The organism is Clostridium sp. MCC353 (assembly GCF_018785315.1).
Taxonomy (GTDB): domain Bacteria; phylum Bacillota; class Clostridia; order Lachnospirales; family Lachnospiraceae; genus CHH4-2.
The window spans coordinates 6,423-121,387 of record NZ_WQPN01000178.1 but is presented as its reverse complement, the minus strand read 5'-3'; the positions used below and the strand labels follow the sequence as shown (position 1 = coordinate 121,387).

The window sequence follows — 114,965 nt, the reverse complement described above, 5'->3', positions numbered from 1 at the left end:
GGATACAAGCGCAAAAGAGGCGACCAAAAATAAATCGCCCCGCCTTTAAAAATGTCCTTGACAAGGGGTACAGTTCAAACAGACCGGGCGGCGCGGAATCCAGCGGTGATGAAAACCGGCTTCCAACCGTAAGTGAAACTAAGACCACAGGGGTGGAAAAAGACGGTCCGATGCCCATTCACGGTGAACTCTTTATGGACTTCACCGTTCAGGGGCATCTCAGAAACCGATTTGGATTTCAGTTTCTGCCCGTCTTTTTCCACCCCTGCGGCCTAAGTTTCACTAACGATTTCCAGACGGCTTTCATCACCGCTGGATTCCGCGCCGCCCGCTCTGTTCCGGTCCCCCTGTCCACCAGCCGCCGCCTCTCCCCGCTTTCCCGCTGGTTTTCTCAGGTTTAATAAATTATATATAATTTTTCGCTAGGATAGTAGCGGCTGGGAGGAAATATTTTACACAAAATTTTGTTTGTACTTCAGGAAAACCAGTTCCCTACTCAGAACTTTGGAAATCTTCTCCCCACAACCAGCCAATACACAGCCGGGAAGGAAGGGGGCGCCGGGCGGGAGACGGAACAGGGATCGGGGATCGTATGGAACCCCTTAGAAATACTTGGACCCCAGGGGCGGAAAGAGGCAGGTACAAACTGACAACCGAATCAGTTTGTAAGGCGTCCCCTGAGCAGTAAAGTCATGAGGAGTTTACTGCGAATGGGCGCCGGCCTGCCTCTTTCCGCCCCTGGGGTCCTAGTATTTCTTAGGGGCGAATCCCGAATTCCCGATCCCTGTTCCGTCTCCCGCCCGGCGGCCCCTTCCTTCCCGGCGTTACTTACTCGCTTAAAAAGAATTTATCCTTCCTTTCTCTTAAAAAGCGGATAATTCCTCACCAAATTCATAAAATCCACCTCCGCCTCACTGAACGCCAGCGTTTTGCTGTGGATCATCGCATTGATCCGCTCCAGCCGCGGAGTTATGGAATAGTAGCAGATTTCCAGGCCTAAGGTGGTGTCCGCGCAGGAGGATGGGATGAAGGCCACGCCTAAGTTGTGGGAAACCATGTTCCTTACCGTGTTCATATTGCTGATTTCACATATGATGCTGGGCGTAAAATTGCAGGCAGCCAGGTTCCGGTCGATCATTCCGCGGAAACTGGAGGTCTGTTTGGTTAATATAAAGTTTTCTTTTTCAAACTGACGGACCAGGTCGATCAGGTCCATGTGCCCGATTCCCTCCGGTTTGGGGTGTGTTTCAAAATAGGCATTCTGTTGGGAAATGGCGAAATACAGTTCTTCATACCTGAGAATCTCACCATATCCCTGGAGCGCATCGATGGAATCAGTGGTTATGATGGCGATATCGATCTCCCCGTCCGTGACCAGCTTTTTGAGAAGCCGGTGGTTTTCTTCAAATATCTCGATTGTGATCTCAGGATGTTTTTCCCGGAACTGTGTTGTGAGAGTTGTCATCAAGGTATTGCCCCAAATGGAGTTGATCCCCACTTTTATATGGGTGGGGCTGGAAAGTCCGGCAATATCCCGGATCAGGTTATTTTTCAGAGAGATGACCTTCTGGGCGCACTCAAGGTAAAGCTGTCCCGCCGGGGTCAGGGTCATATTGCCCTTTTGGCGGTAAAACAAAGGGGTTCCCATCTCTTCCTCCAGTCTCGATAAATACTGGCTTAGGGAGGACTGGGATACAAAAAGCTGCTCTGCCGCTTTATTCATATTCCGCTGTTTGGCGATCTCTATAAAATAGGTAAGTTGTTTTGTATTCATTGTATTTATCCTTTTAATAAGTTTTTTAAAGATTGGTACATAAGAAAAAGTGATCAAAACATCAATTTTAAATATTTGTGTAAAAGATATACGAGCCCTATAATGGGTATAAGATATTTGTGCAAAACGACACAAAGATGTTAAGGAGGAGTGGATAGCAGTTATAAAAATCTATAATAATATGCGGATTACATACCATTATTTATTCTGATTATTATAGCAGAAATCAAAAGCATTGAGAAGTATTGTTAAGCAAGAAAGAAAAAATGCAGTAACAGTTCAGATAGGTCTGAACTGTTACAAAATGCAGACAGAAGAGAGGAGAAACGTTTATGGGGTCTTATATAGCGAAGCGGACAGGACAGATGATTTTAATCATTTTCCTGATATCCATTTTTATCTTTATGCTGGTTTCCCTGATTCCCGGCGATCCGGTGTACGCCATGCTGGGAGAAGAGGTGTCACCGGAGGAATACCAGAGAGTGTATCTGGAACTGGGGCTGGATAAACCGATTATCGTCAGGTATTTCAGCTGGCTGTTCAATGCCCTTCAGGGAAACCTGGGCATGTCCACACAGTTCCATAAAAATACCGCCGAAGTGCTGGCAGAACGGATTCCGATCACATTGTTTTTATCGTTTGCCGCATTTTTAATCAGCATCCCGCTGGGTGTATTTTTCGGAGTTGTGAGTGCGGTAAAAAGAGGAAAAACAGCGGATATGGTAGTTACCCTTCTGGCCAACATCACCGCATGCCTTCCTCAGTTCTGGATCGGCCTTTTAGTGATGTTTGTATTTTCCATGAAACTGGGCTGGCTTCCCTCTTATGGTTTTACATGGCCCTGGGATGATTTTGCCACCAGCATGAAACAGCTTGTGATGCCGCTGTTCTGTCTGGCCCTTGGCGGAATTGCCACGGTAACAAGGCAGACCCGTTCCAGTATGCTGGAAGTAATCCGTCAGGACTATGTGAGGACGGCCCGTTCCAAAGGTTTGACAGAGAAAAAGGTCATTTTCATCCATGCGCTGAAAAATGGTCTGATACCCGTTATTACCATCCTGGGAATGAGGCTGGGAGCCATGCTTGGCGGTTCCATGTTCGTGGAATCCGTATTCTCGATTCCGGGAATGGGATCTCTGTTTGTTAAGGCCATCACCTCCCGTGACATTCCGGTAGTACAGGCCTGTGTACTGGTAACAGCGCTGGTTGCATGTACGGTCAATCTGATCACCGATATCCTTTATGCAGTGGTTGACCCGCGGATCCGTTTGGAATAAGCGGCAGAGCAGAATAGGAGGAAGATGATGAAGAATATAAAACTCAAGAAATTTTTTGGAGCCATGTTCTCCAGAAAGATAGTTGTTTTTGCATTTGTGGTGGTGGTGCTGTTTATCTTTACCGCGGTATTCGCCCCTCTCATTACACCTTATGACCCCAATTACGCGGACTTTGCGGCTTATCTTGCGAAACCGTCGGGGGCTCACTGGCTGGGAACCGATTCTTACGGCCGTGATGTTCTGAGCCGGATTATATTCGGCGCAAGGGTCAGCCTGATTATCGGTGTGCTGGCGGTGGTGATCGCCTGCGCCATCGGAACATTTTTAGGCATGGTGGCCGGTTATTTCGGAGGAATCGTGGATGACGTGATCAACCGTATGACAGAAGCGATCCGGGCCATTCCTCAGGTTGTGCTGGCAATGGCGCTGACGGCGGTGTTCGGCAGCGGAATCCGCAACCTGGCAATTATCCTCGGAATCTCATCCATGGCCGGTTATGTGCGTATGATGAGAGGACAGGTAATGTCCATCAAACAGTCGGATTACATTATGGCTGGAAAACTTCAGGGAAACAGCAACTTTCAGCTGATGTTCAAACACATCCTGCCCAACAGCATTTCCCCGATCATCGTTATGATGACCCAGCAGGTGGGCACAACCATCCTTTCGGAGGCAGGTTTAAGCTTCCTGGGGCTTGGAATCAGCGCGCCGACAGCTTCCTGGGGAAGCATGGTGAGCGAGGGACGTTTGTTCCTGCTCCAGAGCCCGGCATTTGCGCTGGCGCCTGGAATCTGTGTGGCGATACTGGTTATCTGTCTGAACATGCTGGGAGACGGAGTGCGTGACGCTTTGGATCCAAGGCTCAGAGGCGAGATCTAAAAGGAGGAAGAGGGAATGACGAAACATTTGCTGGAATTAAAAGGAATCCGCACCAGCTTCCGTACAGACGGGAAACAGGTTCAGGCAGTGGACGGGGTGTCCATGTATCTGAATCCCGGAGAGATCATCGGAATCGTTGGGGAATCGGGCAGCGGCAAGTCGGTGACAATGATGAGCATGCTTCAGCTTATCAGCCCGCCGGGCAAGGTCAACGGCGGAGAAGTTTACATAGACGGAAGCGACAAAAATATGCTGGACTATGACGCCCAGAGTGAAGAAATGCGCCATATGAGAGGCGGGAAGGTCAGCATGATCTTCCAGGAGCCCATGACATCGCTGAATCCGGTGCTGACCATCGGATACCAGATTCAGGAAAACATCATGCTTCATTTGAAATTGAACAAGGAAGAGGCAAAAGCCAGAACCATAGAGATGCTGAAAATGGTAAATATCCCGGATGCGGAACAGCGGTTCCACTATTATCCGCAGCAGTTTTCCGGCGGTATGAGGCAGAGGATCATGATCGCCATGGCCATGTCTTCACAGCCCCAGGTTCTGGTGGCGGATGAGGCCACAACCGCCCTGGATGTAACCACCCAGGCCCAGTTATTGGAAATGATCCGCGATATCGCGAAAAAGACCAATACAGCCGTAGTGATCGTTACCCATAACCTGGGAATTGTAGCAAGGTTTGCGGAACGGATTTACGTTATGTATTCCGGCAGCGTGGTGGAGACCACCGCGGCAGGAGAATTGTTTGCGAAGCCGGAACATCCATATACAAGGGCGCTGTTAAGAGCGATTCCACGGCTGGACGATCCCAAGGACCGTATCCTGATCCCCATTGACGGACTTCCGCCAAACCCGGCTTCCCGGCCTGAGTACTGTCCTTTCTATGACAGATGTGAATACCGGGCAGACCGCTGTAAAGAGAGTAAAAAACCGGAACTGGCTGAGATTTCCCCGGGACATTTCTGCGCCTGCCTGCTGACGGAAGAAGAAAAAGTTCAGAAAGCAGAGGAAATTGCGAAGAAAGAGATTAAAAAGGCGCCGAAATCCGTGATCCAGCCCGTCAACTGTCTGGAAGTGAAGAATGTAAGGAAGTATTTCCCGGTTTACAAAGGGCTGATGAGGAAAAAGGTGGGCGAAGTCAAAGCCATCGAAGAGATCACCTTCCACGCCAGAAAAGGGGAGACCCTGGGAATCGTAGGCGAGAGCGGATGCGGCAAAACAACCCTGGCCCGCTGTATCATGAGGGTTTACCAGCCGGAGGAAGGGGAAATCCTGTTTAACGGCACGGATATCGCCAACTTTACGGATAAGCAGATGGCTCCATACCGTTCCAAGATCGCTATGATCTTCCAGGATCCATTTTCTTCCCTGGACCCGAGGCAGACGGCAGAGGCCATTGTAGGGGAATCTCTGAAGCTTCATAAACTGGTTAAGAGCAAAGAAGAGTATGACCAGCGTGTGGACGAACTGTTCCGAATTGTAGGCCTGGACCCGGAATTAAAAGGGCGTGTACCCCATGAGTTCTCCGGCGGCCAGAGACAGAGGATCGGAATTGCCCGGGCTTTGTCTTCCAACCCGGATATGATTATCTGTGACGAGCCCATATCCGCCCTGGATGTGTCAATCCAGGCGCAGATCATCAACCTGCTGGAGGAACTGCAGGCGAAATTGGGCCTGACTTATCTGTTCATCGCCCATGACCTTGCGGTGGTAAAACACATCAGCGACCGGATTCTGGTTATGTATCTGGGACGGGTTGTGGAGATTGCGGAGTGTGAGGAATTGTATGAAAATACCCTTCACCCATATACAAAGGCCCTGTTATCCGCTGTGCCGGTAGCCGATCCGGCGGTGGAGGCTGTCAGAGAACGGGTTGAAATCCGCGGCGAGGTGCCAAGCCTTACCAAACGTCCGTCCGGATGTCCGTTCCACGACAGATGCGACCGGGCGACAGAACGCTGCAAGCAGGAAGTTCCTAAGCTGATGGATGCGGGAAATGGGCATCAGGTGGCATGTTTCTTATATGAAAAATAGAGATAATAATGAACTTATAACGGCAGAAGCTGTTATAAAAATATAAGGAGGTTTACTATGAAAAAAACAAAGAAAGCATTAGCGTTATTGATGGCAGCGGCTATGGCAGTTACCGGGCTGGCAGGATGTTCAAAATCTGAACCGGCGTCTTCAGCAGGAACGCCTGCGGCAACTACGGCAGCAGCAGGCGGGACAACGGCAGCAGGGGAGACATCAGCGGCAGGAGGCGAATCCTCAGCCGCCCAGGCAGCGCCGGAAGCTGCCGGAAAACAGGCCGGCGGCAGCATTAAGATTTCTACGCCTCAGCCCCTGACCACATTCTTCATGCCTCAGTCTTCTTCCACCGGCGACCGTTTTACAGCGGCCCCTGTTCTGGAATCCCTGGGACGTGTGGATAAAGACGGTAATTATTACCCATGGCTGGCGGAAGAATTCGTGACTGATCCGGATGCGCTTACCTTTACAATCAAACTTCGTGACGGCGTGAAATTCCACGATGGTTCCGTATGTGACGCGGAAGCGGTTGCGTGGAACATCCAGCAGTATATCGACAATGGGAAAGCCAGTGAGATCGGAAGCCCCGAAAAAGTGGAAGTGGTGGACAATCTTACAGTTAAGATCCAGTATAAAGAATGGGCCAATAACTGGGATAATGTAATCAGCGACATTTTCATCTGCTCCAAAGAGGCTTATGATAAAAATGGAGAAGAGTGGTGCAAGATCAACTGCGTGGGTACAGGTCCTTTCGAATTCGTGTCCTATGTAGCCGATAACTCAGTAAAATACAAAAAGAATGAGAATTACCGTATTGAAGGACAGCCTTATGTAGATGAGCTAGAAATCGACATCATCACAGACCTTAATACACGTGTATCTTCTCTTATGAACAAAGAAGTAGACGTTGCCATGAAGTTTGAGAACAGCGAAATCATCAATACCATCAAAATGGCAGGATTTGAAAGCATCGGCCAGAGAAATGCCAACGTAGCGGATATTAAGCACATCATCTGGAACAGCAAGAGCGACAAACATCCTATGGGAGACTTAAAAGTCCGTCAGGCAATTATGCACTGTATTGACTGGGACAACGTGGCTCTCACATTATCAGGCGGTTTAGGCGAGGCAACCCCTCTGTTCTGTACCAAAGATTCCTGGGCTTACAGTCCGGATGCCGAATTCTATGAATTCAATGTGGAATTAGGAAAACAGATGCTGGCAGAAGCCGGATATCCTGATGGATTCAGCACCAAAATCTATACAAACTCACAGAATACCGATACGGCAACCGCATTCCAGGCATGTTTAAAATTACTCAATATCGATGCGGCAGTGGAAACTCTGGACAGCTCCGCCCTGGCAGCTATGCAGAAAGAAGATGACATCGACGGATTTATCGCAAACCGTGGAGCCAGCAAAATGGATTTCACCAACAACTATATCCGTCTGTATTCCTCAGAAGGTATTAAGAACCATGGAATCATGCTCCGCCCTGCAGAATTTGAAGAACCGTTATTCGCGGCAAGAGCGGCAAAGACCATTGAAGAGAAGAAAGAAAATCTGCAGAAAGCATCAAAAGCCCTGGTTCAGGATTATGTAATGATCACCCCAATGAGCGTTGTATATTATCAGACATTTGCACAGCCAAATGTGAAAGATATCGGTATTTACAGTGTGAACCTGGAGCAGTGGACACCGGAAGCAATGTATATTGCAGAATAAAAAACAATAAGATTGGAGAACAGGAACATGTTAGGAACTAAAATTCGTGTACAGCATAAGGTTATATCAGACTATACGGATGAACAGCTTTTATTTTTAACACAAATGGGCGTGAAATATGTCTACGTTATGTTTAAAGATGAGCATACGGACTATGATTCAGTGATGCGTTTTATGGAAAGGCTTGATAAATTCGGCCTGGTGGCAACCGATGCGGGAAATACTGCCATTTATAAAAATGCGGCCATGCATCTGGCTCTTCCTGGGCGGGATGAAGCGATTCAGCGCTATAATGACTTTAACAGGGTTCTTGGAAAAGCGGGCATCCGTATCGTCTATATGACATGGGAACCAAACCAGGTGCTTACCACGCGTTTTGGCGTAGGGGAACATACAAGAGGCGCAATCGGCAGAATTGTGGACATCAAAGAGCTGGAAACACATCCATACAGCCATGGAAGACTGTTTACAAAGGAAGAGATGTGGGATAATTTCAAATATTTCTTAGACCGTGTTCTGCCGGTCTGCGAAGAAGCCAATGTAAAGATTGCCCTTCATCCTAACGATCCTCCAGTGGCCTGCCTGAAGGGAATCAGCAACCTGATCACTTCGGCGGAAGATTATAAACATGCCTTCGAACTGGCAGGAAACAGCCCTTATCTGGGCATGAAAATGTGTATCGGATGCTGGCTGGAAGGCGGAGATGCATTTGGAAATGTTCTGGAAGACATTAAGTATTTTGTGGAACAGAAGAAAGTCCTGATCGTGCATTTCCGCAATGTCAGCGGTACTGTGCCATATTTTGAGGAGACGCTGTTAGAAGACGGCTATATGGATATGTACAAGGTGATGAAACAGTTTGTTTCCTGCGATTATGACGGAATGATGCATGTGGACCATGTTCCGATTTATGCTCAGTCCTGCGGCGGGGAAGATTCTTCTGTGGCCTACAGCCTGGGTTATATGAAAGCATTGCTGAACTGTGCAATTGCAGAAGTTAATAAATAAAAGGTATAAAAAGAGGGCGCCGCTCAATCATCAGATCAGATGATTGGGCGGCGCCCTTTTTACGGCATTGATTCCGCCGTTTCGTTACCTATCGTCTTCCAAATTGTCTGCCCAATTACTGGTTTTTCTTTTTGCTTTCCGCAAACTCTTCCTTAACTTTATCCATAAGTCCATCCGTCATGATCAGATCATAAGCCGCTCCGGCAATCGCCTTAGCGCCATGGATCACGCAGTTATGAGCCGCTTCCGTCTTGCCTGCGTCCACATATTCCTGGGAGTGAGAAGGCGTTCCTTCCGGCACAAAGGCCACGCGGATACAGGAACCCGGGATTTCGTACATGACATTGCCGAAGTCTGTGGAGCCTGTTTTTTCCCTTGGAGGCGCTAATTGGACAGCGCCAGCCAGCTTCGCGTTCTCCATCAGCAGGTCATTTAAGAGAAGTACCGGAATCTTGTTGAAGAACGTGGTGCCTTTTACCATCTCGTATTCAACTCCGCCGATCAGAGCCGCCCCTTTGATAATATCCTGGAAACGGACTGTCACTTCCTCTAATGTTTTTTTGGAAAATGAACGGATTGAGAAATCGCCCACCGCCTTTACCGGAACCACATTGGCAGGCCCCGGAAGTTCGCCTATGGTGTAATGCATTCTCACATCATCGGGCACATGTTCCCTCAAAAACTCCACTCCCTGAAATGCGATCAAAAGCGCATCCAGGGCGCTTCTCCCTTTTTCAGGAGCTAAAGCCGCATGGGCTCTCTTGCCTGTAAATGTAACTGTGAAGCTGTTTTGAGCCAGGCATTTGATATCAGTGCATGTGTTAGGAGCGCCATGCATCATAAACGCCACGTCCAGTTCTCTAAAACAGCCGTTTTCTATCATGGCGCATTTGGAACCGAAAGTTTCTTCCGCAGGCGTGCCGTAAACGATCAGTTGGAACGGCCGCTCCGTTTCCATGTTTTTTAACGCAATGGCGGCGCCCAGACAGGAAGGCCCCTGCATATGATGGCCGCAGCCATGGCCTAAACCTTTCAGCCCGTCATACTCGCAGAGGATGCCGATCACCGGTCCGCCCTCTCCGTGGCTGTAAGAGGCGCGGAAGGCTGTTTTAAATCCGCCAACTCCCATTTCAACAGAAAAGCCCTGTTCTTTCAGATAATCGGTCAGAAGACCGGCGGCCATCACTTCTTCGCCGTCGTATTCCGGATTGTCGAAAATGGTATCCGACATGGAAATCAACCGCTCTTTCTGAACATCAACCGCATTAAATAATTGTTCTTTCACTAATTTCTCTCCCTTCAGACTTTACATTTACATTGGGCCGAATTTCATCGCCTGGGCTATCATCAGAAGTACGGCTCCGATTGCCAGCCAGATTAAGAACATCTTCCACATGAATTTCATCCAGCGGTCATATGGAATATTAGACGCGCTGATAATGCCCATAAGAGCTGTGGAAGTAGGAAGAATGTAGTTACAGAAACCGTCGCCAAAGTTGAACGCCAGGATAGCGGTCTGACGGGTCATGCCGATTAAGTCCGCCAAAGGCGTCATGATGGGCATAACAGCGGCCGCCTGTCCGGAACCTGAGGTCAGGAACACATTGATAATCGTGTTGGCAATCAGCATGGCCGGAGCCTGAAGCACGGCCGGAACCACATTTAATCCGCTTGCAAGAGCGTGCACAACCGTATCGATGATCTTACCGTCTGTCATGATTCCGCTGATGGCCTGTGCAAGACCGATGATGATTGCCGCGGAAAGCATCTTTTTACATCCTTCCAAGAAGTATTTGGAGATAGTATTGGGGTCAAATCCTGCAATCGCGCCAACCACAATGGCCATTCCGATAAAGATAGCCGCTGTTTCCGGCATATCCCAGCCTTTATTCACGCTGCCGTATACAATCGCTACCAGGGATGCGATTAAGGTCAGGATGATGAGGATCTTTCTGAGATCAATGGTTCCAAATGAATCCAGGTCCCCGCCTGTATTCAGCTCATTCTCCTTGTCCAGGTCATACATAGGGCTGACGGTTGGATCTTTCTTAACCTTTAAAGCATATTTAATCAGATAAATATTCGTTATTATGTAGTAAACAGCAAAGCAGACCGCCCGGTAGCCGATGCCGGAATACAGCGGAAGTTCTGCGATCTTCTGTGCAACAACTGTGGTGCTGGGGTTTAATGTACCGGTTGAGAAACCGATTGCCCCGCCGAGCAGAATGATGGCCGCGCCGGTGATGGAATCCAGCCCCATGGCCAGAGACATCATGACCATAACCGGTGCAAAAGCGATGAAAATATTAACGCCCTGTGTAGTACAAACAAGGCCGAAAATCAATGTGAGAATCGGGATAAATACATAAAGATTGTTTGAGAATTTCTTTGCCGCCTTGGCGATAACTGCCTGCAGTGCGCCTGATTCAGTCAGCATATGGAACGCGCCGCCTGAGAACAGGATCACCAGCAGCAAATCCACTCTCTTGATAAATGCTTTGACGATATAAAGAGGAATCAGAAAAATATTAACCGCGCTTCTGGGTAAATAATTAAATTGTGTTGGGTCAATGACTTTGATCCCCTGGGCATTTTCCACGCGCACGTACTCGCCCGCAGGAATAATCCATGTCATTAATACCGCAGCAACAATGATCGAGAATACGATGACAAAGCTGTGCGGCATTTTAAATCCTTTTTTCTTTGGTTTCATAGAACACCCTCCTAAAATAGTTTGATGTTCTAAGTATACATAAGAATTAATTCCAGCACCATTAGATAAATTTTAATGTTTGATTAGGTTTTCTTTATACAATTTATGCATATTTAATAATCACACCTGCAGTATTCCTTCAGGAGCTCAACCAAACGCTCTGCATAGGGCTGAAATACGAATCCCTTTTTGTATGCTATTACCAACCTGGAACAGTAGGGCTCTTTTCCGATCAGATAATAATTGATATGTTCAAACCGGTCCATGTTGCCGATATAACCAAGGCGGTTAAAACCCACCCCAAGGCCTTTTTCCACCATTGACATCACCGTTTCAAAATTGCTGATCTCTATGATGCGTCCCGGCTTGATCTGAACCTGTTCCATCAGCCGTTCCGCCGTTGTCCTCAGACTCTGCCCCTTTTGGGGAAGGATAAATGTCTCCCTGTCCAGACAGGCCACATCCAGGTGCTTATAACGGCTGCCCGGCATCTCAAATGCATATTGGTTCGCGCTGTGTCCGGCAGGAAGGGCAACCAGCACCTGCTCTTTTCCAATCTCAATATAATCGGATCCCGGCAGCTCGTCCTTATAAATGCAGACCATCAGATCAACCTGATTGTCCATATACATCTTAATCAGTTCGGAGTGGGTGCCTTCCCGGAATGTGAGTTCAATGTCCGGATATTCCTTTATAAACTGCTGCAGAATAAAGGGGGCTGTAGTGATCGCCCTGCGCATCTGGATTCCCACCCGGATATGTCCGTCCATCTTTCCCGACGCCATTTCTACCAGCTCGTCAAATTCTGCTTTCATCTCAAGCATCTTTTCCGCCCGCTTTACATACTCTTCACCGATGGGGGTGAGTATAAAACATTTGCCGGTCCGCTCAAACAGTTTCATCCCCAGATATTTTTCCAAATTGCTGATATACACGCTGAGAGCGGGCTGGGAAATATAAAGTTCCTCTGAAGCTTTTGAAATCGTCTGACACCGCGCTAATGTGCAGACGTATAACTGTTCTTTTAAATTCATGGAGATACCTCCTTTTGGTTATTTTACCACAAATGAAGGAAGAAGGGTTACGAATATGAAAGGCATTTATAATTTTACTATTGAATTTTTCATTTACAGTGCTATAATCTAACTATGGAAGTATAGCTCAGCTGGGATGAGCGTTCGCCTCACACGCGAGAGGTCATGGGTTCGAGCCCCATTACTTCCATTTTTTACTGCCCAAATTCAAAAGCAGCAGAAATAAGCAAAATGTCCTTTTGCGCTTTACGTTTTATTATAGTGTATTTGGGAACTGATTTGAATTAAAACTACAAACATTTGATTGTTTGTGCAAAAATGATCCCCGCCCGGAAAGGCGGGGCCTATGAAAATAGATATGATAGATTTAAAGCATCAGATTGTACTTATTGAGCATCTCTTTCCGGTAATCCGCATCCGCTGTCAGGCGTTCCAACGGATTTTCGATACCATCCGCCATCATTTTGGCGATCAGCGTGAGCATAATATTTGCGCCTTCTTCTAATATCTCCTTACGGCGTTCTTCCATCTCATCTTCCATATATTCCGCCAGGGTCATATACTTCACCTCCAAATTCCGGTCTGCCTTTAACCGGCTGATTTTATCATGGATTCTTGTGACGGTTTCATCCTTGATGTCATTGACATAAGTATCAGTGGTTTCTTCTATATAATGAAGAAAATGGATCAGCTCCTGGGGAACACCGGCCGGGTCTTTTCCTTTGGTATTAAGGAAAATCTTCCAAGTCTCATCGCCAAGCGCCTCCCCGGTTTCTACGCATCGGTTTTCAAATGTATACCGGTATTTTCCGGCAGAAAAAGGATCAAATGTGCAGATGAAAATCACATAACACGGTTTTAAATCCGAAAAATCCTCTCCCGGCTTTAATGAAACGATGTCCATCTCCGCCTGATGATAGCGGCTGCGCTTTGCCAAGTTTCCCCTGTTTTGATTCTGCATCTCTATATTATAGGATACTTCCGCCTCATCTAAGGCATATACGTCCATCCGTATGCATCTGAAATCCGAGCTGAACAGCATTGTCCTCTCTGTCTTTACAACGACCTCTGAAATTGCCGTCCCGAGAATTAACTCTAAAATCATACGGCAGATTTCCGGATCCTCTAAAGCGGTTGCAAAGAGAAAGGAATTATTTAAATCCAACTCCTGAAATGTCTTTTTTTGAGCCATAACTCCTCCTGGTTTCTGTATGGCGCTCAAGACATTCTGCTTATAGTTAAATTATACGTTTTGATAGGGGGATTTGCAATATTTTAAATTAAAAATATCGTATTTTTATGATAAAAGTGGAAACACCGGATGGTGATATGCCTGTATTGAAACATTTACAGAGCTATTCTGAAAAAACAGGAGGAAAAGATTGTGCAAGAATTAAATAAAAAAGCTTCCGAAAACATCGGAAACTTCATAAGTTCTATAAAATAAAGAAGAGCGCGAGACGGGACTCGAACCCGCGACCCCGACCTTGGCAAGGTCGTACTCCACCAACTGAGCCACTCGCGCATAAGCAAAATATAATATAGCACAGATTCAAAAATCTGTCAAGCGGGTGATGGGAATCGAACCCACGTATCTAGCTTGGAAGGCTAGTGTTCTACCATTGAACTACACCCGCGAGGAACTCTTAAAGTATTCAATGCACTCCAAAGAGTACAATGCCTTGGACCGGAATCGAACCAGTGACACGAGGATTTTCAGTCCTCTGCTCTACCAACTGAGCTACCAAGGCATAACCACCGCGACTTGCGACATCGATAATTTTACTTTATAATGCTGGCTTTGTCAAGATCAAATTTAATATTTTTTAGAAAAAATGTGGCTGTTCACAGTCCCTCATTGGAAAATCCGGCAGGCCGGAGGGACTGGGAACAATAACGAAAGACTGCGATAGTTTAGAGATCCCACGTTTTAACCGAAAAAGCAGGCCAGGAAGCATTGGAGAAAAATTCTATGTAGTCTCATGTGAAATACTGTCACATCTTGTCTTTATTTGCTATAATGTTCCATATGAATTGAATGATTGTATAAAACAATCATCTCCAGAAAGGATATATAACTATGTATTGCTCAAATTGTGGAAAAGAATTACCGGATGGCACCAGATTTTGCCGTTATTGCGGATTTCAGCAGGAGGATGTTCCGGCTTCACCGCCTCCGGGCCCCCAGCCTGCCGCCCCGCCCGAACCGCCCAAACCGCCTAAAAAAACTTTGAAAATAGTTTTGCTCACAACTACATTTTTTCTCGTAATCGCCGCCGCGGTCATTTTGACCCCATTTCTTATGCAGAAAGTCAGCCAAAAACGCTATGAAATGAAGATGGCTGCCGGGCAGCGCTATCTGGATGAGATGGATTATGAACAGGCTGTTATCGCTTATAAGGCCGCTATTAAAATCGATCCCAGGAATCTGGACGCGTACATAGAACTTTCCGATGTCTATCTGGCTCAGGACGATCCGGAAGCTGCAGCCGATATATTGGAACGTGCAGTGGACATTGTCACTTCAGGCTATGAAAACCAGGAAGATATCACAGGCGACAGCCGGGCTGTTTTGACGAAACTGGCGGATATCCGCACAGAAGAAAATGACTTTTCCCGGGCCCGTGATATTTACGAAATCGGGAAAAAATATCTTCCGAAACACGATTGGGATTCTGAAGAAGAGCACCTGACGGAAAGTGAACGGGAACTCTATCAGAATTATATTGTAAATACCCTGGTTCCGGCTTATGGCTTGGCAAAACTGGATGAGAGCATTTACAATTCCTATGTGTGGCAGGATAATTTCTGGGATCCGGCTCCATTTACAGGACTTGTCAGCGTTGTAATCAATGATCTGGATGGGGATTCCTCTCTCGATATGGCTGCTGTTGTCAGCCGGGCTGATGAACAGACGGGCGGAGACGGCAGTTATACTTACAGCAATAAGTCATTTGACCTGTACCTGTATCAATTGGAAAATGGAGCAGTTGCAGAAAAGCACAGCGTAAAAGATGCAGGCGTTCTGGAGGACCAGTGCTTCGGTTTTATCACTGCGGCCAACTATGAGAGCGGTTCGAAACCCTATCTGTGCATCAGAACCAGCGCCGGAACCTATATGGAATATTCCTATGACGAGATCCGCATTTATCAGGTTGTGGACAGCCAATTCCAGCTTCAGACCGGATTCCGATACGTTTTCAGCGAAAGTGAAAGCCTGACTGAACTGAAAAATTCCGGAGAACCGGTGAATCTCCGCTATATTACCCATTGGGGCACTGTAGATGAAGATGGCCGTGATGTGGGTACGGATACAGGCAATTCCGGCGAATACGATTCCATGACAGAAGCTATGGATTATGTAGAACAGACTTTGCATAAATATGATGCATCTAAATACTGGGATCTTTACAGCGATACGGTGATAGATACCCTGAAAAATGAAGGTTCACTGGCAGGGGCCTATACGGTCAGAGACGTCATGAATAACTCCGACACCAATTATATTGTAAGAGTTTACGACAACAGCGAACTTCGCGCAGTAGTTGAAAAAGGCCGGGTGGATCTTCTGAAATCCATTTCAGCAAAGCCCGCACTCATCAATGAAAAGAAAATAACAAATGTCCTTAAAAACAGCGCCGGCATTGAAATCTGCAATATTGACCTCTCCTATCCGGAAGTCATGCCGGTTAAAGGTTTGGAGGGAATCGATAAGATTAATACATATTTCAGATCGATGAACCAGGAACTTCACGACAGCATGGTTGAAACTGTTAGACAAGACAGTGATGAATACGCTATCCCTTACCCATACGAGCAGTTGGGCACCTATTCCATCGGCCTGAATACGGGAAAAGTGCTGGGAATCATTGTTAACAGCTATGATTATTATGGAGGCGCCCACGGATATGATGCGCTCACATATTACAATTTTGATATGTACTCGGGCTTAATGCTGACCCTTTCCGACATTTCCACCGATCCGGTTCAGTTCCAGTCATTTTTGAAGCAGGAAATCCTCAATCAGATATGGGCAAACAATGATACCGAAGGAATGTTCCCGGAATACCGGACCACGCTTCAGAACTATGATCTGAATACAAACTGGCTTTTGGACGAAACTGGCTTCACATTTGTATTCAATGCTTATGAACTGGGCAGCTATGCTGCGGGGCGGTTTACCTATACAGTTCCTTATGAAAGCTGTGGGGCTTACCTGAATGGGTATGGGAAGGCTGTTGTAAAATAGGGATTTGATTATCAGGGGTTACGCAGAAAAGCGGGGAGGGAGGAAGGCCGGGGCGCGGACGCGGGGAAACAAGCGATACAGGGATCTGATTCCAACCGTTAAGTGGAACTAAGGCTTTCAGCAGAAAAGAAGGCGGTCCGATGCCCATTCACGGTAAACTCCTGATGACTTTACCGTTCAGGGGCATCTCAGACACTGATTCGGAATTCAGTGTCTGCCCGCCTTCTTTTCTGCTGAAAACCTAAGTTCCACTAAACGGTTTCCACAGGATCCCTGTATCGCTTGTTTCCCCGCGCCCGCGCCCCGGCCTTCCTCCCTCCCCGCTTTTCTGCTGGTTTTCTCTGGAGCTGGGGATTTAAAAACTATTTTAAAATTGTATATTTATTTTAACTAAAACGTTAAGGGGTTTTTGAAAATGTTTTAAAAAGGTTGTCAAATAATTTCTGGGATGTTGTTTTAAAGCTGTTTTTAATTGGTGGTGTTGATTCCCAGCTTATTAGACGGATATGATATTTTTTTAAGGCTTCATCTGCTTTTATTCCTCCGTGACGGATTTCTCCATTCTCATGTTGATACGTATAATACACTTCTGAGAAATCTTGAGGGGGATGGGCGCGCCGGCCTAGTTCATCATCCATATAATAATGGCCGTTTCCGCCATAGAAATAGAATTTCAATATTTTATGGCCGGCATCATCTGTAATCTCTTCATTTTTTAAGTCTAATAATGGTATCTGTTCAACTTCTGTTATATGTCCGGTTTCTTCTGTGGTGTCTGAAGATTCGATTTCACTTTTAAGGTATGTGATCCATTTGCGGGACTGACCTGCTTCTGTTCGTTCGTAATATCCGTCAAACTTACATACCGCCGTATCTTCGATGGTTTTCACTTCGCCATTTAGTTCATATGTCAGAGTAAATGGAAATTCCCCATAGCAGATGGTTGGTTTTGGCGGGGTTGGCATGAGCGTAAGGCCCAGCCAGAGGCAAAGCCAGGGATATATAAAGATATAGAAAAAGACCGAAGCAGCAGCCATAAGCGCGATTCCAAAAACAATTAGAATTTTTTTGGGTTTAGTCATGTCTGACCTCCTGTTTCTATCCTGAAAGCCTTAGTTCCACTTAATGGCCGGAATCAGGTTACTGCCGCTGTTGGTCCGCCTCTTCCGCTGTGATGCAGGTTCCTCCGCCCCGGGGTCTCTTTCTTACAGGCGTTATCCCCGCTAATTACTTAAATAAAGATTTTCATAATTTATTTTACCGAAAACCGGTATCCAAGTCCGCGGACAGTTACGATATAGGCTGGTTTAGCAGGATTGTCTTCGATTTTATTCCGTATGCGGTTTACATAAACCATAATTGTGTTGTCGTCCACCGCAATGGTATCGCCCCATACGTGTTCATAGATGGCTTCTTTGGTAAATATCTGGTTTGGGTTCTGGAGAAACAGAAGGAGCAGGCTGCTTTCCTTTGAAGAAAGTACCAGTTCTTCGCCATTTTTATAGAAGCGCATGGTTGTGGTGTCGTAGGTAAATGGGCCGCAGGTCACGGTGTTCATCATCTGGCCTTTATCCCGCCTGATTAGGGCCTTTACCTTAGCCCCTACGATCAGAGGGCGGAAAGGCTTGGTGATGTAGTCGTCGGCGCCCAGAGAAAGACCGTATAAGGCGTCATAGTCCTCGTCCCGTCCGCTGATTATGATGACAGGGGTCTGAATGCCCTGTTTGCGGATGAGCTTGATCACCTCGAAACCTTCCATATCACCCAGCATAATGTCCATCAGTATCACATCATAGGTATTCTTTTTCAGCAGTTCCAGTGCCTCCTGCCCGCTGGACGCGCTGGCTGTTTCCAAATCATTGCTTTTCATCACCTTTTCCAAAAGGGTTCTGATCGCCGAATCATCATCTACAATTAAAACTTTATCCGCCATATTATAATATCCCTTGCATTATATGAATTTCGTTTCTACAATAGTAATTACATTATAATAGTTACCGGTAGACAAGTCAAATAAATGGACGGCCGGTTCCGGCGGAAAACAGGGAAATCGAAAAACGAGGCGGGTGAGGGATGAAATCAGATCAGAATAAAAGTATACTGAATAAAGAAATACAGAATAAAGAAACACAGAATATAGAAACACAGAATAAAGATATACGCAGCAAAGCGATACAGAATAAAGCGACACAGAAAACAGCCCGGAATGAACCAAACTGGACTTCTGAAAAAAATAATAAAATAAAAAGAAAAGCAACGTTCCTGGCAAAGAAAAAGGCGATCTGGGTTCTGGCTTTATTTTTGGTTCTGTTCAATGCCGGATTAGCGGCCATTGGGATCAGCATTTGGAATGATTATAAAATGACGGTAATCAGCCAGCAGAAAAACCAGATGCTTCTGACCGCGGAATCCGTGGCCAAGACCATGGAAATTTCCCTGGAGAGAAATGCCGCTGATTTAAAGCAGCTCTGCATGGTGGCGGAAGAGACGTCCAAACATCCGGATATGAAGGGATTTAAGGATCAGATTTTCCAGAGATATATCGATGAACAGGAAAATTTCGTAACGGGCATCATTATCAGCAGAAAGGGAGAAATCACCAGGAACACTCTGGGGATCGAAATCGAGAAGAAATACGCCATTACGGATATGGGAAATGGAATCCAGATGACCCAGTGCAGGGCTGACGACGGGAAAATCTATTTTCTGCTGGGAAAAGAGCTGGAATCCGGCGAGAGGATCAGCCAGGTGATCGATGCGGACAGGTATTTTAATACATTGATTTCCGATATTAAGATCGGAACCAACGGCTATATCATGGTTAAAAATTCAGCGGGAATCATATTGATGCATCCGGTGCCGGAACAGAGAGGGATCGATGCGGTGGGGGACAGGAAGGAGATGTACAATCTCCAGGATTTGAAGAGCCTGGAACACATGCTTCAGAACCAGTATCAGGGAAAGAGCGGGGTTTCCGAGTACATTTCTTATTGGTGGGCTGACAGCAGTCTGCCGAGAGTGAAGAAGATTTCCGCCTATACGCCGGCGAAAATCGGAAGTGATTTTCTGATTATCAGCGCGGTTATGGATTATAATGACATTTATATCCCTATTGCCAACGGGTATATCAGGATTATCGGCCTGCTTCTGGTGATGTTTCTGGCCATTATGGGGGCGGCCGGGTATTTTGTCAGGCTGTTGTTCCAGAGGCAGAAGGATTCAGAAGAGATCGCATACCTGAAGGAACTGAACGGTATTTTGGAACAGACCCAGAGGAGCGAAGAGATAATCGCCCACCAGCAGCGGCTTCAGATCATGGGAACCATGACGGGAGGAATCGCCCATGAATTCAATAATCTTCTTACCCCTATTATGGGATATGCGGATTTGATGCTGGCTGAAATGCCGGAGGACTCCGAGTATTTTGAGGATGTGGCGGAAATTTATGACGCGGCGGTGAAGGCCAAAGAGATCATCCGCCAAATCTCTTCCCTGAGCAGAAAAAATATGGAAACCGCATATAAAGCTATTTCTGTTAAACAGATGATGAAGCGGGCCCTCAAAATGGTTCACTCCGTATGCCCGTCCAATGTGCGGCTGTCAGACGAGACGGACTTTGATTCAGAATGGATTTTAGGCAATGAAACCCAGTTAAACCAGGTGGTGTTAAATATCTGCGTAAATGCCATTCACGCCATCGGTCATGAAGAAGGCCGGATCACAGTGACCGGGAAAATGGTGGAAAGGGCTGAGCTGGCGGATCTGCCTCTGGGCAGCAAAGTCTCCGATATGTGGAAATATTTTGTCAGAATTGATTTTGAGGATACGGGCTGCGGCATGAATCAGGATGTGCTGGAACAGATTTTCGACCCATTTTTTACCACTAAGAAAAATGGAAAGGGCACCGGGTTAGGGCTGGCTCTGGTGGAGCAGATCATCCATTCCCACAAAGGCTATATTTATGCGGAAAGTGAACTGGGGAAGGGGAGCATTTTCCATATCTTCCTTCCGGTCAATGACAATGCGCTGAATGAGACTGAGCAGGATATCCCGGCAGCCCAGAGCCGGAAAAAGATACTGATCGTGGATGATAACGCGAAAGTGCTGAAACTGCTGGAAAAGAATTTTAAAAAGATTAATCTGTCCATGACAGGCGCGGTGAACAGCCGGGAGGCACTGGAGGCGCTGGAAAAAGGGCATTACGACGTGATGGTTATCGATGATTTTCTGGCCGACACCAGCGCCATCGACTTCTGCATGTCCATCCGCATGAAATATCCCTATATCATAAAGCTGGTTATGACCGATAAAATCAGAAAAGAGATCCTGGAGGCCAGGCAAAAAGGAATTATTGAGGGTTATGTGGAAAAACCGGTGTCTGTTGCTTCTATATTAGAGATGCTGAGAACCCTTAATGTATTTTAAGATGAACCTTAATAAATATTAAGATGACCCAAGGGCTGGTTTAAGATTCCCCTGTTATACTTCAATCAAGAAAATAACAAAGGGGAGAGAACAAGAAATGAATGAAACAATGCTTGCGCTTTTAGGGTTTGCAACAATTATTATGATCATCATTTTGTTACTCAAAAATGTCACCGTACCGTCATTGGCATTTATCGGCGTAACGACTGTTACGGGAATTGTGCTGGTTTTAACCGGAACATACAGTATAAAAGAAGTGGGGGACTTCATTGCGTCAGGAGTTAAGGGCGTGCATTCGACTGCATCGCTGTTTATCTTCTCCGTACTGTTCTTCGGCATTATGACCGATGTGGGAATGTTTGACAGAATCATCAATGCGCTGATGAAGCGGGTTGGGAGCAATGTAATTGGAGTTGCGGTCATGACATGCTTAATCGCCATGATTGGACACTTGGACGGCGGCGGAGCTTCCACCTTCCTGATCACAATCCCGGCAATGCTTCCTATTTACAAGAAGTTAAAGATGAAACCTACTACCCTGATGATGATCTGCGTTACAGCCATGGGCGTTATGAACCTGCTTCCATGGGGCGGACCTACCATGAGAACCGCATCCGTTCTGGGCATTGAAGCTAATGCGCTTTGGGTATCTTTGATCCCAATGCAGATTATGGGAATCGTAATTTCTTTTGCAACCGCAGTTTTCTGGGGCATCGCGGAGAAAAAAGCCGGAGCTGGTTTAAACAGCACCCGAGTGGTTGATTATGGCGAAGGCGACGAAGAGAGCCTCAGCGAAGCGCAGAAGAACGAACTGGCAAGACCGAAATTGTTCGCATTCAACGTTATTTTGACATTAGCAATTGTTGTTACATTGATCTTTGTTCCAATGCCTGCGTATTACATTTTCATGATCGGCTGCGTGCTGGCATTACTGATCAATTATCCTGGTTCCAAAATGCAGAAAAAGATTATCAACGCACATGCGGCTCCGGCCCTTATGATGGCGTCCACAATCCTTGCTGCCGGCGTATTCCTGGGTATCCTGGAAGACAGCGGAATTATGGATCAGATGGCAATTGTGCTGGCTTCATTTATTCCTCATTCACTGGGAAGATTCCTGCCAATTATCATCGGCGTGCTTTCCGTACCATGCGCTTTGATCTTCAACACGGATTCTTACTTCTACGGCCTTCTGCCGATCCTGATTGAAGTAGGCAGCCAGTTTGGCGTTGACCCGCTTCAGACAGGTATTGCAATGGTAGTATGTAAAAACTTCGCAACCTTCATCAGCCCGGTTGTACCGGCAACGTTCCTGGGCGTGGGCCTTGCGGGAGTTGAGATTAAGGATCATATTAAGAACTGCTTCTTCTGGATTTGGGGCGTCAGCATTATCTGTTTAATCTTTGGAATTATGGTTGGAATTATTAATATTTAACATCAAATAGGACTGACATCAAGTAGGACTGACATCAAGTGGTTTTAACATTAAGGGTGAAGGCATTTCTGAAAATGCCTTCACCCTTAATGTTAAAACCACTTGATGTTAAAACCGCTTGATGTAAAATCCCCTACGATATTAATCCCTGCGCCTCCCATGTTCAACCCCTATTTTATTTTTTCAGCAGCCGCCACATCGTAGTCCTGCTGATCCCCAGCCGCTTGGCCGCCGCGCTCTGGTTTCCGCCCATTTCTCTCAGAACCATTTGAATCACATCCTGGTTGATCTCGTCCAATGTCTTTTCTATATCAATTCTGCTGTTGAACGGCAGCAGCCCGTCCGTTCCGGAAAATGTCCGTTCTCTGTCTAAAACTTCCTCCACATCAGATGTCTGGATATAAGGTTTGACGGTAATCATAGCCAGTTCCCTCAACACGCGCTTAAACTGGGAATAGTTGGAGGGCCAGCTGTAAGCTTTCAAAAGTTCCAGCGCCCCGTCTTCCAGGCCGATTACCTGTTTGCCCATCTCCATATTCAAGGCGCCCAGATAGAGGCTTATCATGTCCGGCAGGTCGGACAGCCGTTTGCGGAGGGGCAGAAGGGCGAGGCTTAAACAGGACAAGGCTTTGATGTATTCCATGGCCTGAACCGGCATCGAATCGTCCGGTCGGCAGACGCAGGTGAGGAACAGGCGGTTCCTTTTACACAGGTTAGTGTCTTTTACTGCGTTTAAAAGCTGCTTTTGGCGCGCTTCGGATAAAATCCCGATATTTTTTAAAACGATGGTATTATTGCTGTCAGTAAATGGCGAATTGTGATGATTCATTAAAAACTCCCAGCTTTTATCATCACAGGAAGAAAAATCAACGGTTATAACCGGGTTGTTTTTAAGCGGGCTTTGATAGTATAATTCGCGGATCACCTGGTCTTTTCCAGTGCCCTCTTCCCCGAGGATTAAAACGGGCTGGCTGCTTTGGCTCATCTGCTGGATCCTCAGTTTCAATTCATCCCCGATTCCGGTGATGCCGTAAAAACTGCCCAGAAGTTTCTCCTCTTCCTCCCGTTTGTCCGAAATTGAGATTCCCCGTCTCCCTGAAAGCGGCGGAACAACGCTTTCCCGGATATAAAAAACGATATATTTGTTGGGGGCGACATGGAGCGTCTGATTAATGATGGCATAGGAAGAACTGTTTAACGTCCGTATGACTTTTCTGCCCTCCATGGATTTGGCGGCGGGCAGTTCTTTTTTTAACAAATGGAACAGCTTTTCACTGTCCTCCGTGTTCAGGCCGCTTTTTTCAAAAGTAGAAAAATGCAGCCTTCCATTTTCATCAAAAACTGCGGTTATGGTGTCGGAACCCTGAATGACTGCGTTGAGAAAGCCGTTCTGTTCCCTCATGTCCGCATAACTGCGGCTCAGCTTTACGGCCATGTCGAAAGCAGTTTGAATGCTTTCCGCTCCGGATGTGATCAAAATGGCATTGAGCCCCAGCTTCTTTGCGGTTGTGTTGGTGATCATGTCGCAGACCACCATCCGGCATCCCTTTTTCTTCAGGGACTTTAAGACGGCCTGTACATCGTCTCCGCTGTGCAGGGTGATGATATCCATATCGTATTGCAGCAGGTCGCACAGAAGACGGGCGCTGTCGGTGATGGCGGAAAATCCTACAACCGCATACCGGTCCGAATAATTTTCCGCTAATTTCATAGCCCTCAATATATCATAAACAGAGAGGGAAATCTCAATCACCGGTATGGAAGTGGCTTTCCCGATCATTTCCGCTGTCCCTCCTCTGGAAATGATCACATCGTAATTGCTGTTAAAGTTCTGCCTTGCAATTTCAACCCCTTTGTTCAAATCTCCTGTATACACATCCAGTTCCAGATCCTCACGCTCCGCCGCCAGTTTCTGCATGGCAGTTTTCATGCCCTCGTAGGGGGCAATTCCCAACACCCTAATACTTCTGCTATTCATAAATGATCCCCTTTTTATCAGTTGACATGTTGCATTATGAAACTATTTTACTATATCTGTGACAAAAAATAAAGAGATAAATAAAATATGTTGCAAAATAAAACAAATATGCCCTTCCAATCTGTTGAGGGAACCCAGGTTATCTAGTAAAATAATGCCATACAAGGGGGGATGTGAAAAATAATCCGGATAGCTCATTTTTTACATCCAAATTTGTGACGGAGCCACAAATTTGAATCGCAGCCGGGAATCTGAAATTCTCAGCGCGTGCCTGCCCAGCGCAGTGGATGCGCCAAAAATGCTCCGGCATGGAGGATTAACATGGTAAGATTGTTGATTATAGCAGATGATTTTACCGGCGCTCTGGATACCGGGGTGAAGTTTGCAGAAGAAGGGGCTGTCACCAAAGTTGTGGCAGGGACCGGATGGGACTTCAGCCATATGGGAGATGAAGCGCCGGAGGTGCTGGTTGTAAATGCGGAAACCAGGCACCTGACCGCCGGGGAGGCATATCAGGTTGTCTACCGGATAATAAAAAAAGCAAAAGATGCAGGTGTGGAATGTATTTTTAAAAAGACGGATTCCGGTCTGCGGGGGAATATAGGAAGCGAATTAGCGGCAGCTTTGGAGGCGTCGGGAGAACCGGTTCTGCATTTCATACCCGCATTCCCAAAGATGAAAAGGATCACCAAAGACGGAATCCATTATATAGACGGAGTTCCGGTACATAAAAGCGTTTTTGGAAAAGATCCGTTTGAACCTGTGATTAATTCAGATGTGGCGGAGATAATTGGAGAGCAAAGCGACGTTCCTGTGATTCGGGCCGATGCGTATCACATTCCGCAGTCCGCAGAAGCCCCTTCCGTCATATTGTACGACGTGGAAAGGGAAGAGGAACTGGTGATGATAGGAAAGAATCTGGCAGAGCAGAACCGGCTTCGTGTCTTCGCCGGCTGTGCCGGGCTGGCCGCCGTACTTCCTTCCATTTTAAATATGAGAGGGAAAGAATCCCCAGCGCCCCGTCTGAGTGAAAATATTCTGATAATATGCGGAAGTATCAACCCGGTAACGAAGAAACAACTGGATTACGCGCAAAGCCGTGGATTTTCCAGAATACGGATGACACCGGAGCAAAAACTGAAAGAGGGTTATTTAAAATCGCCAGAAGGCGAAGCCGCTATTCAAAGCTGGATCAGGAAATTAAGAGATACCGGACGGTGCATCATCGATACCAACGATCCCAATGAGGACGGTGAAACCGTAAAATACGCGGAGACGGAAAATATGGGAACAGAGGTGATGAGAGAAAAAATTGCCTGGAATCTGGGATATGTATTAAAACGGTTTATGGAATGTGGAGCGGAGTGCACGACAATGGTAACCGGAGGCGATACCCTGATGGGCTTTATGAAGCAGATCCGCGTAGATGAGATCACGCCCATCTGTGAAATGGCTCCCGGAATTGTCCTCTCTTCCTACAAAAAGGGTGGCGGTTCCTACAAAATCATCACGAAATCCGGGGGATTTGGCGGTGAAACCCTGTTGACCGATTTAGCGGAACAGATTGTCCGTAAAAGATAAAAGGAGGATATTATGCTGGCTGACTATAATTTAAAGATGCCCGGCGCCGTTTACAGCGGCGAACATGCCCTGGAGCAGATGACAAAGATACTGAAGGGAAAAGTCAAACGGGCCGCTGTCTTCACAGATCCCGGAATAAAAAAAGCGGGACTTTTGGATCTGCCCCTTTCCTGTATCGCCGAAGCAGGAACGGAGCCTGTCATTATCGACCGGATACCGGCTGAACCTTCCTGCGAACAGGTGCAGGAGGCGGTTAATGAATTTTGGGCATCGGGAGCGGATTTTATCATCGCCGTCGGCGGCGGAAGCGTGATGGACACGGCGAAGCTGGCTTCTGTGCTGGATCAATCGCCTGATGGGGTGAGAAAACTTCTGGATAACCCGGTGGGAGCCCGGAAAATAGTGAAGACCATGATGATCCCCACAACTGCCGGAACCGGTTCAGAGGCCACGCCCAACAGCATTGCAGCCGTGCCGGAAAAGGAATTAAAAGTTGGAATTGTAAATGAAGAAATGATCGCGGACTATGTAATATTGGACGCCCGTATGGTTAAAAGCCTGCCCAGAAAACTGGCGGCTGCCACCGGAGTGGACGCCCTGGCCCATGCCATAGAGTGCTTCACATCAAATAAAGCCAATCCATTCAGTGATTTATTCGCATTGGAAGCGCTGGAACTGATTTTTAACAATATTGAAGCCGCCTGTGATGATCCGGAAAATGACAAGGCTAAAAATGCCATGCAGACTGCCGCATTTTACGCAGGCGCAGCCATCACCGCATCCGGAACCACTGCGGTACACGCCCTGTCTTATCCGTTAGGCGGAAAGTACCACATTCCACACGGAGTATCCAACGCCATGCTGTTAACTCCTGTTATGAAATTCAATGAACCGGCATGCAGGAACCGGCTGGCCCGCGCGTTTGACCGCATAGCGGCATCGGGCCGGGCAGAGAGCGGTTTGAAGACGGAGGAAGAAAAGTCGGCCTGGATCATCAGCCGCCTGGAACACATTGTAAAGCACCTGGATATACCGGTCAGCCTCAAAGAGTACGGAGTGGGAAAAGAGGATTTGGAAGACCTTGTGGCTTCCGGCATGGAAGTAAAACGGCTGCTTAACAACAATATGAGAGAAGTGAAACCAGAAGATGCGAGAGCATTATATCTGCAGATTTTAGAATAGAGGGGGAAATAAATATGACAGAGATTAAAGGAATCATACCACCGATCCTGACACCCATGAATGAGGATGAAAGCATTAACATAGAAGAACTCAAAAACCAGGTTAACCGGCAGATCGAAGCCGGCGTCCACGGATTATTTCCATTTGGAACCAATGGAGAGGGTTATATTCTGGATGCGGAAGAAAAAGAGCTGGTTTTAAAAACCGTTGTGGAAGAAACAGATGGAAGGGTGCCGGTATATGCTGGAACCGGCTGCATCAGCACCAAAGAAACCATCCGCCAGTCGTTGATGGCAAAGAGCGTGGGCGCTGATATCCTGTCCGTCATCACACCGTCATTTGCGGCGGCTTCACAGGAAGAATTATATGTGCATTATAAAACCGTAGCCGAAGCCGTGGACCTGCCCATCGTGCTCTATAACATTCCGGCCAGAACAGGCAATAAACTGGCTCCTGAAACCGTGGCAAGACTTAGTAAAATCCCCAATATCGTCGGAGTGAAGGACAGCAGCGGGGACTTTGACAACATGCTGAAATATTTGGAACTGACAAAAGGAGAAGATTTCATCGTATTATCCGGCAACGATTCCCTGATCCTGCCCTGTCTCAAATCCGGCGGCGTGGGAGGAATTGCGGGATGCGCCAATGTCTATCCTAAGGTCATGGTTTCCATCTATGAAAAATATATGGCAGGAGACTTGGAAGGAGCCGAAAAAGTCCAGGAGAGCATTGCCTCCTTCCGTGCCTGTTTCAAATACGGCAATCCCAATACCATTGTTAAGACGGCAGTAAGCATGCTGGGATATCCGGTTGGAAAATGCCGCGCGCCATTTAACCAGGTGCCGGAAGAGGGAATAGAAGCGCTGAAGCGGGTTTTGGAAGAAAACAAGGAAAAGGGAATGTGCTGATCCTAAGCTAAATGAACATAGAAGGAGCGGTATGAGAATGGAGGTACATATGGACAACAGACCGGTTATCGGGATAACAATGGGAGATCCGGCAGGTATCGGCCCAGAAATTACGGTAAAGGCCCTGGCGGACCCTAAGATATATGAGACATGCAGGCCGGTAGTGATCGGTGATGCGTCAGTAATGGAACAGGCAGCAGCCATAGTCCGAAAAGAAGGGATAACAATCCACCCGGTTCAGGAATTGTCAGAAGCGGTTTATGAATATGGGATTATTGATGTATATGATAAAAAACTTACAGATTTAAAGGGACTGAAACTGGGTGAGGTATCGGCTGTGGCAGGCGAATCCGCGTTCCAGTACGTAAAAGAAGTGATCCGCCTGGCGATGGAAGGCAAAGTGGACGCCACCGTAACCAACGCTCTGAACAAAGAAGCCATAAATCTGGCAGGCCACAACTATTCCGGCCACACGGAAATCTATGCGGATTTTACTGGAACCAAGAAATACACCATGATGCTGGCTCATGAAAATATTCGGGTGGTACACGTTTCCACCCACGTTTCCCTGAGAGAGGCCTGCGACCGGGTGAAAAAAGACCGGGTGCTGGAAGTGATCAGGATTGCAGACCAGGCAGTAAAAGAGCTGGGAATTGAAAATCCTAAAATCGGAGTTTCCGGCTTAAATCCCCACAGCGGGGAAAATGGACTGTTCGGCAGAGAAGAGATTGAGGAAATCATTCCCGCCATAGAAGCGGCAAAGGAAGAAGGAATCTGCGCCGAAGGCCCGGTTCCTCCGGATACTATATTTTCCAAAGCCAGAGGCGGCTGGTATGATATCGTGGTGGCCATGTACCACGACCAGGGCCACATCCCCCTTAAACTGGTGGGATTCGTCTATGACCGGGAAAAAGGTAAATGGGAGGCGGTGGCAGGCGTAAACATCACCCTGGGACTTCCCATCATACGAACTTCCGTGGATCACGGAACCGCATTCGACCAGGCAGGGAAGGGAACTGCTAACGAACTCAGCCTGGTAAATGCAATTGATTACGCGGTGAAGCTTTCAGCGTCTAAGAAAGCAGAAGGGAGGCAGTTATGAAATTCGTGATGACCCAGGCCGTTTGTCCCGAAGGCATGGAACTTCTGAAAGACAAAGCCGAAATCTATGTGGCTGACAACCAAGACCCTAATAATTACCTGGACGAGATGCGGGACGCGGACGCCCTGATTGTCAGAATCGCCAAATGTGACGGAAACGCCATCCAAAATTCACCAAACTTAAAGGTGATCGGCCGCACAGGAGTAGGTTATGACAGCGTGGACGTTAAGACTGCAACGGAGCTGGGCATACCGGTTGTGATCACTCCGGGAGCCAATAACCATTCCGTGGCGGAACATGCTGTAGGCATGATGTTCGCAATCGCGAAAAATTTTGTGGAAGGCCAGCTTGAGACGGCGAAAGGAAATTTCAGCCAGGTCAGAGGAAATAAAAAGGCATTTGAACTTTTGGGAAAGAAAGCCGGATTCATCGGCCTTGGCGCTATCGGCCAGGACGCGGAAAAACTCTGCCGGGCCATCGGCATGAAAACCGCCGGCTATGATCCGTTCCTGACAAAAGAGCAGATTGAAGGAATGGGATGCGAGTATTTTTCCAATTATATGGATCTTCTGAGAAACTGCGATGTGGTATCCGTCCATGTCCCGCTGACAGAAGAAACGAGAGGGATGATCGGGGAAGAACAGCTTAGAATCATGAAGAAAACGGCGATTCTGATTAACTGCGCCCGGGGAGGCATCGTGGATGAATTGGCACTGGCGGACGCTCTGAACCAAGGCATTATAGCCGGGGCGGGGGTGGATGTATTCGAAGAAGAACCGCCCAGTCCGGAAAATCCGCTGTTAACCGCGAAAAACATCCTCTACAGCCCTCACAGCGCCGCCCAGACCAGAGAAGCGGTGATCAATATGGCTAAGATGTGTGTGGAAGGATGCATGGCCGTGTGCCGGGGGGAACGGTGGCCTTATGTAGCGGATAAGACTGTATATGAACATGAGAAGTGGAGAAACAAGTAAAGATAAAATATAAAAAATTGGGGGAATTTACATGATGAAAAAAATGATCAGCATTTTATTGGCAGGAGTTATGGCAGTTGGATTAACAGCGTGTTCAAGCGGAGGGAAAGCCGATTCCGGCACGGCGGCTAAGGGGACAGAGACGAAAACAGAAGCTGCGGCCAAAGGAGAAGCGGCCGCTCAGACAGAGGGTAAATCCGAAGTCAGCTGGCCCGGCAAACAAGTTACGTTATATGTGCCTGCAGCAGCCGGCGGCGGAACTGATATTTTCGCCAGAATTGTTGCAACGTATCTACAGGAAAAAATAGGCGCTACGGTAACCGTGGTCAATCAGGATGCGGGAAGCGGCATGGTAGCTTATGAATCGGTCAGAAAAGCGGAACCGGACGGAAATACGCTTTTGTTCTGGCACACCGGTTTTTATGTGAATTATTATTCGGGGACTTATGATTATAATCCAAATACGGATTTCACTCCGATAGAGATGTTCCAGAGTGGGAATGGCCAGGTTTATGTGGTGAATGGAAAATCCGAGTGGAATGATCTCAATGATTTGGTAGAAGCAGCAAAAGCCAATCCGGGACAGATCACATATGGATGCCAGACCGGCGGTTCCGCCCAGTTGGTAGCCGAAATTTTGATGAAAGCCACGGATACAGAACTCAGATTAGTGGATGCAGCTTCCCAGACCGATAAAATAACCGGGGTTATGGGAGGAAATATTGACCTTTCCGCAATTACGGCGGCATCCGCAAGACAGTATGTAGATAATGGTGATTTGAAGGTGCTTGGTATTGTGGACGCCATACCGGATCCATTGTTTCCGGAGACAAAAACCGGGGTTGAACAGGGCTATGAGAACTTATACTGGACACAAAATCTGTGTATTTACGGACCGGCAGGCATGGATGAAACTGTAGCAAAAGCCATCAACGAAGCAGTTCAGGGATTATCCGAAGATCCTAAGGCAAAAGAGCAGATGGAATCCGCCAACCTTGTGATGACACCATTAAACTATGAAGATTCAATGGCTCAGTTTAAAGATTATGATGAGCTGGTTAAAAATGCATCTGAAGGAGTGGACTGGGGAAAATAGACGGAGGTATTTATGAAGAAAAAAGACAGGCTTGTTGGCTGTATCGTAGTTATACTGGGAATTATAATCAGCTTGGCGGCTCTTCAAATTCCGGATAAGAGCAGCGCTACAGATCCGGGATCCAGACTGTTTCCATTGATTGGGAGTTTTGGAATGATTATTTTTGGAACAGGCATATTCCTGACAGCTAAGGATAAAGAAGATTTTAAACCTGCTGTTAAAAAAGGAGGCTGGGCCCGTCTGGCTAAAATTGTGATTGTTTTTATTCTTTACACCATTGCGCTGAAGCTGATCGGTTTCCTGATATCAACGCCATTTATGATGTATGCGCTGGTAGCATTGTTTTCCTATGAAAAGAAGATTCCTATATGGAAAAATGCATTGTTTTCCATTGCTGTGTCAGGCGTGATCTGGTTTGTATTCGTAAAACTGCTTACGGTCATGCTGCCCACGGGAACATTGTTATAGCAGATCAATGAATTAGAATGCCGCCAGAGCGGCGGCATGGAGGATTAAAATGAATATTGCTGTTACTGTTTTACAAAATCTGTTCAGTCCTGTCTGCCTGATTTTCATGTTTTTGGGAAGTTTAATGGGAATTATTTTTGGGGCGCTGCCTGGGCTCAGCGGGACAATTGGCGTTACGCTTCTCCTTCCGATGACATTCGGCATGTCACCGGAACTGGGGATTGCTTTATTAATCAGTATTTGGATCGGCGGAGTATCAGGCGGATTCATATCAGCCACTCTTCTCGGTATACCTGGTACATCTTCCTGTATCGCAACCTGTTTTGATGCATATCCGCTCAGCAAAAAAGGGCAGACGACAAAGGCGCTGGCGGTGGGAATTACCGCCTCCTTTATCGGCACATTTTTCAGTTGTATTATCGCCATGTTTTTAAGTCCGGTGATATCGAAAATAGCGGTAAAACTGGGGCCTTGGGAGTATTTTTCCCTTTGTTTGTGCGCTATTGTACTGGTAGTGTCCCTGGCAAAGGATAATATCTGGAAAGGTATGGCTGCTGCATCCATCGGTTTTGTGCTTCAATGTGTCGGTGCGGCGCCGATTGATGCGGTTGAGCGGTTTACGTTCGGTGATTATAATCTGTATGGAGGCTTTGACAGCTCCGCAGTTATGCTGGGGGCGTTTGCAGTTTTTCTGGTTGTAAGCAATTATGTCAATAGGGATAACGACTATGTATTAGAAGAAAAAGGGTGTATTAAAGGATTTGGCCTTACCTTAAAAGAATTTAAGGATAACATTGTGAATATGATCCGGTCATTTGCCATCGGTTTGTGGATTGGTTTTCTTCCCGGAATGGGCGCGGGTTTGTCAAACCTGGTAGCATACGGACAGGCAAAGGCTTCGTCAAAGCATCCGGAAGAGTTTGGAAAAGGGACGATAGAAGGGGTATTTGCCACTGAAACCTCTAATAATGCATCCGTAGGCGGCGCGATGATCCCTATGGCGTCCTTAGGCATTCCCGGAGATGCGACCACTGCAGTTTTGCTGGGAGGCCTGACAATTCATGGGCTGGAGCCGGGGCCCCTTTTGTTCCAGAATAAACCGGTATTTGTATATGTCATGTTTGGGGCGGCTATTCTGGCGGCAGTTATGGTATTGGTGATGCAGTTATTTGGAATGAGGCTTTTCCCGAAAATTTTGAAGATTCCATATCACTATTTATACTCGGTTGTACTGGCACTCTGTTTTGTAGGGGCTTTTTCCAGCACCAATACGATTTTTAATGTGGGTATTATGCTTTTCTTTGGTGCGGTTGCATTTTTAATGTCAATAGCCGGGCTTCCCAGCACGCCGTTTATTCTGGCTTTTATCCTGGGCGGAATGATCGAAAAGAATCTGAGAAGGGGATTCAGCTACAGTACAAAGGGGTTCATAACGTTTCTTACCCGTCCTGTTTCGCTTCTGTTTCTGATAATTGCTGTTCTCAGCCTGGTGATACCAGTTATCAAGGATTTGAAGAAAATGAAGGTGCAGAAGGAGGAGTAAATGGGAGCGTTATTAAGCGTAAATATGGCTGATATCTGTGAACGGCCGTGGGAGTATGCCGTAGAGCCTTTCCATATCGCCGGAGGGCTGTATTATGTTGGAAATTCCTGGGTATCGGTTTATCTGATAGACACCGGGGATGGTTTGATACTGATCGATACGGCGATGCCTCAAACCGCATATCTGATATTGGAAGGAATTCGTAAGCTGGGTTTTGATCCCAAAGAAATTAAAATGATTTTGTTGTCCCATGCCCATTATGACCACTGCGGCAGCGCAAAAATGCTGGCGGAATATACCGGTGCTAAAATTTATATGGGAAAAGAAGACCTGTTTTTTCTGACCGAAAGGCCGGAATTGGTGCACGCTGTCCAAAACTGGTTTGTGCCTTTCAAGGTGGATGAATGTTATGAAGAAGGGAAAGCAATTGAACTTGGTTCGGTGAAAATAGAAGCCAAACACTGCCCCGGGCACACGCCGGGGACATACTCCTTCTTTTTTGACATACAGGAGGACGGAAAAACCTACCGGTGCGGCATGCATGGAGGGATCGGGGTAAATACCCTGGTAGATGCATATTTTGAGGAAACCGGCCTTCCGGTTAAGCTGAGAGATGATTTCGAGGAAAATTTATTCAGAATGAGAAGAGAGCGCGTGGATATTCCGTTGGGATCCCATACCAACCACTGTGATATGCTGGGCAAGGCAGCCCGTATAGGGATGGGAACTAATCCTTTTATCGAGCCGGAAGGGTTTGGGAATTTGATAGATGCCAGATATGAAGATTTTCTTCATTACTGCCGCCGGGAGAGAAAAACAAGTTAAATTTATTTATCTGTGTTACATGAAAGTATAAAAAAGGAAATTCAACGGAAAATAATACCGTCGGATTTCCTTTTTCCATCCCGGATTGTATTTTTACCCGCTGCTTTGTTATAATTTTAACGCGAAAATAATAGACAAAAAAACCAGAATTGTACACCTTTCCTAAAAGAATATGGAAATTATCATGAATAATGGACAAATTGAAAAACATTGGTTATAATAAGACGTATATGCGCGGAAGTATAGAAAGAGGAGGAGTTTTGATGTATAAAAAGAGTGTGTTCCGAAGCCTGGCTATGGTAACCCAGTTGGGGCTGAGCGTGCTCACTCCTATCTTTTTGTGTACTTTGGCGGGTTACTATATTGATTCCTGGTTTGGCATTAAGTCCATGGTATTTTGGATTATTATTGGAGCCATGGCAGGCGGCAGATGCGCTTATGTGCTTGCGGTCAAAACTTTAGAGGCGGAGAAGCGGGATGACGAAAGGGAACGTCAGAACCGGCCTCAGAGAGAAGACCGGGTGCAGGTGAGTAAACCAAAGCAGCCAAGCCGTGTCAGAAGGGGAACACAGGTGACGGAAAAGACAGACAGGGAGGAAGAGGATGAGCAGGGAAACTAAGAATCTGATCCTGGAGATGTCGGTTGGAATTGTGATATTTGAGGTGGTACTGGGAATTGGAGCGGCAGTGATTGGTTCCGGATTGGGCGCACCGTTATCCACGGTGATTCTGGGGCTGTTCTGCGGCTTGATTGCTGATATCGCCATGCTGATTCACATGGCCGTCATCACAGAGCGTGTTCTGGATACGGGAGACGAGAGTTATGCCAACAAGACTACGGTTGTGCACTCCATGCTGAGAAAGCTGGTAATCGTAGTTCTGGTTATTGTGCTTTGGCGGGTCCCCCAGGTCAATATAGTGGCATTCATCATCGGGGCTTTGGGCCTCAAAGCTGGAGCCTATCTTCAGCCGTTCATTCATAAAGCCTTTAATAAGCGTTGAGGGCACAATTAAAAGAAAGGAGGACGGTGTATGGGAATGATGATCTCCAATGAAGCAGATTTCATGATTCATGGAGTAGTCCAGTATGAATTGTTTGGACAGGAATTATGGCTGTCTACGACAACTGTAGGGTTGACAATAATTACGATCACATTGTTGGTATTTGCATTAATTGCAAAACGGACGATGAAAAATGCTGCCGACGTTCCGGGTGTGTTTCAGAATATGCTGGAATATGCGGTAGAGATGCTGGAAGGCATGGCAAAAGGAATTCTGGGAACGAATGCGAGACGGTTTGTGAATTATATAGGTACTATTTTCTTGTTCATACTGTTTTGCAACCTGAGCGGCCTGTTCGGGCTGCGCGCGCCGACTGGAGACTTTGGCGTAACATTTCTGTTAGGTATGTTCACATTCCTGATTGTAAACTATCAGGGCATTAAAAACAGGAAAATGCGGCATTTCACCAGTTTGTTTGAACCGATACCGATTTTATTCCCGATTAACCTGATCGGAGAATTTGCGAACCCCATATCGATTTCACTGCGTTTGTTCGCAAACCTTTTGTCGGGTATTATCATTATGGGACTGTGGTACGGTATGATGCCGATTTTTGTTAAGATCGGTATTCCCGCGGCGCTTCATGTATACTGTGATTTATTCTCAGGATGTATTCAGACATACGTATTCTGTATGCTGACTATGGTTTATATCAATGATAAGATGGAATAAGGAACATCTTACAGAGAAAACAACTTTAAAAAATTATTATTCAGGAGGAAATTAATATGAATGGTATCTCAGGACAGGATTTTATCTTTGGATGTTCAGCAATTGGCGCAGGCTTAGCTATGATCGCCGGTATCGGACCTGGTGTTGGACAGGGTATCGCAGCCGGACAGGGCGCTGCAGCAGTAGGACGCAACCCGGGAGCAAAATCTGATATCACATCTACCATGCTTCTTGGCCAGGCCGTTGCCGAGACAACCGGTCTGTATGGTCTTGTCGTTGCTATTATTTTAATGTTCGTAAAGCCTTTCGGCGCATAATCGGACAATAATATAACCAGCAAAAGGAGGCGAGACCTTGGATAGATTAATAGGATTTGATCCGCAGTTGTTGGCCGATGCGGTCATCACAGGAATAAATATCTTTATCCTGTTTTTTGCGTTGTCCTATTTACTGTTTAATCCGGTACGTGACGTGCTGGAAAAACGTAGACAGAAGATTGCCGGCGAGCTGGCAGACGCTGCTACGGATAAGAAAACAGCAGCCGCTATGAAGGCTGAGTATGAGGCGAAGTTAAAAGACATCAATAAAGAAGCAGAGGCAATCCTGGAAGAGGCGCGGAAAAAAGCGAAGAAACGGGAAGCTGAGATCATTGATGAAGCCAAGGGTGAAGCTGTCAGAATCATTGAACGGGCAAACCGTGAGATCGAGATGGAAAGAAAGAAAGCAGTGGACGATCTGAAACAGGAAGTAATTGACCTTGCTTCCCTGATTGCGGGCAAAGTGGTTGCCGCATCAATCGATACTGCTGTTCAGGATGCTTTAGTGGAAGAGACATTAAAGGAGATGGGTGAGACTACATGGCAAAGCTAGTATCAAAAGTATACGGCGATGCATTGTTTGAAGCAGCCATGGAAAAGCAGATGCTGGATAACGTTTATGAGGAAGTATCCGCGCTGCAGGTCATTTTTCAGGAAAATCCGGATCTTGTACGGACTTTGAATCATCCTAAGATTGTCAAGGAAGAGAAGATATCCATCCTGGAGAACATATTTTCCGGTAAAGTATCAAATGAACTCATGGGCTTCTTAACAATCATTGTTGAAAAAGGAAGACAGAATGACATTTCTGCTATTTTCCAGTATTTTATCGGCAGAGTGAAGGAATATAAAAAGATCGGTACGGCTTATATCACCAGTGCCGTGGAGCTGAAGGAAAGCCAGAAAGCTCAGATTAAAGAAAAGCTGTTAGCAACCACCGAATATACGGAATTTGAGATGATCTACGACGTAGATCCGGCCCTGATCGGCGGACTTGTGATCCGCATTGGCGACCGGGTGGTGGACAGCAGCGTTAAAACCCAGCTTTACGAGCTGAAGAGGGATTTATCAAAACTTCAGCTTGCCTAATTAAAACAGAAAGAAGGTGCGAACCTTAATATGAATTTAAGACCAGAAGAAATCAGTTCTGTTATTAAAGAACAAATCGGTAAGTATTCTACGAAGCTGGAAGTGTCAGACGTAGGCACCGTAATCCAGGTTTCTGATGGTATCGCCCGTATTCATGGTCTGGAGAAAGCTATGCAGGGTGAACTTCTGGAGTTTCCTGGAGAAGTTTACGGCATGGTGCTCAACCTGGAGGAAGACAACGTTGGTGTCGTTCTCTTAGGTGATACAGCCAGCATCAGTGAAGGTGATATCGTTAAAACTACCGGCCGTGTAGTTGAGGTTCCTGTAGGCGACGCTCTGACAGGACGAGTTGTAAATGCTTTGGGACAGCCGATTGACGGCAAGGGACCGATCCAGACGGACAAGTTCCGCCGTATCGAACGTGTTGCCCACGGCGTAATTGACAGAAAATCCGTTGACACCCCGCTGCAGACAGGTATCAAGGCCATTGACGCCATGATCCCCATCGGAAGAGGACAGCGTGAGCTCATTATCGGTGACCGCCAGACAGGTAAAACTGCCATTGCCATTGATACCATCATCAATCAGAAAGGCGAAGGCGTTCACTGTATTTATGTGGCAATCGGCCAGAAGGCGTCTACGGTTGCACAGATTGTTAAAACATTGGAAGAATTCGGCGCTATGGACTATACAACCGTTGTTGTTTCCACAGCATCCGATCTGGCTCCCCTTCAGTACATTGCGCCTTATTCAGGATGCGCAATCGGTGAAGAGTGGATGGAGAACGGCGGAGACGTTTTGGTAGTTTACGATGACCTGAGTAAACATGCGGCCGCTTACCGTACCCTGTCCCTGCTTCTGAAGAGACCGCCGGGCCGTGAAGCTTATCCTGGTGATGTTTTCTACTTACATTCCAGACTTCTGGAGCGTGCTTCCAAATTATCAGACGCACTTGGCGGCGGTTCCTTAACAGCCCTGCCGATCATCGAAACCCAGGCAGGCGACGTATCAGCTTATATTCCGACCAACGTAATTTCCATTACGGACGGCCAGATTTACCTGGAAACAGAGATGTTCAACTCCGGTTTCCGTCCTGCTATCAACGCAGGTCTTTCCGTATCCCGAGTTGGAGGCGCTGCACAGATCAAGGCGATTAAGAAAATCGCAGCTCCGATCCGTGTGGAACTGGCGCAGTACCGCGAGCTGGCTTCTTTTGCCCAGTTTGGTTCTGAACTGGACGCCAGCACCACGGAGCAGCTGGCACAGGGCGAACGTATCAAAGAAGTCCTGAAGCAGCCCCAGTATCAGCCAATGCCGGTTGAATACCAGGTAATCATCATCTACGCAGTGACTAAGAAATTCCTGTTAGATATTCCTACCACGGACATTCAGGCATTTGAGAAAGATCTGTTCCGTTTTATCGACACCAAATATCCGGAAATTCCGGAGAAGATCCGCGCGAGCAAACAGCTTGAGGCAGATGTGGAAGAGTTATTAGTTAAAGCGATCAATGAGTGTAAAGCACAGCGCTAGAACCTAGACAAGGCAGGTGACAATCATGGCATCCATGAGAGATATAAAACGTAGACGGGCGAGTATTCAGAGCACGCAGCAGATTACGAAAGCGATGAAACTGGTATCTACGGTTAAACTGCAAAAGTCCAGGACAAAAGCCGAAAGTTCAAAACCATATTTTGAGCTGATGTATCAGACGATCAGTTCAATGCTGGCCAAATCCGGCAACATTGAACATAAATATTTAAAGGCGGGAAATTCACCGAAAAAAGCGGTTATTGCCATCACCTCCAACAGGGGTCTGGCAGGAGGCTATAACAACAACATTGTTAAGCTGATAACCGGAAGCGGCGAGCTTACGGCTGAGAATACCCTTGTTTACGCCATCGGGCGCAAGGGAAAAGACGGTTTGGCACGCAGGGGATATGGAATAAAGGCCGACTATTCAGATGTGATCAATGAACCGATCTACCGCGATGCGGCGGACATCACATTGGAACTTCTGGATGCGTTCGGACAGAACCAGATCGGCGAGATCTATCTGGCATATACTTCATTTAAGAATACGGTAACTCATATTCCCAAGCTGATTAAGCTCCTTCCCATTGAGATGGAAGAAGAGGATGCTGAGAAAGGGCCTCAGGCGCTCATGAATTATGAGCCCAATGAGGATGAGGTGCTGAATTCCATTATTCCAAAGTATATGAGCAGTTTAATCTATGGTGCTCTGCTCGAAGCAGTTGCCAGTGAGAACGGCGCCCGTATGACGGCTATGGACTCGGCAACAAATAACGCAGAAGAGATGATAGAAAATTTAGGATTGCAGTACAACCGCGCCCGTCAGGGTTCCATTACACAGGAATTGACGGAGATCATTGCAGGCGCCAACGCAATCTCATAGTGACAGCGGCATAATTGAGTGCCCAAAAAATTTAAGACAAGGAGAAACAAGATGGCAGAACAAAACATTGGTAAAATCACGCAGATCATCGGTGCGGTTCTTGATATCAAGTTCTCCCAGGGTAAGATTCCGGAAATCAACGAAGCGATTAAAGTTCCGACTGATGACGGGACCACTCTGGTGGTGGAAGTTGCACAGGATCTGGGTGACGATACGGTAAGATGTATCGCCATGGGATCGACCGATGGTTTAAGACGTGATATGGATGCAATCGCAACCGGCGCGCCAATTACTGTACCTGTCGGTGAGAACACTCTTGGACGTATCTTTAACGTTCTGGGTGAGCCGATCGATAATAAACCGGCTCCGGAGGTACAGGAATATCTTCCGATTCATAGAAAAGCTCCGACCTTTGAAGAACAGTCCACCGAAGCAGAGATCCTGGAGACAGGTATCAAAGTCGTTGACCTTCTCTGCCCCTATCAGAAGGGTGGTAAAATCGGTCTGTTCGGCGGCGCGGGAGTTGGAAAAACAGTGCTCATTCAGGAGCTGATCCGAAACATCGCGACCGAGCATGGCGGATACTCCGTATTTACAGGCGTTGGCGAGCGTACACGTGAAGGCAACGACCTTTACTACGAGATGACGGAATCAGGGGTTATCAATAAGACAACCATGGTATTCGGTCAGATGAACGAGCCGCCGGGAGCCCGTATGAGAGTTGGTTTAACAGGACTTACCATGGCAGAATATTTCCGTGATAAGGGCGGTAAGGACGTGCTGTTGTTCATCGATAACATTTTCCGTTTCACCCAGGCCGGATCTGAGGTTTCCGCTCTGCTTGGACGTATGCCTTCAGCCGTTGGTTACCAGCCGACCCTGCAGACCGAGATGGGCGCTCTCCAGGAGCGTATTACATCCACAAAGGACGGTTCCATCACATCCGTACAGGCTGTTTATGTGCCGGCCGATGACTTAACCGACCCGGCTCCTGCGAATACATTCGCCCACTTGGACGCGACAACGGTTCTCAGCCGTTCCATCGTTGAGTTAGGTATCTACCCTGCGGTAGACCCGCTGGAGTCAACTTCACGTATTCTGGACCCGCGTATCGTTGGTGAAGAGCATTATAAAGTAGCCCGCGGAGTGCAGGAAGTGCTGCAGAAATATAAAGAGTTACAGGATATTATCGCCATGTTAGGTATGGACGAACTTTCAGAAGAAGATAAACTGACCGTATCCCGCGCAAGAAAGATCCAGAGATTCTTATCTCAGCCGTTCTTCGTAGCAGGACAGTTTACAGGCCTGGAAGGACGTTACGTTCCTCTCAGCGAGACAGTACAGGGCTTTAAGGAGATTCTGGACGGCAAACACGATGATGTGCCGGAAGCATATTTCCTTAATGCAGGTAATATTGATGACGTTCTTGCCCGTGTGAAATAGGGGGTAAGTATATGGCTGATATGTTTAAATTACAGGTTATTACGCCTGATAAGAAGTTTTATGAAGGCGAAGTCAGCATGGTGGAACTGACCACTACCGAGGGACAGATCGGTGTGTATAAGAATCACATTCCGATGACCGCGATCGTGGCCCCGGGAGTTCTGTCCATTCATGAGGCAGACGGTGTGAAAAGGGCTGCTCTGCATGCCGGATTCATCCAGATCCTGCCGGAACAGATCACCATTATGGCTGAGACTGTGGAATGGCCGGATGAAATTGATATAAACCGTGCAGAAGAAGCGCGTGTCAGGGCAGAACGCCGCATTAAGGAGACCAATGGAGAGGTTGACGTTATGCGTGCGGAACTGGCTTATAAACGTGCGCTTGTCCGCCTGACGGTCGCTAAATGAAGAGAACAGTAGTATAAAACAAATATCCATAGATTTTGCCCGTTTGCCGGGATGACCGGCAGGATGGGCGGAGTTTGTGGGTATTTTTGTTTCAGGTATGGACGCTTTGAAATGGGGCGGGGGATTGCCTGAATCAGGAACGGGGACAACGTTTTTGATGTGCCGGAACCGGCACGGAATAGGAGGAAGAGATGAAGCAGGAGATAATTGATTACATAGACCAGCACAAACAGGAGGCATACGACCTTTTGCTCACCATGGCAAAGATCCCCTCACCGTCCAATCACGAGGAAAAACGGGCGGAGTTCTGCAAAAAATGGCTGGAAGACCATGGTGCGGAGCATGTATTTATGGACGAGGCCCTGAATGTGATATATCCGGTGGGATGTGAAGAAGGGAAACCTCTGGTTGTCTTTATGGCGCATACGGATGTGGTGTTCCCGGATACGGAGGAACTGCCGTTAAAAGTGGAGGATGGAAAGATATTCGCGCCTGGAATCGGGGATGATACGGCCAATTTAGCCGCCCTCATGATGACGGCTGAGTTTGTGGCGAAGAACAAATTAGTCCCGAAAGACGCGGGCATATTATTCGTTGCGAACTCGGGGGAAGAAGGTCTTGGAAATTTAAAAGGTTCCAGAAAGATCTGTGAAACCTATGGAGACAGGATTCTGGAATTCTATTCCTTTGACGGCACCATCAAAAATATCACCGACAAAGCGGTTGGATCAAAGCGCTATAAAGTGGAGGTGCTGACAGAAGGCGGCCATTCTTACGGTGCGTTCGGAAACCGCAACGCCATCGCTTATCTGGCTTCCATGATCTCTGATTTCTACTGCATGAAGGCGCCGGACAAGGGAAAAACCACCTACAATGTAGGTCAAATTTCCGGCGGAACATCAGTCAACACCATTGCCCAGCAGGCTGAAATGCTTTACGAATTCCGTTCCGATGAGGCGGAAGACCTGGCTTTTATGGAACGCCATTTTAACGCGGTGATCGAGGCGTACCGGGCAAAAGGGGTGGCTGTGAATGTAGAACTGCTGGGAGAACGTCCGTGTATGGGAGACGTTGACCGCGAGAAACACGAAAATCTTCTCCAAAAAGCCAGGAATGTGGTTCTGGAACACACGGGAATTGATCCTGAATTCGGCTCTGGCTCCACAGACTGCAATATTCCCCTGTCTTTGGGAATTCCCAGCGTGTGCCTGGGAACCTATATTGGGGGGAAGGCTCATACGAGGGAGGAATGGGTGGCTGTCGACAGCCTTTATTCGGGATATAAGATTGCTTTTGATTTGATTCTCAGTTACTTTAATAATTAAGGTGTGAAAAGTGTTTTTAGGCAAAAAGATTCCGGGCTGGATTTGTATGCTGTGTTAAAACTGTAACAATTTATTGAGTTTCTGCATAGGACTGGCTGTATGAATGGCCTTCCGGTTTGCCAGTAGGGATTGTCTCTATTTGAAAAAATTGCTGGTGCATTCTCGTGACTTCAGTTGTGAGAACAAGTTCACATGTACTTCTTTTGGGGGATATGGTAAAATAGGTCTATATATCCGGATAATATTTTATAATATGGATATTAGAATGAATTTTCCGGAATAAGCGCCGGGATTTTACGGGTGAGCGTATGTGTATAGAAACAATTATAGTGGATAGTGACAGGAAGGCGGCAGAGGAGCTGGAAAATGAATGCAGGCAGATGAGAGAACTGCGTCTGGCTGGTAATTTCGAAGATCCGAAGAAGGCGATGGAATATGCGCTTTATCACAGGGTGGAATTCGCATTGCTGGAAGTGGATTTTGACCAAATGAGCGGGATTGAACTGGCCCGCAGGCTGAGGGAAATTGACCGGGATATGATCATCATTTTTGTCAGCGCCAACAGCCAAATGACATTGGAAGCGCTGCGGATGAAGGCGGATTATTATGTGATCAAGCCTTATACAAAAGAGGATATAAAAGATGCCCTGTATCGGGCAAAGCTGTTGGCCAAGAGGCAGTATAAGAGGATGTTTATCCGCACATTTGGACGATTTGATGTGTTTATTGATGGTAAACTGGTGAAATTCCCCAATGCCAAGAGCAAAGAACTTCTGGCCCTCTGCGTGGAGCATATGGGCGGGGAAGTGAGGATGGAGGAAGCGGTTGACAAGCTGTGGCCGGACCGGAATTATGATGACAAGGTTAAGGCGCTGTACCGGAAAGCAGTGATCGGAGTGCGGAGCGTATTGGAGGAATACGGGATGCCGGAGGCATTTTACAGCGGGAGAGGCGTCTGCTGTCTTGTTACAGAGGAAGTGACCTGCGATTTTTATATCTATTTACGGGATCAGGATAATAAAAAGTTTATTTACATGAATAAATATATGTTTGAATACAGTTGGGCGGAGGAAACCAATGCCTGGCTGCAGAAAAGGAGCAAACTGACGGGACAGTCTGATCCGTCATAGGGTATAGTGAAAGGCGTTCACCATGGAGAGATGGCGGCGCCTTTCATTTTACCCTATGACGGATTTCTATTTGTCAGAAAATACGTATTTTTACGATGGAATTATATGAAAAGACGTATAAATACGATGAAATTTAGCGAAAAAGTTGCGGAACGGTCGCACTTGAAACGATACACTAAAGCTATGTTAATTACATATTTGGCAAAGCTGATGAAAGTCAGTGACGCAAAGCTAAAGGGTCTAAATCAGAGATGATATGGCAGCCAGTTGCTCGTTTATGAATGCTTCCAAGGAAGGGTTCGTATTCGGTTCGTAAATGAAACGCAGTGCATTTATATGCATCAAATGCGTTTGTTTGCCGACGCTGCAGGCAGTTCTGATTTGATCAGAACTGCTTTTTTGCGTGCCATAGAAAGGAGAATGAGGTATGAAAGAGAAGGGCGCCCTGTTTCAGAAGATTATCACAGCTTTCAGCATACTGCTGTGTGTGATATTTATTCCTCTGCTATTTGTCAATGTGACGCTGATTGCCAAGTCTTACATTCATCCGGATCAGGTGCCGGACTTCATGGGGTATAAACCATTTATTGTGCTGTCCGGTTCCATGGAACCCGGAATTATGACAGGCGATATGGTGTTTGTTAAAAATACGGACACCGGGAACCTGCAGAAAGGAGATGTGATAGCCTATAAAAGCGGAGAAGCGGTCATCACCCACCGCATCATTGACGTGACATCGGAAAATGGGGAGATCCGCTACATCACCCAGGGCGACGCCAATGACAGCCCGGACCAGACTTCGGTAAAGCCATCTGAAGTAGAAGGAATTTACCAGGGCAGAATCGCCGGGGCAGGCAAGGCGGCAATGTTCATGCAGACCACTTCGGGGATGATCATCTTTGTGGTATGTCCGCTGATATTGTTCATCCTTTGGGATATCGTCCGCAGGAAGATGCTGGACCGCAAAGAAGTGTCCAGGACCAGGGAACTGGAACAGGAGTTGGAGCGACTTAGGGCTGAGAAGAGTTGAGAGATGAAAGTTGAAAAGTAGCGAGAGTAAGAGCTGAGAAATGGTTTGACAGTTAGTTAAAGAGGTTTGTGAAGATGTAAGTTTTAAGAGTTTCAATTAAATAAATATAATAAAAGAAAGAAGGATATGGATTATGAAGAAGAGTATTTTTGGGAAAGTTGGAGCGGCTGCAGTAGTGTTGACGTTGGTGACGACTAGTTTGGTTGGGGGGACGTTTGCGAAGTATACCAGCACGGTAAGTGGAACAGCAGAAGTATCGGTTGCAAAGTGGGCGATTGTTATGAAAGAAAATAGTGAAGCATTGGCTGATAATTTCCAACTTAAGTTAAAGAATGAAAACACAAATGTAGAAATGGCCGCTGATAAAATTGCACCAGAGACCTATGGTGAAATTAAACTTGCGGTCAATGGCGATGGATCAGAAGTTGGGTATACATATACAGTTAAACTTGATAATAAAAATTTAGGAGGCGCTCCAATAAAATTTTATAAAACAAAGGTAGCGGGAGCTAATGGTGCAGCCCCTACTTTTAGTGATGAAGTTACGTTTACTGGAACTGAGGCAACAATGACACCTGTACATGTAGAACTCTCTAAAGTAAAGGAAGAACAAACAACATCTATTTACTGGAAATGGGAAGCTACAGATGATACAACAGAAGGTATAACACCTAAAACAGGTACAATTGGTGTTTCCATTACGGCAGAACAGTATATTGGAACACCTACACCGTAATTATAAATATTTCCAAGGGATCTCCTGAACCGCATTCCATGCGGTTCAGCCCCCGGCAGAGCACAGCCACAGCCCATCATCACCCTGGCTGTTCCCTGCCGGAGGCTGAACAAAACCACATCGCAACAGCGCAGCCAATCCAAACCAACAGGGGGGGGCAGAATCACATGTCGGAGGACAAAAAAAGGCCAAACGGCGCCAAGCAAAGTGAAGGCCGCCGAAATAATAAATTGTGGGTATATCTGCCGATTCTTCTGGTATTCGTCTCCATCACATCATTTATTGCAGGAACCCGGATCGGCCGGGACAGCGGAAACCGGCGGGGAATGATGCTGGATACCATCGTGCTGTCGCCGGATGGGGAAACGGCGGAGGAAAAGGTTGATGAAACCCATATTAAATTCAGCGGTAGGATTTTACTTGCGGATGGCACACCATGCGCCAACCAACTGCTGGAACTGCACAGTGACCCCATGCGAACTAAAACAGATTCGGATGGATTTTTTCATTTTCAGGGTATCGAGGTGGGAGACCACAAGCTGATGATGCTGGATGAATCGGAACAGGTTCTCAGCCAGATTTCCATCAGCGTGAACCGGGATAATACGGTTTCTTACGGACAGGTAAATGATGCGTCCGGTTCCGTCCATTTGGCTGTTTCAGAACAAGCTGTGGAACTTCATATTCAAATTCAATTAAATGATCAAAATAACATGGAAGTCCAGCCGGCGGTATATACCAGAAAACCGGGCGAATCCTTCCGTGATATGTCAGGCGAAGAGACCGATATCATTTCTCCGGAAAGAACCGGGAATGAGCCTCCAGCGCCGGAATCAGGTGAAAATCTGGTCAGCCAGGAAAATGTACCCGGCAAAACGCCGCAGGAAAAATCCCAGCCCCAGGAATCCAGCTCCCGGGAAACGCCGCCAAATGAATCTCCGATGAATCAGCCGCTGCCGCCGGAATCTCCGCCTGTTCCCAATAATTTGAAACCGTCTGAATCAGCGCCTACGGAGCCGTCGGTATCATTGCCATCGGAAAGCCTGACAGCGGAATCTACAGAGAACAAAAAAAGTACGGAGGGCAGCCGTGAAAATAATTCCGGTGATTCCTCCGACACGCACCGGCCTCAGCCGGATCAAAACAAGCCAACGGAACCGGAAACAACTGCACCGACCGAACCGGAAACGCCCACCGAGCCGGAACCTACCGCTCCCGATCCGACCAATCCTCAGCCCACGGAACCAGAACCAACGGAACCTACCGAGCCGGAACCAACCGAACCGGAGCCGACAAATCCGGAGGCCCCTTTAGATGTGAGTGTACAGGAAAAAGGCGGTCCGGTATGGGCTCAGAATACGACCATCAGCCTGTTTGCGGACAGAACCGGCTCAGGCGAGGACAAAAAACTGATGCCTGGATCGAAAGGAAGCTACGAATTTCTGGTAAGCAATAAAAATACCTACGGCATCATTTATAAGATGAAGATAGCGGCTCCTCAGGAACAGCTTCTGCTTCCGCTGCTTTACCGCCTGAAATCCGGCGGGAAATATTTGTGCGGAGACAGCAAGACATGGCTGTCGGCAGAGCAGCTTGCCGCGGCTTCCGTAAAACTGGATTCAGGAATGCAAAAAGAATACCTTTTAGAATGGTATTGGCCCTTTGAAGGCGGCGACGACGCCTATGATACGTTAATTGGAACGGCGGACAATCTGGAATACCGCCTGATCGTAAATATTGTCATCGAACAGGTGATATCGTAAGGAGATATTTTAAAATGAAACGAGTTGGAAGTATTCTGCGGGGAATTGTGCTTTGTTTTCTCGTGGCTGTAATAACTATGAACGGAATATTGCTGATCAAACGATTGGTTTATAAAGAAGAACTTCCATCCCTGTTTGGCCATTCCATTGTCACCGTTTTATCCGGCAGTATGGAACCTGCATTTTCGCCGGGGGATATGCTGGTGATTCGAAAGCAGCAGGAATATGGCGTGGGAGAGGTGGTGACCTATGCGGAACAGGGATCATTTATTACTCACCGCATCATTGAGGCAGAGGGCGATTCTTATCTGACCCAAGGGGATGCGAATAATGGGCCGGACAGCAGCAGAATCCATAAAGAAGATGTATATGGGGCTGTTTGGCTGGTAATACCAGCGGCAGGAAATGTGGTGCTGTTTTTGAAATCGCCATTTGGACTGTTTGTTATGATTGCGTTATTTTTAGTTTTGACCGAAATGTCTTTCTGGTGGGAAAAGAGGAAGGCGAAAGAATAAAGACACAGGGAAAGAGGGTATGGCATGTTGAGCTTATTTAAGAAAAAATGCAAAAAAACAAGCCATCAGCCGCAGAAGATGCGGCTGCCTCTTACCCTGTGGCTTTTTTATCTTGGAATATTGAGTATGAGCCTGACGGGCGTAACATTTTCCAAATACTCTACGATTATACATGGAACGATCAGCGTGCAGGTGGCCCAGGCATTTACGGTTACTTTCTATGATGATGACGGGACGCCGGTATTGGCCTCCCCTCTAGTGGTATATGAAGGTCAGAGTATAGCTATAGAAAATGTTCCTGTTATGGGCGGCAGTAGTTTAGGCGGAAGTGGTGATATTATCCAAGATGCGGATCGTGACTTTTTGGGTTGGAAATTATGGGATCAGGCAACTGGTGCAGAGTTATCGGATGTTTATACCATAGATAAGGTGGCTCTTATTCCTGTGGAATATGATATGGATTTTATTGCAGTATATGAGGACACAATAGCAGAAGCAACCCCTTCCAATGCTTTAGAAAAAATACCAACGGCTGAATCCAAAGCCGCCGGAAGCCAGAATGGGACAACAGGCCAGATAACGAACCCGGTTCAAACGACAGAAGGAGCCCAGAATACAGGGAATACCCAGTCCGGAGCAACGGATCAGACACCGGCTGAAAGCCAGCCGGATACTGGAAATCAGCCAGTTGCGCCGGATCAGGCAGGAACGGATAGTTCCGGCCAATCCGGGAATACGGACCAGAACGGATCAGGCGGCCAGATAACAGGAACCGATCAGACGGCAGGAACCGACCAGACGACAGGGACAGATCAGGCAACGGGAACAGATCAAACATCAGGATCGGATCAAACGTCGGGAACAGATCAAACAGCAGGAGCAGATCAGACCACTGGAACCGATCAAACAGCAGGAACCGATCAGACTATCGGAACCGATCAAACAGCAGGAGCCGATCAGACAACGGGAACGGACCAGACGACAGGTGCAGATCAGACGACAGGAACGAACCAATCGTCAGGAACGGACCAATCGTCAGGAACCGACCAATCGTCAGGAACCGATCAATCGTCAGGAACCAACCAGTCGTCAGGAACCGATCAGTCGTCAGGCGCGGATCAGTCAACTGGCTCAGACCAGTCGGCCGGGGGAGATCAGACATCAGGAACGGACCAGACAACTGGTACTGACCAGACATCAGGAAGCGATCAGACAACGGGAACAGATCAGTCGTCAGGTACCGATCAGACAACAAATTCGGAACAAACGTCAGAAAGCGACCAGACTTCAGGTTCCAACCAGTCGGGTTCAGCAGATCAATCCGGCGGAACCGATCAAGGAAGTACTTCCGGCCAGAGCGAAGGAACCATTTAGGAAATTACCACAGATCAATACGGATTGACCGGTCTGGCAGATACGGCAGGTCAGATATATCAACCGATCAAATTTTAATAGGTTCTTTCTCATAGAAGGGTATATGTAATGATCAAGCTATAAAAAGACATCCGGAAAACCTTAAAATATAAGATTTTTCCGGATGTCTTTTTATAGGTATGATGTATTGATACTCTACTATAAGAAAGAGCTTTTTAATAATACATATCATTCAATCTCAGCCCTTATTTGGCTGTCTCATTATATTTCCGTCCGCAATCATAACCTTGTCGTAAGTATAAACATATTAGAACTTCACTTTCATAAATACCAATTATTACCAACCACATAATTCTACATTTATCTTCCCATCATGATATACTCATCATATTATCCGCGCCCATTTGCACCTCAACATGTAAGCAGTTCTGAAAGAACTTTCAGAAACGCTCATTTTTAAGTGAATATAATATTGAAATTCTATAAAAATCAAAACTGCTATTATACATAGTGCATAAATAAAATTTAAAAATAAGCTATATATTGACAATAGTGCACAAAAGAAATAAGATTAAATTAATAAAAGCGCTTTTATAATGGACATGTGACAGTTTCAGATGGCATCGAAAACAGATAAAAATCCACCATTTACATGTAAATAAGATGTCTTTTGACAGAAAAGGGGAGTTGAATATGACAATCTACGATATTGCAGAACAGGCGCAGGTTTCCATTTCAACGGTCTCACGTGTCCTGAATAACAAAGGAAACGTAAAAGAAGAGACGCAGAAACGCGTGGAGGAGGCTATAAGGAAGAATGATTTTGCGCCCAATTCGCTGGCCAGAGGATTGGTTGTGAAGAGAACAAAGACAGTGGGAGTGATGGCCATCGATCTGCGGGATGTTCATTACGCGAACACAGCTTATACCATTGAACGTGAGCTGAGCCGGTGCGGTTACAGTGCGCTCATATGCAATACCGGTGCGGAGCCGGAAGAAAAGATACGGTACCTGAAACTTCTTGCGGAAAAAGGGGTGGATGGGCTGATTCTGATCGGATCTGTATTTAACGATAAAGCAGTGGAACCGATTTTGTTTAATCTGCTGAAAAACATTCCGGTTGTTATAGCTAATGGTATTTTTAATTTTCAAAATGTACATTCTGTGGTGGTGGATGTGGCGTATGGAACAGAGTTGTGCGTGGATTATCTGTTTGAAAGGGGCCACCGCCATATTGCCTTTGTGGAAGACAGCTTGAACCGGTTTTCCTCCAATGGAAAGCTTAACGGTTACAGAAGAGGACTGGAAAAACACGATGTTTTATTCCGGGAAAATCTTGTGGTCAGCTGCGAACCCACGGTTGAAGCCGGATTTGATGTGGTGGATAAAATTTTGAAAACTGGAGAGAAGGTAACAGCGGTTGTGACTTGTATTGACCAGGTGGCGTATGGAATCACCCATAAACTTTTGGAAAAAGGATACCGCATTCCTCAGGATATGGCGGTCACCGGGTTTAATAATTCGTTTTTTTCCAAGTATACGTCGCCTACAATCACCACGGTGGACAATCATTTTGAAATGATGGGAATTATGACAACACAGCTTCTGATCGGGCTGCTGGAAGGGCGCGATGTGAACACGGATTTGTATATCAAACCCAATCTTGTAGTAAGGGAAAGCACCTGATCTGGTAAGTTCCATATGAATACGGGACTGACGGTTGCATGGCGGAATAAGCCGGAATATGACAAAAAAATATGAGCCAGAATATGAGGCACAATATGAGACAGAATACGAGGCACAATAGCTGTTCTGCCGGTAGGGTAAAATAGAAAGGGTGACTTTAATGCGCAATAAAATATTCATCACCAGAGACTTCATAAGCGGAGTATTTATGCTGTTTTTTTCATTGGTTTTGTTCTTGCAGACAATCGGAGGAGATGAAAGCGTCATGCTTTTTGCCCGGTTGGTTTCCCTGATTTCGTTTCTGTGCGGGGCATTTACCTGTGTCACGGCTTTAAGAGGCGCGGAAGGAATCAAGGTTTTCAACCTGGCGCTTCTGTTTGATGCCGGTTTTGCAGCGCTGTTATTTCTGATTTGTATGCTGGGCGTCCGGCTGGGGTTTTATACCAGTATGTTCGCCGTAGGCGTTGTGACAAATGGGGCCTTGCTGCGGACAGGAAAGAAATGCCTGATCCGGGTCTTTAGCGCGTCATTTTTGATTACAGCAGGTATGTATCTGATATTTCATATAATTCTGGGTGTAATAACACCGGCCGGTTTACTTATTTAGGAGGTAAATAAATGGATCAATACAGGGTTAAAAAAATTATTTTCAGTTTCATGATACTGATAACCATATCCATAGGGATGACTGCCTGTCAAAAAAGCGGGGCTTCCAAAAGTGAAAGCGGAGGACAACAGAAAGGCGCTTCCACGGACTATCCGTCAAAATCCGTACAAGTGATCATTAATAAAAAGCCCGGAGGCGGCAGTGACGTAGTAGGACGGATGGTTGCGGCGGCTTTGGAGAAAAAACTGGGCCAGCCATTTGTTGTTCTTAATAAAGAAGGCGGGGACGGCATAATCGGAACCAACGAAGCGGCGAAGGCGGAGCCGGACGGGTATACGCTGAATATAACGGCCGGACCGGAAATTGCCTATTCCATCGTAAACGGTGAAAATGTGGAGTTTGATGAGAACAGTTTTGACTATGTTGCAGGGGTGAATGTGCGAGGCAATATTCTGGCTATGAAAAAAGACAGTCAATTCAAGTCCCTGGACGAACTGATCGCCTATGCAAAAGAAAACCCGGGAAAGATAACAATCGGCTTCCCCGGTGGAGGCGGAAAAGCTGTGGCAGTTGAATTCATGGAATCCCTTGGGGTGGAATTTACAATCATCAATGCGGGAAATGGCAATGACCTTTACAGCAAGCTTTTGGGAAATCATATTGACTGCGGCCTGATCGGCTCCCAGTTCTATCAGAAGTTTATGGATGAAGGATGCGGCGTATTTGTACAGACCGTAGAGGACCCGTCAGAAGGGATTGAAGGTCTGCCTACCATGAAGGAGAAGGGATATGATATGGTCTATGATGTCCGTGTACTTTTGGCAGTGCCTAAAGGGACGCCTCAGGAAATCATAGGGATTCTGGATGATGCTTTGAAAGAGAGTTTTGAAGAAAGCCTGAAAGATGAGTTGATAAAAAGCGGAGAAAACGCTAAGTACATCGATGGCCAGGAACTGACTGATTATATGAAAGCTTACTATGAAAAGGCAATTCCTACCATGAAACGGATTAAGGAACAGTACAAATAAGTGAGGGGGAAAACAGGTGGAAACCATGACAATAGTTCTGCGCAATGTACTTCAGATACAGACCATAGCAATTGTCGCGGGCGGCTGTTTTGCGGGAATAATTCTGGGAGCAATTCCGGGATTGAACGGCAGCATCGGCGTTTCCCTGATGCTTCCGTTCACCTTTGGAATAAGCCCGGTTCATGGGCTGCTTCTGCTCGGAGGCATTTATATGGGGGCTACCTATGGAGGTTCGATTTCCGCGATACTGATCAATGTTCCCGGCACCCCGGAATCCTACTGCACAGGGCTTGAGGGCTACCCTATGGCAAAGAACGGCAGGGGAAAAGAGGCCCTTTATATGGCGGCCATTTCTTCTGTCATAGGCGGTACAGTGGGGGTTATTGCACTGATCTATTTTACTCCTCCTCTGGCTGCGGCGGCACTGACTTTTGGTCCGCCGGAAATGTTTTTGGTAGGAATTGTTGGACTGACCGTGGTTGGCAGTCTGGCGGGAAAAGATATGACTAAGGGGATATTCGCGGCGGCTTTCGGCATTTTCCTCGGTATGATGGGCTATGATAATGTGACAGGCGCAAAAAGGCTGGATTTTGGAATCCCCAATATGATTATGGGCATTGATCTGATATCCGTTGTTCTGGGATTTTTCTCCTTATCAGAGATGTTTCTTCAGATTGAAAATATGATTTTTAACGAACGGGGCAAAGAAAGGCATATTAAGAGGGAAACGGCAGAACTGGGGAATATCAGCCCTATGGAAGCCTTGAAAAATGTTTTGGGCAAGCCATTTTTACTCATCAAATCCTGTCTCCTGGGAACCGTTATCGGCATTCTGCCAGGCACCGGCGGGGCGATTGCCTCATTTGTTGCGTATGGGGAAGCGAAAAGAACCGCAAAAGGGCCTGAATTCGGTAAAGGTAATCCGGACGGAATTATAGCCGCAGAATCAGCCAACAATGCTGCTGTTGGGGGATCGCTGGTTCCCCTTTTGGCATTGGGAATACCAGGGTCTTCCACATCGGCGGTGATGTACGGTGCAATGATGATTCATGGGCTTTCGGCAGGCCCCCGTTTGTTTACGGAAAACAGGGAAATTGCCTACAGTTTTGTCTATGGAATGCTGCTGACGGTAGTGGTGATGGGGCTGGTTGGCATTCTGTGTGTGCCGCTCTTTTCTAAGGTATTAAAAGTGGATATGAAGGTTCTCATTCCTATTGTGATCCTGTGTTCTCTCATCGGAGCGTACAGCGTTAGAAACAGCATGTTTGATGTGCTGGCTGCCGTGGTTTTCGGTTTCCTGGGAGTATGGTTTCATAAATTGGGAATACCTGCGTCACCGGTGGTGCTGGGACTGATCCTGTGCCCCCTTATTGAATCCAACTTCAGAATGTCTCTTACCATTGCCGGAGCGGAGGGGGTATCTGTGGCAGGTTATATGGCGGCGCGTCCGCTGTCCTGGGTCATTCTGGCTATCGGAATTCTCCTTATTCTGGCTAATTTGAAGACCATGTCGCTGGAAATGAAGGGGAAAAACAATAAATAGGTGCAGAAGCGGTGGAGGGATAACCGGGAGTTAAAACAGTTCCGGTCTCATTTTCCAGGATTTAAACGCTTCAGATTGGAGGAATGTATGCAAAAGGCCGAAAAGCCTAATATTATATATCTGTTGTCGGACCAGCATAATTATTCGGTAGCTGGTTTTATGGGGGATCCTTATGTGAAAACCCCTAATCTGGACCGTTTGGCCCAAAAGGGGGTAATATTACAGAATGGTTACTGCAATTCTCCGCTCTGTGTGCCCAGCAGAAGTTCTATGCTGACTGGCCGTCTTCCGACCCATACAGGAATCTTTAACAACATGCAGATGCTGCCTTCCGACCAGGTCACTGTGGCCCACGGGATGACAAATGCAGGTTATGAGACGGTTTTGGCTGGAAGGATGCATTTTTTGGGATATGATCAGAAACATGGGTTTGAGAAACGTCTGGTGGGGGACATTACCACCAGTTATCCGGGGGTGGATAATGAACAGCGCATGTACGGCCCTCTGAAGGGGGCTTCCTATCAGGCGAGAGTGGCCATTGAACAAGCGGGGAAAGGGTGTTCCTCGGTCCTGAAATTCGATGCCGGAGTGACGGACGCGGCTTGTGAATTTCTGGCAGGCAGGAAGGATAAAAGGCCGCTTTTCATGGTTGTCGGTTTTTACGCCCCCCATTGCCCATATGTGGCATATGAGAACTGGTATGACTATTATTATGAGATTCTTCCTGTGGCGGACCCGTCCTCATTCCATATCCGGGAACTCCATCCGGCGCTTCAGAAATGGATTGAACTCCGGAATGTAGGCGATGTGACTGTAGAGGAGCTCAGAAAGGTCAGGGCGGCGTATTATGCCATGGTTTCGATTATGGACGAAAACGTCGGCAGAATACTGGATGCCATAGACAGTACCATAGGAACCGGCAATACGGTAATCATCTACGGATCGGATCATGGAGACTGCCTGGGGGATCACGGGATTTACTGGAAAACCAATTTCTACGAAGGTTCTGCCAGGATTCCCATGATATTCTCTTATCCGGGGCATTTTCAGGAAAACCGCAGGTTAAAAACCCCTGTGGGGCTGGTGGATTTAGCGCCAACTCTGCTGGAACTGGGAGGAGCCAAACCATTGCCGGAGATGGACGGAATGAGCCTTTTAAACAGTCTGAAAACAGGAGAGGAACCGATGGCGCGTCCCATACTCTCGTTTTTGGAGGACAATAAGGGGGATAATCCATCGGCCATGCTGCGGATGGGGGCTTATAAACTGATCATGCATTATGGTTACGATTCCCTACAGCTTTACGATATGGAAAAAGACCCGGAAGAACTGCATGATCTTGGAAATGATCCCCGCTATGCGGGAACCGTCCATGCCCTTCAAAGGGAACTGTTGAGATGGTGGAATCCGGAAAAGGCCAGAAAACACTGGGAATTTGCCGCCCTGGAATACGAAATTCTGAAAGAATGGGTGGGAATCACAGGCTGGGAGCCGGTGATGGAGTGGCCTGCTAAAGAAGGAGATAATTATATATTATAGTATTTTTGTAAATTGGAGATATAAAAAAGCAGAGGCCGTGCGGTTCTCTGCTTTTTCGTTCTATTTTGTATGTGAAAGCAATCTACAGCCTCATGCTCTATTTCACATGCCATGTTATCCGCCTAGCGTAACATCCTGTTTCGCATACCATGCCAACGCATCCTCCACATGCTTAGGTGTGAAGTCGGGCCAGTAATCGTCTACCACATACATATCCGCATACACAGACTGAATGGGCAGAAAACCGGACAGCCTTCTGCGGCCGCCCCAGCGGATGACCAGGTCGATTCTGGATACGTCCCGGGAACGAAGGGCGGTTCCCAGTTCCCCGTTATGATAGCCCAGGTCCCATTCCCAGCTATAGTTGATCAGAAAATTGATTTTCATACCGCCTTTACCGAACGTGTGCCGCGTGGTATAAGGCAGCAGGGCTTCGGGAAACATGGGAGAATTGGTATTTCCCAGCACCAGCAGTTCGGCGTGTTCTTCCGACAGTACTTTTACCGCGTCGATACAGGCATTTGAAAATGCGATCCTCTGTCTGGACGGACGCTTTGTGTTATCTACCGTAAAGCCGTAAAAAGTCATTTCTTCAATTCCCATATCCCTGCACATGCGGTACAGATCCATACCCGGTGCGATCCCGTGGATATATCCATCCTCTTTTTCCATGTGTTTTTCCAGTGCCCACCGGCGGTTTCCGTCCGGGATGATTCCAATATGTTTTGGCAGCCGCATATTACCTCCAGTCAGCCGGTGCGCCCGGCTGGTGATTGATGTATTTGTCTTTTAGCAAGTATTGACAGATTTGGAGAGGGATAAACCAGAGAAGAGATATTTTAGATAAAAGCTATATATGAATCTACAGGGGGCATTTTTTCTGCCAGATGGGACGCTGGATCCGTAAAACCATCCCAACTATGAAAATATCCCAGCCCTTTCCCATTTTATGGTATGATAAAAGAAAACGGCAGATCATAGAAAGGGACGGATATGCGGAAACGTAATATTTGGCTGCTCGGTGCAATGCTGGTTTTAGCTTTCCTCTCCCAGGCATGCGGAGACGGCCATTCAACAGGCGCTGCCGGGACTGACCGGCAGCGCCTGTCGGCAGAACAGGACAGCTATACCACAGACACCAGGAGCACAGAGTTTGAAAACAAGGATGAAAAGCTGGGGTTTCTTCGGAAATATATGGATATGCCTTCTGATGTAACGGAGGCGGAGTATCATATTGTTTATCAGGACAATTCCCGGGGAATGGTTCCCGGGCCATCGGACTGGGAGATCCGGGCTGCGCTGCAAGTAGAGGAGAAAGATATCCCTTTGTGGACAGAGGGCATGAAGAAAATACTGCCCGGGCAGGTTGACAGCCGGTGGTGGGAGGATTTGCAGACCTCGTCTTTTACATGGGAGATTCCGAAAGATGCGGTATATTATAAACGTCCCGGCTCCCAGACTTACCTCGTGGTCTGGCCGGATGACGGTATGATATTAAAATTTATCTCCACCATGTATACGCCGCAGGAGACATTTACGGGTCATGATCCTATAAAGGCAGCAGCGGCAGAAGCCCTGGGGTATGACGAATCCACAATCCCTTTTATAGAGACAGCCAGGGAGATGAAAATGAGGACAGCAGAGGGAAAAGATGTGGATATCGTCTGCCTCAGAGCTATGTTTTTAGACAGCCCTATCTGCGGTATCCCTGTGATTGCAGTCTGTACCGGCGGCAGTATTTATGCCAGGGGGATGAGTGAAGGTTCTTATGAAGATGAGTACTTTCTGGCGGATATTACAGGGGATGGAGTGGAGGAGATATTGGCCAATCACTGTGTCAGCATAACCGGAGGGGCTGGTTTTTATCAGTCGGCGGTTTATCAACTGGATGAAGAGAATGCCCTTAAAACGCTGTTTAGGAATCCGGATGATGAAACAGGCCAAATATTTGATACGGGTTTTGGCCTTCATATGTCGGAAGATTATGTCTGCACCGTGAATAACGGATATACCGGCTCACAGACGTCATTTGTACACAGTGATTTAAAGGACAGCCCTTATTATGATGAGGATGGGAATCTTACAGGCAAAGGCCGGGAACGCAACCAGGCGGATTTGCTGGACCCGGATCCCTGTTTCTTTATCTTCAAGCCTGTGGATACGGATGGGGACGGGGTATATGAAATTATGATGGCCCAGTATTCATACCTATGGGGAAGAGCCGACAGTCTGGGCAGCGCATGTACGATCCTGAAATGGAGCGAAAGTACGCAGGATTTGTATATTGCAGATTCCCGGTTCCTGGCTAACGGTGAGGAAGGCGAAGGGGATGAATCCGGGTATGATGGGTATGAGGAGGGGAATCAGGGCCAGGGGAATCAGGGCCAGGGGAACCAGGGCCAGGGGAACCAGGGCCAGGAGAACCAGGCCCAAGGGGACCAGGCACACGAGAATGAGCCCCAGGGAAACCACGCCCGGGAGGACAGTGCAGATTCGGAGGAAATCCGCCGCCGGGTCTGTGAAACCATAGAAAATATGGATTTCAGCATAAGAGAGTACCCATTGGAGCCTTCTTTCATAGATTCCGAGGCGGACAAGAAATACAGGGAAGCGTTTTATCAAGCGGTCACTGGTCAGAGGCCGGTGTTTTGCAGGAAATTCAGATCATTGGAGTACGAGGAGCTTTATTACCCTTATGTCCTGAATATGGATTATCTGGATGAGAAAACATTTCTGTCTCAGGTATTAAAACAGGATTCCAGATATTATTATATGGATTATGAAGGGGACGGATTCCCTGAATTGATGGTACGGTATATGGGCGTTTACGGATTTAAATATATACCGGAGGAAGACCGGGTCTGCCTGTATCTGGATTATGGCAACAGCAGCTATACCTATCTGATGGGGGCGGGACAGATCTACGCCCACAACCCATGTATTGCCAACAAGGACATGTATTTTTACTCTTTTGAGGACAGGAACGGAAACTGGGAATCGGCAGGTTTTGAAAACAGAAGCCAATGGGATGACACCAGGAACGAATACAAAACGTATTATTACGTAAGCGCAGATGGCTGCCGGGATGTGGAGGTGAGCCAGGATGTCTGGGAGCGGCTGGCGGGCCGTCTTTGGGACGCCTATGAGAATGCTCCGGCCCCCATGGAGTTTGACGAATTAATGACTTTTTTCGGACATGAGCCATAGGGGAGTTTGATTTTTTACACCGGTTATGCTATATTGTATTCAGATTAAATGAATACAGGAGAACGGTGATTATGAAAGATACGGCATTGGTAATTATGGCAGCCGGAATCGGCAGCAGGTTTGGCGGCGGCATCAAGCAATTGGAGCCGGTGGGACCAAATGGTGAGATCATTATGGACTATTCCATCCATGACGCGCTGGAGGCAGGATTTAATAAAATTGTGTTTATAATCCGTAAGGACTTGGAAAAAGATTTTAAGGAGATTATCGGACAGAGAATCGAGAAGATCGCTTCCGTTGAGTATGTGTTCCAGGAGTTGGACGACCTGCCAAACGGTTATAAAAAACCGGAAGGAAGAACCAAACCATGGGGAACCGGACAGGCAGTCCTCTGCGTGAAAGGCGTGGTTAAGGAACCATTTTTAGTGATTAACGCGGATGACTATTATGGTAAAGAAGGGTTTAAGAAGATTCATCAGTATCTTTCCCAGGAGATGGATGTGGACAGTGAGATCTATGATATCTGCATGGGCGGATTCATTTTATCCAATACCCTGAGTGAAAATGGCGGTGTAACCAGAGGCGTGTGTGTGCTTAACGAGGACGGCAGCTTAAAGGATGTTACGGAAACCTACAATATCGAGATGAAGGGCAATGGCCTGTTCGCAACGGATGTGGACGGCAATCCTGTTTTAATCAGCCCCAACCAGCATGTGTCCATGAACATGTGGGGCCTTCCGCCTAAGTTTTTAGATGAACTGGAAGACGGTTTTAAGGAATTTCTGGACAACCAGAAGGAGGGCGATTTGAAATCAGAGTATCTCCTCCCCAGCATCATCGACGGAATGGTAAAATCAGGCCGTGCCAAGGTAGCAGTGCTGGAAACTTTGGATAAGTGGTTTGGCGTCACTTATAAAGAAGATAAAGAAGCAGTGGTAAATGCCATTAAGAAATTGATAGCGGATGGAGTTTACTAAGGCGTGTTTAAATGGCCGGAGAGGCCGAAGCGGAGCAGATAACTCCCTGTTAGAACATGAATAATATAAAGTGGGTGCCGCACCGGTCATTTGGTGCGGCACCCGCTTTTTCATTTCATAGGAAAGTTCATCCTATGAAATAAAAAAGCCCTCCGGGCAGGATCGCACTACGGCGGCGGGGAATTATGTCGCTGAAGCGACCCGCCGCAGGCGGAGAATCCCGCGAGCGGGATTCTTTCTTGATCTGGTGCGGCAGCTTCTGCTTAAAAGCTGCTGTTGGGAATCAACATCAGATCAGGATTTAACTGCTGAATTCCTGTTTTGACATATGGTAATTCCTCATCCAAACCGCTGATCCTGCGGCTTATTTTCTCTGCCTCATATCCCTCGGCGACAATTCTCGCCTTCAGTTCATCAATCATGGCCTTTTTGAGCGATTCTTTGGCTAAAGCGCCGGCTTCGAAAGACATGATATCACAGAGATTGTGAAGGTCATCCAGCGTATATTCTTCTTCCTTCAAAGATTGGAGGAAGTGTATTCTTTCCATGGTGTTTCCGCATTTTGCAAAAGTTCTGATCATAATAATTCTCCTCTTATTCTGCCGTTCATACGGCGTGCTGATAATACTATTATGCCATCCTGTGCTGTTAACAGAAATTTTAAAGTTTGGCGGAAGAAAAGTCAATTTGCCAATGACACAAAAAAATTATGAAATTAAGTAATGTTTTCAGCATAATCTTAATTATCAAGGCATATGATATAAGTAAACAAGTATATTTCAGTGGTAATGATCATTTTTGCCATCTGGATAGGAGCAAGAGGAGAGGATTAGCTATGGATGAGATACATTATTTAATATCGGATGCATCAAAAAAAGTGGATGTAGAGGCGCACGTGCTTCGTTACTGGGAAGATGAATTAGGACTTGAGATTCCGAGAAATGATATGGGACACCGCTATTATACGGAATTACATATTCGCCTGTTCCGCCAGATCAAGGAGCTGAAAGAAAAAGGATATCAACTGAAAGCGATTAAAACTGCTCTTGACCGGATTATGGACGAGCATAAAGATAGTCAGATCACTGACGATTTATTGGAACAGGATATGACGGAGGTGTTAAAAGAGACCGCAATGGAGACAAGCCTCAGCGCCCCGGGCGAAGGCGGCCTTCAGAGCATGACGGCAGAGGAAAAAATGGAACAGTTCCAGCAGATTATGAACCAGGTAATCGGACGGGCCATAGAAGCCAATAATGAGAAGCTTTCCCAGGACGTGAGCTGCATGGTGGGGGATAAGGTTTTAAAAGAGCTGGAATATCTGATGCGGGTGAAGGACGAGAAAGAGGACGAGCGTTTCAAACAGTTGGACGAAATCATCCGCACCTATCAGAAGGACAACCGTGGACGCAGTGAAGCGGCCGCTTCCAAGATTCCATTTTTTAAGAAAAAACGCTTTGGACGGAATATAAAAAAGCTGATTTGAGGAAACTCAGATCAGCTTTTACGGCATGCGTCCACGAAGGAATTGAACAGGTTTTTTGCCGCTTCATTGAATGGGTATAAATACTCAGGATGCCATTGGACCGCCACAAAATAGGGGTAATCTTTCATCTCTACAGCCTCGATCAGCCCGTCGGGGGCATATCCGGTCACGGTGAGGGAGGGGGCGGTATCTTTAATGGCCTGGTGATGCATGCTGTTTACCTGAATTTCATCGCTGCCGCAGATAGAAGCCAGTAAAGATCCCTTTTCAACGGAAACTGAGTGGGAATAATTGGTGTAGTAAAATGGCTGGCGGTGGGCAATTGGGAATTCCGGTGAAGTCTGGCTGGGAATGTCCTGATAAATGGTTCCGCCTAAACCGATGTTTAAAAGCTGGATTCCGCGGCAGATGCCGAGGACCGGCTTTTTTGCATTCAGCACTTTGGGAAGGAGGGCTAATTCCAATTTATCCCTCAGCGGAGATACATCGCCGCAGTTTAAGTGTGTCGGTTCTCCGAAATAGGAGGGGTGGACATCGGGACCGCCGGTAAAAAGAACTCCGTCCACAAGGCCGAGAAGCTGGTCTAAATCCTCATCAGACGCTTCTAAAGGAAAAACAAGGGGGATCGCTCCGGCATCCTTAACCGCCCTCAGGTAGGTGGGACGCATGGTCAAATCATCTTTGGCCGTATCATGGGAAGGCGTGATGCCGATAATTGGTTTTACTGCCATATGAATAACCTCATTTCTTCATGATATGTAACTGTTCAGAACGGTTACCATGATATTATATGGAATTTCTCTGTGAAAGTTTCATTGACGCTTATGTATGCAAGGGCATGAAGACATAGGGATGTACGCCAGAGCGAAACAGCATGTCTGTCAAAAAAATAGATGCCTCTCCCTGTATGGAAGAGGCATCTATGTATTCTAAAATCCCATTAGCCCTCGCTAATAGCGCCTGTTGGGCATGTAGCTGCACAAGTACCGCAGTCGATACAGGTATCAGCATCGATAACGTACTGTCCATCTCCTTCAGAAATAGCGCTTACTGGACATTCGCCAGCGCAAGCACCACAGCTAACGCAAGAATCACTAATTACATATGCCATAATAAATTACCTCCTTATATTCTATACATTTGTGTTTATTTTATACTATAAACAAGAAATATTCAAGTGGAAAATCCTGTTTATCATGTACCTGTTTATGTACAATGTTTTTGAAGACAATGCTTCTTAAAATATTACTATAAATGTAACAGTTCGGGCCTGTCTGAACGGTTACCTATAAATCATGTTTAAGAATACGTTTTTGTGCGATCTCATAGACTTCATCGTCTTCCCGTGCGCCGATTACGATAACCAGCATCTCATCGTCATGCCGGATGAGATGGTAGACAATACGAAGTCCGGCGCCTCGCAGCTTAATTTTTAAAAAGCCGGAGAGATTGGTGTTATTTTTGTTCCCCAGGAGTTTTCCGTAGCCGCCTTCGCTTTCCGGCAATGGATTTGTACAGACTTTCTGAATCGCTTTCCGAATCAGGATTTTCTGGCTGCCATCCAGCCTGCGGAGGTCTTCAAGGGCTTCAGGAAGGTATTTGACATCCCAGCTCATTCAAATTCAATGTCATCCGTTTCTTCATAGTCGGCAGGGCTGAATCCAAATTCCCGATCCACCTGTTCCTGGGAGATAACAGTGGAGGGATTGAACGTGGACATACGTTGTGCTGCAGCGGCTAAAAGCCTTGCATCGTTAACCTCATCCAGAAGTCGGATGTATTCTTCAGGAGAAAGGAGGACACATTCCGGGGAGTTGTTTTTCATCACAACTTTGGCGCCATGGCGTTTTACTTCCTCAAAGATTTTCCCGGCTAATCCGCGGTTGAACAAGGAAATGGGGATTGTGTTTTCGATCACACTTCTAATACTCATAATCATCACCTCTTTACTACAGTATACGAAATATCAGTAAAAAAGTCAACTTATTTACTGATATAAATACTGCTTATTTTATTTTTTTGCTAACAGTTCAGATGGCTGATCTACTTATTATAACAGTAAAATAAACAGCTCTTTTTTACCTGCCATCCGGGAAAATATCTGTGTCGAGGTGAACAGCAGCGTAGCGGAACAGGGGGCCGGAAAGAAAATCTGAAAAAGATTGACAGAATACTGAGAACGCAATAAAATTAAAACATAATAAACATGAATCTGGTTTATATATATAAACCGCGGGGGACAAAGAATGAACAGAACAGTGGAACGAACATTTGCGATTTTGCAGTTAATTGCGGACTGCAAGGAAGGGATTACGTTACAGGAGATTGCCAATGAGATGGGGATGGCAAAGAGCAGCGCGTTTGTGATTGTTCAGACGCTATTGGAGCTGAATTATATATCGACCGTTAAGAATAATAACAAGAAGTACTGCCTTGGCATCGAAACGTATTCCCTGGGCATGAAGTATGTCAACGATATGAGCTTGATTGAACAGTGCGGCGTCTATATTCCGCCGATTGCAGAGAAGTATAACAAGACTGCATTTGTGGCGGTGCTGAACGGGACTAAGATCGTGTATGTATATAAATATGTAGCCCAGAATGCAAAATTGGCTTCCTGTGCCCTGGGAACCAGGAAAGATGCTTACGCCACCTCTCTGGGAAAGGCGATCATTGCATTTCTGCCGGAAGAAGAGCGGACTGCCCTGGTGGATAAGATTGAGTTTAAGGCGCTGACAAACTATACGATCACATCGAAAGAACGCTTTTTGGAAGAGATTGAGCGGACAAAAATGAGGGGGTATTCTCTGGACGTGCGCGAGCTGGAGGATATTACAAGCTGCTGCGGCGCTCCTATTTTTAATTATAACGGTGAAGTGATTGCCGCTGTCTCTCTGTCTGATATCTATAATGAGAACCTGGATGATGAAAAGGTGGCGGAAGATTTGAAGGAGGCTGCGCTTCAGATATCAAGGAACCTGGGATATTTCCAAAAACCGTAAGATGACGGGATTGTACAGGCGGGATTGTACAGTCGGGTTTTTATGGGCTGATTTTTATGAGCAGTTTATATGGGAAGTTTATATGAGCAGTTTATATAGGCAGTTTTATGGTATCAAGAGGGATATGAAAAAAATAATGGATAAATTTGCACAAGAAATATTGACAAGTAGTTAACGCGGGTATATACTATACATATATTATGAACTTGGTTCATAATTAAGAACTTTAGTGACGCGGATATTTTTATAGACCTGAATCAAATGGGTCTTTAAAAATTAATTTAAACCATGAACGGAGTTCATATATATGGATAAAGGAAGAATTTACCAGTATCAATGGTTTGATTTAGCGCTGCTGTCGGTATTGGCCGCCATTTCCGAACTTATGGGAAGCGGGCTTTTGAGTGTGTGGAGCAGCGACTTTTACTTCAGCTTCACCATTGCAGTCAGCCTGATTGCAATGATACGGTGGGGAGCCGTGGGAGCGGTTGTTGGTATGATCGGGGGTATCCCCGGAATTATGTTTTCGGATATGAATGTTTTCGGCGGAATTATGTTTTATGTTCTGGCCAATGCATTTTTGGGAATCCCCATGCTGCTGTATGGAAAAAGAAACCGGGACGACATTGCAGAAAGCCCGGTGTTCCTGATGCTGTATGTGCTGGTCTCCCATATCTGCCTCTCTGCGGGAAAGGGGATTGTGATCTTTTTCCTGACCGGGGAAGTGACAGGGGCGGTTGATTACTTTGGAGCCACATTTTTGATTACTGTGATTGATTTAATCGTATGTCTGGTTTTGAGAATGCGCAAGGGCCTGATCTGCGATATGAGAAATTATTTTATTCAGGGGGAAGGAGAACAGAATGAAAAATACAGAGATTGAGATGCGAAAGCCGCATACCAAACAGATTTGGAAAGCGGTGATAAAGGATTGGCGGCTGTACGTGCTTTTGCTGCCGCTGATTCTGTGGTTTGCCGTATGGGCCTATAAACCGATGGGAGGCCTGCTGATCGCATTTAAGCGGTTTGATCCACAGTTCGGCGTGTGGGGAAGTGAGTTTAAGGGAATTGACAACTTCATCAATCTGGTAACAGGAGTGAACAAGGTGGAGTTCTGGCAGGCGTTCAGGAACACATTTATCATAAGCGCCTACAGCCTGATTTTCGGGTTTCCGGTGCCCATTATCCTGGCTCTGCTGTTTGCGGAGATAGGCAATGAGACGGTCAGGAAATTGACCCAGACTGCTACATACCTGCCCCATTTCCTTTCAGAAGTTACGATTACGGGCATCACGCTGATGCTGGTGTACAGCGGAGTGCGTTCCAGCGGCGTTATCGCATCCCTGTTCCAGCAGCTGGGGCTCATTGAGCCGGGGGCGTCCATGCTTCAGAAGGCCAATTATTTCCGGCCTCTCTACATCCTGGTGGGAATCTGGAAGGAGAGCGGATACAATTCCATTGTTTATTTCGCGGCGATCATGGGAATTTCACCTTCCCTTTATGAAGCTTTGAAGGTGGATGGAGGCAACAAGTTCCAGGAAATCCGTTTTGTCACATTCCCGGGCATGGCGCCGACCCTGATAATCATGATCATCATGAGAATTGGAAATATGCTCACCATCGGATATGAACGAGTTCTGCTTTTGTATAACGCCAACATCTATGTAACCGCGGATGTGCTTTCCACTTTTGAACAGAGAATCGGTATTCTTTCGGGCAATTACGGCGTGGGGGCGGCGGTCAGCCTGTTTAACTCGCTGATTGCATTTGCCCTGGTAATCGGGGCCAATACCATAAGCCGGAACATATCGGATACATCATTATGGTAGAAAAAGAAAGGGTGAAAAGATGGAACGGTTAGATAGAAGCGAAAAGATATTTAAAGTATTTTCTTATACCATGGTTATTATCTTCGCTCTGCTTGCCCTGTATCCGGTGCTGTACGCGTTCAGCGTATCCATCAGCGGCAAGGTGGCGTATGAGAGCGGCCAGATTGTCCTTCTCCCAAAGGATGTGACATTCCAGGCGTATGATATGGTGCTTCATAATAAAGGATTCTGGATCGCTTATACCAATACTCTATTTTATACGGTATTGGGAACGGCGTGGAGTATGGGGATTTCACTGACAGGCGCCTATGCCCTTCAGAAGTCCAAACTGGTATTCAGAAGACAGTGGAATTTCCTTTTAGTATTTACCATGTGGTTCAGCGCGGGCATGATCCCCCTGTACCTGAACTACAAGAACATGGGCGTTGACAACCGCTGGGGCATGGTGGTGGCCTTCGGCGTCCAGGCTTACAACATCATTCTTCTGAGAAACTATTTCAGCAGTATTCCTAAGGAGATTGAAGAGGCGGCCATTGTGGACGGGGCCAATGAATTCCAGTTGTTTGGAAAGATTTACATACCGATGTCAACTGCCAGCATCGCGACCGTAACCTTGTTCTATGCGATTTCCCGCTGGAACGCGTATTACTGGTCCAGAATGCTTTTGGCGGATCCCTATGAACAGCCTCTGCAGGTGTATTTGAGGCAGTTGATTGAGAACTACCAGAAATTATATGATGAATCGCCTGTGAACCTGTCCTATTCGGCGGACAGTTTAGCCTATGCGATTATCATCTGTTCGATTGTACCAGTACTGGTCATTTACCCGTACATTCAGAAATACTTTGCAAAAGGTGTTAACATGGGCGGGGTAAAAGGATAAATGCAATATAGCCTGATAAGGCAGAAGGAGGAAGTTATTTTATGAGAAAGAAAGCAATAAGCTGTCTGATGGCGGCTGTAATGGCAGCGTCAGCATTGACGGGGTGCGGATCGTCGGTTGTAGACCAGGCGGCGTCCCAGCAGGCATCACAGCAGAGCACAACTGAGGCCCCAAAGGCCACCACCGAGGCGGCTGGGGGAGCTGAGGAAACAAAAGGGGAGGAGAAAACCGGACCGGATCTTACGAATACGGTAGAACTCAAGTTCAACTTTGCTCTGGGCAATAAATCCAGGACCATGACTTATAACCAGGAATCTCCGCTGACCCTTCCGGACGGAACTGTGGTATCTGCGGGAATGTTAAAACCTATGTGGTCCTATGTGGAAAAAGAGTTAAACAGCAAGTTTACTGACGTGACGGTACAGGATATTAAAGCTTCAGATATGATTCAGACGGAATCCACCTCAAACTTTTCGGGAGCCAATATATTTGGCGGCGAATCCGTTGCGGAACGTCTCATGTTCTATGGAACAGAAGGCAAATTTGTGAATCTGTCTGAGAAGATGGAAGAGGGATTCATGCCTAATTTCAAGGCGTATCTGGATGCGAATCCGGCAGTGAAATCTGCGATTACCGCTTATGACGGAAGCATTTACCATGTTCCTTATATCGCTGAATTAAACCAGTTTGCAAGAACATTTAACATCAGGGAAGCCTGGGTGACAAAACTTCTGGATGACGAAAGCGCTGCTTATGACAAGGCTGACTTTACCGTTCATTACAATGGCTTTTATGTTGGGGACAACAAGAGAACCGGCGATAACGGCGGAACGGTTACTCCGAAAAAAGGCGTTGATGTGGTGAAAAAGACTGACCAGAGCATCATCGAGATTCAGAACGGGCTGGATGTGAAGAACGGTGAAACTCTTACCGGAGCGCTGATCCAGTACATCAAAGACAACTATGACTATGATAACCCGTCTGAACTGTTCCTGGGAGAAAAAGCTGCTTATGATATCGATGAGATGATCGCTTTAATGCGCTGTATCAAAGCGAATCCAACACTGCTGACCGACGGAAAAGCAGAAGCGGTATGGCCTCTGTTCGTAAGACAGTCCAGCTACCGTGAAGACCTGATCAGGCTTTCCACCTACTTTGGCGGAATTAAAGCCCATGGCGCTGACTCCTATCTTTCCAGATGGTACATCGACGGAGATGGAAAAGTTCAGTATACCTACTCAGAAGAAGATATTTACAATGTGCTCTGCTACTTATCCGATATGGAAGCAGAGGGGCTGATCTATTCCGACTGCTATGAACTGACGGATAAGACCAATTTCCGTTCTACTTTATGGGGAACAGATGAAGGCGACGCTCCTTCCTTTGGATTTATGACATATGACTGGATCGCTTCTTCCACATCAGATTCCCTGAATAAGGATACGGTTGTTATTCTTCCTCCTGTAGCGAAAGTGAACGGCGTATGGCAGTATTACATCGACAACGGAAGAGCGATTAAGCCTGACGGATGGGCGATTTCCGTAGCCGGTTCTACCGATGAGCAGGTTCAGAGAGCATGTGCGGTGATGGATTACTTCTTCACAGAAGAGGGCGCTGTTGTTCAGAATTACGGCCTTCCGATGACCCTGGAAGAGGGTGAGAAATACCAAGGTCCTGACGGAATCCAGTATCCTAAGTTCACTCCTTGGGTGGTTGAGACCGCAGGAGCGGTTGCCAAGGGCGATTTATCCACCTTCCTCAGAGACTGGATGGGCTGTCTGATGCCAATCGGATACCAGAAGGAAATCGGATTTGAGTACCAGTATACCTCAGAAAGAGGATTCGACGGATGGGCGCTGCTTCAGGGTTCCACAACCAATTTCGCAACCTATGCGGGAGAAGGCCTGAAAGGGGATAATCCAAATTACTACAAGATGATTCCGCCTGTATTCTCCTTAACCTCCAGACAGAAGGAAGCGGTTTCTGAATCCACATCCCTGGATACACAGGATATTGTAGAGTTTATGTTCAATGTTGTGCGTTATAAAACCAAAGGAAATGCTCCTTCCGGCGCTGTGGTAGCCCAGAATTACGAGGAATACCTTGCAGAGTTTGAGAAGAGAGGCCTTGAACTTTATAAAGAAACTTATCAGGCCGCATATGAAGTGATGACTTCCGGCAACTGATACAATTAATTTGAGGGAGGGGGATTCTTCCTCCTCCCTTATTAGATAAAGGCGGGAGCTGATTATGCAGAAAATATTTAAAACTCAGAAAATTACTGCCGGGATATATCTGGTAATGGCAGTCGTTGTATTTATCTTTACATTGGTTTTCATGACTGAGTATAAGGATCTGTTTGGCCTGAAGTTAAAGCAGAACAGCCAGATTTCATTTTTCCATGATTCCGTACTTCAGACATTTAACAGGCAGATATTCCTGCTGGCGCTGATCGGCATACTTATCGTTTTATTTTCATTTTTACTTGAAATTTACAGCAAGGTGCCGGACCGGTTTGCCTTGATTGTTATGGAAGCTTTACTTTTGGCCTGCTGCGCGGGAGCTGTATATGCTGTTTCCAATATACAGGCAGTCCAGGCATTTTACAGAACTCTTGATTTCCAGTATCTAAATCTGGAAGGATTAGTAGATTATGAACCACATTTTACCACATTTCAGATCGGATTATTGATTTACCTGCTGCAGATCGTTGCCTGCGTCGGTTTTGGGATCGCAATGGCTGTGAGTCACATGACATTTGTTAAAAATGAAAAGAAGGGGCGCATGGAAAATGAGCAGTAAAATGGATGAAAAAGAAAAAAAGGCATACGTGTCATTATATAAAAAAGACGGATTATCGTATTCGCTGACCCTGTTTGCGATTGTGGCTGAACTGGTCTATGTAATCAGCATTTTGGATGTGATCGAAGTCAGCTTCTGGATGGGGCCGGCCGTTATGATCAACATTGTCATGCTGTTTGCCTTGTTCACCTGCGCGGTCAAGATGAATATCTATGAAAAAAAGCTGGCATTTGTGGCTTTGGGCCTGGGAGCGTACATGGTTCTGCGCCAGGTTGTGTTTGTGCCGTTTATTCTGAAGCCGTACAGCAGGCAGATGATCATTCTGGCGGCCAATGCAGCGGGCACAGGTCTTCTGATCGCGGCGGGGCTTACAAACATCCGCAGGACGGACAGAAGGCAGAAGCTGCAGGAAAAACTGGAGAGTATGGGCGAAGGCCTGGAGATGAGGTGATGTGATGGGCAGCTTGCAGTTTAAAAATGTGAATAAAATATACTCCAATGGGTTCCATGCGGTTCATGATTTTAATCTGGATGTGAACGATGGAGAGTTTATCGTGTTTGTTGGGCCGTCCGGCTGCGGAAAATCCACCGTTCTCAGAATGATTGCGGGCCTGGAAGCCATTTCCGGCGGGGAACTGATACTGGACGGAAAGGTGATCAATAAATGTCCGCCGGTGGAGCGGGATATCGCCGTTGTGTTCCAGGATTACGCCTTATACGGAAATATGACGGTCTACGATAACGTGGGAATGAGCCTGAGGGTGCGGCATGAGAAGGATACTGTAATCTATGATAAGGTGCAGGAGGCGTCGGGAATTCTGGGTCTGAAACCTTTGCTCAGACGTCTTCCGGGCCAGTTGTCGGGAGGCCAGAAGCAGAGGGTTGCGTTAGGCCGGTCCGTGGTGAGACAGCCTCAGGTCTTTTTGATGGACGAACCTCTGTCCAACTTAGACGCCAAATTGAGGACCAGCACCAGAGCTGAGATCGTAAAGCTGCAGCGGGATCTGGGGGTTACCACCATTTATGTAACCCACGACCAGACGGAAGCCATGACCATGGCGGACCGGATGGTGGTCATGAAAGACGGGATCATCCAGCAGGTGGGAACGCCAAAAGAGATCTACTATGAACCATCTAATATGTTCGTAGCCGGATTTATCGGTTCTCCCCAGATGAATTTCTTGGAAGGGAAAATCGAAACCGATGGTTTTGTGTTCGAGGGAAACCGGCTGAATCTGCCGCCTGACGCGATGGAAAAGCTGAAAGAATATCGAGGTAAGGAACTGGTTATGGGAATCAGGCCGGAGCAGTTTTCCGTAGCGGAAGGCCCCGGGGAGAACGTAATCACTGTGGACCTTGAAAATGTTGAGTTTTTGGGAAATTACTGCATTCTGTATGTGCGCGCCGGAGAATCGGAACTGGTCTGCCGGGTGGATGTGCCGGAACAGGAATTGAAACAACAGGTTTACATAAAGTTTGAAATGGAGAACATCTATTTCTTTGATAAGGAAACTACTCAATTAGTGTTGTATGCAAAAGTGGGTGGAAAAGATGAATAGAAAAAAAGTAGAAGGTTTAGAATTGACGGCAATCGCCAATCTCATGATACGTGTTATTTCCATTGCCCAATTGATTTTTACCAGCATTCATGTAAAAGCACTGCTTTTGCTGGAAAATGAACTCTGCGGTTTCGGCATGTTTTTATTCATCCTGTTCGGTCTGGTCACCATGTTTGAGACCACCAGAATCAGGAGCGGACGGATGCTGGAAAAGGTGTTTACCGCAGTCTTATGTGTTGTGACATCGGGATTCGGATGTTATCTGACATCCATTTACCGTTATGCCATAGCAAACCAGAGGTCTTTGGAAACGGCGGCGGTCAGCAAAGCGGCAGGTTTCAGCATGGCCGTGATCGCGGTATATCTCATTTCATGCGTTTTGCTGGTAATTGATCTCATTAAACATCGGTAGAGGAATGGAGAGACTATGGGCAGACAAACAGGACAGAAGAAGAAACTATTCACGGATAACGTAAAAGCCGGGCTTCTCAGATGGTGGATCGCCGGAATGTGCTATTTTTTCATCGGTTTCGGCACCCAGGCCGGGGTATTCCATGACCCTGTGGATCTGATCTTTTTCCTGGGAGTGGGCATCGGTCTGGTGACCATAGTGATCTATAATCCTATTGCATATGGAATGTTTGACATTATAAAAAAAGGCAGGATTTCCAACAAAGCCTATTATGAGCGGAAAGGGTGGCAGAACGCGCTGTTTCGGCTGGCGGAGATTTTCAAAAATATGCTGGTGGTGGGAATTGTGTATCTGACCTACCAGGGAGTTAACCTGCTTTTGAATCAGATTTTAGGGCTTCCGGCGGACACCATCCTGATACCGGGGGAACCGTTTGGATTTGCCACATTATATTTACTCTATTACCATGTGCTGTCGGGGCTGGCGGATACGGTCCGTGAGGCCAGGCAGAAAGGCGGACAATATCATGAATAAACTGGTTTTTATCGGGGATTTGACCCCTTATCTGGCGGAAACCGCCGGAAAGAGAAAGAAACAGTATGAGCGGCTGTTAGAACAGGCGGACCGCTATCAAACGGTGGTTCTTCCGGATGTCCATCCGAAGGAGAGCACCACTTATATGGGCATCGCCATTGTGAACCTGGCGCTGGCCTACCGTCTCAGCGGTGAGGCGCGGTATCTTAAAGAGGCGAAGCGGTTTATGAATGCGGTCTTATCCTATGAAAAATGGGGCAACGCCCATTTGGTAAATGTGGATTTATCCGCTTCCTGGATTCTGTTCGGCCTGTCGTTAGGATATGACTGGCTGAAAAATGACCTCAGTGAGGAAGAGAGAGCCCGGGTATCCCAAAAGATCAGCCGCCATGCCGGAATCATTTATGAATACAAAAAGGATACATATGGAAAAGGCTGGTCCACCAACTTTTACCAGAACCACAACTGGATCAACATGACCGGCCTGGCGGCCGCGGGCTATGCTTTGGCCGGAGAGGATGAAAATGCATCGGTTTACACCGAAGAGGCGAAGAACAACTTTGCCCGGGTATTTTCCTATCTGGCGGAGGACGGCTCCAATTATGAAGGGGTGCCTTACTGGAGGTACGGGGGGATGTGGCTGTTCGTATACGCCCATCTTCTGAAAATCCAGGAAGGGACCGATTATTTCAAGACCAGCAGTTATTTGAAGAATACATTTTACTACCGTTTATACCAGTCCTGCGGGGACTTGAAGCAGCAGCTCAATTTCGGGGATTCCCATGACCGCTACAGCGGACATCCGGCCTGCGTTTACTATAAAACGGCAGCGGAGTACGGCGACGGATTTGCCCAGACCTTCGGAAATCTGGTTACGGATGAATTTCTCATGGAAGAGGCGGCAAACAGCAAGATTAAACCGGGGATTCTGCCGGAAGCGGCGTTTGAATTCTTATGGTATGACCCGGAAGTGGAGGAAAAAGATTTGTCCCTGCTTCCTAAAGTGAGATATTTTGAGGACCTGGGGCTGCTTTCCATCCGTGAAAACTGGAGCCGTGACAGCAAGGTGTTCACCATCAAGTGCGGATATCCGGGCGGGAAAAAGCAGTGGATGACCGGATTTAAACTGTTGCGGGAAGAGGGGCTTGACTGCCTTTCCCTGTCCCACCATCATCCGGATAACCTGTCCTATCTCTTTGCCAGGGGCAGCGAATACCTGACCTGTGAAGACGGATATAACCGGAACATCATGCCGGATCACCACAACGTCATATTGGCCGACGGCCTGTTGACCGATGCGTCGGATGTCAACGATGTATATGTGAAAAGCGTGAAAATGCGGATGGAACAGGAAGGGGAAGCCTTTGACGAGATGGAATACGGAGGAAGGGTTACCCACATGGAAGAGGACGGTTCTGTGGTGGTCTACCGCGGGGAAACGTCTGGAATCTACCCGAAAGCCTTGGAAATGAAGGAAGTCAGCAGGCTGTTCTTCACCGACGGACTGACCTTCTGGGTCTTTGCGGATGTGTGCAGGAGTGAAAAGCCCCACAGATATCAGTTGATTTCCAACACGGACCGGGAGGCGGAGGAAGTGGAGAAAAACAGTTTCCGCTATCCCATGGACACGGGAACGGTCTCATACCGGGTATTCTCGGATAAAGAGATCAAAGCGAAGCAGTACGGCCAGGAGGTGGTCAGCGTGATGACAACCCAGGAACCGGATAAAGTGTGTAAAACCTCGATTAAGACTTTAGCGATGGAATCCGCATCCATGGAAAAAGAGCAGATTTTCTTTGAATGTTTCACATTTGAGGAAGAAAACACGGAAGTTTTGTGGACAGACAGCGTTCTGACGGTGAAACATGGGGACAAAAAGTATGATTTCTCTTGGGGGCCATTTCCGGAAAACAGCAATAAGGACGTGACGCCGGTCAGAATCCGGGTCTGCGGCCAGGGGGGCGCTGTAAAAGAGTATCTGGCATAGAGCGTGTCTGACAATAGAAGACGATGAGAGGACGAAAAGGGTAATCTTATGAAATATGTGAATTCAAATTTTGACCGGCTTATCAATTCCGTGGAGGAAAACCGGAAGATCATAGAGGAAATGAAAGCGGAAGTGGATGAGTTCATGCCGGAATTTTCCGATTCACCGGAGAGACTGAGCCGGTGGGGGCATTATTACTTCTGCGATGACGACGGGGGACGGTTGATTTTCGACCTGCATTCGCCCCGGCAGCACCGGTGCGAGGTCTGCGGCAAGGTGTATGAAAATGAGATTCTGGACGGGGTCTGGACTTATTTTTACAGAAACCGGGCGGTAGTCATGGCATTGGTATCCGCGGTGGTTTATAAGGCCACCAAAGATAAGAAATATTTTGATTACGCGGTTTCTGTGATGGACTTCTACGCCGTCCATTATCACGAATTCGTGCTGCACAACAAGGAGAACAACATCTGCGATTCCTACGATACAATGGCGTGGGGATGCGGAAAAATGATGCCCCAGGGGCTGAATGAATCCATCGTGGCAATCCGTTTTGTGCAGGCCATAGAGATTTTAAAAGACGAGCTGGATCAGGAGTGGCTTGACATGGTATACCGGAAAATGTTCCGGGAGATGTTCCATCTGCTGGCGCCTCAGGCCACCCGCATCCACAATATCAGCTGCTGGAACTTATCGGCCATCGGAGTGATGGGCCTGGCTTTCCAGGACCAGGAGATGATCGATTTCACCTTTGGCAGCGAATACAATATACATGAGCAGTTAAAGCGGGGCGTGACGGAGGATTCTTTCTGGTATGAAGGGTCAATCCATTATAATTTCTTCCTATTAGAAGGGATTTCTTATCTGTTTTTATTCAGCCGGATTTATGATTATGATTTTGGAGAAGAGAGCAGCCGGATTTTGACCAATATGTTCATCCAGGCATATTCCTACGCCTTTGACAACCAGTATCTGCCCAATCCCAACGACGGATGGCCGAACCTGAACTTAAAGACCTTCAGCTATATCTACCACACGGCGGCCAGGGCGGCGGGAGAGGACAGCCAGATCGGCAATATAACAAAGATCATTGAATCCTGCAAAGAGCCCAGGACCATTTTGCCGCTGTCGGAACCGTATTACTGCAAAAACCAGGTCTGCTTAGAACAGCTTCTGTTCAATATCGACTTTGATTACAGCAGTTTCACCCCGGTGGAAAAGGGTTCCTGCAGTTTCCCCAAATCCAATTTCGCGATGTTGAGAAATGGAACCTGGAACGTATTCATGAAATACGGCCTCAACGGCAAATCCCACGCCCACCCGGACATCATGACTGTGGAAATGATGTACGAAGGAAAGCGGGTTTCCAGAGACCTTTCCAATGCGGGATACCGTTCGAAACTCTGCAATGAATGGCACAGAAAAACCCTGTCCCACAACACGGTCTGCTGGAACGGCACGGATATCACTTCCGTGAGCCCGGGGGAATGCCTGTATTTTGACGACAGCAGGGTGACGGCCAGGGCGGCGAATGTATATGAAGGGATTGATTATACGAGAACCGTGGAAATCCGGGATGCCTGGGTTGAGGATACATTTTTAGTCTGCGGAGGAAAAGACGGGATCTATGACTATGTGTTCCATTTGGAATCGGATTTTGGCCTGGATTATGGATTTGAGCTGGAAGACGGGGAACTGGGATTTGACAAAAATGGATACCAGCATGTGCTGGAAGTGAAAAAGGCGAACGTTCAGGGAGATCAGGCGGTGCTTTACGGCAGTCTGGGAGATAAGAAACTGAAAATCACCGTGGATATAGAAGGCCATCAGCTGTATCTGTTAAAAACCATGGATAATCCGGTCAATAAGATCAGAACCAGCATTTTGTTAAGACATACCGGTGCGGACCCGCAGTATCATCTGAGGATGGAAGCGGCAGGGAACTGAAACGGTATATTATATCATAGCATAAAGGAGAAAAAATTATGAGAGCAGTAGTTACAGGCGGAACAAGAGGAATCGGTCTCAGCGCGGCAGTGGCGCTTGGGAAGGCTGGTTATGACATTATCATTACAGGTATCGACAAGGAAGCGGCGGATACGGCGCTGGAGGAATTAAAAGCTGAGGGAATCAATGCTGAGTTCATCTATGCGGATTCCATGGTTGAGGAAGACGTGAACAAATGTTTCGAAACAATCGCAGAGAAATACGATTCCCTGGATGTTCTGGTTAACAACGTCGGGGGATTAGGCGGCAGACAGCGTTTTGAAGGAATGGAAACTTCTTTCATGAGACGGGTAATGGCTCTTAACTTTGACAGCGCATTTTTCGCAAGCCGTGCGGCTATTCCGCTGCTTAAAAAGGGCAGCCATCCTTCTATCATCAATTACAGCACCATCGCGGTGACCTCAGGCGGCGGTCCTGGCGCAGGCATCTATGCATCCGCAAAAGCGGCAATCGAAGGCCTGACAAGGGCTCTTGCAAAAGATCTGGCTGAGTATGGCATCCGGGTTAACGCGGTGTCTCCGGGAACCATTGATACGGAATTCCACGCGGCTACCAAACGTGAGATCATGGAGACATGGAAGGACGGTATCGTTATGAAACGGTTCGGCGACGCGTCTGAGGTTGCGTCGGTGATTGAGTTCCTGGCTTCTGAGAAGGCTTCATTTTTGACTGGGGAAATTATACAGATTAACGGCGGGCAGGCGTTTATTTAAATGCGGCTGGAAATGGTAAGACGGCTTGGAATGTAAAGATAGCTGAGGAAATAGCATCAGTTGAAGAAGTGAAGGCGTCTGAGAACGCAGAGACAGCTTGGAATGAGCAGAAAGCTGAGAAAAATAGAGAACAGGGGGATGGATTATGGTTTTGAAATATGAAGATATCACTCCGACCAATCCGGAGCCGGGAGTTACGAGAAGAATCCTGGCGCGGGGCGGCAATATGATGGGAGTTGAAGCGTCGTTTGTAAAGGGAGCTGTGGGAAGCGTGCATCAGCATGTCCATGAGCAGGTGAGCTATATTGTGTCCGGTTCCTTTGAATATGTGGCTGACGGTGTGAAGTATCATTTAAAGGCCGGGGACAGCTATTATGTGGCTCCAAATGTGGCGCATGGGGCGACTGCTTTGGAAGACGCGGTGATTCTGGACATTTTTTCACCTCAGAGAGAGGATTTTTTGTAGGAGTTCGGACTTGTCTGAACTGTTGCGAACTTGCTGAACGATTAGTGAGTTTTGGACGGCAAAGAAATTTAGAGGCTGAGAAGGCAGGCCGCAGGCGGAAAAATCTGCCTGCGGTTTTTTGTTTTAATGAGTATAGACTTAAATTTTAAGACGGCGGCTTTAAATATCAATAGCCTGCAAATAAAAAGTCAATAGGAAAATGAAAAATTTCAAGATTTATTGTTGATTGAATTTCAGGTACACCAAATAGACCACCGTTATCCGCTAGTCTGAAAGGATGTGGTATTACTTATTCCGGAAGGGACATAAGATATTCCTTTACTCTTCCGTAATAGATACGCAGAAACTTGTTAGCACCTGCGGTCATATAGACGTAATAAGGCTTTCCCTGAGCACGTTTCTTATCTATAAATGCATATACAGGGTCATCCTGCGGCTTTGTCTTGATGAGACAGTCCATGACCTGAAATAAGGTTTTTCTAAGGGAAGATGAGCCGCGTTTGGAAGTTGGAACACTCTTTTGTTCATAAGTTCCTGATTCATTGACACCCGGATCTACACCAGCAAATGCAGTGATAGCACCTTTGTGAGTAAAACGTGTGACATCTCCAATCTCAGCCATAAGCTGAGGTCCGAGAGACGGGCCGACACCCTTCATTCCCATAACAACGGGATATTCCGGCAGTTTGGCGGCTGCCTCGTTCATCAGGGTACGGAGTTCTTCCACGGTCTTGGAAGCCGTGTTTAATTGTTCTATGGCCTGATTTACGATCAGCTTGGTTAGGTCATCTTTTGGAAGCACAGGAACAAGTTCCTTGGCAGCTCCATAGATTTCTTCAGCTTTGTCTTTGCTGAAGTTGTACTTCCTGCGTTTGCACCATTTCTGATAATGGTCGACAAATGCGTTGAATGACATGTTACGAACACAGTCCACATGCCAGTATGTAGTGGCGAAATCAACCCACTTCTGGCTGCCGTCCTCACGGGCAGGGCTGTCAAAGTAAGTATTTACACCAGGGTAAGTCTGATCGAGAATGCCGATGAGGTTATTCTTCATAGCTGTTTTGTGTTTCATGTAGAAGCCAAACTGACGGTTCATAGTCTTTAACTGATTGCGTATTTCATCCATAAGACTATATTGTTTCAATTCTGTCCAACTGTCAAGTGTATAACGGGCTATTTTTACAGCATCAGCTTTATCAGACTTTACTTTGCGGAGAGAGTTATCTCCGAAGTCTTTAATGAGCTTGGGATTTACGGCAGTTACAAAAAGACCTGCCAGAGAAAGCTCACGGGCCAGTGGTTCGTAGTAACGGCCAGTGTGTTCCATAACGATGCGGGATTCACCTTGGATCGATCTGATCTGCGCTATCAAGGATCGGATGTTACTGGAAGTGTGTTTGATTTCAAAGGGAGAAGAAACGATTTCTCCATAAGGCCGGAGAATGGCGACCATACTTTTCCCTTTGGAAACATCAATACCAACTGCGTTCATGTTCATAAATTTGTCACTCCTTAAGATTATTGCAATAGATAAGTACCAGTTTTACTCATTGCCTATTCAATCTACTGTGGTGTGACACGAACGTACCGGAGGCAGTTCAACCTGCATAAAACGAACGCTGCAAATGATGAGCTGGTTATCAGTCTGTTGAACGGACGCGAAGTCCAAGAAAGGAAACCGATATACCGATTGCTCCAACATTATAACAGCTTAAGCAACAAGATGGATAATTCCTTACTGGCTGTAAGGGTTATTAACCATAAATATATTGTAGTAGAAAGGAATTCCGGTATGGAGAAGGAATTGAAGTTATTTGCAGACGAAGTATTTGAGAAAATCGCGGCGAAGATGCGTCTCACAGCGGAAAGAAACCCGGAAAACATCCCGTATACCAGCATTGACGGAACATTCAATGACTACAGGGACAATATTTGTAAATGGACCAACGGATTCTGGCCGGGAATGCTCTGGCTGATGTACATGGACACCGGAGAAATCATTTACAAAGAGGTGGCCGAACGGGCGGAGCAGACCCTGGACGGGGCATTTCGGGAATTCGACGGGCTCCATCACGATGTGGGATTTATGTGGCACATTTCCAGCGGTCTGAACTACAGGCTGACGGGAAACAGGGAATCCAGGGTTAGAACCCTTCTGGCCGCCAACCTGCTGATGGGGCGGTTTAATGTGGCGGGAGATTACATCCGGGCCTGGAATGACCGGGGAAATGAGAAAAATATCGGCTGGGCCATCATAGACTGCATGATGAACCTGTCCATCCTGTACTGGGCTTCCGATGAAATCAAGGACCCCAGATTTGCCTCTCTGGCAAGGAAACATGCGGATAAAACCCTGGCCCATCATGTGAGGGATGACGGAAGCGTGAAGCATATTGTGGTTTACGACAATGAAAATGGTGAGGAACTGGATCATTTGGGCGGACAGGGATATGCGCCGGATTCTTCCTGGAGCAGGGGACAGGCCTGGGGGCTCTACGGTTTTGTCATCAGCTATGAACATACGAAGGATGTCCGCTATCTGAATGCGGCCAAAAGAATCGCCAATTATTTTATCAATTGTGTGAGCTATAGCGGCTGGCTTCCTTTCTGTGATTTCAGAAGTCCGAAAAAGCCGGTGATCTATGATTCCACCGCCGGGGCAATCGGGGCCAGCGGGCTGATCGAACTGTCCAGATGCGTCCCGCCGGAAGAAAAAGACATCTATGAAGCAGCGGCTGGGAAGATTTTAATGGCTATGAATCGGGAATTCTGCAATTGGAAGGAAGAGGAAGACGGCATTCTGATGATGGGAACGGAGCGTTACCACGGTGAGGCGGGGTGGCATATTCCGATCATTTACGGGGATTATTTCTTCATTGAAGCCATCAGCAAACTGAGGGGCAATACATTTCAAATCTGGTAAAGGGGAAAGGAAAAATCATGAAAATTCTGGTTACGGTAGGAGCAGGGGAAGTGAAAGACAGTTTTTTCACGCCTAAAGCCAAAGCGGCTTTAGAGGCGCTGGGGGACGTGGAATACAACGATACGGGCCGCCAGGCGTATACAAAGGAAGAACTGATTGAACATATCAAAGATGTGGATATACTGGTGACAGGATGGAAAACGCCCAGGATAGACGAAGATGTGTTAAAGGCGGCCAACCGCTTGAAAATCCATGCCCACACAGGGGGTACGGTGGCAACCATGATCTGCAAGGAAGAGTATGACCGGGGGATCATTGTTTTGAGCGGAAATGACCTGTTTGCCAAGAGTGTGGCGGAAGGCTGTCTGGCCTATACCCTCATGTCCCTCAGATGCCTGTATGACGAGGTGAATTCCATAAAAAATGACGGCTGGAGACGGGTTCCCGGCAATAACTCAGGAATGATCGGGAAGAAAATAGGCATTGTGGGTTACGGCGCCATTGCAAAATATTATATCGACCTATTGAAATGGTTCCAGCCTGAGATTCTGGTGGCGTCCAAATACATAACAGGAGAAGAGGCAGAGCAGAAAGGCGTCAGGATCGCGTCTGCGGAAGAGATATTTGAAACCTGCGATATCATTTCCCTCCATGGGGCGCTGAACAAAGAAACCAGGGGAATGATCACAGAGGATTTATTGAAGAGAATCAAGCCGGGGGCGCTGTTTGTCAATACGGCCCGGGCTGGAATTGTGGACGAAGAGGCCATGATGAAAGAGCTGAAAACCGGCCGTTTCAAAGCCATTTTAGATGTCTACCACCAGGAGCCCCTGCCTGCGGACAGTGAACTGCGGAATCTGGACAATGTGCTTCTCTTCCCCCATATGGCGGGCCCCACCTTTGATATGAGGGAAAAGGTGACTTTAAAACTGGCCGAAGACATCCTGGCGATTCTGGAAGGCAGGCCGTATGAAGACGGAATTCCCTATGAATATGCAGTCAGAATGACGTCGGGAGGTTGAGGTTAAATGAAATATAAACTGGCGGCCAGTACGCTGGCATTTCAGGATTGGACCCTGGAAGATACGGTAAAAATATGCCGGGAAAATGGAATCGAAGCCCTGGAAATCCGCATGAACTTCCACCCCTGGTCCGCCCTTTCTCTGCCGGACCAGGCCTATAAGGAAATGTACGAATATCTATGTGAAAACCAGATGAAGGTATCTGATCTGGGAACCAGCATCAGGATCAATCACTATAATGAAAACGGTTTTGACGAGCTCAGACGCTGTTCCAGGATCGCCAACATCCTGCACTGTGGCGGTCTGAGGATCATGATGGGATTTAAGAAAAAGCGCTGGTCCGACGATGTGCCCAAAGTGGACTATGCCGGAGTGGTAAAATGGCTGATTGAAGCGGATGAAATCCTGGACCAGTACCAAACGGAAATCTGGATCGAAACCCACGATGAATTCGCCAAGGGAGAGGTTTTGAGAGAACTGTTAAACCAGCATGATTTCAGGCACATTAAACTGCTTTGGGATATTATGCATCCCTTAGAATCGGGAGAACAGCCCCGGGAAACCCTGGGATACGTGAAGGACGACCTGGTTCATGTACACATCAAAGACGGCACCCCCTGGGACGACCCGGACCGCAGCAGCTGGAAATACACCAGAATCGGTGAAGGGACCGTACCGATTAAAGAGATTGTGGACATGATAACCGAAACCGGCTATAACGGGTACTTTTCGTTGGAGTGGGAAAGGGCCTGGCGGGAGGAGCTGAGAGGGGAAGGATTTGAGGTTGATGAAATGATCAGGCAGTTTGCGGAATTTATGAATGGGATTTCCAGACCTACAGCCTGCACCGATTGAACATAGTATGCATCTTCTTGCGCAAACTAAAAAAGAGACACAGAGAATTATTTGACAAAGTATATATCATGATATATACTTATGGTATAAGGAGGTGCATTATTATGATGACTGCAAAATTGTTTGAAAATGGCCGGAGTCAGGCAGTTCGGCTTCCAAAAGAGTGCCGCTTTAATGGGGATGAGGTTGCGGTTAATAAGATCGGTGATATTGTTATTCTGACGCCGAAAGAAAACAAATGGTCTGGATTCCTAAAGAGCTTGGAACTGTTCTCGGATGATTTCATGAGTGATGGAAGAGAGCAGCCTGCGGTACAGGAGCGTGAAGCTCTATGAAGTATATGCTGGACACAAACATCTGCATTTATGTAATCAAGCATAAGCCGCCAGAGGTGATAAAAAACTTTTTAAAACATAATCCAGATGACATGTGCATCTCAGCTATCACCTATGGTGAGCTGATGCACGGTGTGGAAAAGAGCCAGGCAGCTGAGCGCAATCGTGTGGCCGTCACGTTGTTCCTGTCATCTATCTCCATTCTTCCGTTTGATAACTATGCGGCGGAGGAATACGGAAAAGTTCGCGCTGATCTTGAACGTAAGGGTACACCCATTGGACCGATGGATATGCTGATTGCAGGACACGCAAGGTCAGAGGGATTGATCCTTGTGACCAATAACACCAGAGAGTTTTTCCGAGTGGAAGATTTGGAAGTGGAAGACTGGACAAAAGAGTAAACAAATTTGAGAAGGGGCACTTTTTTCGTTGAATTCTCTCGAAGACTGGCGGTCTCTCCCGAAGATTGATGGCCGCTTCTGAAGACCAATGGTTTTCAGGAGCGGCCCAATAACCATCTAAGTGCCCTATACATTTTATTTCACTTGTCTCCGTTCATCGCGAATTCCCATCAAAATATACTTCCTGGCCTCCGCTGCCTGTTCTTTTGTAGCCGGAGAGACCCCTTTTAATGGATAGGAAATCCCCAGCTTTTCATATTTCATCTCCCCCATGTTATGATAGGGAAGCACATCTAAGGCCTTCACATGCCTCAGGGTGCCGATGAAACGGCCCAGCTGGTAAAGATACCGGTGATCGTCCGTAAGCCCGGGAACGACTACGTGGCGAATCCACATGGGGATTGATTTTTCGTCCAGATAGCGGGCGAAATCCAGGATATTTTCATTGGGCTGGGAACAAAGCTTTTCGTGCTCGCTGGAATCGATATGCTTGATGTCCAGTAAGACCAGGTCCGTGACGGACAGCAGGCGGTCGAATTTGGCGCGAATGTCTTTGTTTTCACGGCGGAAGGTGACGCCGGAGGTGTCGAGACAGGTGTGAATCCCTTTTTTGCGGGCGGCTTCGAATAATTCGGTTACGAAGCCGATCTGCATTAAAGGTTCTCCGCCGGTGACGGTGAGGCCGCCGTTGGAATAAAATTCTTTGGACTGGTCGTATTGGCTGAGGATTTCTTCGACGGTCATGTCCGTGCCGCCTGACATTTCCCAGGTATCCGGGTTGTGGCAGTATTGGCAGCGCAGGGGGCAGCCTTTTGTAAAGACCACCATGCGGATGCCGGGACCGTCTACGGTTCCGAAACTTTCTATGGAATGAATGTGACCTATCATTAGTTTCTCCTTTTTGGGGGCGAAGATTTTATATAAGGGTTGATATAAGGGGTGATATAAGGGGTGAAGGCATTTTTAAAAATGGGTTGAGGGTTTACATTAAAGGGTGAAGGCATTTTCAAAAATGGGTTGAGGGTTTACATTAAAGGGTGAAGGCATTTTCAAAAATGGCTTGAGGTTTTACATTAAAGGGTGAAGGCATTTTTAAAAATGGCTTGAGGGTTTACATTAAAGGGTGAGGGCATTTTCGAAAATGCCTTCACCCTTTAATGTCACCCTTTAATGTTAAAAAGTATTAGATAGACTGATGGAAGGTACGTGAAATAACCTCATCCTGCTGTTCTTTCGTCAGCTTAATAAAGTTAACCGCGTAACCGGACACTCTTACCGTAAGCTGCGGATATTTCTCCGGATGAGCCTGAGCGTCTAAAAGGGTTTCTTTTGTAAACACATTTACATTCAAATGATGTCCGCCCTTTTCAGCGTAGCCGTCCAATAAAGATACCAGGTTATCAATTTGTGCGTCGCTTGCGTTTGTATATGCCATAAATTTTCCTCCGTTCTGCCGCCAAACGCGGCCAGGTTAATTGTGATTGTTACCATTGAGTGTTTTTATTCTCTGTCAAGTGATTCGAAAATTGTCGGTGAACTGCATGCGCCGCCGCAGTCATCGTATTCAGGCAGGTCTTTTGCATCGATATCCAGTTCTACGTCGATATCGCCCATGAAGATCTGATCCTCTTTTCCAAGGGCTCCCGGGATGATGGAGAAGGTATTGGAAATGCCGTCCTGTGCATCCTTAAATGGAAGCTTTGCAACGGATGCCAAAGATGCGACTGCGCCATGGGTATCGCGTCTGTGCATTGGGTTTGCGCCGGGAGCGAAAGGCTCGCCGCCTTTACGTCCGTCCGGGGTTGAACCTGTGGCTTTTCCGTAGACCACATTGGATGTGATTGTCAGGATGGAAGTTGTGGGAATACCTCCCCGGTAGCAGTGGTTGCGCTTGATATAGTTCATGAAGGTGTGCACGATATCGCTGGCAATCTCATCCACCCGGTCGTCGTTGTTGCCGTATTTCGGGAAATCGCCTTCTACTTCATAGTCCACTACAATGCCATTTTCATCACGGATGGTCTTAACCTTGGCATATTTGATTGCGGACAGGGAATCCGCCACTACGGACAATCCAGCGATACCGGTTGCAAACCAACGGGTCACTTTATGGTCGTGAAGGGCCATCTGCACTCTTTCATAAGAATATTTATCATGCATATAATGGATGATGTTAAGGCTGTTTACGTAAACGCCTGCCAGCCACTGCATCATGTCCTGATAAGCTTCCAGAACTTCATCGTAATCCAGGTATTCGGATGTGATCGGCCGGTATTTGGGGCCGACCTGCTTTTTGCTCACTTCGTCGATACCGCCGTTGATGGCGTACAGGAGACACTTGGCAAGGTTTGCGCGGGCGCCGAAGAACTGCATTTCCTTGCCCACTCTCATGGAAGATACGCAGCAGGCGATGGCGTAGTCGTCTCCGTGGGTTACCCGCATCAGATCATCATTTTCATACTGGATGGAAGAGGATTCGATGGAGGTTTTTGCGCAAAATCTCTTGAAATTATGCGGAAGGCGGGTAGACCAGAGTACGGTCAGGTTCGGTTCCGGAGCGGTTCCCAGGTTCTGCAGAGTGTGCAGATAACGGTAGGACATCTTGGTCACCATGTGGCGTCCGTCAATGCCGATGCCGCCGATGGATTCCGTTACCCAGGTGGGGTCGCCGGAGAACAGGGAGTTATACTCAGGAGTACGGGCAAATTTAACAAGGCGCAGTTTCATGATAAAATGATCCACGAATTCCTGAATCTGCTCTTCCGTATATCTGCCTTCTTTTAAATCCCGTGCGGAATAAATATCAATAAATGTGGAGGTACGTCCAAGGGACATAGCGGCGCCGTTCTGTTCCTTAACAGCCGCCAGATATCCGAAATACGTCCACTGAATGGCTTCTTTCACATCTGTGGCAGGTTTTGAAATGTCAAAGCCGTAGATCTCGCCCAGCTTTTTCAGCTCTTTTAATGCGCGGATCTGTTCAGATAATTCCTCCCGGTCACGGATGATCTCCGAATACATGGTGCTTCTTGTGGTGGCTTTCTGCTCTTCCTTGTCCTCAATCAGACGGTCCACTCCATAAAGAGCGATACGGCGGTAGTCGCCGATAATACGTCCCCGTCCGTAGGCGTCGGGAAGTCCGGTGATGATATGGCTGGAACGGCAGGCTCTCATTTCAGGAGTATAAGCGTCAAATACGCCTGCGTTGTGGGTTTTTCTATGGGCGGTAAAGAATTCGCTGATCTCAGGATCTACTTTATATCCATTGTCAAGGCAGGCTTTTTCCGCCATGCGGATACCGCCGTAAGGCTGTAAAGAACGTTTAAAAGGCTTGTCTGTCTGAAAGCCGACGATGGTTTCTTTATCTTTATTCAAATATCCGGCTGGATGAGAGGTGATCGTAGAAATAACTTTGGTGTCCATATCCAGGACGCCGCCCGCTTCCAGTTCCTCTTTGCTCAGTTCCATAACCTGATCCCAAAGATCTTTTGTGTTCTGGGTAGGTCCTGCAAGGAAAGAATCATCTCCGTCATATGGAGTATAGTTCTTCTGGATGAAGTCTCTGACATTGATCTCTTTTTCCCATACGCCGCCGTTAAAATCGCGCCACTCTGTTTTCATTGAGAGTACCTCCTGTTTTATCTATGAATGATTAGTTAAATTAGTAACGTTTCGTAGTGTTTATTATAAATGCACATTGTATACACGTCAATAGCAATAAATGAGAATTTTTCTGGTTTAGCCAGTAAATACTTGGTAAAAATAGGAATTCCTAGTAAAATGGTAGAAAAAGACGCTTCCTTTATCAATTTGTAACAGTACAGCCGGCTTATCTTCTTGACCGAAAAAGCCGGTCAAGAAGCATCGGATGTCCATCCGATGTGAAAATTGATAAAGGAAGCGGCTTACAAGCCAGCTTGACGCCGCTTCCTTTATCAATTTTCCCGCCGTCTGAACTGTTACGTAAAATTATCTTGTCAAAATATTAAAATCGTATTATATTAGGAATAGTATGTGCAAGAAGGAGGTTATTATCATGGTGATCAGTAAAGATATGTTAATCGGCCAGTTAGTCGGTATGGATGAATTAATTCCTCAGATGTTAATGGGAGCAGGCATGCATTGTCTTGGATGTCCGTCCGCTCAGGGTGAAACATTGGAAGAGGCATGTTTTGTTCATGGAATCGACTGCGATGATTTAGTGAGCAAGATGAATGAAGTATTAGCAGAAAGATAGGTCAGAAGAAAACAGGTGAAGAGTCAGTTTAACTCCTCACCTGTTTTTTGATTTTTATCCGTTTCATGCAGCCGCAGCACAGGTGGTGTTTGAAAATTTTCAGCGGCCAACTGCGCGGTCTGCGCTCCAGGGAGTAAAATCCCTCACGGCCGGAAAATGTTTCCGGCCAGGAGAGTTCCTGTTAAAGATCGGCCAGCTTTTGAAGAGCGCTGTTTCTTATGATCACTTCATAATGCTCTTTGTAATAAGCCTCGCTGGCGTATTCCTGCCGGATCTTTGTGCCGTATTCTGCCAGAATATTGCACAGGCGGCTGAAACTGAGGGAATTGCTGTCATTGGTTTTTACCACTAAGTAGTACTGGCGGCTGTCCGGTTTCTTGTAAAGAGTATTCTTTCCGTCATAGACATGTCCAACAATGCGGGCTACTTCGCATATACGGTCAAGGCTGTCAAAACTATAAATCCGGGAAGCCGGAACCGGCGCCTGAGGAGCAGGCGTAACATCGTGGACAGGCGGTTCTTCCAGGGTCTGCTTCATATTATCCGATAAGAGGCTTAACAGCCCGTCGGCGCCTTCCAACAGTTCATGGGCCAGATCATTCACACTGTCCTGGTCTTCATCGGACATGGGGGTGAATTTTGAAAAACGGGTGTCCAGTTCTTCCGGGTCTTCTATTTTAGTGATGACTAACATTACGCTTTCATTCGACAGTGGTATGGCTTCTACCATGAGTGGGATATCTTCGGCTTCAAAACCGACTTCATTGGATGCTTTCTGGATCATCTCACGAAAAAGGCTGCGCGCTTTTTCGCTTCCGTATGCCAGTTCACCCAGATTCAGATTACGGACGCTCAAGTCGAAACTGCTCAGTGTACATCGAATCTGATTATCATTGATACGTTCTATCTTCATAGGATCACTTCCTTTTCTTTTAAAGTCTGCTTCCTCAATCTAACTATACTATATATTATAGCGAAAAGGCAATTCCTATGTGAAATTTTAAGGAATTTTTTAGAGATTTTTTAAATAAAGATTGTAAAAATCGTATTTTTGTATTAGAATGGCTTCAAGAGATGATATTTACAAAGGAGGTGTGCGTCTTAGAAGACACCGTTTTATTTGGTAAATATCAGTTAAAGGGTATTTTAGGGAAAGGACGCGCCGGTACTGTGTTTTTAGCGGTGCATATGGAACTGGAAGAATTCAGGGCCATCAAGCGGGTATCCAAGTCCTACGTGGATTACAGCCGGTTTAAAAGAGAAGCATTGATCTTAAAGGAACTGCGCCATCCCGGAATCCCCATCATTTACGATTTAGAAGAAGATTCTGAGTACAGCTACCTGATCGAGGAGTACTTGGAAGGAGAATCATTCTATGACCTGATCCATAATCAAGGTCATCTGACTGCGGCAATGACGGTCCGTTACGGGATCCAGATCTGCCAGATAGTCAATTACCTGCATTCTGCAGGGGAAATTCCCATTTTATATTTAGATCTTCAGCCCAAGAATTTATTGTTATGCAATGAAACTGTCAAACTGGTTGATTTTGACCATTCCGCGGCCATGGACCAGGCGAATGCTTCCTCACAGCGCTATGGGACCATAGGATGGGCGGCGCCGGAACAATACAGGACGGACGTGTTGCTGGATGAACGGACTGACATTTATGCCATTGGTGTTACCTTAATCTACCTGGGAACCGGAAAGTATCCGGAGGAATCCCCGTCACCGGGATTGTGCGGATGGAGCCTTCGGTTCAGGGAAATCGTCAAAACATGTCTCGATCCCGATCCGGATAAACGATACCAGTCAGCAGAAGAATTATGCCGGGATTTGATCCGGCTGGACCAGAAGACAAACGGTGTTTCAAAGTTATTTCAAAAAAATCAGATATCATCTCTTACAATCGCCTTTGCAGGCGGCAAATCAGGAGTCGGAACGACTCATCTGGCAATCGGTTTCTCTGTTTATCTCAGGTTATCAGGCTATCCCAGTCTTTATGAAGAGTGCAATGACTCAGGCGCCGTGAGGCGGCTGGCGCTTATTTTCGGCGCCCGGGCGGACCGGTTTGGCCGGGTCAGGATCAGGGGATGTACGATGAAACCCAGATATGGGGAGGCTGTGGTTCTGGAAAGATGCGGCAGCCCGGTGGTGATTAAGGACTATGGCAGTGATTTTACCAGATTGAAGGATACTTCGGATGCGGACTGCATTTTCCTTGTCTGCGACGGAAGCCTTTGGGAAGCCGGGGAGGCCGGAAAAGCCGTAGGGAAGCTGGATTCCCATGTTTGTACGCGGGTTATCTTCAATCATGTGGCGGCTGGGGTGAAAGTCAGGAAGGACGGGAATCTGAAACCGGAATTCTGTTTTAAGGCGCCCTGGCAGCCGGACCCATTTCATCCGGAAGAAATCCACATGAAGTTTTATGAAACGCTGATGAACAGTTTGGAAATCAGGACAGAAAGGGGAGGACTGCTGCGAAGACTGAAAAGAGCCGCCGTAAAAGCGGAGGGAAAAATGCTGCTTGGGCTGTTGGGCAGGAACAGGTGGTGAGCGGAATTCTGGGCACGTCCCATGGAGCCGGCGCCACTCATTATGCCATATTGCTGGCAAATTATCTGGTCAGCGTGTGCCGGTTAAGATGCGCGGTTCTGGAATGGAACGGACACGGAGATTTTGAACGGATGGAGCGCATTTGCAAAGGTTCCGTATCGGAAGAATCCTGTTTTTCCGTATTAAACGCGGATTATTATAAATGTTCCGGGCCGGAAGTACTGCTTTCTTGTATGGCAGAGGGATATGACCAGATCATCATTGATTTTGGAAGTGATTTTTTAAAACAAAAAATCGAATTTTTACGATGTGATAAAAAATATGTGATAGGCTCACTGAGCGAATGGCAGATAGGGGGATTTTTGGAATTTGTCCGGGAGATGAAGGGAGAAGCCGGTTATAAGAGCTGGAATTACGCCGTTTCCTTTGGGAGCGAAGACGCCAGAAGACAAATCAGAAAGAAGCTGAAACTTCCTGTCGAACGAATTCCTCTTTCAGAAGATCCTTTTGCACTGAACCGCCGGATGATCGCATATTTTGAAAAATAAGAGTCAATGAGGCAGAACCGGGAATGATATGTCACAAATACCTTCCGGGTCAGAGGTTCTGCCTCCAATAAAATGCCGGCAGGGCGGCGGAATGGGAGGAACATGTGAGATCAGATCAGGGTTTGTCACAGAGAGAGAAAAAAGAACAGCAGAGAGTGTATCTGGAGGGATTAAAACAGTACCGTGAGAAAGGAATCCCCATTATTATTGACGGGGAGGAGCTGGAAGAAAAGGACTGGGGAAAGATATTTGAGGTCTGCGAAGATAAGTATTACTATATGAGTGATTTTGTAGGGCTGGAAGACGGGAAACTGACGGAGATCCATTTTGACAAGGTTTATTACGAATGATATCAGGGAGGGGGGGCCGCGGGATACCACTTTCAGCCAAAAGTAAGGGCTGCGGCACAGGCGGGCGCACGGGGAGGTAAAAGAACCAAATTTTACGGCTTGTATGGTAATTTGATGTATTGTATAATGAGCGTACAAGATATAGGGGCGAGAGTATAACTAACATCCGATAATGCAGGAGGAAATCCATGGAGAAGAAGAAAACACTGCTGGCAGCGGCGCTGGCGGCTGTGATATTGCTGGCGGCGGGAATTTTAGGCGTCTGGCTGGCAATAAAGTACATGCCGTCTTTTGAAAAGGCGGATTTAACCCAGAGATATGGGGTGACGAAAGAGGAAGCAGCGATTCTGCTGAATGATGAATTACAGGAAGAAAAAGGAATTTTTAAGAACAACCAGACATATCTGCCTCTCACATGGATTAACAGCCGGATCAATGAGAAGTTTTTCTGGGATGAGAATGAAAAGCTTCTTGTTTACACCCTTCCTGAGGAGATCGTCTATGCGACCGAACAGACAAAAGGAAGCAACGGAGCTCCGCTGCTCATTCTGGAAGGGGATGAGGTTTACTTAGCCCTCGGTTTGATTTCAGGGTACACCGACATAAGGATCCGGTCTTTTGACCTGGAAACGGAGATCAGGAGAATCTACATCGATACCCGGTGGGATGCGGAAGATATGGCTGTGATGAAGCGGAAGGGCAAAGTCCGGGAAAAGGGCGGGATCAAAAGCCCGATTGTGACGGAATCGCCTAAGGGCAGCAAAGTCCGTGTGATAGAAGCGATGGATGAGTGGTCCGAAGTCATGACAGAGGACGGATATATTGGGTACATCCAGAACCGGTATCTGGCGGAAACCGATAGTTTCAAGCCTCAGAGCACATTTATTGAACCGGTGTATACCAATATCGCTATGGATGAGAAGGTATGCCTTTTATGGCACCAGGTTTTATCAGAGGATGCCAACAATACTCTGGAGGCCAGAATTGCCAATACAAAAGGGGTCAATGTGATCGCTCCCACCTGGTTTGCGCTGATGGACAATGAAGGGAATTACCGTTCGCTGGCCAGCAAAGACTATGTGGATAAGGCCCATGAACTGGGACTGCAGGTGTGGCCCGTTTTAGATAATTTCAACTATAACGGCGGAAAAGATGTGAACACCCAGGTGCTCATGGGAAAAACGTCCACCAGGAAAAAATTGATTGCCAAACTGATGGAAGACGCCGATACCTATGGATTTGACGGGATTAATCTGGACTTTGAAACGCTGAGAGAAGCGGCGGGGCCCTATTACGTTCAGTTTATACGGGAACTTTCCGTGGCCTGCAGGAAGAAGAAGCTGGTGCTTTCCGTAGATAATTACGTTCCCGCTTCTTATAATATGTTCTACAACCGGGCGGAACAGGGCCGGGTTGTGGATTATGTGATTGTAATGGCATATGACGAACATTTTGCCGGAGGCGAGATGGGATCCGTGTCCTCCATTGATTTTGTGAAAAATGGAATCGTGGACACGCTGAAAGAGGTGCCGAAGGAAAAAGTTGTGAACGCCATTCCATTTTATACAAGGGTATGGACAGAAGGGGACAGCGGGACTTCGTCATCTGCCCTGGGAATCGAAGCGGCCCAGAAGTGGGTGGAAGAAAACCAGGTGGAACTGATCTGGCAGGAAGAGCTGGGCCAGTATTACGGTGAGCTGTTTACCGATGAAGGCGGTAAATATATCTGGATGGAAGAAGCTAATTCCATTCAGTTGAAAATGAATCTGATAGAGGAATACGGCCTGGCCGGGGTGGCCTGCTGGAAGGCAGGTTTCGAACCGAAAGAGCTTTGGGACGTGGTGAATTTGAATGAATAAAAAATTAGCAGGTTTAATCATAGCAGGAATCATGGTTTCACTGGCCGGCTGTACCGTGAAAACGGGGCAGGAACCGGTCACTACGGAGATACCTTCCCAAACGGTTACGGAGCCGGTTACAGAGGAGACGCAGCCGGCGACAGAAAGTGAACCGGAGACGTCTTCAATTGAAGAAACAACGATGCCGGAAGAGACGACAGAGCCGGAGGAAACTTCGGCAAAAGAGGAACCGGGGAAAAAGCTGATCATTGCCAGCGATATCCATTATTTTGCCCGTGAGCTGACGGATATGGGGCTGGGGTTTAACTATATGGTAGAACACGGCGACGGCAAGGTGGTCAACTATATCTGGGAGATTACAGATGCATTTATTGAAGAAGTGATCGATCAGAAGCCGGAAGCGCTGATTTTGAGCGGGGATCTGAGCCTGAATGGGGAATACCAGAGCCATGCGGAACTGGCTGATAAACTGGAACGGATTGAGGATGCCGGTATTCCGGTACTTGTGATACCGGGCAATCACGATATTAACAATGTGAGCGCGGCGGCTTATGAAGGGGGAGTCCGTTTTCCGGCGGAGCAGACTAGGCCGGAGGAGTTCGAGAGCATTTACAGTGATTTTGGGTTTGATGAGGCCATAAGCAGGGATGAGTACTCGTTGAGTTATGTCTATCAGTTGGATGAATATAACCGGCTGTTAATGCTGGACAGCTGCCAGTATGAAGATCATGCCCTGGTAGGGGGGATGATTAAGTCTGAAACTTATGACTGGATTGAGCTTGAGATGGAGGACGCCTGGGAACAGGGGATGAATGTGATACCGGTAGCGCACCACAACCTGCTGGATCAGAGCCGTGTATACATTGATGACTGTACCATTGAGCACAGCAGCCAGTTGATCGATCAGTTGGAGGCGTGGGACGTGGGGATCTTTCTGAGCGGACACCTGCACGTCCAGCATTACCGGTATTCCAACGAACAAAAAGACGGAATCTGTGAGATTGTGACCAGTTCTCTGGCTACGCCGCCCTGCCAGTATGGAATATTGGAGTATACGGACGATGCCGTATATACGTACAATACAAAAGTGCTGGATGTGGAAGCATGGGCGCTGGATGAAAAAGTGACCGATGATAACCTTCTTGAATTTAATGCCTATAAAGGGCCGTTTTTAATGCGTGTGTTCTATAATAAAGCATATGAAGAGTTAAAACATATCGATAATAAGGAACATGAGTTTACGGACGATGAGATGGCTTCCATGTCCCAGGTGTATGCCAAGCTGAATTCCTACAGTTATGCGGGGCTGGCATATAAGCTGAAGGAGGAAACTCTCAAGGATCCGTCATATAAATTATGGGTGAATTATACTTATCCCAGCATCTTAATGCAGTACATAGAAGAGATCCTTACGGACGCTGTCGTGGATTACAATCATATAAAGATTGAGTAATAGAACAGTCAGCTGCATAGGTCCGTTTGTCACCCCGTCAATCCAGTTTAGGCAGGATTTCCAGCAGGGTTTCTACGGACTGCTTCAGCCTTACGGCATCTTCTTTACCGATTTTTTCCTCCAATTGGCGGAAGAAATCGGTATTCTTATATATATTCTCTTCGATGTAGCGGATGGCCGGGTCTGCAACGCAGATGGTGATATATCTCCGGTCACGTTCATTGTATTTTCTCTCAATAAAGTGGTATTTGTATAAGGTATCTATGATTTTCGTGGCCTGCTGTTTGCTGATCTTTAAACGGGAGGCCAGATCGGTCATGGTCATGGAACCGTCCTGCTGCAGAATCTGAAGGCAGTAGTAGGTTTCCAGGCTCATCTTATCTTTGAAGGACATTTTAAGGGGCTTTTCGATTTTATAATGCCAATATGGCAGCAATTTCAGCATGGTTTCTGTGAAGTTCATATTTATAACATTATCCTTTCCTGTGGTCTGCTTTATTTCCGGTTTACAGCAGGCATATCCGGTGATTCAGGCTGGCAGCAGCCGGAGGTATCATATGCCGGAAAAATGCAGAAATCATTTATAGTTGACAAATGGAAATCATTCTATATATAATAAATAGTAAACTATAGTGTACTATCATTAATAATGTACTTATTTAGTTTACAATAAATAAACCTGAAAATCAAGGGTTTCATGGAAATGGAGTGGTTTTATGGATATGGTGAAGACAAAGAACATGGTGCGCCTGATCGTGAAGAACGGGCTTAATTTTGCGTTTAATCTGGCGTTTATATTCTTATATCAAATGTTATTCGGTACGGAGAATGTTCTGCCGGGGGTGGCTATCGGAGTAGGGCTTACCATGTTTCCGGTAGGATATGTGGGAATCCGTCCCCTGACCATGGGGGGAATCATCATGGTTTTATATACGGGCAGCGTGATTGCAGGGCAGACCGCGCTCATAAGCCCGTGGCTGGCGCTGCCGGTTAATTTTCTCTTTGTTCTGTTCATCATGGTATTGACCTGTGAACCGGCCATGTATAAGCCGGCCATCAGTTTTCTGCTCTGTTTTGTGTTTTCACAGGCAGCTCCTGTGGCGCCGGAGGCATTTCCTTTGAGAGCGGCGGGGGCGCTGGCAGGCAGTGCGGCGGTGGCAGCAGCCACCGTGATCCGGTGGAAAAAGCAGGGGCACTGGAATGACGGGCGGAATTTGAAAGAACAGATGAAACTATGTATTGTCCGAAGAGGTTATATTTTGAGAATGTCCCTGGGGATTGCAATTGCCATGTTCGTGGGCATGGTTTTGGGGCTGAAAAAGCCGTTGTGGATCAGCATTGTGGTCATGTCCCTGACCCAGCTTCATTATCATGAGACGCTGGAAAGAATCCGCCACCGTTTTTTTGGCAATGTGGTGGGGATCATTTTCTTTCTGGTGGTATTTAAACTGTTAATCCCTGAAAAATATGCCTTTGCCATGGTATTGTTCCTGGGATATGTCAGTTTCTTTACCTCCGAATATAAGTATAAGCAGATCGTGAACGCGGTGAGCGCGGTCAATGCCTCGCTGGTGCTTTTGGATACCTCAACCGCGGTTCAGAACCGGCTGTTCTGCCTGGCCGGGGGAGCGGTCATCGTCCTGGCATTATATCTGGTTCAGGCCTGGTCCGGGAATCTGCGGCGGCACGTGAGCTGTGGCAGCAATGCCTGAAAAGGGGTCTATTTTCGGGAAAAGGAGGATATATTAGATTAAGTAAACTGTTTGGATGATTGAATTTGAAGAAGATAAAAATGGAAACATGGATGGGCTTTTGTATGCTGATTCTTGTTTTTGCTGTTTCCCACTATCCGCTTTTTGGATCCGGAATGGGTGTCGCCGCTTCCGGACTGGCGGGGGGAAAGCAAAAAAGGACAGTGGTTCTGGATGTGGGACACGGGGGAAATGACCCGGGCAAGATCGGGGTTGACGGCAGCCTGGAAAAGGATATCAATCTGGCAGTCGCAAAACAGCTGAAAACTTATCTGGAGGCCTCCGACGTGGAAGTGATTATGACACGGGACAGCGATACGGGTCTTTATGGTGAAAAGGACAACAGAAAAAAGATGGCTGATATGAAAAAACGGTGCGAGATCATCGATGAGATTAAGCCGGAAATCGTGGTCAGCATCCATCAGAACAGCTACCATCAGGAAGAGATATCGGGAGGCCAGGTTTTCTATTATAAGGGATCGGAAAAGGGGAAAAAGCTGGCTGAAATCCTTCAAAAGAGATTTGATTATGTGTTGGGGGAAGCCAATCGGAGGCAGGCGAAGGCTAATGATAACTATTACCTTCTGCTGCATGTGAAGCAGCCCATAGTGATTGTGGAATGCGGCTTTCTGAGCAACTGGAAGGAGGCGGCCATGCTAAATTCCGAAGAGTATCAGGACCGGCTGGCCTGGACGATACATATGGGTATCCTGGAGTATTTGAATGGGAAGTGATGGAAATGATGGAAATACAAGGTTTAGGGATGCTGGCGCAGTTTCAACAGCGCCCTTATATGTTTTAGTGTATTGAGAGTGCCGGATTAATATTACCGGGGCGGTGGAATTGTGAAAGAGGGCGGGAAACCGCCCTCTTTCACAATTCCAAGTTTTACTTTTTATTTTCATCCATACTTATTATACGGGGAAAAAACAGTTCAGCATCCGCTTAATCCCTTCATCCCAAAACACCCAGTCATGAATGCCTTCCCACTCATCATAAGTCAGCCGGTAAGGAAGAGTTTGCAGAAAGTCACGAAACCGCACTGTTTCCTGATACAGATGGTCTTCTGTGCCGCAGGCCAGATAGAAATCCGGTTTTTTTGGCAGAAGGGCGCATTTTTGAGCCAGATGGTATATGTCGTCATCGGGGGATACTGTGAGCCCGGTTCCGAAAATGCCCTGGAATTCCGGTCTTTTTGGATTGCCTTCAGGCGTATCGGCGATGTGCTGTCTGATGTCGGTTACAGCGGACAGCAGGCCGCAGGCCGCGTACCGGTCAGGATGGGACAGGGCGGTTTTTACGGCTCCGTAGCCGCCCATGGACATGCCTGCAATGAAACGGTCTTCTGGATTTCTGCTGATCCGGAACATGGATTCGCAGAGATCGGGGAGTTCTTCGGAAATATAGGTCTGGTAATTGACCCCGTAACGCATGTCGGTATAAAAGCTGCGGTTGACTTCAGGCATGATCACTGCGATGCCATGGTCCTCCGCATACCGTTCCAGATTGGTATACCGGGTCCACACGGAATAATTGTGGGACCGCCCATGGAGCAGATATAATGTTTTTACCGGTTCTTCCGCGGTGCGGACGGCCGCAGGCCGTCCGGTTCCGTTCGGAGAACCGGTGCCGGTCAACTGCACGGTTCCGCTGGGAATGTCTGTGGCCGCAGGCCGTCCGTTTTCACCGTGAGCATCGGTAGCCTGTATCAGGCTGTCTTGGTAGGTGTGAATGTCCGTCAGCCCCCCGCCGGAAGATCCTCCGGCGTCATGCGGAAGGATGACGCACACGGAAGTCACCATCCGGATTGCTTTTGAGTTGATTTCACAATGCAGCAGCGCCATATCAGTTATTCGCCTTATACTGTTCTGTATATTCTTTGATAATCTGTTCGCCGCCCGCCGCTTTCCAGTCTTCGATGGCTGCCTTCCATCCGTCTAAATCCAATTCCCCGATCACATATTTGATTTTTGCATCATCGATCTGGACAGTTAAATCACCGCCAGTTTCGATGTTGGTGTCTGAAATATATGGAAGTACCATGTTGTGAACCGCGTACTGGGCGTTTTCGTTCATTAACTGGACAATTTTTTTATTCAATTCCGGCTGGTTGTTGGCCTCTAAGTTCTTTGTGGTATAGAAAGGTGTGATCTGGCGGATATCGTTATATTTGCGGGCATAAATTTCGGACTGTTCTTTGGTCTGCTCCACGCCTCCGTCTTTGACCGTGTAGGATTCGCCTTCCACGCCCCAGTTCATGCAGTCTGCCATTTCCGGTTCACCCAGTTTATCGATGAAGGCTAAGAGTGATAAAAGCTCTTCCTCGGATTTAACGGATGTTTTAGAGAAAGCCAGGCCTCCGGTGTATCCCTGATAACCGGTGATATGGTACGGAGCATCAGGGCTCTCCTTTAATAATTGGAAAATGTCCGTGGTGGCGTCAGGAAATACTGCGTTTAAATCCGTAACACGCGTTGCGGCATCTTCCAGGTTGCCTAAGAACAGCATTCCGGCGGCTCCTGAGGTGAAGTTCTGCATTTCATCCTTACAGATCGGGAAGTCCTGGTTGAACAGTTTTTCGGCATACGCCTCTCTGAACCAGGTCAGGGATTCTGTGTAGGTGTCAAAGTAAAATTCCGGAACCACGTTTCCTTCTTCATCCAGTCCCCAGGTGTTGGGGCCGCCCATATAAATGCTGAGCAGGGTGGAGAAACGGGGAAGGGCGTTGTATTTGAGGGAAAATCCATAGGTGTCATCCGCCCCGTTCTGATCCGGGTCATTATAGGTAAATGCGTAAAGGACGTCGTGAAGCTCATCTAATGTAGTCGGCATTTCAAGCCCTAAATTGTCCAGCCAGTCCTGGCGCAGGATGCCGCCCTCTCTGGCAACGTCGCGGACTTTAGGGATTAAGAACTGCTGGCCGTCTATCTGCACATTTTTTAAGATGGTAGGATCGATTTTGCTCAGGTTCGGGAAGCGGTCCAGGTAAGGTCCAACGTCCCAAAACATGCCGGAGCGTGCTGCATTTACAAATCCGGAAGCCTTTACCTCACGGATCGTGGTAATCTGTGGAAGATCTTTGGAAGCGATCAGAGTGTTCAGCTTTTCATTATAAGCGGATTGCGGAACCCAGATGACCTTCGGCATGGTTCCCGTATACTCCGCTATTTTTAAGATCAGCGGGTTGTCATCCGTGGGAGCCTCTGCTCCGGTGTAGTTTACCATTAAAGAGATGGTTTCCAATGTGGCGGGCGCGGAAGCTTCGGCGGCTCCTGTTGTATCTCCTGCGGCTGTGGTCTGTCCGGCCGGGGTCTCTTTTGCCTGTGTGGCGGCGGTTTCAGTATTCTTGGAACCGGAACCGCAGGCTGTCATGGATAATGTCATTGTACCTGCCAGGAACGCAGCTAAAAAGATTCTGCCTTTTCTATTTGTTTGTAAATATGTTAATAAACCCATAAATTACCTCCCAATATTTAATTTTGTTTTAGAACGAGCTCGTGTACACACTTAAATTGTACGTTTGGGGGGACGATAAAGCAATACTCATTTTCTGGCGGGAATTTTGTGTGAAATAGATCAAAATGGACAATGGATACTCACCTTTTTGAATACTCATCTCTTTACCTGGCCCCATGTCATAAAATGAGCATTTGGAAGTTAAGGCTTATGAAATACACGGTAAAAGCGTACAAAACAGCAGGAAATATGATTATTGAGTTATCCAAAATGCACAAATATAATTGAGATATGAAAAACAGGATGCAAATCCGGAAAGGAGAAGAGATGAAAAATCAAAATAGCTGTTGGAAAAAAATCAAGACTTATAAATGGCTGTACATTATGCTGATACCGGGAGTGGTTTACTATCTTCTGTTTAAATTCGGCCCCATGTTCGGGCTGATCGCGGCATTTAAAAATTACCAGCCGTTTTTAGGGTTCTTTGACAGCGAGTGGGTGGGGCTGAAACATTTTATACGTTTCTTTACAGATAAGTCGTTCTTAAAACTGTTGGGAAATACCTTGCTGCTGTCACTGCTGAACCTGGCATTTTTCTTTCCACTGCCAATCATTGTAGCGCTGCTTCTTAATGAAGTGAAAGTGAACTGGTTTAAACGAACGGTTCAAAGCATTATTTACCTTCCTCATTTTTTATCATGGGTGGTAATCGTAGGTATCACTTATACCTTATTTACGTCAGATGGAGGTATTATAACGGAGGCGCTGAAAAATATGGGATTCGGCCAGGTTAATTTCCTGACCAGCCCGGCGTGGTTCAGACCGATGGTAGTCATGCAGAACATGTGGAAAGAAGCCGGATGGGGGACCATCATCTTCCTGGCGGCACTTGCGGGCGTCAATATAGAGATGTATGAGGCGGCCAAACTGGACGGCGCGAACCGGTTCCAGCAGATTCTGTATATCACACTCCCGGCCATCAGGACTACGATCATCACAATGCTGATTTTAAGACTGGGCCATGTGATGGAATCGGGATTTGACCAGCTCTATAACATGCAGAACGCCATGAACCGTGATGTGGCCGATGTATTTGATACCTATGTGTACAGAATGGGCCTTGTAAACGGGCAGTTGAGCTATTCTATTGCGGTTGGAATGTTTAAATCATTAGTGGGTCTGGTTCTGGTATTAACAGCAGATAAAATTTCTAAAAAAGTAGGAGAGGAAGGGATATTATGAAAACAGCAAAAAAATCCTATGGCGATAAGATATTTGACGCCATTGTCTACGTGCTGCTGGCTGTCATTACGATTGTTACATTTTTTCCGATCCTCTACATCGTTGCAGGTTCCTTTGCTTCCGTAAAAGAGCTGGCGGTTAACAGGTTTTTGTTAATTCCCAGGGAGCCGACCCTGGATGCGTACAAATATATCTTTTCAACAAGCACTCTGACGCGAAGCATGGGCGTGACCATCATGGTTACGGTAGCGGGTACAATTGTCAATCTGTTTATGACCTGCCTGATGGCTTATCCGCTGTCCCGCAGGGAACTTCCGGGAAGAAAGTATCTGATGTATGCGGTTACATTTACGCTGGTGTTCAGCGGCGGCATGATTCCGACTTACCTGGTAGTCAACGCCCTGGGCCTGATCGATTCCTATGCGTCCCTGATCATTCCGGGGGCCATCAGCAGTTTTAACCTGGTTCTGGTTAAGAACTTCTTTCAGGAAATCCCACAGGATCTGATCGATTCGGCGAAAATTGACGGATGCAATGAAGTCGGGGTTCTCTGTAAGATTGTGCTGCCGCTGTCAAAACCGGCCCTGGCTACATTTACCATGTTTTATGCTGTGGGCCACTGGAATACCTTTTTAACTGCATTGCTCTATCTGAATGATTCGAAGAAATGGACCATTCAGGTGCTGCTGAGACAGATTGTTATCCTGGCCCAGGGTGGGATCGGCGATGAAGCTTCCATGGGAATGAACTTTGTAATCCCGTCTCAAAGCGTGAAAATGGCTGTCATCGTGGTGGCAACGCTTCCGATTGTTTTGTTCTACCCGTTTATGCAGAAATATTTTGAGAAAGGCGTTATGGTAGGATCAATTAAGGGATAAAATCGTTTATAATAGTACTGTGTAAAACAAAGGGGGAAATAAAATTGTTTAAAAACTTATATTTTAAGCGGATTTTCGCAGTACTGTTATTGATAGGGATTATTCCGGTCATTGCGCTGATGGCGGCGGTCAGCAGTATGACGTCGGCGCAGAATGAATTTTTATATGAAGTGCAGAACACATCCATTGTAAATAAAAGAAAACAGATCGAGGTTTCTTTAGAATATGTGAATAACTCCATGATAAGGGCCGGTTTGTCCGGCACCCTGACCAGCGGGGTGAGAAAAAAGCGGGAGGCCAAAAATTTTCAGGATTTCAATCAGATCAATGACCAGCTCAACCTTTTGAATTCTTCCATTTTCCCGGTTAACGATATCATCCTTGCCAGCTTGCAGCAGGACTGGGTTATGAATCCGGAAAGTTTTACAACCATTGAAGATTCGGCGTACAGGGGGCTGATTGAACGTCTCAAGGGAATCCGGAAATCGTCCTTTTGGCATTATGATGAAGAGTTTGTCTATCTCGTGGAACGCATTCCGGTGAATTCTGTTTCAGGAAACAGCCTTCTGATCTCTAAGATCGATAAAACCATTCTCCAGTATGAGCTGGACGGAGACAGCCAGGACGAAGGCGTTGTCATTCTGGATGAGGACGGGCGCTGTCTGGTGGGAAGGCCGGAGCTGGCGTCGATTGTGGAATATGTGAGGGCATCTGAGAAAAAATGGGACCGGCTTCTGGAAGGGAATGCGGTTCAGACCGCTTTTCACCATGAAAACTATCTCTGTGCCGCCTCCAAATCAGATTTAAACGGCTGGACTTACATATCTGTAACGCTTAATTCAGATTTAAAGCAGGGGGTTGAATCCGTTTACCGTACCATGTGGTTTGTCATTTTCAGCGTTCTCATCATAGTTTTGATCCTGGTCATCCGGTTTTCCAAGCTCTTATACCACCCCATTGGAGAGATCAATGACCTGGTGGACAGCAATCTTTCGGATCACGAAGATGAATTTGCGGAGGAGAACGGATCCATCACCTCTAAAGTGAATTATCTGGTGAAAAAGAACGTGGAACTGAAGAAAAAGCTTTCCGACCGGGAGGAGTACGAACGGGAGATATACCTTAGAAAAATTTACAGAAATGAACTGAGCGGGATCACATCTGAAGAACTGATGAAACATGGGGTGATTACTCGCCCTATTGACGGTGAGTATATCCATGTGATGGGAATAAAATACTATCACAAGGCTGAAACCAGCAAAGATATGGAAGTTTTTCTGTTCGGGCTTAAAAACATCATCACAGAGCTGACCGGTTCGGAGAATATATTCGCTCCGGTGGTCATGGATCATGTGATCTATATCACCCATTATGAGAACTATATGTCGGCGGAAGGCGCAATGCTGCAGCTAAACAGGACTTGTGAAATGATCATTTCCGCGGTGGCGCAGTACATGGGGGTTGGAATTAATATCGGGGTGAGCCGTCCTATTTTTGAAGCGGCTGGAATCCCGGAAGCGGCGGAAGAATGCAACCTGGCCCTTCGCAAGGTGATGGGGCAGTTCGGGGCCTGCATTTTCTGGGGTGTGAATGAAGAAAAGCATGTGGTTCTGTCTGAAATCAAGATCAAACAAAAGCGCCTTCAGATCATACAGTCCCTGCTGGAGGGCAAAGAGGAACTTTGCAGGAAACATTTGGACGAGTATTTTGAAAAAATGGATGGGGTGGAATACTATCTGTTTAAACTGGAAGTGAATAAACTGCTGTCGGATATTCTGGACTGCTATAACGAATATTCAATTAAACCGGATTATTCCAAGATGAAAGAGATCACGGATTTTGACATTACTAAAAATGTGGACTCCATTGAAAAGCTGAAGCTTCATTTATGGAATCATTTTCTGCAGCCTTTTAACCAAAAGGTCCAGGAGCCGGTGGAAAACCAGAGGGTAATTGATGAAATCGCGGAATATTTGAAAGAACATATAGAACAGGATATATCACTTGACCAGTGCGCCAGATATTTTAATTATAATCCGAATTATCTGAGCAGGATGTTTAAGAAACTGTTTGGAAAGACCTATACGGAGTATATGATCGATAAAAAGATTGAGAGATGTAAGGAACTGCTGTCTGAGACGGATTTGAGCATCAATGAAATTTCCGTAAGACTTGGTTACAACAGTCCCCAGAATTTTATAAGGGTATTTAAGAAATATACGCTGATGACACCGGGACAATACCGCAGTCAGCAGAATTTGAAAAAGGAAGGGAAAGATTGATATGGGAAAAGTTAGATATGCACAGGTAGGAACCGGCGGACGGGCCAGAATGTATTATGAAGCTTTGAGTTCTACATATAAAGAACATTGCGAGCTGGCGGCTTTCTGTGATTTGAGCCAGACCAGGATGGACTACGCCAACCGGATGATCGGCGAGAAATTCGGAGCTGATCCGGTGCCGGCCTATCATTATACAAAATTTGAGGAAATGCTGCGCACAGAAAAACCTGATGTGGTGATCGTCACTTCCGTCGACCGCACCCATGATGAATATATCATAAAGGCCATGGAAGCGGGATGCGATGTGGTGACGGAAAAACCGCTGACGATTGACGAGAGGAAAGCCCAGGCGATTGTGGACGCGCAGAAACGGACCGGACGCAAGATCCGGGTGGCATTCAACTACCGCTATGCGCCTCATCATACGAAGGTCAGGGAACTGATCATGAATGGGGCTATTGGCGATGTATTTTCCGTACATTTTGAATGGCTGCTGAACACACAGCACGGTGCGGATTATTACAGAAGATGGCACCGGAACAAAGCCAACAGCGGCGGACTGCTGGTACATAAAGCAACCCATCATTTTGATTTGGTGAACTTCTGGCTGGGCACGCAGCCGGAGACGGTATTTGCATTTGGAGACTTGAATTTCTATGGACGCCATAATGCTGAGAAGCGCGGGGTTACGGATTTCTACTACCGGTGCCATGGCAGCGAGGCGGCAAAAAATGATCCGTTTGCCATTGATATGGAACATAATCCGGTATTAAAGGGGCTTTATCTGGATGCTGAGGCGGACAGCGGATATATCAGGGACAGAAGCGTGTTCGGAGATGACATCAGCATTGAAGACACCATGGCGGTGCTGGTCAAGTATAAAAATAAGGCGATGATGTCCTATTCTCTGAACAGCTATATGCCATGGGAGGGATTTAACGTTGCATTTAACGGTTCAAAGGGAAGAATTGAGTACACCGCATTGGAAAAACCTTATATCAATGCCGGAGGGGATAAAAAGGATGAGGGAGCAGCTAAATTCTATCAGATCAAAGTCTGCCCAATGTACGGCGCCCCTTATATCGTGCCGGTGGAGAAAAAAGAGGGGGGACACGGCGGCGGAGACCCGGTGATGCTGGACGATCTGTTCCTGCCCGGAAAGAACCAGGATCCGTTCCACAGGGCGGCGGACCATATTGCAGGGGTGCAGTCCATTTTAACCGGGGTGGCGGCGAATAAGTCTATCGCGTCCGGCCTGCCTGTTAATATTGATTCACTGGTGAAATTTTAAGGCAGGGGGAACAGGAGGTTATCATGTATAAAAAACACAGTGATTTTGGGGAATACAGGGCGGTGTCTTCTGCCGAACTGGATCAGGTGCTGGAATCGGAAGTGCTGGATTTAAGGGGGCTGGATCAGCCGGTCATTATTGAGAGTATAGAGCTTTTGTTTAACTGCGGTCAGTATTTCGTCAGAACGGTTTCAAAGGACGGTTTGACGGGGATATCAGTCACCAATGACAGGGTGCGTTTCTGTTATCCTATTTTACAGCAGCAGATTGCGCCGTATTTTATCGGAAAAGACGCAAGGGATCTGGAAAGACTGCTGGATGAAGTTTATGTGTATGAAAGCAATTATAAATTGGCCGGAATCCCTTATTTTGCCTGCCTGTCCTTTTTGGAACTGAGTATCCTGGATTTGCTGGCAAAGGCAAAGGAAGTCTCCTTAGGACGGCTGTTCGGAGAGCGGATTCACGATTACGCCAATGTGTACGTTGCAAGCGGCAACCGGCACACCACGCCGGAAGAGGAGCTGGAAATCCTGCGTAAAGAAGTGGAACGGGTCGGCGCAAAGGCGATTAAATATAAAATCGGCGGCCGGATGAGCCGGAATAAGGATTCCATGGCAGGCAGAAGTGAAGAACTGATCTATGGGACCAGAAGATATTTTGGGGACGACATGATCATCCATGCGGACGGAAATGGTTCCTATGATGTGGAAACGGCTGTCCGGTATGGGCGTGTGATGGAGGAAATCAACGGATATTTCTATGAGGAACCCTGTCCATTTGACGACCTGTGGGCCACAAAGGCGGTCAGGGACAGTTTGGATATCCCGCTGGCATTTGGGGAGCAGGAAACCAGCATGAGACGGTTTAAATGGCTGGTGGAACATCACGGCACGGATGTGATCCAGCCGGATATTCTCTATAACGGCGGTCTGATCAGGACGACAAAAGTTGCGAAAATGGCCCAACTGGCGGGGATGACTGTTACGCCCCATGTTTCCACAGGATTCTGCTTTGTATACATTCTTCATTTATCTTCGTATACGCCCAACATCGGCAAATACCAGGAAAATAAGAAGGGATTTGAAATAACCAATGAGCTGCTGGACGGACAGCTTACGCTGGCGGACGGGCGGATCAACATTCCGGATTCCGTGGGGATCGGGATCAGGGAGAATCATGAGATTATTAAGAAAGCATTGCAGTTATTTATTGTAAAATAATGTAAACAGTTCAGGAGGCAGAAAAAGACATGAAAATGGTAATCATTGAGCCGTTAGGAGTAGCGGATGAAAAACTGATGGAAATGGCGTCGGAATTAAAGGATCAAGTGGAACTTGTCTATTATAATACCAGAACCACGGATACCGGAGAACTAATTGAACGCGGAAGGGATGCGGATATCATCGTAGTATCTAATTTACCGCTGAACCAGGAAGTGATTGAGGGGTGTGAAAATTTAAAACTGTTGTCGGTTGCATTTACCGGAGTGGATCATATCGCCATGGAGGCGTGCAGGAACCGGGGCATAACCGTCTGCAACTGTGCGGGATATTCCACCTGCGCGGTGGCTGATCTGGTGTTCGGCATGTTGATTTCCCTTTACCGCAATGTGATTCCCTGTGATCTGGCATGCCGCAGGGGAGGCACGAAAGACGGCCTGGTCGGTTTTGAACTGGAAGGAAAGAAATTCGGCGTCGTGGGCACAGGAGCCATTGGCGAGAGGGTTGCCCTGATTGCACAGGCATTCGGATGCGAAGTGTATGCATACAGCAGGACGGTTAAGGATCTTCCGGGGATTAAATATGTGGATCTGGATACTCTGTTGTCGGAATGTGATATTGTATCGCTGCATACGCCTTTAAATGCCCAGACCAAGGGTTTGATCAACAAAGAGAATATAAAATTGATGAAGAAAAGTGCTGTTTTAATCAATACGGCCAGAGGGCCGGTTGTGGACACGGACGCGTTGGCAGAGGCGTTAAAAGAGGGCCGTCTGGCCGGCGCCTGCATCGATGTGTTTGAAAAGGAGCCGCCCATAGAGGAGAACCACCCGCTTTTAGATACGCCCAATACGATTGTCACACCGCATATCGCATTTGCCACAAAAGAGGCTTTGGTAAAAAGAGCAGTGATCGTATTTGACAATGTGAAAAAGTATCTGGACGGAAAACCGCAGAATATAATCCATTAAACCTGAAAAATATTGTTAAATAAACTTCAAAAATGAAAAAATATTTAGGTTTAATCCGGTTTTTTAGCAGGAAACTGCGAGAGGGGAAGCCTGGAAAAACGAGAAAATAGGCTGAAAATATATAAAAATATCCTGCGATAATTAAATAACAAACGAAAAATATTGCTATTGACAGAAAATTTACGGAAGACTATAATCCATACATAGAGCAGTTTTTGCCCGATTACACAACGGAACGTTGAATATGAAATCAGGAGGTATGGATTATGCAGCATTTGAGAAGAATGGAAGAACGGGTTGTCCTTCTTACTGGCGGCGGCGGAGGCATCGCACGGGGAGTGGCAAGGGCATTTGCGGATGAAGGCGCAAAGATGATTTTAACCGATTTATATCCTGGCGGTATGGAAAGGACCAAGGCGGAGCTGGAAAAAGAGTTTGGGACAGAAGTGTTTACCATCGTTACGGACGGCGCGGATGAAGAACAGGTAAAAACCGCGATTGAAAAAGGAGTGGAGCATTTTGGAAAACTGGATGTGCTGATAAACAGCGCCCAGGCCTCGGCATCCGGCTTGACCCTGGTGGAACATACGAAAAAGGATTTTGACATCGCTTTATATTCGGGACTTTACGCGACGTTCTTTTATATGAAGCACGCATTTCCGTATTTAAAGGAAACCAAAGGATCTGTGATCAATTTCGCTTCCGGCGCCGGTATTTCAGGAAAACCGGGGCAGAGTTCCTACGCAGCGGCCAAAGAGGGCATCCGCGGCATGTCCCGAGTGGCGGCCAATGAATGGGGCGCGTATGACATCAATGTCAACGTAATCCTTCCCCTTGTTATGACCGATAAACTGGCAGAGTGGGGCCGTGAGAACCCGGAGATGTTTAAGAAGAATCTGGATGAGATTCCTCTTGGAAGATACGGGGATGCGGAGAAGGATATCGGAAAGGTCTGCGTGTTCCTGGCAAGCTATGACGCGAAGTATATTACGGGGGATACGCTGTTCATACAGGGTGGCGTGGGGATGAAGCCGTAAAGGTTTATTTTACATATTTGTGAATGTAACGCCGGGAATCCAGGGAATGGGGACGGACGGGGGCGGAGGCCCCCTTGGAGGTTTGACACCGGGCGGAGCAAACTCCGTTGGCGATGAAAACCGGCTTCCAACCGTAAGTGAAACTAAGGCTCCAAGGACGGAAAAAGACGGTCCGATGCCCATTCACGGTAAACTCTTTATGGGACTTTACCGTTCAGTGGGCATCTCAGAAACTGATTTGGTTTTCAGTTTCTGCCCGTCTTTTTCCGTCCTTGGAGCCTAACTTTCACTAACGGTTTCCAGACGGCTTTCATCGCCAACGGAGTTTGCTCCGCCCGGTGTCAAACCTCCAAGGAGGCCTCCGCCCCCGTCTGTCCCCATTCCCTGGATTCCCGGCTGTGTACTGGCTTAATAGAGGATAAATAACATTTTATTTTGTTTCTGTTAAATATGTTTGTAGTTATTATTTATAATGATTCATACGGTTCATCTTCTTGCAACATGTTCAAGTATGAATCCAATTTCAAATTTATATATCCTGCTAACAGATTTTCCATTGCTGAAAGGTTGTGTTTTACATGGTATTCATCAAAGGCGTTGTAATATGCAATCCGGTCTGTAAATTTGATATCAATTGGCGGATATCCGCTTTCATCAGTTCCAAATTAACTAAAAGTCTTCCGGTTCTGCCATTGCCGTCAATCGCATTGGAGTTGTAAGTATACTCCACAATAAAATCATCATTTAGTCTTGCCGCTTCTCCTTCAGTCAGAGGCCTTCTGCTGTCTAATTCCTTTTCAGGAATCTTACCATTAACCCTGAAGTCATTTTCGAAAATGCCTTGACGCTTGATGTTAAATTTTCTCATAATTTACAAAATTGTTTTTAAATAATTACTCCCGAGAAAACCAGCAGAAAAGCGGGGAGGGGGGACGGCGGGAAAAAAGACCGGGGAGCAAAACGGGGAAAATCAGCGGTACAGGGGTCGTGTGGAAACCGTTTAGTGGAACTTAGGTTTTCAGCAGGAACGAAGGCGGGCAGAAACTGAAAACCCAATCAGTTTCTGAGATGCCCCTGAACGGTAAAGTCCATAAAGAGTTTACCGTGAATGGGCATCGGACCGCCTTCGTTCCTGCTGAAAGCCTTAGTTCCACTTAACGGTTGGAATCAGATCCCTGTACCGCTGATTTTCCCCGTTTTGCTCCCCGGTCTTTTTTCCCGCCGTCCCCCCTCCCCGCTTTTCTGCGTAACCTTCTCACCTAAATCCATTTTATGTAAATAAATCCTTAATTATTTTAAGAAAAACGTCGCTTGGAATCAACTGGAAAAAGGGCTATACTGGAAAAAAGAATCACAAGGCTAACAGCCTGAAGTCCATGAATTTTCCAAAAAGCTGGGAGGTTTTTCTATGAAAGTCAATATAAAATTTAAATTGATACCGGCCGCTTGTCTAATCGCATTGGTAATCACTTCCTGCGGATCTTTCGAGCGGATTACTGATTCTAAAGATGTTACAGGTAAATATACCCAGGAGGAATCCGGCCATAAGGACATAACTTCTGCACCGGAAACAGAGGATACTACGGCAGAGAGCCCGTCTGAGACGGGAAAACCGGGGAAAGAAGAAACTGCCGGGGTGGAACAAACTCCGGGAACTGCTCTCACCGCCCAGGCGGCTGCCCTTTGCGGACAGTATTTTAAGGCCGGGGATTTTGCTTCCAGGCTGTCCGTATTGCCGGGAGATCCGGATGCGAGAGGGACCCTGCAGGTAAATTTTTCAAAAAGAGATAAAATGTTTTCCAATGCATTTACGGGGCTCCATGAATTCAACCTGCCTTATGAGGATGGCACTGGTTCCTACAGTCTGGAAGATACTGCATACGGCAGCAGCGGGGCCGCCTATACGGTGGTGTTAAATAAAGACGGTTCCATAACGCTCCAGGGCAGCACAGAGGCGGCAGGGGATTACTACGCCGTGGAAGACAGCCTTATCATGCCCGACGCATTCAGCCGTCCATTAAACGACACCGACTTAATCGGCCTTAACCTGGATGATATGCAGCTTTTGAGAAACCAGTTTTATGCTGTTTACGGCAGGATTTTTAAAACTGAAAAATTGAAAAACTACTTCGGCGCGGAGCCGTGGTACAAAGAAAGCATAGATGGAGATAAGTTCAGCGAAGAGCTGTTGTCAGGGATTGAAAAGAGGAATATCACATTTTTGAAAGAAGCAGAAGAGAAATACGATGAAAAACGGGCATTGGAACTGAAGACGGCCTATGATGCGCTTCCGGCCGCCCCTTATCTGGAACTTCTTCCGAAACGGGGAGAAATCTATATCAGCATGTATTCGGATTTTGAGCATACGGCTGACCGGGGGATCTACTATGAAGCGGAAGGCTCAATCCATGTGCCGATTACAGTTACACCGGAACAGCTTGACGCTGTGGACGCGGGAGACGGCGTTGAACTGGTTACAGATGAGCTGACCGGGAAGACCGCTGTCCTTAAAAAGTCCCAAAACCCGGATTATGGGATGTATGTGCTGACGGAGAAAAATGCCGGCAGCAGTGAAGAGGGAGACTATGTCATGGCGGCTTATGAGCCTGACATGGGAGTTTTCCGCCTGTGGGGAGACAGCGATGATACAAGATTTAAACGGGTGTATGAGGGCGGCATTTACGTGCTGAAAGGGGCCTGTGAAGAGTTTTATGGCTATTTCGACCTGCCTGTGAAGGACAGGGAAGAAATGGCGGGCAGCTACAGGGTGATGGACTTTAATGAAGTCAGCCCCTATGGGCCGTCCCCTTATGAGGGAAATGTACCGGTAACCGACTCCAAGGGATATATAAAAGCCCTTTATTTCCGCGGAGACTGACCGGAGGCATTTTTTTCAACCCGGGGGAGCAGAATTGGAGCCAGGACGGCGGCGGCCAGAGTGCAGCCGCCGATGGCCAGGTAGGCGGTGCGGTAATTGTATCTGGCGGACAGGGTTCCCGTCATCATCGGCCCCAGTGCCATTCCGATTCCGTAGAGGGCCTGAAACAGCCCCATGGCTGTGGACTGGTTTTCCTGGGGAATGTAGCGGATGGTCAGAGCGGTCAGGATGGAGGTCAGCATCAGCCCGCTGACGCCGCCGATGGCCTGGGCTATGTAGAGCACCGCCATATGGGACGTGAAGGCGGTCATCACACAGTAGACGGTCATCATGAGGAAGCCAAGGGCAATGGCCTGCCAGGTGTTCACCCGTTTCATCAGGTGTTTGCCGATATAACCTGCCGCAAGGATCTGAACCAGGGTGAACAGGGCCGTATTGATGCCGATTTCCAGAGGTGAAGCCCCTAAGTCACGGGCTACGGCAGATGTAAAGGAAAATACGGTTCCCTGAAGGAACAACTGCATAATGATCGCAAAAAAGGAAGCGCACAGCACAGCCGGATGTAAGAATACAACGGCGAGATGGCTGATTTTCAGCGGTTCCCTTTTTATTTCTATGGGTTTTAATGCCAGGGCGCACAAAATAGCCGCGATCCCCGTGAGAAAACTGCATACCAGCGGAATGCGGTATCCCCAAATGGATGCCGTTATCATACCGAGAATAAAGGCCAGGAGTTTTCCGGCGCTGTTAAATGCGGTGACATTTGCCATGGCCTGAACGCCCTTATCCGCTTCATAGTATGCGGCGTACAGGATTGTGAACGCCAGCCAGGAAGAGGCCGCAACCCCGGCCAGAATCCTACAGATCACAATTGCGGCAAAATGAGTGGAAAAAATCAGGCCGAAGGAAGAGACCGTGGTGAAAATAGTCCCCAGCAAAATGGTCTTTTTGTAACACCCGGTCACATCTGTCACAATTCCCATAGGGATGCGGACGATCATCTGGGTAAATCCATACATCCCTGTCATGAATCCAACCGCCCCCGCCGCGAATCCCAGAGTTTGGAGGTAAGGGGTGAAATAGGGGGCGTGGCAGTATTCCGAAGCCCAGAAAAAAATGATGGTAATGCTGAGTAAAATTCTTGAACGTTTCATGATATCTCCATTTCTTAGCGGGTCAGCCGTCATGTTCACCGAGCGGTGGGACGGAGCCGAGCCAGTTCATCCTGTCATTTGATTTTATGAATAGTTCCATTTCCCGGCAGAAAGTGTTCATAACATCCTGCCTGCTGGGTTTGGGGTAGCGGTGGGTGAGACGATAGCACACCAGGGGAGGCGGGGCTTCTTTTAGTTGATAGAAGGCGGTATCCTGCCGGTTTTTTAGAAAACGCACCAGGGAAGCAGGCCCGATTGTCCAACTGCCGGGTTCGTCCAGATAATGGATCATATTCGTGCCCGTATTGACATTGACCAGGTGCCTGGTCTGGCTCCAGTTGCTGTGATGCCATAATTCATAATCCGTGTTCCATCTCAGGTAAGCTTCCTTTTGGGGATCCAGCTTTGCTGTGCTGATATTGTCGTAATAGATGCCGGTGTCCCGGGTAATCAGATACATTTTTTCACTGTACAAAGGCGTGGAAATGATATCGGGATATTTGACCGGGCTGAATACAAAACCGATATCGATGATCCTGTTTTCCAAAAGGCCGTGGATTTCCGATGAATGATGGGTGTTGATGTCCAGTTCAATCTCCGGATGGCTTTTCAGAACATTTTTATAGAGCGGCACAAAGGAAATGCTGTTGACCAAATCTACGCTTCCAATGGAAAGGGAGGATTTACCCGATATTGTGTTCAGTGAATACATATCCCGCCACAAACTGGCCCACTGCTGTGCCATGGGAACCAGGTTGGAACCGGCCGGGGTCAATACAGCGGAACGCTGTCCCTGCTGCCTGAGAAATAATCTGGCGCCTAATTCATTTTCCAGACGCTTCAGGCGCTGGCTGATGGTGCTTTGGCTGATAAACAGCTTATCCGCGGCAATGGAAAGGGTGCCGCATTCCACGACGGCTAAAAAGGCGTCGATTTCCTCAATTGTCATATGGGGCATCTCCTTTCATAAATGAGTTCGGATTTAAATATTACAAATATAAATATTATATATCAATAATATTCGATTTGCAAACAATGTCTGATCTGATATGCTAGAGTGTGTTTGAAAATTCATTCCCGCCATCTGCACGCCCCACTTCGCGGTATATTTTAAAATTAAGGGATTATAGGATCCCTGCCTGGGCGGCGGAACCGGAAGACCGGGAAAATGGCTTCGGCTGTTGAACTAGAATGAAAAAGAAAGGCTGGCACTGCAAATGGAACATTTTCTCTATAGCATTAATATCACATTCCCAATTTTCTTTGTAATCGTAATCGGATATATTCTAAAACGGATCGGAATGCTGGACGGCAATTTCGTGGAAAAGGCCAATAAATTTAACTTCAATGTGACCCTACCCGCGCTGCTTTTTAAAGATTTATCCAACATCAATTTCAGTGAACAGTTTCACCTGGATTTCGTGCTGTTCTGCATGATATCTACTTCTCTCTGTTTTTGGCTGATCTGGGGCGGGGCGAAGCTGTTTTTGAAAGATAAGAGGATGAGAAGCGCATTTGTCCAGGGCTCCTTCCGCAGCAGCGCCGCGGTTTTGGGAATCGCCTTTATCCAGAACCTTTGCGGTAATTCCGGCATGGGCCCCATGATGATTGTCAGTACGGTTCCCCTTTACAACATATATTCTGTGCTGGTTTTGACCTTAGAGGCGGAAAATGGAGGAGAAAAGATCGATTTGGCCCGGAAAATGAAGGCGGCCTGCGTCAATATTATCAAAAATCCGATTATACTGGCCATCCTGGCAGGAACCGTGGTTTCCCTGTTCCATATCCATTTTCCGGTAATGGTACATAAAACCGTCACATCTTTGTCCTCAATGGCAACGCCTCTGGCACTGATTGCCATAGGCGCAGGATTCGAGATCGGAGACGCATGGCAGAAAGTGAAACCTGCCCTGGCAGCCACCCTGGTAAAGCTGGTGCTTCAAACAGCAGTATTCCTGCCTGCAATCCTATATCTGGGATTTGACAGGGCGGAAATTGTGGCCTGCCTGATCATGCTCTCAGCGCCGACAACACCAAGCTGTTACATAATGGCCCAGAATATGGGCAGCGACGAGATTCTTTCTTCCGGGATCATTGTGCTGACAACGCTGTTCAGCGCGGTTACGATGACGGGATGGATATTCCTGCTGAGGTCCATGGGGGTGATATAAAATCTTTATTTAGTTGAGTGGCCAAAGTTACGCCGGGGATCCAGGGAATATGGAGTCCGAGACTGGTCAAGCGGATGGGGAGGGCACACCGGATGGGCGTTTGGCTCTGCAGGAGGCCGGGGCACGGTTTGCGGTTCCAGCTCATGGTTCCGGCCGGGGCATCTCTAAGGCCGAAAGAAGGGAAATGAAGGGTACCGAGAACATTCATCGAAGAATTTCTGAAGAAATTTTCGATTCAGGTTCTCTAAATCGCTGACTTTGTGGTCAGCGATTTCCCCTTCATTTCCCTTCTTTCAGCCTAAGAGTTGCCGACGGCCTCCACAAATC

At 47.0% G+C, this 114,965-nt stretch carries 105 protein-coding genes, 4 tRNA genes and 1 riboswitch; of the genes, 81 read left to right on the top strand and 28 right to left on the bottom strand.

Translation table 11 applies throughout. From position 1 onward, the window contains the following. Positions 1-401, top strand: a 401-nt coding sequence (locus tag GPL15_RS27065) for a hypothetical protein (RefSeq protein WP_215701777.1), incomplete at its 5' end; no start/stop codon positions are given. Between the two features lie 446 nt (positions 402-847). Here the strand turns inward: GPL15_RS27065 and GPL15_RS27060 are convergent. Continuing rightward, positions 848-1,774 carry a LysR family transcriptional regulator gene (locus GPL15_RS27060; RefSeq protein ID WP_215701776.1) on the bottom strand — a complete coding sequence of 309 codons (927 nt, stop codon included), beginning with the start codon at positions 1,772-1,774 and terminating at the stop codon, positions 848-850. 332 nt (positions 1,775-2,106) lie between these two features. On the opposite strand from GPL15_RS27060, the gene GPL15_RS27055 reads away from it, so the two are divergent. The 5 genes from GPL15_RS27055 to GPL15_RS27035 are packed head-to-tail and all read left to right on the top strand — an operon-like array spanning position 2,107 to position 8,703. Continuing rightward, positions 2,107-3,051, top strand: a complete 945-nt coding sequence (locus tag GPL15_RS27055) for an ABC transporter permease (protein ID WP_215701775.1) — start codon at positions 2,107-2,109, stop codon at positions 3,049-3,051. A 27-nt stretch (positions 3,052-3,078) separates the two neighbouring features. Further along, positions 3,079-3,930, top strand: coding sequence for an ABC transporter permease (locus GPL15_RS27050; protein WP_252198657.1), 852 nt, complete (start codon positions 3,079-3,081; stop codon positions 3,928-3,930). 15 nt (positions 3,931-3,945) lie between these two features. Next, entirely contained in the window at positions 3,946-5,976 is a 2,031-nt protein-coding gene (locus tag GPL15_RS27045; RefSeq protein WP_215701773.1) for an ABC transporter ATP-binding protein, read from the top strand. Positions 5,977-6,033: 57 nt separating this feature from the next. Next, positions 6,034-7,695, top strand: coding sequence for an ABC transporter substrate-binding protein (locus GPL15_RS27040; RefSeq protein ID WP_215701772.1), 1,662 nt, complete (start codon positions 6,034-6,036; stop codon positions 7,693-7,695). 27 nt (positions 7,696-7,722) lie between these two features. Further along, positions 7,723-8,703, top strand: coding sequence for a mannonate dehydratase (locus GPL15_RS27035; RefSeq protein ID WP_215701771.1), 981 nt, complete (start codon positions 7,723-7,725; stop codon positions 8,701-8,703). Between the two features lie 115 nt (positions 8,704-8,818). On the opposite strand, the gene GPL15_RS27030 is transcribed toward GPL15_RS27035, so the two are convergent. From GPL15_RS27030 to GPL15_RS27020, 3 genes are all read right to left on the bottom strand, one after another. Continuing rightward, positions 8,819-9,988, bottom strand: a complete 1,170-nt coding sequence (locus tag GPL15_RS27030) for a M20 family metallopeptidase (protein WP_346345055.1) — start codon at positions 9,986-9,988, stop codon at positions 8,819-8,821. A gap of 27 nt (positions 9,989-10,015) precedes the next feature. Beyond that, positions 10,016-11,416 carry a Na+/H+ antiporter NhaC family protein gene (locus GPL15_RS27025; RefSeq protein WP_252198656.1) on the bottom strand — a complete coding sequence of 467 codons (1,401 nt, stop codon included), beginning with the start codon at positions 11,414-11,416 and terminating at the stop codon, positions 10,016-10,018. Between the two features lie 113 nt (positions 11,417-11,529). Then, positions 11,530-12,450 carry a LysR family transcriptional regulator gene (locus tag GPL15_RS27020; protein WP_215701770.1) on the bottom strand — a complete coding sequence of 307 codons (921 nt, stop codon included), beginning with the start codon at positions 12,448-12,450 and terminating at the stop codon, positions 11,530-11,532. A gap of 116 nt (positions 12,451-12,566) precedes the next feature. On the opposite strand from GPL15_RS27020, the gene GPL15_RS27015 reads away from it, so the two are divergent. Then, positions 12,567-12,640: transfer RNA gene (locus GPL15_RS27015), tRNA-Val, on the top strand. 177 nt (positions 12,641-12,817) lie between these two features. Here the strand turns inward: GPL15_RS27015 and GPL15_RS27010 are convergent. The 4 genes from GPL15_RS27010 to GPL15_RS26995 all read right to left on the bottom strand — a co-directional run bounded on the left by GPL15_RS27010 (position 12,818) and on the right by GPL15_RS26995 (position 14,201). Beyond that, positions 12,818-13,642 (bottom strand): Rpn family recombination-promoting nuclease/putative transposase, encoded by an 825-nt coding sequence (locus GPL15_RS27010; protein WP_215701769.1) that lies wholly within the window; start codon positions 13,640-13,642, stop codon positions 12,818-12,820. A gap of 260 nt (positions 13,643-13,902) precedes the next feature. Further along, positions 13,903-13,975: transfer RNA gene (locus tag GPL15_RS27005), tRNA-Gly, on the bottom strand. Positions 13,976-14,016: 41 nt separating this feature from the next. Beyond that, positions 14,017-14,087: transfer RNA gene (locus tag GPL15_RS27000), tRNA-Gly, on the bottom strand. A 41-nt stretch (positions 14,088-14,128) separates the two neighbouring features. Beyond that, positions 14,129-14,201: transfer RNA gene (locus GPL15_RS26995), tRNA-Phe, on the bottom strand. A 329-nt stretch (positions 14,202-14,530) separates the two neighbouring features. On the opposite strand from GPL15_RS26995, the gene GPL15_RS26990 reads away from it, so the two are divergent. Beyond that, positions 14,531-16,699 (top strand): DUF3298 domain-containing protein, encoded by a 2,169-nt coding sequence (locus tag GPL15_RS26990; RefSeq protein ID WP_215701768.1) that lies wholly within the window; start codon positions 14,531-14,533, stop codon positions 16,697-16,699. A 398-nt stretch (positions 16,700-17,097) separates the two neighbouring features. On the opposite strand, the gene GPL15_RS26985 is transcribed toward GPL15_RS26990, so the two are convergent. Together GPL15_RS26985 and GPL15_RS26980 are read right to left on the bottom strand one after the other, a co-directional pair. Further along, complete coding sequence (locus GPL15_RS26985; protein ID WP_215701767.1) at positions 17,098-17,781, bottom strand: hypothetical protein; 684 nt, start codon at positions 17,779-17,781, stop codon at positions 17,098-17,100. A gap of 170 nt (positions 17,782-17,951) precedes the next feature. Then, entirely contained in the window at positions 17,952-18,632 is a 681-nt protein-coding gene (locus tag GPL15_RS26980) for a response regulator transcription factor (RefSeq protein WP_215701766.1), read from the bottom strand. Between the two features lie 140 nt (positions 18,633-18,772). Here GPL15_RS26980 and GPL15_RS26975 point away from each other — a divergent pair, with 140 nt between their 5' ends. Further along, entirely contained in the window at positions 18,773-21,124 is a 2,352-nt protein-coding gene (locus tag GPL15_RS26975) for an ATP-binding protein (protein WP_252198655.1), read from the top strand. A 97-nt stretch (positions 21,125-21,221) separates the two neighbouring features. Next, positions 21,222-22,559: a citrate:proton symporter gene (locus GPL15_RS26970; RefSeq protein WP_215701765.1), complete on the top strand. Its 1,338-nt coding sequence runs from the start codon at positions 21,222-21,224 to the stop codon at positions 22,557-22,559. A gap of 175 nt (positions 22,560-22,734) precedes the next feature. Here the strand turns inward: GPL15_RS26970 and GPL15_RS26965 are convergent, their stop codons facing one another. Then, the gene (locus GPL15_RS26965; protein ID WP_215701764.1) at positions 22,735-24,537 is read right to left on the bottom strand and encodes a sigma-54-dependent transcriptional regulator; all 1,803 of its coding nucleotides are present in this window, start codon (positions 24,535-24,537) and stop codon (positions 22,735-22,737) included. Between the two features lie 321 nt (positions 24,538-24,858). On the opposite strand from GPL15_RS26965, the gene GPL15_RS26960 reads away from it, so the two are divergent. The 31 genes from GPL15_RS26960 (at position 24,859) to GPL15_RS26810 (ending at position 55,901) form a co-directional block, all read left to right on the top strand. Further along, positions 24,859-26,118, top strand: coding sequence for a four-carbon acid sugar kinase family protein (locus tag GPL15_RS26960; RefSeq protein WP_215701763.1), 1,260 nt, complete (start codon positions 24,859-24,861; stop codon positions 26,116-26,118). A 12-nt stretch (positions 26,119-26,130) separates the two neighbouring features. Further along, positions 26,131-27,300, top strand: coding sequence for an iron-containing alcohol dehydrogenase (locus GPL15_RS26955; protein ID WP_215701762.1), 1,170 nt, complete (start codon positions 26,131-26,133; stop codon positions 27,298-27,300). Positions 27,301-27,308: 8 nt separating this feature from the next. Further along, a complete protein-coding gene (dapA, locus tag GPL15_RS26950) occupies positions 27,309-28,208 on the top strand; it encodes a 4-hydroxy-tetrahydrodipicolinate synthase (protein WP_215701784.1) in 900 nt (299 codons plus the stop codon). Between the two features lie 49 nt (positions 28,209-28,257). Beyond that, complete coding sequence (gene pdxA, locus GPL15_RS26945; protein ID WP_252198653.1) at positions 28,258-29,310, top strand: 4-hydroxythreonine-4-phosphate dehydrogenase PdxA; 1,053 nt, start codon at positions 28,258-28,260, stop codon at positions 29,308-29,310. Then, a complete protein-coding gene (locus tag GPL15_RS26940; protein WP_215701761.1) occupies positions 29,307-30,284 on the top strand; it encodes a hydroxyacid dehydrogenase in 978 nt (325 codons plus the stop codon). The genes pdxA and GPL15_RS26940 overlap by 4 nt, the downstream gene beginning before the upstream one ends. A gap of 31 nt (positions 30,285-30,315) precedes the next feature. Next, entirely contained in the window at positions 30,316-31,380 is a 1,065-nt protein-coding gene (locus GPL15_RS26935; RefSeq protein WP_215701760.1) for a tripartite tricarboxylate transporter substrate binding protein, read from the top strand. A gap of 12 nt (positions 31,381-31,392) precedes the next feature. After that, entirely contained in the window at positions 31,393-31,848 is a 456-nt protein-coding gene (locus GPL15_RS26930) for a tripartite tricarboxylate transporter TctB family protein (RefSeq protein ID WP_215701759.1), read from the top strand. Positions 31,849-31,897: 49 nt separating this feature from the next. After that, complete coding sequence (locus tag GPL15_RS26925; RefSeq protein WP_215701758.1) at positions 31,898-33,391, top strand: tripartite tricarboxylate transporter permease; 1,494 nt, start codon at positions 31,898-31,900, stop codon at positions 33,389-33,391. Continuing rightward, positions 33,392-34,216: an MBL fold metallo-hydrolase gene (locus tag GPL15_RS26920; protein WP_215701757.1), complete on the top strand. Its 825-nt coding sequence runs from the start codon at positions 33,392-33,394 to the stop codon at positions 34,214-34,216. A 263-nt stretch (positions 34,217-34,479) separates the two neighbouring features. Then, positions 34,480-34,836 carry an AtpZ/AtpI family protein gene (locus tag GPL15_RS26915; RefSeq protein WP_252198652.1) on the top strand — a complete coding sequence of 119 codons (357 nt, stop codon included), beginning with the start codon at positions 34,480-34,482 and terminating at the stop codon, positions 34,834-34,836. Beyond that, complete coding sequence (locus GPL15_RS26910; RefSeq protein WP_215701755.1) at positions 34,820-35,218, top strand: ATP synthase subunit I; 399 nt, start codon at positions 34,820-34,822, stop codon at positions 35,216-35,218. The genes GPL15_RS26915 and GPL15_RS26910 overlap by 17 nt, the downstream gene beginning before the upstream one ends. A 30-nt stretch (positions 35,219-35,248) precedes the next feature. Next, on the top strand, positions 35,249-35,950 hold the full coding sequence (atpB, locus tag GPL15_RS26905) for a F0F1 ATP synthase subunit A (protein ID WP_215701754.1): 702 nt from the start codon (positions 35,249-35,251) through the stop codon (positions 35,948-35,950). 56 nt (positions 35,951-36,006) lie between these two features. Next, positions 36,007-36,267 carry an ATP synthase F0 subunit C gene (atpE, locus tag GPL15_RS26900; protein WP_103229366.1) on the top strand — a complete coding sequence of 87 codons (261 nt, stop codon included), beginning with the start codon at positions 36,007-36,009 and terminating at the stop codon, positions 36,265-36,267. Between the two features lie 37 nt (positions 36,268-36,304). Then, on the top strand, positions 36,305-36,820 hold the full coding sequence (gene atpF / locus GPL15_RS26895; RefSeq protein WP_215701753.1) for a F0F1 ATP synthase subunit B: 516 nt from the start codon (positions 36,305-36,307) through the stop codon (positions 36,818-36,820). Continuing rightward, positions 36,808-37,356: an ATP synthase F1 subunit delta gene (gene atpH / locus GPL15_RS26890; protein WP_215701752.1), complete on the top strand. Its 549-nt coding sequence runs from the start codon at positions 36,808-36,810 to the stop codon at positions 37,354-37,356. The genes atpF and atpH overlap by 13 nt, the downstream gene beginning before the upstream one ends. Before the next feature lie 30 nt (positions 37,357-37,386). Then, entirely contained in the window at positions 37,387-38,889 is a 1,503-nt protein-coding gene (gene atpA, locus GPL15_RS26885) for a F0F1 ATP synthase subunit alpha (protein ID WP_215701751.1), read from the top strand. A 25-nt stretch (positions 38,890-38,914) separates the two neighbouring features. Continuing rightward, on the top strand, positions 38,915-39,772 hold the full coding sequence (gene atpG, locus GPL15_RS26880) for an ATP synthase F1 subunit gamma (RefSeq protein ID WP_215701750.1): 858 nt from the start codon (positions 38,915-38,917) through the stop codon (positions 39,770-39,772). A 51-nt stretch (positions 39,773-39,823) separates the two neighbouring features. Then, positions 39,824-41,215 (top strand): F0F1 ATP synthase subunit beta, encoded by a 1,392-nt coding sequence (gene atpD, locus GPL15_RS26875; protein ID WP_215701749.1) that lies wholly within the window; start codon positions 39,824-39,826, stop codon positions 41,213-41,215. Between the two features lie 11 nt (positions 41,216-41,226). Then, positions 41,227-41,625 (top strand): ATP synthase F1 subunit epsilon, encoded by a 399-nt coding sequence (gene atpC / locus GPL15_RS26870; protein WP_215701748.1) that lies wholly within the window; start codon positions 41,227-41,229, stop codon positions 41,623-41,625. A 191-nt stretch (positions 41,626-41,816) separates the two neighbouring features. After that, on the top strand, positions 41,817-42,950 hold the full coding sequence (locus GPL15_RS26865; protein WP_215701747.1) for a M20/M25/M40 family metallo-hydrolase: 1,134 nt from the start codon (positions 41,817-41,819) through the stop codon (positions 42,948-42,950). A gap of 308 nt (positions 42,951-43,258) precedes the next feature. After that, positions 43,259-44,080, top strand: coding sequence for a response regulator (locus tag GPL15_RS26860; RefSeq protein WP_252198651.1), 822 nt, complete (start codon positions 43,259-43,261; stop codon positions 44,078-44,080). A 190-nt stretch (positions 44,081-44,270) separates the two neighbouring features. Continuing rightward, positions 44,271-44,355: riboswitch (cyclic di-GMP riboswitch) on the top strand. A 152-nt stretch (positions 44,356-44,507) separates the two neighbouring features. Continuing rightward, positions 44,508-45,110, top strand: coding sequence for a signal peptidase I (locus tag GPL15_RS26855; protein WP_215701746.1), 603 nt, complete (start codon positions 44,508-44,510; stop codon positions 45,108-45,110). Positions 45,111-45,243: 133 nt separating this feature from the next. Beyond that, positions 45,244-45,846 (top strand): hypothetical protein, encoded by a 603-nt coding sequence (locus GPL15_RS26850; protein ID WP_215701745.1) that lies wholly within the window; start codon positions 45,244-45,246, stop codon positions 45,844-45,846. Positions 45,847-46,013: 167 nt separating this feature from the next. Next, the gene (locus GPL15_RS26845; protein WP_215701744.1) at positions 46,014-47,609 is read left to right on the top strand and encodes a hypothetical protein; all 1,596 of its coding nucleotides are present in this window, start codon (positions 46,014-46,016) and stop codon (positions 47,607-47,609) included. 14 nt (positions 47,610-47,623) lie between these two features. Continuing rightward, complete coding sequence (locus GPL15_RS26840; protein WP_215701743.1) at positions 47,624-48,124, top strand: signal peptidase I; 501 nt, start codon at positions 47,624-47,626, stop codon at positions 48,122-48,124. A 24-nt stretch (positions 48,125-48,148) separates the two neighbouring features. After that, positions 48,149-49,498 (top strand): hypothetical protein, encoded by a 1,350-nt coding sequence (locus tag GPL15_RS26835; RefSeq protein ID WP_215701742.1) that lies wholly within the window; start codon positions 48,149-48,151, stop codon positions 49,496-49,498. A gap of 693 nt (positions 49,499-50,191) precedes the next feature. Then, complete coding sequence (locus tag GPL15_RS26830; protein WP_215701741.1) at positions 50,192-51,184, top strand: LacI family DNA-binding transcriptional regulator; 993 nt, start codon at positions 50,192-50,194, stop codon at positions 51,182-51,184. A 160-nt stretch (positions 51,185-51,344) separates the two neighbouring features. Then, positions 51,345-51,791 (top strand): hypothetical protein, encoded by a 447-nt coding sequence (locus GPL15_RS26825; RefSeq protein ID WP_215701740.1) that lies wholly within the window; start codon positions 51,345-51,347, stop codon positions 51,789-51,791. 11 nt (positions 51,792-51,802) lie between these two features. Continuing rightward, on the top strand, positions 51,803-52,819 hold the full coding sequence (locus GPL15_RS26820) for a tripartite tricarboxylate transporter substrate binding protein (RefSeq protein ID WP_215701739.1): 1,017 nt from the start codon (positions 51,803-51,805) through the stop codon (positions 52,817-52,819). Positions 52,820-52,844: 25 nt separating this feature from the next. Beyond that, positions 52,845-54,362, top strand: coding sequence for a tripartite tricarboxylate transporter permease (locus tag GPL15_RS26815; RefSeq protein WP_215701738.1), 1,518 nt, complete (start codon positions 52,845-52,847; stop codon positions 54,360-54,362). An 87-nt stretch (positions 54,363-54,449) separates the two neighbouring features. Beyond that, positions 54,450-55,901, top strand: a complete 1,452-nt coding sequence (locus tag GPL15_RS26810; RefSeq protein WP_215701737.1) for a sulfatase-like hydrolase/transferase — start codon at positions 54,450-54,452, stop codon at positions 55,899-55,901. A 114-nt stretch (positions 55,902-56,015) separates the two neighbouring features. Here the strand turns inward: GPL15_RS26810 and GPL15_RS26805 are convergent, their stop codons facing one another. Then, positions 56,016-56,639, bottom strand: coding sequence for an undecaprenyl diphosphate synthase family protein (locus GPL15_RS26805; RefSeq protein ID WP_215701736.1), 624 nt, complete (start codon positions 56,637-56,639; stop codon positions 56,016-56,018). A gap of 255 nt (positions 56,640-56,894) precedes the next feature. On the opposite strand from GPL15_RS26805, the gene GPL15_RS26800 reads away from it, so the two are divergent. Together GPL15_RS26800 and GPL15_RS26795 are read left to right on the top strand one after the other, a co-directional pair. After that, positions 56,895-59,108 carry a PSP family protein gene (locus tag GPL15_RS26800; protein WP_215701735.1) on the top strand — a complete coding sequence of 738 codons (2,214 nt, stop codon included), beginning with the start codon at positions 56,895-56,897 and terminating at the stop codon, positions 59,106-59,108. Positions 59,109-59,179: 71 nt separating this feature from the next. Continuing rightward, positions 59,180-60,085, top strand: a complete 906-nt coding sequence (locus GPL15_RS26795) for a sugar phosphate nucleotidyltransferase (RefSeq protein WP_215701734.1) — start codon at positions 59,180-59,182, stop codon at positions 60,083-60,085. A 263-nt stretch (positions 60,086-60,348) separates the two neighbouring features. On the opposite strand, the gene GPL15_RS26790 is transcribed toward GPL15_RS26795, so the two are convergent. Next, positions 60,349-60,666: a hypothetical protein gene (locus GPL15_RS26790; protein WP_215701733.1), complete on the bottom strand. Its 318-nt coding sequence runs from the start codon at positions 60,664-60,666 to the stop codon at positions 60,349-60,351. Between the two features lie 254 nt (positions 60,667-60,920). Between GPL15_RS26790 and GPL15_RS26785 the strand changes: the two genes are divergently transcribed. Continuing rightward, on the top strand, positions 60,921-61,571 hold the full coding sequence (locus tag GPL15_RS26785; protein WP_215701732.1) for a helix-turn-helix domain-containing protein: 651 nt from the start codon (positions 60,921-60,923) through the stop codon (positions 61,569-61,571). A gap of 11 nt (positions 61,572-61,582) precedes the next feature. Here GPL15_RS26785 and GPL15_RS26780 read toward each other — a convergent pair whose 3' ends face one another. The 4 genes from GPL15_RS26780 to GPL15_RS26765 all read right to left on the bottom strand — a co-directional run bounded on the left by GPL15_RS26780 (position 61,583) and on the right by GPL15_RS26765 (position 63,504). Then, positions 61,583-62,302: a gamma-glutamyl-gamma-aminobutyrate hydrolase family protein gene (locus tag GPL15_RS26780; protein WP_215701731.1), complete on the bottom strand. Its 720-nt coding sequence runs from the start codon at positions 62,300-62,302 to the stop codon at positions 61,583-61,585. 209 nt (positions 62,303-62,511) lie between these two features. Further along, on the bottom strand, positions 62,512-62,682 hold the full coding sequence (locus tag GPL15_RS26775) for a 4Fe-4S binding protein (protein WP_215701730.1): 171 nt from the start codon (positions 62,680-62,682) through the stop codon (positions 62,512-62,514). 175 nt (positions 62,683-62,857) lie between these two features. Next, positions 62,858-63,187 (bottom strand): type II toxin-antitoxin system RelE/ParE family toxin, encoded by a 330-nt coding sequence (locus GPL15_RS26770; RefSeq protein ID WP_215701729.1) that lies wholly within the window; start codon positions 63,185-63,187, stop codon positions 62,858-62,860. Further along, on the bottom strand, positions 63,184-63,504 hold the full coding sequence (locus tag GPL15_RS26765; RefSeq protein ID WP_252198650.1) for a type II toxin-antitoxin system Phd/YefM family antitoxin: 321 nt from the start codon (positions 63,502-63,504) through the stop codon (positions 63,184-63,186). The genes GPL15_RS26770 and GPL15_RS26765 overlap by 4 nt, the downstream gene beginning before the upstream one ends. Positions 63,505-63,817: 313 nt before the next feature. Here GPL15_RS26765 and GPL15_RS26760 point away from each other — a divergent pair, with 313 nt between their 5' ends. The 14 genes from GPL15_RS26760 to GPL15_RS26695 all read left to right on the top strand — a co-directional run bounded on the left by GPL15_RS26760 (position 63,818) and on the right by GPL15_RS26695 (position 77,765). Then, entirely contained in the window at positions 63,818-64,573 is a 756-nt protein-coding gene (locus GPL15_RS26760) for an IclR family transcriptional regulator (RefSeq protein WP_215701727.1), read from the top strand. A 307-nt stretch (positions 64,574-64,880) separates the two neighbouring features. Continuing rightward, positions 64,881-65,456: a hypothetical protein gene (locus tag GPL15_RS26755; RefSeq protein ID WP_215701726.1), complete on the top strand. Its 576-nt coding sequence runs from the start codon at positions 64,881-64,883 to the stop codon at positions 65,454-65,456. Beyond that, positions 65,437-66,402 (top strand): ABC transporter permease subunit, encoded by a 966-nt coding sequence (locus GPL15_RS26750; RefSeq protein ID WP_215701725.1) that lies wholly within the window; start codon positions 65,437-65,439, stop codon positions 66,400-66,402. Before GPL15_RS26755 ends, GPL15_RS26750 begins: the two co-directional genes overlap by 20 nt. 19 nt (positions 66,403-66,421) lie before the next feature. Beyond that, positions 66,422-67,285 carry a carbohydrate ABC transporter permease gene (locus GPL15_RS26745; RefSeq protein ID WP_215701724.1) on the top strand — a complete coding sequence of 288 codons (864 nt, stop codon included), beginning with the start codon at positions 66,422-66,424 and terminating at the stop codon, positions 67,283-67,285. Positions 67,286-67,326: 41 nt separating this feature from the next. Then, positions 67,327-69,471, top strand: a complete 2,145-nt coding sequence (locus tag GPL15_RS26740; protein ID WP_215701723.1) for a hypothetical protein — start codon at positions 67,327-67,329, stop codon at positions 69,469-69,471. A gap of 64 nt (positions 69,472-69,535) precedes the next feature. Beyond that, a complete protein-coding gene (locus GPL15_RS26735) occupies positions 69,536-70,087 on the top strand; it encodes a hypothetical protein (RefSeq protein WP_215701722.1) in 552 nt (183 codons plus the stop codon). After that, positions 70,077-70,538 carry a hypothetical protein gene (locus GPL15_RS26730; RefSeq protein WP_215701721.1) on the top strand — a complete coding sequence of 154 codons (462 nt, stop codon included), beginning with the start codon at positions 70,077-70,079 and terminating at the stop codon, positions 70,536-70,538. Before GPL15_RS26735 ends, GPL15_RS26730 begins: the two co-directional genes overlap by 11 nt. 4 nt (positions 70,539-70,542) lie before the next feature. Continuing rightward, positions 70,543-71,646, top strand: a complete 1,104-nt coding sequence (locus GPL15_RS26725; protein ID WP_215701781.1) for an ABC transporter ATP-binding protein — start codon at positions 70,543-70,545, stop codon at positions 71,644-71,646. Then, positions 71,639-72,058 (top strand): hypothetical protein, encoded by a 420-nt coding sequence (locus tag GPL15_RS26720; RefSeq protein ID WP_215701720.1) that lies wholly within the window; start codon positions 71,639-71,641, stop codon positions 72,056-72,058. Before GPL15_RS26725 ends, GPL15_RS26720 begins: the two co-directional genes overlap by 8 nt. Before the next feature lie 15 nt (positions 72,059-72,073). Then, the gene (locus GPL15_RS26715; RefSeq protein ID WP_215701719.1) at positions 72,074-72,592 is read left to right on the top strand and encodes a hypothetical protein; all 519 of its coding nucleotides are present in this window, start codon (positions 72,074-72,076) and stop codon (positions 72,590-72,592) included. Then, positions 72,585-74,579, top strand: coding sequence for a DUF4962 domain-containing protein (locus GPL15_RS26710; protein WP_215701718.1), 1,995 nt, complete (start codon positions 72,585-72,587; stop codon positions 74,577-74,579). The genes GPL15_RS26715 and GPL15_RS26710 overlap by 8 nt, the downstream gene beginning before the upstream one ends. A gap of 48 nt (positions 74,580-74,627) precedes the next feature. Further along, positions 74,628-76,526, top strand: coding sequence for a heparinase II/III family protein (locus GPL15_RS26705; RefSeq protein WP_215701717.1), 1,899 nt, complete (start codon positions 74,628-74,630; stop codon positions 76,524-76,526). 38 nt (positions 76,527-76,564) lie between these two features. Next, positions 76,565-77,299 carry an SDR family NAD(P)-dependent oxidoreductase gene (locus GPL15_RS26700; protein ID WP_215701716.1) on the top strand — a complete coding sequence of 245 codons (735 nt, stop codon included), beginning with the start codon at positions 76,565-76,567 and terminating at the stop codon, positions 77,297-77,299. 145 nt (positions 77,300-77,444) lie between these two features. Then, complete coding sequence (locus GPL15_RS26695) at positions 77,445-77,765, top strand: cupin domain-containing protein (RefSeq protein WP_215701715.1); 321 nt, start codon at positions 77,445-77,447, stop codon at positions 77,763-77,765. Between the two features lie 289 nt (positions 77,766-78,054). On the opposite strand, the gene GPL15_RS26690 is transcribed toward GPL15_RS26695, so the two are convergent. Next, entirely contained in the window at positions 78,055-79,260 is a 1,206-nt protein-coding gene (locus GPL15_RS26690) for an IS110 family transposase (RefSeq protein ID WP_215701780.1), read from the bottom strand. A 300-nt stretch (positions 79,261-79,560) separates the two neighbouring features. Here GPL15_RS26690 and GPL15_RS26685 point away from each other — a divergent pair, with 300 nt between their 5' ends. From GPL15_RS26685 to GPL15_RS26665, 5 genes are all read left to right on the top strand, one after another. After that, a complete protein-coding gene (locus GPL15_RS26685) occupies positions 79,561-80,691 on the top strand; it encodes a glycoside hydrolase family 88 protein (protein WP_215701714.1) in 1,131 nt (376 codons plus the stop codon). Positions 80,692-80,708: 17 nt separating this feature from the next. Next, a complete protein-coding gene (locus GPL15_RS26680) occupies positions 80,709-81,713 on the top strand; it encodes a hydroxyacid dehydrogenase (protein ID WP_215701713.1) in 1,005 nt (334 codons plus the stop codon). A 6-nt stretch (positions 81,714-81,719) separates the two neighbouring features. Beyond that, on the top strand, positions 81,720-82,568 hold the full coding sequence (locus GPL15_RS26675; RefSeq protein WP_215701712.1) for a sugar phosphate isomerase/epimerase: 849 nt from the start codon (positions 81,720-81,722) through the stop codon (positions 82,566-82,568). Between the two features lie 104 nt (positions 82,569-82,672). Beyond that, on the top strand, positions 82,673-82,903 hold the full coding sequence (gene vapB / locus GPL15_RS26670) for a type II toxin-antitoxin system VapB family antitoxin (protein WP_215701711.1): 231 nt from the start codon (positions 82,673-82,675) through the stop codon (positions 82,901-82,903). Continuing rightward, positions 82,900-83,304, top strand: coding sequence for a type II toxin-antitoxin system VapC family toxin (locus GPL15_RS26665; RefSeq protein WP_215701710.1), 405 nt, complete (start codon positions 82,900-82,902; stop codon positions 83,302-83,304). Before vapB ends, GPL15_RS26665 begins: the two co-directional genes overlap by 4 nt. 135 nt (positions 83,305-83,439) lie before the next feature. Here the strand turns inward: GPL15_RS26665 and pflA are convergent, their stop codons facing one another. The 3 genes from pflA to pflB form a co-directional block, all read right to left on the bottom strand. After that, positions 83,440-84,192 (bottom strand): pyruvate formate-lyase-activating protein, encoded by a 753-nt coding sequence (gene pflA, locus GPL15_RS26660; RefSeq protein WP_215701709.1) that lies wholly within the window; start codon positions 84,190-84,192, stop codon positions 83,440-83,442. Between the two features lie 295 nt (positions 84,193-84,487). Further along, positions 84,488-84,739 (bottom strand): autonomous glycyl radical cofactor GrcA3, encoded by a 252-nt coding sequence (gene grcA3, locus GPL15_RS26655; RefSeq protein WP_215701708.1) that lies wholly within the window; start codon positions 84,737-84,739, stop codon positions 84,488-84,490. 65 nt (positions 84,740-84,804) lie between these two features. Further along, positions 84,805-86,925 (bottom strand): formate C-acetyltransferase, encoded by a 2,121-nt coding sequence (gene pflB, locus GPL15_RS26650; RefSeq protein WP_215701707.1) that lies wholly within the window; start codon positions 86,923-86,925, stop codon positions 84,805-84,807. Positions 86,926-87,340: 415 nt separating this feature from the next. Here pflB and GPL15_RS26645 point away from each other — a divergent pair, with 415 nt between their 5' ends. Next, a complete protein-coding gene (locus GPL15_RS26645; RefSeq protein WP_215701706.1) occupies positions 87,341-87,541 on the top strand; it encodes a DUF1858 domain-containing protein in 201 nt (66 codons plus the stop codon). A gap of 181 nt (positions 87,542-87,722) precedes the next feature. Here GPL15_RS26645 and GPL15_RS26640 read toward each other — a convergent pair whose 3' ends face one another. After that, positions 87,723-88,454, bottom strand: coding sequence for an adaptor protein MecA (locus GPL15_RS26640; RefSeq protein WP_215701705.1), 732 nt, complete (start codon positions 88,452-88,454; stop codon positions 87,723-87,725). A gap of 161 nt (positions 88,455-88,615) precedes the next feature. Here GPL15_RS26640 and GPL15_RS26635 point away from each other — a divergent pair, with 161 nt between their 5' ends. The 5 genes from GPL15_RS26635 (at position 88,616) to GPL15_RS26615 (ending at position 94,307) form a co-directional block, all read left to right on the top strand. Beyond that, positions 88,616-90,097, top strand: a complete 1,482-nt coding sequence (locus GPL15_RS26635) for a protein kinase (protein WP_215701704.1) — start codon at positions 88,616-88,618, stop codon at positions 90,095-90,097. Then, on the top strand, positions 90,094-90,645 hold the full coding sequence (locus GPL15_RS26630) for a hypothetical protein (RefSeq protein WP_215701703.1): 552 nt from the start codon (positions 90,094-90,096) through the stop codon (positions 90,643-90,645). The genes GPL15_RS26635 and GPL15_RS26630 overlap by 4 nt, the downstream gene beginning before the upstream one ends. A gap of 104 nt (positions 90,646-90,749) precedes the next feature. Beyond that, complete coding sequence (locus GPL15_RS26625; protein ID WP_346345054.1) at positions 90,750-90,995, top strand: hypothetical protein; 246 nt, start codon at positions 90,750-90,752, stop codon at positions 90,993-90,995. 188 nt (positions 90,996-91,183) lie between these two features. Then, positions 91,184-92,854, top strand: a complete 1,671-nt coding sequence (locus tag GPL15_RS26620) for a glycosyl hydrolase family 18 protein (protein WP_215701702.1) — start codon at positions 91,184-91,186, stop codon at positions 92,852-92,854. Then, positions 92,847-94,307, top strand: a complete 1,461-nt coding sequence (locus tag GPL15_RS26615) for a metallophosphoesterase (protein ID WP_215701701.1) — start codon at positions 92,847-92,849, stop codon at positions 94,305-94,307. Before GPL15_RS26620 ends, GPL15_RS26615 begins: the two co-directional genes overlap by 8 nt. Positions 94,308-94,344: 37 nt before the next feature. Here the strand turns inward: GPL15_RS26615 and GPL15_RS26610 are convergent, their stop codons facing one another. After that, entirely contained in the window at positions 94,345-94,770 is a 426-nt protein-coding gene (locus tag GPL15_RS26610; protein WP_215701700.1) for a MarR family transcriptional regulator, read from the bottom strand. Positions 94,771-95,023: 253 nt separating this feature from the next. On the opposite strand from GPL15_RS26610, the gene GPL15_RS26605 reads away from it, so the two are divergent. Then, complete coding sequence (locus GPL15_RS26605; protein WP_252198649.1) at positions 95,024-96,019, top strand: FUSC family protein; 996 nt, start codon at positions 95,024-95,026, stop codon at positions 96,017-96,019. A gap of 65 nt (positions 96,020-96,084) precedes the next feature. Then, positions 96,085-96,792 (top strand): N-acetylmuramoyl-L-alanine amidase, encoded by a 708-nt coding sequence (locus GPL15_RS26600; RefSeq protein ID WP_346345053.1) that lies wholly within the window; start codon positions 96,085-96,087, stop codon positions 96,790-96,792. Positions 96,793-96,972: 180 nt separating this feature from the next. On the opposite strand, the gene GPL15_RS26595 is transcribed toward GPL15_RS26600, so the two are convergent. Together GPL15_RS26595 and GPL15_RS26590 are read right to left on the bottom strand one after the other, a co-directional pair. Continuing rightward, complete coding sequence (locus GPL15_RS26595) at positions 96,973-97,902, bottom strand: alpha/beta hydrolase family protein (RefSeq protein ID WP_215701699.1); 930 nt, start codon at positions 97,900-97,902, stop codon at positions 96,973-96,975. Position 97,903: 1 nt separating this feature from the next. Continuing rightward, the gene (locus tag GPL15_RS26590) at positions 97,904-99,514 is read right to left on the bottom strand and encodes an extracellular solute-binding protein (RefSeq protein WP_215701698.1); all 1,611 of its coding nucleotides are present in this window, start codon (positions 99,512-99,514) and stop codon (positions 97,904-97,906) included. Between the two features lie 327 nt (positions 99,515-99,841). On the opposite strand from GPL15_RS26590, the gene GPL15_RS26585 reads away from it, so the two are divergent. The 8 genes from GPL15_RS26585 to GPL15_RS26550 all read left to right on the top strand — a co-directional run bounded on the left by GPL15_RS26585 (position 99,842) and on the right by GPL15_RS26550 (position 108,718). Then, positions 99,842-100,756 (top strand): ABC transporter permease subunit, encoded by a 915-nt coding sequence (locus GPL15_RS26585; RefSeq protein WP_215701697.1) that lies wholly within the window; start codon positions 99,842-99,844, stop codon positions 100,754-100,756. Then, positions 100,753-101,634 (top strand): carbohydrate ABC transporter permease, encoded by an 882-nt coding sequence (locus GPL15_RS26580; RefSeq protein WP_215701696.1) that lies wholly within the window; start codon positions 100,753-100,755, stop codon positions 101,632-101,634. The genes GPL15_RS26585 and GPL15_RS26580 overlap by 4 nt, the downstream gene beginning before the upstream one ends. 44 nt (positions 101,635-101,678) lie before the next feature. Then, positions 101,679-103,916: an AraC family transcriptional regulator gene (locus GPL15_RS26575; RefSeq protein WP_215701695.1), complete on the top strand. Its 2,238-nt coding sequence runs from the start codon at positions 101,679-101,681 to the stop codon at positions 103,914-103,916. Position 103,917: 1 nt separating this feature from the next. Then, complete coding sequence (locus tag GPL15_RS26570; RefSeq protein WP_215701694.1) at positions 103,918-105,207, top strand: Gfo/Idh/MocA family oxidoreductase; 1,290 nt, start codon at positions 103,918-103,920, stop codon at positions 105,205-105,207. 23 nt (positions 105,208-105,230) lie between these two features. Continuing rightward, positions 105,231-106,427, top strand: a complete 1,197-nt coding sequence (locus GPL15_RS26565; RefSeq protein ID WP_215701693.1) for a mandelate racemase/muconate lactonizing enzyme family protein — start codon at positions 105,231-105,233, stop codon at positions 106,425-106,427. Between the two features lie 29 nt (positions 106,428-106,456). Beyond that, positions 106,457-107,398, top strand: coding sequence for a 2-hydroxyacid dehydrogenase (locus tag GPL15_RS26560; RefSeq protein ID WP_215701692.1), 942 nt, complete (start codon positions 106,457-106,459; stop codon positions 107,396-107,398). Positions 107,399-107,664: 266 nt separating this feature from the next. Then, positions 107,665-108,435: an SDR family NAD(P)-dependent oxidoreductase gene (locus GPL15_RS26555; RefSeq protein WP_215701691.1), complete on the top strand. Its 771-nt coding sequence runs from the start codon at positions 107,665-107,667 to the stop codon at positions 108,433-108,435. 46 nt (positions 108,436-108,481) lie between these two features. Then, the gene (locus tag GPL15_RS26550; protein WP_215701690.1) at positions 108,482-108,718 is read left to right on the top strand and encodes a hypothetical protein; all 237 of its coding nucleotides are present in this window, start codon (positions 108,482-108,484) and stop codon (positions 108,716-108,718) included. 291 nt (positions 108,719-109,009) lie between these two features. Here the strand turns inward: GPL15_RS26550 and GPL15_RS28260 are convergent, their stop codons facing one another. After that, on the bottom strand, positions 109,010-109,303 hold the full coding sequence (locus GPL15_RS28260; RefSeq protein ID WP_346345052.1) for a hypothetical protein: 294 nt from the start codon (positions 109,301-109,303) through the stop codon (positions 109,010-109,012). A 540-nt stretch (positions 109,304-109,843) separates the two neighbouring features. On the opposite strand from GPL15_RS28260, the gene GPL15_RS26540 reads away from it, so the two are divergent. Continuing rightward, positions 109,844-111,313: a YARHG domain-containing protein gene (locus GPL15_RS26540; RefSeq protein ID WP_215701689.1), complete on the top strand. Its 1,470-nt coding sequence runs from the start codon at positions 109,844-109,846 to the stop codon at positions 111,311-111,313. Here GPL15_RS26540 and GPL15_RS26535 read toward each other — a convergent pair. Continuing rightward, entirely contained in the window at positions 111,295-112,467 is a 1,173-nt protein-coding gene (locus GPL15_RS26535) for an MFS transporter (RefSeq protein WP_215701688.1), read from the bottom strand. The genes GPL15_RS26540 and GPL15_RS26535 overlap by 19 nt on opposite strands. Before the next feature lie 22 nt (positions 112,468-112,489). After that, a complete protein-coding gene (locus GPL15_RS26530) occupies positions 112,490-113,416 on the bottom strand; it encodes a LysR family transcriptional regulator (RefSeq protein WP_215701687.1) in 927 nt (308 codons plus the stop codon). Between the two features lie 268 nt (positions 113,417-113,684). Between GPL15_RS26530 and GPL15_RS26525 the strand changes: the two genes are divergently transcribed. Then, the gene (locus GPL15_RS26525) at positions 113,685-114,638 is read left to right on the top strand and encodes an AEC family transporter (RefSeq protein WP_215701686.1); all 954 of its coding nucleotides are present in this window, start codon (positions 113,685-113,687) and stop codon (positions 114,636-114,638) included. Positions 114,639-114,965 lie beyond the last annotated feature (327 nt).

Coding starts and splice junctions, on each gene's coding strand:
- GPL15_RS27060 (WP_215701776.1), bottom strand. CDS start 1,774: ATGAATACAAAACAACTTACCTATTTTATAGAGATCGCCAAACAGCGG.
- GPL15_RS27055 (WP_215701775.1), top strand. CDS start 2,107: ATGGGGTCTTATATAGCGAAGCGGACAGGACAGATGATTTTAATCATT.
- GPL15_RS27050 (WP_252198657.1), top strand. CDS start 3,079: ATGAAGAATATAAAACTCAAGAAATTTTTTGGAGCCATGTTCTCCAGA.
- GPL15_RS27045 (WP_215701773.1), top strand. CDS start 3,946: ATGACGAAACATTTGCTGGAATTAAAAGGAATCCGCACCAGCTTCCGT.
- GPL15_RS27040 (WP_215701772.1), top strand. CDS start 6,034: ATGAAAAAAACAAAGAAAGCATTAGCGTTATTGATGGCAGCGGCTATG.
- GPL15_RS27035 (WP_215701771.1), top strand. CDS start 7,723: ATGTTAGGAACTAAAATTCGTGTACAGCATAAGGTTATATCAGACTAT.
- GPL15_RS27025 (WP_252198656.1), bottom strand. CDS start 11,416: ATGAAACCAAAGAAAAAAGGATTTAAAATGCCGCACAGCTTTGTCATC.
- GPL15_RS27020 (WP_215701770.1), bottom strand. CDS start 12,450: ATGAATTTAAAAGAACAGTTATACGTCTGCACATTAGCGCGGTGTCAG.
- GPL15_RS27010 (WP_215701769.1), bottom strand. CDS start 13,642: ATGGCTCAAAAAAAGACATTTCAGGAGTTGGATTTAAATAATTCCTTT.
- GPL15_RS26990 (WP_215701768.1), top strand. CDS start 14,531: ATGTATTGCTCAAATTGTGGAAAAGAATTACCGGATGGCACCAGATTT.
- GPL15_RS26985 (WP_215701767.1), bottom strand. CDS start 17,781: ATGACTAAACCCAAAAAAATTCTAATTGTTTTTGGAATCGCGCTTATG.
- GPL15_RS26980 (WP_215701766.1), bottom strand. CDS start 18,632: ATGGCGGATAAAGTTTTAATTGTAGATGATGATTCGGCGATCAGAACC.
- GPL15_RS26975 (WP_252198655.1), top strand. CDS start 18,773: ATGAAATCAGATCAGAATAAAAGTATACTGAATAAAGAAATACAGAAT.
- GPL15_RS26970 (WP_215701765.1), top strand. CDS start 21,222: ATGAATGAAACAATGCTTGCGCTTTTAGGGTTTGCAACAATTATTATG.
- GPL15_RS26965 (WP_215701764.1), bottom strand. CDS start 24,537: ATGAATAGCAGAAGTATTAGGGTGTTGGGAATTGCCCCCTACGAGGGC.
- GPL15_RS26960 (WP_215701763.1), top strand. CDS start 24,859: ATGGTAAGATTGTTGATTATAGCAGATGATTTTACCGGCGCTCTGGAT.
- GPL15_RS26955 (WP_215701762.1), top strand. CDS start 26,131: ATGCTGGCTGACTATAATTTAAAGATGCCCGGCGCCGTTTACAGCGGC.
- pdxA (WP_252198653.1), top strand. CDS start 28,258: ATGGACAACAGACCGGTTATCGGGATAACAATGGGAGATCCGGCAGGT.
- GPL15_RS26940 (WP_215701761.1), top strand. CDS start 29,307: ATGAAATTCGTGATGACCCAGGCCGTTTGTCCCGAAGGCATGGAACTT.
- GPL15_RS26935 (WP_215701760.1), top strand. CDS start 30,316: ATGATGAAAAAAATGATCAGCATTTTATTGGCAGGAGTTATGGCAGTT.
- GPL15_RS26930 (WP_215701759.1), top strand. CDS start 31,393: ATGAAGAAAAAAGACAGGCTTGTTGGCTGTATCGTAGTTATACTGGGA.
- GPL15_RS26925 (WP_215701758.1), top strand. CDS start 31,898: ATGAATATTGCTGTTACTGTTTTACAAAATCTGTTCAGTCCTGTCTGC.
- GPL15_RS26920 (WP_215701757.1), top strand. CDS start 33,392: ATGGGAGCGTTATTAAGCGTAAATATGGCTGATATCTGTGAACGGCCG.
- GPL15_RS26915 (WP_252198652.1), top strand. CDS start 34,480: ATGTATAAAAAGAGTGTGTTCCGAAGCCTGGCTATGGTAACCCAGTTG.
- GPL15_RS26910 (WP_215701755.1), top strand. CDS start 34,820: ATGAGCAGGGAAACTAAGAATCTGATCCTGGAGATGTCGGTTGGAATT.
- atpB (WP_215701754.1), top strand. CDS start 35,249: ATGGGAATGATGATCTCCAATGAAGCAGATTTCATGATTCATGGAGTA.
- atpE (WP_103229366.1), top strand. CDS start 36,007: ATGAATGGTATCTCAGGACAGGATTTTATCTTTGGATGTTCAGCAATT.
- atpH (WP_215701752.1), top strand. CDS start 36,808: ATGGCAAAGCTAGTATCAAAAGTATACGGCGATGCATTGTTTGAAGCA.
- atpA (WP_215701751.1), top strand. CDS start 37,387: ATGAATTTAAGACCAGAAGAAATCAGTTCTGTTATTAAAGAACAAATC.
- atpG (WP_215701750.1), top strand. CDS start 38,915: ATGGCATCCATGAGAGATATAAAACGTAGACGGGCGAGTATTCAGAGC.
- atpD (WP_215701749.1), top strand. CDS start 39,824: ATGGCAGAACAAAACATTGGTAAAATCACGCAGATCATCGGTGCGGTT.
- atpC (WP_215701748.1), top strand. CDS start 41,227: ATGGCTGATATGTTTAAATTACAGGTTATTACGCCTGATAAGAAGTTT.
- GPL15_RS26865 (WP_215701747.1), top strand. CDS start 41,817: ATGAAGCAGGAGATAATTGATTACATAGACCAGCACAAACAGGAGGCA.
- GPL15_RS26860 (WP_252198651.1), top strand. CDS start 43,259: ATGTGTATAGAAACAATTATAGTGGATAGTGACAGGAAGGCGGCAGAG.
- GPL15_RS26855 (WP_215701746.1), top strand. CDS start 44,508: ATGAAAGAGAAGGGCGCCCTGTTTCAGAAGATTATCACAGCTTTCAGC.
- GPL15_RS26850 (WP_215701745.1), top strand. CDS start 45,244: ATGAAGAAGAGTATTTTTGGGAAAGTTGGAGCGGCTGCAGTAGTGTTG.
- GPL15_RS26845 (WP_215701744.1), top strand. CDS start 46,014: ATGTCGGAGGACAAAAAAAGGCCAAACGGCGCCAAGCAAAGTGAAGGC.
- GPL15_RS26840 (WP_215701743.1), top strand. CDS start 47,624: ATGAAACGAGTTGGAAGTATTCTGCGGGGAATTGTGCTTTGTTTTCTC.
- GPL15_RS26835 (WP_215701742.1), top strand. CDS start 48,149: ATGTTGAGCTTATTTAAGAAAAAATGCAAAAAAACAAGCCATCAGCCG.
- GPL15_RS26830 (WP_215701741.1), top strand. CDS start 50,192: ATGACAATCTACGATATTGCAGAACAGGCGCAGGTTTCCATTTCAACG.
- GPL15_RS26825 (WP_215701740.1), top strand. CDS start 51,345: ATGCGCAATAAAATATTCATCACCAGAGACTTCATAAGCGGAGTATTT.
- GPL15_RS26820 (WP_215701739.1), top strand. CDS start 51,803: ATGGATCAATACAGGGTTAAAAAAATTATTTTCAGTTTCATGATACTG.
- GPL15_RS26815 (WP_215701738.1), top strand. CDS start 52,845: ATGACAATAGTTCTGCGCAATGTACTTCAGATACAGACCATAGCAATT.
- GPL15_RS26810 (WP_215701737.1), top strand. CDS start 54,450: ATGCAAAAGGCCGAAAAGCCTAATATTATATATCTGTTGTCGGACCAG.
- GPL15_RS26805 (WP_215701736.1), bottom strand. CDS start 56,639: ATGCGGCTGCCAAAACATATTGGAATCATCCCGGACGGAAACCGCCGG.
- GPL15_RS26800 (WP_215701735.1), top strand. CDS start 56,895: ATGCGGAAACGTAATATTTGGCTGCTCGGTGCAATGCTGGTTTTAGCT.
- GPL15_RS26795 (WP_215701734.1), top strand. CDS start 59,180: ATGAAAGATACGGCATTGGTAATTATGGCAGCCGGAATCGGCAGCAGG.
- GPL15_RS26790 (WP_215701733.1), bottom strand. CDS start 60,666: ATGATCAGAACTTTTGCAAAATGCGGAAACACCATGGAAAGAATACAC.
- GPL15_RS26785 (WP_215701732.1), top strand. CDS start 60,921: ATGGATGAGATACATTATTTAATATCGGATGCATCAAAAAAAGTGGAT.
- GPL15_RS26780 (WP_215701731.1), bottom strand. CDS start 62,302: ATGGCAGTAAAACCAATTATCGGCATCACGCCTTCCCATGATACGGCC.
- GPL15_RS26775 (WP_215701730.1), bottom strand. CDS start 62,682: ATGGCATATGTAATTAGTGATTCTTGCGTTAGCTGTGGTGCTTGCGCT.
- GPL15_RS26770 (WP_215701729.1), bottom strand. CDS start 63,187: ATGAGCTGGGATGTCAAATACCTTCCTGAAGCCCTTGAAGACCTCCGC.
- GPL15_RS26765 (WP_252198650.1), bottom strand. CDS start 63,504: ATGAGTATTAGAAGTGTGATCGAAAACACAATCCCCATTTCCTTGTTC.
- GPL15_RS26760 (WP_215701727.1), top strand. CDS start 63,818: ATGAACAGAACAGTGGAACGAACATTTGCGATTTTGCAGTTAATTGCG.
- GPL15_RS26755 (WP_215701726.1), top strand. CDS start 64,881: ATGGATAAAGGAAGAATTTACCAGTATCAATGGTTTGATTTAGCGCTG.
- GPL15_RS26750 (WP_215701725.1), top strand. CDS start 65,437: ATGAAAAATACAGAGATTGAGATGCGAAAGCCGCATACCAAACAGATT.
- GPL15_RS26745 (WP_215701724.1), top strand. CDS start 66,422: ATGGAACGGTTAGATAGAAGCGAAAAGATATTTAAAGTATTTTCTTAT.
- GPL15_RS26740 (WP_215701723.1), top strand. CDS start 67,327: ATGAGAAAGAAAGCAATAAGCTGTCTGATGGCGGCTGTAATGGCAGCG.
- GPL15_RS26735 (WP_215701722.1), top strand. CDS start 69,536: ATGCAGAAAATATTTAAAACTCAGAAAATTACTGCCGGGATATATCTG.
- GPL15_RS26730 (WP_215701721.1), top strand. CDS start 70,077: ATGAGCAGTAAAATGGATGAAAAAGAAAAAAAGGCATACGTGTCATTA.
- GPL15_RS26725 (WP_215701781.1), top strand. CDS start 70,543: ATGGGCAGCTTGCAGTTTAAAAATGTGAATAAAATATACTCCAATGGG.
- GPL15_RS26720 (WP_215701720.1), top strand. CDS start 71,639: ATGAATAGAAAAAAAGTAGAAGGTTTAGAATTGACGGCAATCGCCAAT.
- GPL15_RS26715 (WP_215701719.1), top strand. CDS start 72,074: ATGGGCAGACAAACAGGACAGAAGAAGAAACTATTCACGGATAACGTA.
- GPL15_RS26710 (WP_215701718.1), top strand. CDS start 72,585: ATGAATAAACTGGTTTTTATCGGGGATTTGACCCCTTATCTGGCGGAA.
- GPL15_RS26705 (WP_215701717.1), top strand. CDS start 74,628: ATGAAATATGTGAATTCAAATTTTGACCGGCTTATCAATTCCGTGGAG.
- GPL15_RS26700 (WP_215701716.1), top strand. CDS start 76,565: ATGAGAGCAGTAGTTACAGGCGGAACAAGAGGAATCGGTCTCAGCGCG.
- GPL15_RS26695 (WP_215701715.1), top strand. CDS start 77,445: ATGGTTTTGAAATATGAAGATATCACTCCGACCAATCCGGAGCCGGGA.
- GPL15_RS26690 (WP_215701780.1), bottom strand. CDS start 79,260: ATGAACGCAGTTGGTATTGATGTTTCCAAAGGGAAAAGTATGGTCGCC.
- GPL15_RS26685 (WP_215701714.1), top strand. CDS start 79,561: ATGGAGAAGGAATTGAAGTTATTTGCAGACGAAGTATTTGAGAAAATC.
- GPL15_RS26680 (WP_215701713.1), top strand. CDS start 80,709: ATGAAAATTCTGGTTACGGTAGGAGCAGGGGAAGTGAAAGACAGTTTT.
- GPL15_RS26675 (WP_215701712.1), top strand. CDS start 81,720: ATGAAATATAAACTGGCGGCCAGTACGCTGGCATTTCAGGATTGGACC.
- vapB (WP_215701711.1), top strand. CDS start 82,673: ATGATGACTGCAAAATTGTTTGAAAATGGCCGGAGTCAGGCAGTTCGG.
- GPL15_RS26665 (WP_215701710.1), top strand. CDS start 82,900: ATGAAGTATATGCTGGACACAAACATCTGCATTTATGTAATCAAGCAT.
- pflA (WP_215701709.1), bottom strand. CDS start 84,192: ATGATAGGTCACATTCATTCCATAGAAAGTTTCGGAACCGTAGACGGT.
- grcA3 (WP_215701708.1), bottom strand. CDS start 84,739: ATGGCATATACAAACGCAAGCGACGCACAAATTGATAACCTGGTATCT.
- pflB (WP_215701707.1), bottom strand. CDS start 86,925: ATGAAAACAGAGTGGCGCGATTTTAACGGCGGCGTATGGGAAAAAGAG.
- GPL15_RS26645 (WP_215701706.1), top strand. CDS start 87,341: ATGGTGATCAGTAAAGATATGTTAATCGGCCAGTTAGTCGGTATGGAT.
- GPL15_RS26640 (WP_215701705.1), bottom strand. CDS start 88,454: ATGAAGATAGAACGTATCAATGATAATCAGATTCGATGTACACTGAGC.
- GPL15_RS26635 (WP_215701704.1), top strand. CDS start 88,616: ATGATATTTACAAAGGAGGTGTGCGTCTTAGAAGACACCGTTTTATTT.
- GPL15_RS26620 (WP_215701702.1), top strand. CDS start 91,184: ATGGAGAAGAAGAAAACACTGCTGGCAGCGGCGCTGGCGGCTGTGATA.
- GPL15_RS26615 (WP_215701701.1), top strand. CDS start 92,847: ATGAATAAAAAATTAGCAGGTTTAATCATAGCAGGAATCATGGTTTCA.
- GPL15_RS26610 (WP_215701700.1), bottom strand. CDS start 94,770: ATGAACTTCACAGAAACCATGCTGAAATTGCTGCCATATTGGCATTAT.
- GPL15_RS26605 (WP_252198649.1), top strand. CDS start 95,024: ATGGATATGGTGAAGACAAAGAACATGGTGCGCCTGATCGTGAAGAAC.
- GPL15_RS26595 (WP_215701699.1), bottom strand. CDS start 97,902: ATGGCGCTGCTGCATTGTGAAATCAACTCAAAAGCAATCCGGATGGTG.
- GPL15_RS26590 (WP_215701698.1), bottom strand. CDS start 99,514: ATGGGTTTATTAACATATTTACAAACAAATAGAAAAGGCAGAATCTTT.
- GPL15_RS26585 (WP_215701697.1), top strand. CDS start 99,842: ATGAAAAATCAAAATAGCTGTTGGAAAAAAATCAAGACTTATAAATGG.
- GPL15_RS26580 (WP_215701696.1), top strand. CDS start 100,753: ATGAAAACAGCAAAAAAATCCTATGGCGATAAGATATTTGACGCCATT.
- GPL15_RS26570 (WP_215701694.1), top strand. CDS start 103,918: ATGGGAAAAGTTAGATATGCACAGGTAGGAACCGGCGGACGGGCCAGA.
- GPL15_RS26565 (WP_215701693.1), top strand. CDS start 105,231: ATGTATAAAAAACACAGTGATTTTGGGGAATACAGGGCGGTGTCTTCT.
- GPL15_RS26560 (WP_215701692.1), top strand. CDS start 106,457: ATGAAAATGGTAATCATTGAGCCGTTAGGAGTAGCGGATGAAAAACTG.
- GPL15_RS26555 (WP_215701691.1), top strand. CDS start 107,665: ATGCAGCATTTGAGAAGAATGGAAGAACGGGTTGTCCTTCTTACTGGC.
- GPL15_RS26550 (WP_215701690.1), top strand. CDS start 108,482: ATGGGGACGGACGGGGGCGGAGGCCCCCTTGGAGGTTTGACACCGGGC.
- GPL15_RS28260 (WP_346345052.1), bottom strand. CDS start 109,303: ATGAGAAAATTTAACATCAAGCGTCAAGGCATTTTCGAAAATGACTTC.
- GPL15_RS26540 (WP_215701689.1), top strand. CDS start 109,844: ATGAAAGTCAATATAAAATTTAAATTGATACCGGCCGCTTGTCTAATC.
- GPL15_RS26535 (WP_215701688.1), bottom strand. CDS start 112,467: ATGAAACGTTCAAGAATTTTACTCAGCATTACCATCATTTTTTTCTGG.
- GPL15_RS26530 (WP_215701687.1), bottom strand. CDS start 113,416: ATGACAATTGAGGAAATCGACGCCTTTTTAGCCGTCGTGGAATGCGGC.
- GPL15_RS26525 (WP_215701686.1), top strand. CDS start 113,685: ATGGAACATTTTCTCTATAGCATTAATATCACATTCCCAATTTTCTTT.